We start from the raw sequence: 84,193 nt of genomic DNA on the forward strand, positions 1-84,193 counted from the left end.
CTCGACTCGACCAACGACGGCCCTGACGACTCGCCCGCCACAGCGGTTGTCCGCTGGCGTTGCCGTCGCCGTTGCCGTCGAACACCTGGGGACAAGGCCCGATCACTTCTCAAAGACCCTGGCTCGGCGGGCAGCCGGAGATGCCCCTGCGGCACGGCTTGGCCGAGGTCATCTCGTCGTTCAGGGACCTGCGGGCGGCGGCACGACTCGACGCAGTCGACTGAACGGCGCGCGTCGGCCCGGGCCCTCTGTGCCGCTTCCCGTCCGGGCGGCTGCCGTGCAACCCGAGCCACCGCGTCCCGTCCGAGTGTGCGGGGGCTCGTGCGCCGGCCGTGCGGCGGACCGCCGTGCGCGGCCACTGATCCGGTGCGCTCCGGAAACCGGCATGCGCGTTAGCGTGATCCTCTGCCGCATGGAGTGTCCATGGGCCGGGTCGGCCCGCACATGGGTCTGCGACGGAGAGTGACGGAACTGCGATGAGTGAACTGACGAAGCCCGAGGTCGACGTCCCGGAGGGTGCTGCGCCTGCCGAGCTGACCGTCCGGGACCTGGTCGTCGGGGACGGGGCCGAGGTGAAGCCGGGCACGGTGGTCAGGGTCCACTACGTCGGGGTGACCTTCGAGACGGGGAAGGAGTTCGACTCCTCCTGGGACCGTGACCAGCCGTTCAAGTTCGCCCTGGGCAGCGGCAGGGTCATCAAGGGCTGGGACCGGGGGTTGAGGGGGATGAGGGTCGGCGGTCGGCGTGAGATCGTCGTTCCCCCGCGTCTCGGCTACGGCAACCAGTCGCCCTCGCCGTTGATCCCGGCGGGCTCGACCCTGGTCTTCGTGGTGGACCTGCTCGACTCGTACTCCGCCGGCACAGGCGGCTGGAGCAACGCCCGCTGACCCGGACCGTTCCTGTCTCCGCGCCCACGCCTTGGGTTCTTCGATCTGCCGGGAGGTGAGCCCGTACGCGGTGTAGTCCTGGTCCTCGCGAACACCGGGTCCAGAGGTGACCGACGATCATCCCCGCAGTGATCATGATGCTGGCCGGCAGGAGTCCGTCACTCCCGGGCCACACCAGCCCCACCCCCAGCCCCGCGAGCTGCGGAATCAGGATGAAACGATCCCATTGCCGACCGTACCGGCCGCTCTCCGGCCGTCGTTCCCGAGCGGTCCTCGGCCGACGGTCCCTCACTCGCACCTGAAACAATGGCGATCAGTCACAGCGGGGCGGCGCGATCGGTTGCGCACCGTTCTTGCCGCGGCTGGGGAGGACGGTGCTCGGCGACGGTGTGGCTGAGGGGGTGATGCCGTCGGAAGACGGGCTGAGGATACGGAGTGCTGCTGTTCATGCGGTTTCGGAAGAGCGCTGTCATCGCGGTTGTGTGTGCCTTGGTCGCTGGTGTCTCGGGGGACCGTGCCGGCACCTCCGCGCCCGCGGGGGGACCGGTGGAGGACCTCCTGAACGGCAGGGACTGGGCTCACTTCGCCGGCGGGAAGCCCACGCACACAGGGATACGGGTCACACCCCTCGACCGGCGCATCACACACCAGGACGGTACCGGCGGACAGCCCAACCCACCGGTGAACCTGCGCGGTCCCCACATGGTGTTCCGAGGGGATGTCCGGATCGAAGCCGGCCTGCGGCGCACGGATGACACGGATGCCTACCTGCATCTGTACGGTGAGACGCCGGTCATCTACGACGAATGGCGCTACGAACGGCGCGGCGTGCGCATCGGCGTGGTCGGCGGGAGGCTCCGGATCGACCGCTGGGACGGGGACTCCGACAGACCTGCGACGACCCGGACCTTCGGGAGCGGCCTGGGGCTCGAAGTCCGCCTCGCCGTCGAAGTCCGCGCAGACAGGCTTGTGCTGGAGGCCGACGGCAGGGTCGTGGGAACCGTTCCCGCGCGGGACGTCTTCGGCAGTGGCCGCATCTGGTTCGGCGCGGATGCGGGAGCCCGCGGGAAGGGCTGGACCCTCAGCGATCTCCACGCGCGGTCACTGGGACGGGGCCGGATGTCCGTCGTGGACGCGCCTGGCCTGCGAGTGCCCCGGTCCAGCGATGCGATGCGTGATCTGGCGGCGGTTCTCCCACGCCCGATCCGTATGGGAACCGCCCTGGCCGCGGGCCCCTTGCTGACTGACAGCGCCTACCGCCGGACGGCGGGTGAGGAGTTCTCCATGCTTACGCCGGAGAACGACTTCAAGCCGCAGTTCGTCCAGCCTCGACGCGGCGTGTTCGCGTTCGCGGAAGGCGATACCTTGGTGGACTTCGCCGAGGCCAACAGGATGAAGGTGCACGGCCACACCCTCGTCTGGTTCGAAGCCCTGCCCGCATGGATGCGCGCCGAGATGACGCACGAGCAACGCAGGCGCGTCATGGTGGAGCACATACGCGCGGTAGCGGGCCACTTCCGGGGGAAGGTGGCGGAATGGGACGTGGTGAACGAGCCCATGTCCGACGAGGATGAGGACTACTCCAACGGCAACCGGGGCGTGCGGCCACAGTTGTGGTTCGAAGCGATGGGTGAGCAGTACATCGACATCGCCTTCCATGCTGCCCGCGAGGCCGACCCGCACGCGGTGCTGTACCTCAACGAGTACGGGGTGGAGGAGGACGGTCCACGCTGGGATGCCCTCTACGCGCTGCTGATCCGCTTGAAGGAACGGGGCGTTCCGATCGATGGCGTCGGTTTCCAGGACCACGAATACGCCGTCGGCGACCGTACCGACCCCGAGGTCTTCCGACGCAAGGTCCGGGCTTTGGCCGGACTCGGTCTGAAGGCCCGGGTCTCGGAGGCGGACGTCCTCGTCGACGAGGACGAAGAGGACATCCAGGCCCGCCAGTTGGCGGGGAAACTCGCGGTCTGCGTCGAAGAACCCAACTGCACCTCGTTCTCGACCTGGGGTTTCACCGACAAGTACGGCTCCACGGCTGACCTGCGACACTATCCCCCGAGTCCGGGAAACGCTCTTCCCTGGGACGCGACGTACGAGGTGAAACCCGCCTACTGGGCACTGCGTGACGTCCTGGACGAAGCTCGCCGCTCAGGCACTGGATAGGTACGGCGAACACCGCGAACGACCAGTGGGATCGTTTCGTCCCGATTCCGCGGCTCGCGGGGCTGGTGTGGTCCGGGAGTGACGGATTCCTGCCGGTCAGCATCATGATCACTGCGGGGGTGACCGTCGGTCACCTCTGGACCCGGTGTTCGCGAGGACGAGGAGGGCCCCTCCTGACTGAACGCCTCCAGGATGCGAGCGGCACGGGAGAGGACCGGCTCCTGGTGCGGTGTCTTCATCGTGTGCGTTCCTCGTCTGTGCGGGGCAGTCGGCTCCCTGCCCGCACGGCCGTCTCGCGCAGCAGGATGCGGGCCGCGTCATGAGTGTGCACCAGGTGCCACCACAGCGCTTCACGCAGTCGGCACCGCCGGACACGGCCGAGGCCGCCGGGGTGGACGACCCGGTCTCCGACGACTGCTGCGTCCCCGTCTCGGCGGTCGCCCTCCACCGGGCCGAACTGTTCGAGCGGCCCGTCCACGACGGCTCCTACGCCAAGGCCGCCGCCCTGGTACACACGCCGGGCCGCTGCCGCTGGCTGGAGCGCTCCAACCTGGCCGTCACCGCCGCCACCGGCGTGATGTGCCCAGAAGCCACCGGAATCACCGTCAAACCCGCCCGCGAGGACGCCCTCGCCCTCAAGGACCTGCTCCTGGACCCGGCCTGCACCGCCGGGAAGATCGCCACCCTGCTGCGCGGCCGGCCCACCGCCATCTGACGCGGCTCTCCCCGCGGCGGCACGCTACCCGCCACTCGGGTGTGGAAGCATGCCATCCATGTCCACCGATCCCACAGACGCGGCCGCTGTGGCACACACGGCCCGCCTCGTTGCCACGGTCCTCGCCCCCCTCGGTGCCGTAGACGCCGACGCTCCGCGCATCCAGTACGGGCCCGGTCACAGGCTGCTCGTCCAGCGCGGGGACGACGAGCTCGCCATGGTCGGGCTCGGCCCGACAGGTCAGGAGCACGGCGCCGAGTTCCGCTTCCCCGCCCCCTGGCCCCGGCCCTTCGGCGATGTCACCGTCTCTCCCACGGGCGACCTCGCCGTGTTCAGCGGTGTGCACGCCGTACGGGCCGTGGACCGGACAGGCAAGGTTCACTGGGAGCTCCCGCACGGGTGCTGGTCCGCCGCCAAGTGCACGGCGGCCCATGCCTCGTTCGAGGAGTACGCGGACGACCCGCGGCATCGGCACGCAGACCGCGGTTCCGCCGCGTTCAGCCCGGACGGCAAGCTGGTGTGGGCCCATGTGCGGCACGCACAGGACTGGCCGCACGAGGAGTGGCTGGTCCTTGACGCGGCCGACGGGTCGGTGCTCGGCCGGACCAGGACCTCGACCGTGGGTTCGGCGTCCGCCCACTTCCCGCATCCCGACGGCTCGTACATGGGACTGACCGTCGGTGAGGGGCATGAGGACTCCCCTTCCCTGTGGGGGCATTGGGACGGTACGGACCTGGGCTTCGAACGCATCGAAGGGGTACTGCTGCAGGACGTCAGCCCGTCCGGCGGGCACTTCCTGTGCACGGATCCCGGCCAGTGGGCGCTCTATCTGCACGAGTCCCCGGGCGCGCAGGAGACCGGACGCCTCAACGCCAGGGATGTCGTGCCACCCGCGCCGGGTGAGGACATGGCGCGCTGGGATCACGAGGGCGCCTACCCCTACGAGGACGGCGCCGTCGTCAGCACCGACGGGCACACCACCGAGCCCCGTCACTGGCTCGTGGACCCGGGCACACTCGCCCTGCGCGGGCGGATCGTCTACTCCCTGCCGGTCCCGGGCAGCCCGTTGCCGGCCGGCCCCGGCCTGTGGGCCACCCTCGCCGAGGACCGCACGGCCGTGCACCTGTGGAGTCTGACCGACGCGAGCTGAGCGCGTCCCGCGACGCGAACGCCCGGCCGGGGAAGCTCCCCGGCCGGGCGTCCTGCTTGCGTGTCCGGCGGCGCCACTGGAGGTGGCGCCGGTGTCTCCTAGCGCCTCAGGCGCCAGAACGTCCGGAAGTCGGTCTTGTCGGACGCTCCGCCGAACACCTCACCGTCGAGCTTCATCTTGCTCTGTTCGACGAGTGGTGCGCAGATGTCGGAGCACACGTTCTTCGACGTGCCGCCGTACAGCACCTCGTAGTCCGGGTTCTCCTCGAGCCACCTGAACACCGATTCCTCGGCGTGCTCGTAGGCGGGATTGCCCTTCTTGGTGACACGTCCGGGCACCAGGTTGCCGGGCACGAACGACTGGCCGTCGGAGAGGCTCAGAAGGTCGCCCTTCTGACCGGAGCTCATGCCCACCTTCTCGACGATGTCCTTGGTGCCCTTCTTCCGGACCCCGATGACCGCGACGGTCACCATGGACTCCTTGAAGAAGTGGAGCTGACCGGCGAGTTCCTGGGCGCGCTGCTGCGCCCTGACCGCCTCGTCCTTGTAGCCACAGTTGTGGACCAGGACCGCGGCGGCACCCGACCCCACGTAGTACGTGTGGACGCCCTCGACCGACAGGTTGTAGACCCTGGCCGAGCGGTGGGCGGTGTCGACCGCACTGATCTGGACCCAGGTACCGGCCGAGGTCTGCAGCCACATACCGGACTTGAGGTCCTTGGCCGGGACCCACGTGCCGAAGTCCGGCAGCCAGTACAGGTGCGCGGCCGTCGAGGTCAGCTTGAGCGCCTTGCCCTTGCCGCCGGAGTCGACGGTCAGGGTGACGAGGTCCTTGGCGCCCTCGTGATCACGCGTCTCGGTGACCTCCCGGGCCCGGGTGTCCCCGGTCTCCGGGTCGGTGGCCACGACCAGGTCGCCGACCTCCAGCTTCTCGATGGCCCGGGTGGTGCCGTCCGCGAGGACGACCTGGGTGCCCGGCAGGAAGCTGTTCACCTTGCAGGCGGGTGCCTGCGGACTGTCCGGCGACTTCGTCGTCGGGGCGTCCACGCCGTCCGCCTTGCGGGCGTCGCTCGCGGCGTTCGCCGCGTCACCGGCGTTGTCCACCGCCTTGCGCGCGTCGTTGGCGGAGTCCACCGCCTCGACACCCTTCTCGACGTAGCGGCCGGCCTTGACGGCGGTGGCCGCGTACCCCGCGAGCGGGATCGCCGACGTCAACGACAGTGCGGCGTCGGCATAGTTGCCCTCGGCCGCGTACCAGATGCCGTTGGCGACGTCGGCGACCTCACCGATGACGGGGACCAGGCCGACCACGTCGAGCGTGGCATGGCCGATGTCCGAGAGCGACAGACCGAACAGGTGCCCGTCGAGCTCGACGAAGCTGATCGGGTTGCCGCCGGCGAACGCGTATCGGTTGCCGGTGAACGGGTCGGTGGCCAGGGACATGTCGGCCAGGGCGCCGCTGTACGAGTCCCGGGTGAGGAAGCGGTTCAGCCCCGGGTCGTAGTTGCGGAAGCCCATGTCGTACGTGCCCGAGGCACCGTCCCAGCGCGAGGAGTTGAAGCGGAACGAGTTGTAGTCGCTCTTGCCCGCGGTGCCGCTGCCCGGCTTGTCCGCACCGGTCATCTGGGACGAGTCGTCCGAACCGTAGGCCGTGTAGCCGTACGTGGAACGGGTCTTGCCGTCCTCCTTGGTGATCGCCTCGACGTCGCCGCGCGGACTCGTGACGTACTGCGAGACCTCCTTGCTGCCGTCGTCCTTGTGCTTGATCTGCGTGGCGCGCTGACCACCGGCTATGTACTGGTAGTCCTTGTCCGCCTTGCCGTCGACCGTCTCGCGCACGAGCGTCTTGTCCATGGCGAGGTAGGTGAACGCCGTGGTCTTGCCCTGGTCGCCCGAGGTGGTCTGGGAGACCGTCCGGTCGAACGGGTCGTAGACGTACGAGGTGGTCACCGCGGTGGCGCCCACGCCCTGCCGGACCTTCGCCTCACGGTCGAAGCCGTCGTAGTAGTGCTTCTCGACGGTCTGACCGCCGGTGCTGACGGTGTCGAGCCGGCCCAGCGGGTCGTAGTTGTAGGTGGACGTGACCCCGCCCGAACTCGCCGACAACAGGCGGTTGCGGTCGTAGCGCTGGGTGGTGGTGACGTTGTCCACCGTCTGCTCGACGATGTTGCTGTTGCGGTCGTAGCGGTAGGACTCGGTGGACGCGTCGTCGCCGCTCTTGGTGACCTTGGTGATGCGGTCCTGCGGGTCGTAGTCGAAGGTGTACGTGTTGTTGATGTGGGCCGAGTTGTCATCGGCGTTCATCAGCTTCAGGACGTCCTTGGAGCGGTGCCCGTTGGGCGAGTACTCCAGGTCGTGCTGCGCCACCACGGTGCCGCCCGAGGTCTTCTCGAGCGACTGCTCCACCGACCCGTCGGGGTAGTAGCGCATATCGAGCGTGTTGCCGTTGGGCTTGGTCTGCTTCAGGAGCTGGCCGCGCCCGGTGTAGGTCATCGTGGTGATCTGCTGATCGCCCGCGGTGGGCGAATCGGCGTTGGTCACCTTCTTGACCATGTCGCGCTCGTCGTACTCGATCTTCGTCCAGGTCAGATCGTGCGTGGACGTGACGGGGTTGCCGTTTTCGTCATAGGTCAGCGAGGTGGTGTTCTTCACCGTGCCGCCCGCGGACTCCTCCACCTTGGTGATGTGGTTGAGGCCGTCGTACGAGATCTTGTACGTGTCGATCTTCGCGCCCGGCGAGAGGTCACGGACCTCGGTCATGTTGCCGTTCGCGTTGTAGCTGTAGGTGAAGTCCTTCTTCTCGTCGTCCGTCTCACCGGAGTTCGAGCGGACCAGTTTCACCGCGTCCGCGAGCACCGTGCCATCGGCGGCGTCGGTCAGCGTGACCTTCTGCGGACCGTTCTCCACGAACGCGTAGGACCCGAGTGAGACCCACGCGCCGGTGTTCGCGGTCTGGTCGACGGTTTTTGTGGTGCTGCCGCCGTCGTGGTCGACCTTGAACTTGGCGTCCGAGGCGGCACCCGTCATCTTCGGGTAGCGGACGAACACCTCGTAGGTGCCGTTCTGCGGGATGTTCAACTGCCAGGACAGCGACGAGGTGCCGGTGCCCGCGGGGTGCGAGTACGTGTCGTAGCCGTACTGCTGCTCGGCCTGCGTCCGCGACCAGTTGCCCTGGGTCGCGGTGTTGTTGAAGTCCGAGCTGTCCACCAGGACGACCTGGTTGCCGACCGGCACACCGTCGTCCGAGTGGGCCCTCTTGTTGCCCGACGGGTAGTAGTCCCAGGTCACGGTGCGCTGCTGGGAGCCGCCCGCCGAGGTCAGCGTGTTCTTCGTCTGCTGGCCGAGCTGGTTGTACTCGTAGGCCGTGGTGATGTCCCACGGGTCCTTGGACGTACGTGTCCAGCCGTTGTCGAAGTACGTGTACTCGGTGACGTTGCGGACCGTCTGGCCCTCCGACGGGGGAGCCGAGACCGACTTCAGGTTGCCGACGGAGTCGTACTCGTAGAACACCCAGTCCGGTGAGGAGTAGAGCAGTTCGTCCTTGTCGTAGGGCGAGCGCTCCTCCTTGACCCGGTTCAGCTCGTCGTAGACCGTCTCCGACATGAAGTCCGCGTCGTCGTCACCGGTGGCGACACCGCGCGGGGTGGTGGTCTTCGTACGGTTGCCGACCTGGTCGTACGCGTACGTGGTCGTGCGGTAGGTGATGTTTCCGGAGGTGTCCTTCTTGACCGGCACCTTGGACTCGACGAGCGCGCCGCGTTCGTCGTACGTCGCGAGCGACTCGTTGCCCTCCGCGTCGGTCTGCGCGATCTGGAGGCCGTCCTTGTCGTAGCGGACCGAGGTGGCCCACTCCAGGGCGTCGACCGTGCGCTTGACCCGGTGGTTCAGGTCGTACTCGTAGCGCGTGGTGTAGTCGTCGGCGTTCGCGGTGGCGTTCTTGCGCGCGTCCACGACCTTGACGACGTTGCCGACGTTGTCGTACTCCACCGTCGCCTTGTTGCCCTCGGCGTCCACCATCTCGATCGGCTGGTAGATCGCGTCGAACGTGGTGGTGGCGGTGTAGTCGCCCTCGGTCGCCGTCAGGTTGCCCTGTGCGCCGGTGCCGGAGACGAGGTTGCCGACCTTGTCGTAGACGGAGGTGGACCTGCGCACCGGACCGCCGGGCTCGTCGGACGGCTTGACCGACTCGATCCGCTGGTCCGCCTTGTCGAACACCGCCGTGGTCTCCGTCCCGTTGGGGGCGAAGGCCTTGGTGATGTTGTCGTTGGCGTCGTAGACCGGCTCCGGCGTGACGATGAACTCGCCTGCCTTCTGGTCCTTGGGCTCGCGCTTCTCCAGCGGCCTGCCGAACACGTCATAGGCCTGGGTGACCTCGGCGCCCTGGGCGTTGGTCACCTTGGTGACGTTGCCTCGCACGTCGTAGACGAAGTGCGAGGGCTGGCCGGCCGCGTCCGTGATGGTCTTCGGGTAGCCGGCCGGCGCGAACTCGCCGTACCGCGTGGCGTGCCCGTTGGCGTCGGTCTCCTTGACGACCTGGCCCAGCGCGTCGTACTCCGTGCGCGAGGTGTAGTCGCCCTCGGCGGCGGATGCGACGCCCTTGGGGTCGGTGACCGAGGTCAGGTTGCCCTTGGTGTCGTAGCCGAACCGGTAGGTGCGGCCTTCCGGGGACTTCTTCTCGAAGAGGTCCGCGATATGGCCGTCGAGCCCGTAGGAGTATGTGAGGGTCTGTGCCGCGGTGCCGTTCTTGTTGGCCTCGGCGTCCTTCATCTCCAGCGGATAGCCGGTGGTGGTGTCGTACTTCCACGTGGTGACCGCGCCGTTGGCCTCCTCCAGGCGCGTCACATTGTTGTCGGTGTCCCAAGCCGTTTTGGTGGTCTCGGACTTGGCGTTGGTCATCTGGGTGGCGCGGCCGTACCCGTCGAGCACGTACTGCGTGTCGTGGTTCTCGGCGTCCGTGACCTTGGTGTTGACGACCGAGCCCGCCGTGCCGTCCGGATCGGTGTACACATAGCCGGTGGTCCCGCCCAGGCGGTCCGTCAGCGTCTGCGTGTTCCAGTGGAACTTCGGGTCATCGCCCTCGCTGGGGTAGTAGTAGTCCAGGGAGGTGGAGTTGCCGCGCGGGTCGGTGACCTTGACCAGCTTGGCGTTCTTGTTGCCCTGCTCCATGTCGTACGTGAAGCGGAACACCTTGGGCTGCGCGCTGCCCGTACCGTCGGTGAGGGTGGTGAGCAGGCCCTTGTCGGAGTACTCGAAGGTGATCTTCCGCCCGGAGATGTCGGTCATCGACTTGACGTGGTCGATGATCTTCGGGCTGTTGGTGTCGGCCTTCGTGTAGTACTCGACCGTGAGGGACTGGCGCGCGGCCGGGTCCTCGATGTAGGTGAGGAACTTGACCGGCTTGTTGTTCGACTTGCGCTCGGCGTACGTGTACGTCTGCGTGTTGCCGTTCTTGTCGACGACGGACGTCAGGTAGCCGTCGCAGTCGAAGAAGAACTGGGTGCGGTCCGGTCGGGTCAGCGACCAGGCCTTCGGGTCGCCGTCCTTGTCGGGGGTGCAGTCCACGCCGGTGCCCTGGCGCAGCAGGTAGTGCACGCCCGCCGGTGCCAGCCAGGTCCCGTCCGCCTGCTTGCGGAAGATGTGGGCGGTGCCGTCACCGTCGGGGAGGGTGACCTCGGTCGGCTGCGGGTCGGGGTGGAAGTCCAGCGCGGCGCCCAGGCGCAGCGGCATCGCGGTCTGGGCCGACCAGCCGTGGCCGAGGACCGTGTCGGAGGTGTCCTGGGAGTTGTACGCGAACCGGGCGAAGGTGGTGATGCCGCGGCCCGGGTTGGAGAACGAGTTGTACTGCCAGACGCTGTTGCCCGCGTACAGGTTCGTCATCAGCGACGAACCCGCACCGGTGTTCTTGCCCGCGTAGGAGTAGAACTTCTCCAGGCCGAGCTGGTTGGAGGTCGGGTCCTCCGTGCGGACGTTCTGCGCCAGCGGGGCGATGGCGTCGCTGTCGGACAGCCAGGTGCCGTTGGTGGTGTTCTTCAGGTCCCACTTCAGCACGTAGTCCAGGCGTTTGTTGCCGGAGTCCGAGTTGATCGGTGCCTGCAGCCTGGCCGGCACGGTGACCGAGTCGCCGGGCAGGACCTCGTCCGGCAGCGCTGTCTGAAGCTGGTTGCCGCCGGTGGTGGCGTCGGTGCCGTCCGGGAGCGACCAGGTGTAGGAGAGCGCGTGACTGCCCGCCGCCCAGATGCCGGTGGTGGTGTTGGTGAGGGTGACGTCGACGGTGTACTCGTCGCCTGGTGTCATCCGGGACGGCGTGTACGGGGCGTGGTACGTCGCCTCCGTCGTCTTCGTCAGGTAGGTGACGACCAGCTGCGGGCGCAGCTGCGGTTCCTCCGCCTCGGAGGAGAGGAACAGCGTCCGCTCCCGCGGACCGGCCGTCGACTCGTCGCGCAGTCTGACCGCCACGCCGTGATTGCCGGCGGGGTCGGAGATCCAGCTCTGTGCCAGTGAGGTGATGTACCACGACTGCCGTGCCGGGTCGTTGGTGACCGTGCCGACCGTGTCGGAGACGGCGGCGTCCATGTCACCGCCGGCCGTCGTCCACGGCGTGCCCGCGTCCGCCTCCGTCCAGGACGCGGTCGCCTCGTCGAAGTCACGGGTCAGGGCGTGAGCTTCGTAGATCGCGCCGTTCGAGTCGGTCGTGGTCTGGAAGCCCCACATGTTCAGCTGCGCCTCGAGGACCCGGGCGTCGGCCGGGATCTCGCTGACGGCGGGGAACTTCAGCGCGGCACGGGTGGTGCCGTACGTGGCCGAGTTGTTGCCCACCGACAGCCACGGGTGGGCGACGCCCGCGTCGGTGAGCGTGTCGTGGCCGGTGGACGGCTCTGCCGAGGCGAGCGTGGTGTCGCTCTGCCCGGACTGCAGCACCACCGTGGTCCGGCCGGCCTTGGGCAGACGCACCAGTTCCGTGGCGGACGGGAGGATCCGCCCGTTGGCGGTCTTCACCGCGACCATGTAGTAGTACGCGTCGCCGAACTCCTCGGCGGAGTCGGCCGGGGTGGGCCGGGCCGAGGTGTCCGTGTACGCGCGTGTGTCCTTGGCGACGGGCGAGACCAGGGTCTGCGAGGACGGCGTGAAGTGCTGGAAGACGCTGCGGTGGACCTGGTACTCGACGATGTCGTCGCTCGGCGAGGTCGACGGGTCGGTGTACGCGGGCCAGCTCAGCTCGGCACCGGTGGAGTGGATGACCTTCGGCGGGCTGACGTCGACGCCCTGGTCACCCCAGGTGAGTACCAGCTTCGGGTAGTTGGCGACCTCGCCCTTGTAGCCGTACTCCGCGGCCTCGTACCGCGGGCCGCCCTTGGGGGCGCTCGCGGACTCGTCGGCGGCCTTCACCACGAAGCCGTGGTTGTCGTAGGTGCCGTCGAGCCACTGCTGGACCGTCTTGGTCACCGGGAAGGCATGCCAGGTGTTGACCTCCTGCGGCTGCTTGGTGACCACACCGCCCTTGGTGAAGCGCACCGCGTCCGCGAGGACGGTCGTGGAGGTCGAGGCGGGGCCGTCACCGAGTACGACCTGGCCGGTGGTGCCGGCCTGGAAGGGGTGCTTGCCCAGCGGCTTCCAGACGCCCTCGGTTCCTGCCCGCTGGTCGACCTGGTAGGTCTTGGTGCCGCCGTCGTACATCACCGTGTAGGGCGCGTCGGTGGCGCGGTCGGAGGCCGGGACGTAGTGCACGTCGACCTGGTACTCGCCGTCCTCCGGGAGGCTCGGCTGCCAGGTGTACGTGTCACCCGCCGTGGCGTCCTTGTTGTACCGGTAGTCCTGACCGGTCGCGTACCGGGTGTACGCGGTGTTCCCCGAGGTGGGCCAGGCACCCTGGGCGGCTGTGGTACCGGAGTCGCCGTCGTCGACGAGGACCGACGTGCCGGACAGCTCCCCGGTGATGTCCTTGGCGCTGTTCCAGGTCGCGCCCGTCTCGGTCCAGGCCGTGGTGGCCCGGTGCGCCTCCAGCCGGACCTCGGTGGCGCCGGTGGTGTGCGTCTGGTCGTAATACAGCTTCAGTTCGGCCGAATCCAGCCGCGTGCCGGCGGGTATGCCGGACAGCCCGAACCTCAGCAGCGCACGCGAGGCGCCGGTACCGGTGTTGCCGACCGAAAGGCGCCAGAGGTCGGCATAGTTGGCGCTGGGGTCGTCCGAGGAGATCATCGCGTCCGCGGACTGCGCCGGAGTCGGCGCGATCGTGACGGTCGGGTCGACCGTCACCGGGTACTGGCGCTCGGGCGCCGCCAGCCACTTCGCGTCCGGCTTCAGACTGATGCCGTACGAGCCCTCCTTGCCGGAGAGGACCTGGCGGACGGCGTCGGTGCCCGTGGCGCCGTAGGCCGAGGTGCCGTCCTTCTTCGCGTCCGTCATGAACGGCGCGGGGATCACCAGCGCGGGAGCGCCGACCGGGGAGTTCTCGCCGTACAGCGAGATGGTGCCGTTCTTCTCCGACTTCGCGGTCAGGCCACCCGTGGTGAGCGTGAAATCGAAGGAGGGGGTGCCCTTCGGACGCTCGTCGAGGACGATGTCCTCCTTCACGCTGCCGTTGCCGACCGTGTAGGTGAGGTCGATCCCCCGGCCCAGGGCGTCCTGGTAGGTGACCTTGTTGCCGTCGACCGCCGGCGTCAGCTTCGCGGCACCGGCGTCCTTGAGGCCGATGGCGGCCCAGTGGCCCTCGTCGAGCTCGAAACGGACCAGCTCACCGGGGCGTGAGCCGAAGTAGGTGCGGGCGAGGTTGGTGGTGTTCGCCTTCTCGAAGCCCTTGCGGTCGGTGCCGGTGACCGCGGTGTCGATCGGCTTCCACTCGGAGTCCTCGCCCTTGCCCGTCTCGTAGGCGGTGGCCATGGCCGAGACCTCGGACTGAACCCGCCCGTCCGACATGCGCCAGTGACGGGAGTACGGCGTCCGCCGGTCCGTCAGCTCCTTGACACGCTTGGCCTTTGGCGTGTCCTTCGCCTTGGCGAGCTTGTCACTGGCCGGGACATCGGTGTCGGGGAGCTCTGGCGGATCAGCAGGTTCGGTGTCCCCGTCGGCAAAGAGACCGCGGAGGCTGTCGGCGAGTCGTCCCGTGTCGGGTGGTGCCGCGAATGCCGGTGTCATCGGTGCGATGGTCGCGAGGACCGCCAGCGCCGCACTCGAGGCCAAGAGCCTTACGGCCCGTGGTCTGTGCATCGGTTTCCCTTCGAAGGAGCCAAGGGCCATCTGCCGAGCGGCAGTTGACAGCCGAGATTCCTAATGCAAAACACCCTGTCCATGTCAACTACATAGACCATCTACGCAACTCACCCGAAAACCCTGGCTATTGCCGTCTGAACTGCTGTTTTCCCTCTTCCGCAAAGGAACTTCCCGCACGTGAAGCGTCAGGATCAGGCCAATCCGGACCGGGGACCAGGATTCCTTGACAAGGGTCTCCCCACCCCTTTTGGATCGGGCGGGGCCCGTCCGGGCCCGCGGCCGAGGGGAGTTTGGATGAGCAGCGAGACGCGCGAGGCGGGGCCCCCCACGTCCACCGTCGAGCACGCGGGGGCGGACGCGTACGCTCCCGAAACCACCGGAACGGCTGACGCCGGGGCCGGGAGCGACGGACAGGGCGGGACTCCCCCGGTCGACGCCGAGGACGACGGCCACAAGACCCGCTCCAACCGCCCCGTGCTGATCGCGGCCGTCGGCTTCCTCGTACTCTGTCTCGGCTTCGCGCTGTTCGGCGTTCTGCGTGGCGGCGGCGAGGGCAAGGCCGAGCCCAAGATCCCCACCGCGCCGGTGACGTACGAGGTGACCGGCGAGGGGACCGTCGACCTCAGCTACCAGGGCGTGAGCGCGCAGGACACGGCGGAGACCGTATCCGGCGCCCGACTGCCCTGGAAGAAGACGGTCGAGGTGCCTCTCGGTCAGACCCCTGTCATCAGCATCACTCTGGGCGGGCAGGGCGGTCAGGCCCGCTGCGCGGTCGCCGTGCGCGGGCGGCACATGCAGAGCGCCACGGCCAGCGGTGGGTTCGGCCGGGCGACCTGCTCGGCGCCCCTGCCCGCGCCGGTACCCGAGGCGTCCAACTGACCTCTTGCCACTCTTGCAGGCATATACGCAGGTCAAAGCACCATTGTGCGAAGCAGGCGCCGTCCCGACCGGGTGTGGTCGGTTTCCTCCGCTGCTGAAGTAGGGTCAGGGACTGGAAACGGAGCCGTGAGCCACCGCGCCGGTCCCCGCCCCTAGGTGAAGGGCTTGCTGGAGGAGCGGGAGCAGGTGGCCCGGGTGGCCGTGGAGGAGCTTCAGGAGGAGGCGGACCGGACCCTGGCCGCTCCTGGTGAGTCGCCGTGGTACCGGAAGATCGTGGAGCTGTTGCGGGACGAGTCCGGGCTCGGTGTGGAGGGTATGCAAACGGCCTCTGACCAGCGCAAATGACCAGATGCTAAATCTTGGACTTGAACAGAGTACGCAGCACTTCGGACTCCTGTAAGACGGTTCCCCGCCTGCTTCCTGCGGGTCAAGGGCGTTGCTCGCTGTACACCGGCACTCCTCACACTCGAAGATGCTCAGGAACATCGTTCCCTCTTGGGCAAGAAGGTTCCCCACCTGCGCTTCCGCGGAAAATGAGGTTGTTGTGCCATCGCCGTCCAAGCACCCGCTCGAGCACCTGCCTCGGAGTGTGCGAGGACTCATGCCGACCAGATGCCGACTTACCTGACGATGTGCCGGGCAAGCACTTCGTCGAGCACGGAGCCATCCTCTGCATCGACCTGGAAGTCGTTCAACGCACCCGGCAGTCCGGGGCTTCATCCGGCTCCAAAGCATTGGGCGGTCGAGTGGACCTGCGACTGCTGCCCCACCGTCGCCTGTGGGGCACTCGATCCGGGCAGCCCTGTGGTTCAAACCAAACCAGGCTCCCGACGGTGACCGGTCGATCGAGATCGCTACCACCTGGTGGGCAGCTGCGTTCCGGCCGCCTGCCCAGACTGCTGCTCCAAGCCGCAAGGCAACGACAAGGAGAAGGCAGTGGAAGAACCCGAGCCGCAGAACGTCCCGCTGCACGTCTCGACAACAACCGGCGCGCTCCCGAGTGATGACAACAGGATGTTCGTCGAGGTACAGCGCGCGGATACGAAAGCGACAGCACTGAGCGGGGGAACCTCAGGCAGCGTCTCGCGGTCCTGCAGGGGGGCCGGTTCCGTGTTCCGTGTTCGAAGACAGCACGTCCCGGCAGGTCCGCAGGCGGTCGCGGACGCCGCCCAGGGTGACGGACAGGCCGGAACGGTGCCGCCGAAACCCGCTCACCGTCGGCTTCGTGCCGTCCAGACCGTGCCTCGGGCCTCGTACTCGAGCATCTCCTCCAGACCGACCGCGGCGTCCGCGCCGAGTTCCCGGCGCACCAGCCACAGGGCGAGGTCCAGTCCGGAGGTGACCCCGCCGGCGGTGACCAGGTCGCCGTCGTCGACCACGCGGGCGTTCTTCAGCACGCCGCCCTGCCGCTCCAGGTCGGCCCGCGCTCGATGATGGGTGGTGCAGGGGCGTCCGGAGGTCAGCCCGGCGGCGGAGAGCAGCATCACGCCCGTGCACAGCGCGCCGACGGTCAGGCCGGGACGGGTCGCGGCGGCCAGGGCCCGAGGCAGGGAGCCGCGCCGGATCTCGGCCCACACTCCGGGATCCTCGCGGCGCGCGTACCCACCACCGGGGACGACGAGGAGTTCCGCCTCCTCGGGGGCCCACCCGTGGTCGACGCGCAGGCGGGTGCCGTAGGCGGCCCCGACGGTACGAGGGCCGTCGAGCGTCACGTAGCGGACCTCCACCTCCCGGTCGGCGAAGTAGCCGGAAGCGGAGAACACCTCGTACGGGGCGGTGAAATCGAGTTCCTCCACACCGTCGAACATGACGACGTGTACGCGTAAAGGACGGTCTCGCCCGGGAGCTCGGGGGACCGCCGCGTCGGCCCGGGTGGCGGCGCCGGCCGTCAGTGTCGCGGCCCCGAGTGCGGTGGTGGCGTGCAGGAGGGTACGGCGGTTCATCTCGGTCGGTACTCCGGTTCTCGGTCGGTCACGGATGGAGGGGAGGCTCGTCCGCCAGGTACGGCGGTGCCGGGTCGTACTGGAGGGCGCGGCGCACGGCGCGGGCGTGCTCGCGCCCGTGCAGGTGGCCGACGAGCCACAGGGTGCTGTCGATGCCGGCGGAGACGCCCTGGCTGGTCAGCAGGTTGCCGTCGACGACATAGCGGGCGTCGCGCACGACGGTGACGTCGCCGCGCCCTTCGAGCGCGTCCTCGTACTGCCAGTGGGTGGCGACCCGGCGGGACCGGGCCGGGCCGGCGGCGTGCAGCAGGAAGGTCCCGGTGCAGACGCCGACCACCCAGGCGGCGCGCGCGGCGGTGTCGGTGAGCCAGTCGGTGACCCGCTCGTTGTGCGGCTCGACCTCCCGGGCGCCGTGACCGCCCGGTACGAGGACGACGTCCAGCGGCGGATGGTCGCCGAGTGTGTGATCCGGCAGTACCCGCATGCCCTGGGAACACCGGACGGGCGCGGAGCGCTCGGCGACGAGCAGGACGTCGTCCGCGCCGTCACGCAGTCCGGAGGAGGTGGTGAACACTTCCCACGGACCGGTGAAGTCGAGTTCCTGCGCCGAGTCGAACAGCAGGATTCCGTAGGTGGTCATGATCAGTTGCCCCAGCGTGCGGCGTCGGCCATGGTCTCCATCCGGGTCCTGTGCGGCGGAACGGATCTCTCCCGCAGCAGTTCGGACGCGATGGAGAAGAGCGGGGCCTTCTCCGGACGGTGCCGTGCCTGGGCGACGATCTCGTCGGTGAGGGTGGTGGCCATGGACAGTCGCGGATAGGCGGTGTGGATCGCGGCCCCGGTGGCGTCGTCGACACAGTCCGTGTTCCAGCCGAAGTCCATGCCGGTCCCCTGGTGCACCAGGACGCACAGGGTGCCGCGGCGCTCGGCGATGCCCGGCGTCGTGTGCAGGGCGACGGCCTCCCAGACGGCGTCGACGTCGGCGGTGGGCAGGCCCTGCGCGGTGAGGAACTCCGCGGCCGTGTCGGCGCCGTCCACCTCGAACCGCTGGTGGCGGTCACCGGCCTGTGTCAGGCCGATGTCGTGCAGGACACAGGCCAGGAACAGCAGCTCCGGATCGTAGTCACGGCCCGGCTCCGCGCCTTGGTGGTCGGCGCGGAGCCGGGCGAACAGCGCGCTGCGGACGCTGTGGTTGGCGGTGGCGGTGGACTCCGTCTCGCGTACCAGGGCCAGCGCGCGGCGGGCGAGGGGAGTGTCGGGGAGCGGCGGGACGCCGGTGGTCATCTCGTCGGTCATGACATCGATGATCGTCCGCGCCAACTTCCGGTGACAGTGGCAGACTTGCCTCTATGCGAGAGGAAACTGCCACCCCCGCCGCACCGCACCGAGTGGCGGTACTGGTCATGGACGACGTGCTGCCCCTGGACCTGGGCATCCCGGCCCAGGTCTTCATCGCCGTGCCCGGTGCCCCCTATGAGCTGACCCTGTGCGGACGGACAGCGGGGTCGGTCCCGACCGCGGCGGGGTTCGCCGTGACGGTGACGGCCGGGCTGGAAGCGGTACGCGGCGCGGACACCGTGGTGGTCCCGGGGTACGCACCGCACCTGCGGGAGCTCCCGCAGGACGTGCTCGCCGCACTGGCCGAGGCCCACGCCCGGGGCCGGCGGCTGGTGTCCATCTGCACCGGCGCGTTCGCACTGGCGGCAGCCGGGATCCTGGACGGCCGCAAGGCCACCACCCACTGGCAGTACACCGAGGAACTGGCGGCGCGGTATCCGAGGGTGTCGGTGGACCCGCGCGTGCTCTACGTGGACGAGGGACAGGTGCTGACCTCGGCGGGCGTCGCCGCCGGCATCGACCTGTGCCTGCACCTGGTGCGACGCGACCTGGGCGCACGGACGGCGAACAAGGTGGCGCGCGCCCTGGTCTCCGCTCCCCACCGCGACGGCGGGCAGGCGCAGTACATCAGACGGCCGCTGGCCCCCGACACGTACGGCGTCACCCTCGCGCCCACCCGGACGTGGGCCCTGACCCGTCTGCACGAGCCGCTGACGGTCCCACTGCTCGCCGCGCACGCTCACATGGCGCCGCGGACCTTCGCCCGGCGGTTCGTCGCCGAGACCGGCACAACTCCCCTGCGGTGGCTGCTCGCCGCCCGGCTCGACCGTGCCCGGGAACTCCTGGAGAGCACCGGACTCGCCGTCGACCACATAGCCGACCGATGTGGTCTGGGCAGCCCTTCGAACCTCCGGCTGCACTTCCGGCGCACCCTCGGGACGACACCCACCGCCTATCGCGCGGCGTTCGCCCCGACGGCACGGCCGAACTCCGCTCAGGCGCACACCCCGACGACGGCCACCGGCCCGGCGGCCGCCTCGCCGTCCCGGACGGGAACGACGCACCGGGACCCCGCCCGCACGGTGATCGTCATCGATCCGGTCCGTACGGAGACCGCCGGCCTCGCCGGCATCCACCTCCAGGTCGGGCCCGGCACCGACGCCTGATGCCTGGCCGGCCTCCTCGGCGTCCTGGTCCAGGAAGACCTTCTCGACCACGCCTTCCTCACCGCCCGCACCACCGGCGCCGAAACCGTCATCGAGCAGTTGGGGACGGTGGATGTCGCCCGCCGCGCGCGGACCTGCGACGTGGACGAGGACCTGCTGCGCCCGACGGCCCGCGTCATCGGCACCGCCTCCAGCGTGTCGGCGTACGGGGCCCTGGGCGTGCGGCAGGGTCCCGACAGCACGCCGGTGTCCTACCTCAACAAGCTGACCTGGCTGCTGACAGGGAACTTCGCCGAGCCCGGCGCCATGCAGCCGGGCTCGTGGATCGCCCCGCCGACCCGATACCCGACCCGCCCGCGCCACGCGCCACCACGGCGTGCGGCAGCGGCTTGGCCGGACGGTCGCGGTGATGTCCGGATCGATGACGGCCTGGTCGTCGGCGGAGCCGGTGTCCACGAAGACCCCGGCCGACCCCCGCGTCGAGGGCGGCGAGGCCGACCGTCAGCCCTCCGACCGCGGCGAGCGGTCCTTCCACACCCTCGCGGGTCCGGAGATCGGCGCGTACGGGACGTACCCGCGCATCCGTCTCCCGCAGGCGGCGCGCGGCGGACTCCAGCCGTTCGTCCTCGGCGTCGACCACGAGGTCGTGGCCGTGCCCGGTGAACTGCCGGGCCAGTTCGTATCCGATCCCGCCGGAAGCGCCGGTGATCAGGGCGAGAGACCGTGTGCCGGTCCTGTCGGCCTGGTGCCCCACGGGCGAATCGCCGACCGGTCGTCCGGCCGGGGAACCGGCCCAGGGCGAGGCCGTCACCGTCGGCGCCGACGACGGCGCGCAGGAGATCCTGCGCACGATGAGCGCACACGAGGTGCGGCGCCTGCTGGTGATCGACGGTCACGGCATGGCTGCCCTTGGGCCGGTCGGGCCCGGAAGTCATCCGAGTTCGTCCACGCCTCGCCCGCAACGCGCACAGGGGTATGCGCACGTTGCGGGCCACTGCACGGGATGCGCGAGCGGGCGGCGCTCGGAGCGCTGGTGAAGCGGCCGGCTCCCGGGACCGATCTGCTCAGCCGCCGCTCTTGCGCCTGAACGACCGCTGGCTCGCAGCCGGGCCGTGCGCCGCACGCACCTTCGACGCATCCGGGTTGGCGGCGACAGCGGCGGCGTCCGCCTGCGCGCCGCGCTTGCGTGCCAGGGCTTCGCGGAACTTGCGCTTGAGGTCGTAGTTGCCGTCGCTGTCCGGCGCCAGAGGTGGCGCCTCGGGGGCAGCCGGCTCCGAACCTTCCGTCGACACGGGCTCTGCGGTCATGGTGACCTCCTGGGTTCGGGGGGACGGGCAAGCACAGCTTGTCATGCCGGGCGCGGTGCGGGGCGCCGACGACATCATCCTGCTCCGTTTCGACGGGTGTCCCTCTCGCGGTCGAGGGCGTTCGCCTGGTGAGTGAGGCGCACAGGACGGCTTCGGGCCGGGCCGAGGGTTGCCGATCCCGTGGCCAGGACGTTCACTCCCCGACCGCCTCGCGTATCCCGCGACCGTCCGCTGACCGAGTTCCTGGTGGGCCTCGGCAACGGACTGCTCCGTCTTCTTTCCCTCTGCGTGGACCCACGTCAGGGCGCCGGGCGGGGCAGCAGGGGCAGGTAGGCAAGCCGGACACCGTCCGGCCCCATGCTGACCATTTGCTGGCCCGGAGGCGGCAATCAGGACTCTGACCTGCGGAAACGATCAAACGCTAGATCTTGGACCTGAACATGGCGCGCAGCATGCCGGACTCCTGGAAGACGGCTCCCTGCCTGCTTCTGCAGGTCAAGGGCGTTCTTGAGCCTCCGCAGGCACGCGTCGGACGCAAGGACTGTGAGGAACATCGCTCCACGGCGAGGAGAAGGCTTCCTGCCTGCGTTTCCGCACGAACCAGACCGACGTGATCCCACCGACCAGGCGTCGGTTCGGACAGCCGTCCCGGAACATGCGGGGACTAATGAGTTCCCCGGCGCCTCGATGGTCAGCGGGCTTCGCTGAGCCGGAACGCACGCAGGAGATCGAGTTGGTCGGCGCCGCGGGTTCCCGGGGCCGCTGTGTAGGTGACGATGCGCAGGTCGGCTCCCGGCACGGTCAGCACGTCGCAGTCCAGGGTGACGTCGCCGAGCTCGGGATGGCTGATCGTCTTCAGGTCTCCGGTCAGCTGCTCCATGCCCGCCACGGCCCACAGTTCACCGAAGAACGGCGAGGCCCTGCGCAACCCGTCCACGAGTGCGGCCAGCTCCGGGTCGGCCGGGTAGCGGGCGACCGCTTCGCGCAGGTCCGCGACGATCGCCGTCTCGAACGCGTCCTGTCCGGCCGCCGATGAGACGGGGCGCAGGTGCCAGCGCCCCTCCCCCGTGCCGAAGAGTGCGCGGGCGAGGTTGCGTTCGGCGGGCGGCAGGCCGGACGGGTCGCCGTGCAGAGCCGTCCACATGTCGTTCCACCACAGCAGGCTCCAGTCGGCGGCGAACACGCCGATGGGGAGGTCACCGAGGCGGACGACGAGACGGCGGATGCTCGGCGGCACGTGAGTGCCGACGGTGTGGTCGCGCGGGGCGAGCAGGCCGGCGGCGCGGAAGAGCTGGTCGCGTTCGGCCGGGGTGAGCCGCAGCGCGCGGGCGACGGCCGAGACCACCTGCGCGCTGGGATGGGTGGCCCGGCCCTGCTCCAGGCGCAGCACGTACTCCACGGAGAGGCCGGCGAGCTCGGCGAGTTCCTCGCGGCGCAGGCCGGGGGCTCGTCGGCGGGCCGGCCGGGCGTAGCCGGCGTCGGCCGGGTCGAGGCGGTCGCGCCAGCCGCGCAGCGAGGCGCCGAAGCTCAGGTCGCTCACTCCTTCATGATGCCATCGGGCGTTTCCCGCACCACGGTCACCATCCTGGTGAGTGCGGCGCGCATGTAGCGGGTCCAGAGCGGCTTGAACGGCCCCGCGACGATCCAGCGGCGGCCCGGCAGCGGCCGGAAGTCGTACGTCCACCGGATCGACGTGCCGGTGCCGTCGGGCAGGAACGACCACTCGCCGCGCACCCCGGAGACCAGCTTGGCCAGCACGTTGGTGAAGCCACTCAGCTCATAGGCGAACCCGTGCCCCTCCGCGAGCTCGGTAAGCCGCTCGTCGGCCTTGGAGCCGTCGGTGAACCAGGTCTGGCGCGACGTCCCCGGCCGGTTCCAGATGCCGGTCCGGTCGCGCACCTCCGCGACGCCGGGGACGGTCCCCATGGCTTGAACACCTGGGCGAGGTCGATCGGCACGATGACCTGGTAGGTGTGCGCGGGGCTGGACGTCGTACGGACGAAGACGGTGACCGGAACACTCGTTTTGGTCATGGCACGAGCATCGCGGCCGGCGCCTGCCCGAGGCAGACACCTGTCAGTACACACCCTCGCGGTCTCGTCGTGTTCGCCGTGTGCCGTCCCGCCCACCACCCACCACAGCGGCCGACGCGTCGCTGTCATGGGCCCACGCCGCTTCCAATGCCGCGATCACGCGCATGACCTGGTCCGCGGTCAGTTCCGGCGCCGTGACGGCACCGTGGCCGCGCACGGCACCGTGGCTCACTTCCGACAGGTGCTTCACGCCTGGGCGGTGGGGCGGACGACGATGTCTCCCACGTCGACACCCTCGGGCTGCTCGATGGCGAACGCGATGGCGCGGGCCACCGCGTCCGGCGGCAGCCCCATCTGTTCCATCTGTTCGACGATCCGCTCCCGCAGCGCCGGGAGCATGGAGTCCGCGAAGTCCGTGCGGACGAATCCCGGGGAGACGACGGTGACCCGCAGGCTGTCCCCGGCCTCCTGCCGCAACCCCTCGGAGACGGCGCGGACGGCGTTCTTCGTGCCGGCGTACACCGACATCGTGGGGCTGATGCTCAGCCCCGCCACGGACGCCGTGTGGACGAAGTGCCCGAACCCCTGCTCACGGAAGACGGGCAGCGCGGCCGCGATCCCGTACAGCACGCCCTTGAGATTGACGTCGATCATCTCCTCCCAGTCCTCGACGCGGAGTTCGTCCAGGGGAGAGATCAGGCCGACGCCCGCATTGCTGACCAGGACATCGAGCCTTCCGAAGCGTTCGCGCGCCACGCGGACGAGGCCGGCGAGATCCGCGCGCCGTGTCACGTCCGTGCGGGCCCAGCCCGCCTGGCCACCGGCCCGCTCGATGCGGGCGGCCAGCGCCTGAAGTCGCTCCGTACGACGTGCTCCCAGAACGACTCTGGCACCCCGCCCGGCGAGCAGGAGCGCGGTCGCCTCACCGATACCACCGCCCGCGCCCGTGATGGCCACGACCTTGCCTGCGATTCCGGACATGCTGAAAAGCCCCTTCGGACGGTGCTGTCAGAACACGCGCGAGGGCTGCGGTGCGCGTGCCCTAGAATGAAAGTGGAGGTACCTCCACTTAGAACCACCGTAAGTGGCGACGCCTCCACTTGGCAACCGTGACCTTGAAAGGCCCCCGATGCCCCGCGACCCACACCGTCCGCTGCGGGCCGACGCCCAGCGCAACCGGGACAGGATCCTGGCCGCCGCGGTGCGCGTCTTCACCGAAGAGGGACTGGACGCCCACTTCGAACGCATCGCCAAGGAAGCGGGCGTCGGCAGCGGCACCCTCTACCGCAACTTCCCCACGCGCGAGGCCCTCGTCGAGGCGGCCTACCGCAGTGAACTGGCCCGGCTGTGCGACGCCGTCCCCGGCCTGCTGGCCGCCATGCCGCCCCACGAGGCCCTGCGCGCGTGGACGCGACACTTCATGGACTACGTCACGGCCAAGTTCGGCATGGCCGACGCCCTGCAAGCCGTTGTCGCTTCGGGCACCGACCCGTACAACGAGAGCCACCGGATGATCCAGGCGGCCCTCGCCTCCCTCATGGAGGCCGGTACCACGGCCGGTGAGATCCGCTCCGACATCAGCCCGGCCGACATGTTCGCCGCCCTCACCGGCATCGCCCTCACCTCGGCCAGACCTGACCAGCGCGATCAGGCCGAGCGCCTCATCGACCTCACTCTGGACGGACTGCGCCCCGTGCCACCACAGCCCGGCGAACTCTGACCGCCGGCTCATCGACCGGCGCACGGTTCCGCCCGCGGGCGCGGGCCGCCTCCCGCACCGCCGTCCTGCTCGACCGAGCCACGAAGCGAACCCTCTCGAACGGGGGGCAGACATGCGCGCTCAGGGCCCGCCGCGGTGGCCATCAGGCCGGCAAGCCGGAACGCTCCCGCGCCCGGTGTTGACCATGTGCTGACCCGAGCGACCCGATCATGTCCCTGAACTGCATGAAGGGAGTGAGGACGGGGCAGACGAGCCGCCTGGACACAGGGAGGACGCCATGACCATGACGGAGCAGCCGGTCGAGACGACGGGGGAGGAAACCGCCTGCTGCGCGCGCCACGACAGCCACGGCCCGGGCCCCGGTGCCGAAGCGCCGGAAACACCGCGTGAACGGGTCAACCGCCGCTGGAACGAGATCCTGCAGGAGACGCGGGTCACCCAGACCGGCGTGCAGATCCTCTTCGGGTTCCTGCTCAGTGTGGCCTTCACCCCGCTGTTCCGGGAGCTGGGGACACTGGACCACGCCATCTACGTCACCACCGTGGTACTCGGTGCCGCGGCCACCGGATCACTCATAGCGCCCGTCTCCATCCACCGCTTCCTGTCCGGACAGCGGATGAAGGACGAGGTGGTGGATGCCGCCTGCCGCTTGATGATGTGCGGCATGGTCCTCCTCGCGCTGACCATCGGCTGCACACTCCTGCTGATCCTCCGTTTCGTGGTCCCCGGCGTCCTCGCCGAAGTACTCGTCGGCGCGGTCATGCTGTGGTTCGGCCTGTGCTGGTACGCACTGCCACTACGCCTGCGGCACCGCGCCGCCCGGCGCTCGCGCACCGGCGGCTCATGACGCTCCGGCGGTACACGGGGGGCGGGGCGCCTCCGGCTCGTCGCCGAGGACGGCCTTGCCCGTCAGGAGTTTCCTCCAGGTGCCGTGTTCCGGCACCCGGTGCGGCGGGTACTCATGCGTGACCTCCGGTTTCATTCACGTACGGCGCTTTCGTCCGGGACGCCTGTCACCGGTCACGACATCCGCGGACCGTCGGCACGGAAGGCGGCACACCAGTGAGCACACGACGTGGCACGGCCCTGGTGACGGGAGCCTCCTCCGGCATCGGCGCGGCCTACGCCGGACGGCTGGCCTCCCAGGGGTGGGACACTGTCCTCGTGGCCAGAAGGGCGCAGCGGCTCGACGACCTCGCGCGGCGGCTGCGTGAGGCGACGGACACCGCGGTGGAGACCCTCGTGGCCGATCTGTCCGAACCCGACGGCCTGGCACGGGTGACGCGGCGTGCGGCGGGCGACGACATCGGATTCCTCCTCAACAACGCGGGGATCAACGGCTACGGTCCGTTCGCCGGACTCGAACCGGAACTCATGAAGAAGATCCTCGACATCAACGTCCTCGCCGTCACCGCGCTCACGCGGGCCGCGGTCCCGGCCATGCTGGAACGCGGGCGCGGCACCCTGGTCAACGTGGCCTCGCAGCTGGCCTTCGCGGGCGCGCTGCCGCCGCGTCCGCTGCCCGAACGCGCGGTGTACGGCGGCACCAAGGGCTATGTGGTCACCTTCACCCGCACGCTCGCCGCCGAACTCGCCGGCACACCACTGCGGATCCAGGTGCTGTGCCCCGGGCTGACCGCCACCGAGTTCCACCGGTCGCGTGGTGACAAGCCCGTGCCGGGGCGGGACCCGTCCGTGCACGAGGACGGCGGCATGCCCGTGGACCAGGTCGTCGACGCGTCACTGGCCGCGCTGGACACCGGCGAGGTGGTGTGTGTACCGGGGCTCGGGGACCCGGCCCTGATCGACGGTCTGGCGGAGGCCGAACTGGCGATCCGTACGGCGGCCCGCCGGGGCGGGAGCTGACCCGGCTCGTCCGCACGGCGGACGACCGCGTACGGCGTGCGTCCGGCGTGACATCCGACGGCTCGGGTACCACGGACGACCAGGAGGGAACGTCATGACACGCGTGAAGCGGTACGCCGTAGCCGCCACCGGACAGTGGACGGACCAGGAAGAGGGCCGTCGCCGGCTGCCCGCGGGCGAGGTGCATGCCTGGGAGCCGGGCCTGAACCAGACCGTTTGCGGGTTGTCCCTGAGCCGCTCGGAACTGATCCGTTTTCCGCATGTGGTCTGGCAGGACACCTTCCCCGAATCCGGAGGCGCGGCGGACCGCGTCCGGCGCGTGTGCCCCCGCTGTGCCTCCGTCGCAGGACGCCGCGGCAGCGATGCCCGTCCCCGGTGGCACCGCACGAACCCCCGGCCGTGAGCGACCGGGCGGCCGGGCAGTCCACCGCGGACCATGGCGTCCTCGCCCCGGCCGTGCCGGACCGGGCCGGCGGGCCGGGGCGCCGTCGCCTTGCCGGGCCGGCCGTCAGTGGCCGGCGGTGACGCCGGAGAGTTCGTTCGTGCTCTTCGGCAGGGTCACCGACGCCAGTTTCCCGCCGGTCTCGATGTCGACGGCGTGGAGCCTCCGCTCGCCCGGTTCGGAGACGTACGCGGTGTGGTCGCGGACGAAGAGGGTGGGGCGGGGCTGCTGCCAGTCGAGGGGTTCCTGCCACGCGTCGACGACGGGGATCTCCTTCTCCACCTCGCCGGTCGCGGGGTCGATGACGTGGAGGGTTCCGTTCGTGCCGAGGACGAGCGCCTCGCCGTGCGGTCCGCGTCCGAGTGAGCGGAAGGAGTAGCTGGTGCCGAGGTCGACCAGGCGCAGCTTCGCGGTCCGGGTGTCGATGAGGGAGACGCGGGTCGGCCGTTCCAGCTCGGCGTCCGGGTCGGTCTTGTAGTCGCCCAGGAGGACCGGTGACGCGTCGCTCCCCGCCTGGTTGCCGATGCGGCCGTAGTCGTCGGGGGCGTCGACCTTGGTGAACTCGCCGTCCTTGTAGATCAGGACGCCGTCCTCGCAGCCGACGGCGACGGCCTCGCCCTGGGCCGCGGCCTCGCCGTGGACGCCGGGGCAGTTCTCGTTGCGCGCGATCTCCTTGTCGTTCTTGTCCAGCACCAGCGCGCCGGTGCGCTTCTCCTCGGTGCCGAGGGTGGTGAGGAGTTCGCCGTTGCTCAGTTCGATGGCGACGCCGTGGTGCGCCTCGGCGGAGGTGTAGGTGCGTCCTTCCGGCTTCTTGCCACTGCTCAGGCCGGCGGGGTCGAAGACGTTGACCTCTCCGGTGCCGTCGGTGAAGAGCACTGTCTTGCCGGCGTGCCGTACGACGTGTCCGGGCTTGGCTCCCTCGTAGGTGATGCCGGTGAGGGTCTGCCCGGTGGCGTCGAGGACGCGGAAGCCCGCGTCGGTGGAGACGATGACGTGGTCGTCGTCTCCGGCGGGGTTGACCCGGTTGAAGCCGGGCAGCTCGATGGTCCCGGTGAGTTCGAGGCTCTCGCCGTCCAGGATGTACAGGCCCCCGTCGAAGGTGGCGACCAGCGGGTCCTTGACGTCGCCTGCGGGTGTGGCGCCGGGCGTCGCCTTCGCCGCCTTCGCCGCCTTCGTGTCGGACGAGGCACTGTCCCCTCCCCCGCAGGCGGTCAGGACCGCGGACACCGCGAGGGCGAGGGCCGTACCGGAGACGGCTCTGTTGCGTATCGACTTGTTCACTGTGTGTGTTTCCTTCCGGCCGCGCGGGCGCGGCGTCGGTGTGGTGGTGATGAGTGGTGGGTGGTGTCGGCCGGTCGTGCCGGTCCGGCACGGTGGCGCGGGTTCAGCCGGTGGTCAGGCCGTCGGTCATGGCCTCGGTGTTGGCGCGCATCATCCGCAGGTAGGTGTCGGCGCCCCCGCCCTTCCCGGTCAGCGACTCGGAGTGGAGCTCGACGACGCGTACCTGGCCGCCGAGTTCCGTGCGCAGGACCTCGGCCAGGCGGGTGGGCCGGGAGGAGTCGGCGAAGACGGTGCGCACGCCCGCTTCGCGCATGGCCTCGGTGAGTGAGCGCAGGTCGGAGGAGCTGGGTGAGGCCAGGGTGGTGCCGCTGGGGATGACCGCGCCGATCACCCGGAAGCCGAAGCGGTCGGCGAGGTAGCCGAAGACGTGGTGGTTGGTCACCAGGGCGCGCCGGTCCTCGGGTATGCCGGCGAAGGACTTCTCCATCCAGGTGGTGAGGCCGGCGAGTTGTGCGTCGTAGCGTTCGGCGTTGTCCCGGACCGCCTCCTCGTCGACGCCGTCCACGTGCTCGATCACCTGGTCGGCGATCAGACCGGCGGCTTCGCGCACGCGGTCGGGGTCGGTCCAGAAGTGCGGGTCGGGCTGCCCGGCCTCCTCCTCGGGGCCTCCGTCGGCCTGCTTCCGGAAGGTGAGCGGGTCCACCGCCCTGCCGGCCTCGAAGGTGGCGACGCCGGACTCGTGGGCGGCCTCCACGTGCCGCAGTACGTTCTCCTCCAGGCCCAGGCCGTTGAAGACGACCAGGTCGGCGTGTTCCAGTTCGGCGGCCTGCACGGCCGACAGGCCGAAGGAGTGCGGGTCGGCGCCGGGCTTCATCAGTACGGTGACGTCGGCCTCGTCGCCGACGACCTCGCGGGTGATGTCGCCGAGGATGTTGGTCGTCACCACGACCCGGGGCCGCTCGTCGCCGCTCGTGCAGGCGGTGGCCGTACTCGCGCAGACGAGGGCGATCAGGGCCGCCGACAGGCGGCGCAGCCGCAGAACGGTTCGCCTCGGTGTCGTCATCGTCCGGTCTCCACCATCAGCGCCGGCTTCATGTCCAGGTCGAAGGTGCGGGCGACGCGCAGGCCGTCGTTGTAGTCGATCTCGTACACGCGGCTGCCTTCCGGGTCGTTGAGGTAGGCGCGGCTGCGGTCGACCTCGATCACGGGTCCGCGTCCGCCGGTGCCCGCCCGCAGGTTTCCGGTGAGGAGCCGCTCGGTCCGGGCGGCCGGCTCGCCGGTGGCGGTGTCGTAGCCGTGCAGTGCCCCGTCGGTCTCCAGGACGAGCAGCGGGGAGCCCTCTCCGGCGGTGTTGGCGGCGACGACGGGGCCGGTCTCCACGCGGGTCCACGTGCGTTCGGTGACGTCCAGCACCCACACGGCCCGGTCCCCGGCCGGTGCGGTGAGGGTGTCGCTGCCCGCGCGGTGGCGGAAGGACGACGCCCGTTCCCCCGCGGGCAGGTCGCGGCCGTACGGAATCCTCTCGGCCGTGAAGTCCCCGTCGTCCTCGCGGATCAGCAGGGCGCCGTCGGCGCAGCCGAAGACGACACCGCGCCGGGTGACGGCGTCGCCCGCCGGGTCCTCGCAGGTGGCGTCCGGGGACGTCACGCGCCCGCCCGCACGGTCGTACACCGCGAGCTTCGGCGTGCCGCCCTTCCCTTCGCCGGTGAGGGTCAGCAGGTGTTCCGCGTACGGCACCACCGCCCCGGCGTGGGTTCCGGGAAGCGTGCGGGGGGAGCCGACGCGGCCCTCCTCCAGGTCGGCCCGGCGGTGGACCGTGGCCCGGCCGTCCTCACCGGTCACCGCGGTGACAGCCGCGTCGCCCCGCACCCGCGCGCCCGCCGGGAACCTGCCGGCGTCGCGTATCGCGGCGCGGTAGTAGTGCACGTGGTCGCCGTGGTCCACCGTCCAGGCGCCGCCGTCGAGGACGCGGGTGCCGTCCTCGGTGCGGAAGTAGCCGAACCGGCCGTCCGTGGTGAGGTCCGTGGTGCCCGTCGTCCGGGACGTCTCGTGCGTCTTGCCGGTGATCAGGTCCAGTATCCGGGTGTCTCCGGTGACCGGGTCGTTGAGCATCAGCCGTGACTGCTGCTCGGCCGCCTCCTGGGCCCCTTCGACGTACCCGTGCGGGGTGGCGGAGGCCGTGGGACTCCCCTTCGGGGAGGACGTGTCGTCGTCCTGCCCGGCGCAGCCCGCGGTGAGCAGCGCGAGGGCCACGAGCGCGGCCGGCGCCCCGGCAGTGACGTTTTTTCGGACGGACAAGGACATCGCCTCTCAGGTCTTTCTCAGTCGGTCGCCGACGGGCGGATGCCTGCCGGGCGTGTACGGCGGTGGCGGATGCCGGATGCCAGGTGGGAGAGGAAGAACAGGCTCACGGCCAGGGCGGAGACGGTCGCGCCGGCGGCGGTGCCCAGATGCCAGGACAGCAGCAGGCCGAAGAAGGTGGCGGTCACGCCGAGCAGCGCCGCGAGGACCATCACGCCCCGCACGCCGCGTGCCCAGGGCAGCGCGGCCGCCGGCGGAGCGATGAGCAGGCCCAGCACCAGCAGGGTCCCCACGATGTGGAAGGAGGCGACGATGGCCAGCGCCAGCAGGCCGAGCAGCACGGCGTGGGCCAGGCGCGGACGCAGCCCGAGGGTGCGCGCCTTGCGCGGGTCGAACGCCAGGGCGAGGAAGGCGCGGTGGCCGAGGACCGAGACGATCAGGGCCAGTACGAGGGCCATGCCCAGCAGCGCCAGGTCCTGTTCGCGCACGGCGAGGACGTCACCGAAGAGGAAGCCGGTCAGGTCCACCGCGAAGGACTGCGACCGCGACACGATGATGACGCCGAGCGACAGCATCCCCACGAACAGCAGCCCGATACCGGTGTCCTGGGACAGCTTCGGGGTGCGGCCGAGGGCGGTGACACCGGCCGTCATGACCGCCGCGCTCAGCAGCGCCCCCACCATCGGATTGCCGCCCAGCAGCGCGGCGAGCGCCACTCCGGGCAGCAGCCCGTGCGACATGGCGTCACCGAGGAAGGCCATCCCCCTCAGCACCACCCAGGTGCCCGCCAGGGCGCAGATCGCCGACACCAGAATCCCGCCCCACAAGGCGCGTTGCACGAAGGTCGCCTCGAAAGGGGCTGTCAACCACTCCATGCGAGCACACTACAATGAAAATCATGTTCAAAAAATCCGGCCCCCTCTCCACCGCTCCCGAGGACACGACGTTCCGCATCCGCTTCACCGAGCTGTCCGCGGGCTACACCGGCCATCCGGTGCTTCATCAACTCACCGCCGAAATACCGGCGTTGGCCACCACCGCGCTCGTCGGCCCGAACGGCAGCGGGAAGTCCACCCTGCTCAGCGTCCTGGCCGGAGTGATCCGGCCCACAGCGGGCGAGCTGCACCACACCGGCACCCGGCCCCCGGCGTTCGTCCCCCAGCGCGGCGCGGTCGGTGACGCACTGCCGTTGACGGTCCGGCAGACCGTGGAGATGGGACGCTGGGGCGAACGCGGCCCGTGGCGCCGGCTGACCCGGCGGGACCGCGCCACCGTGGACGCGGCCATGGACCGCATGGGCATCGCCGATCTGGCCGCCCGTCAGCTCGGGGACCTGTCCGGCGGACAGCGGCAGCGCGCCCTCATCGCCCAGGGGCTCGCCCAGGAGTCGGACCTGCTCCTGCTCGACGAGCCGACCACCGGGCTCGACCCCGAGGCCAGGGAGCGCATCGCGGCACTGCTGACGGAACTGGTCGCCGACGGCGTGACCGTCGTCCACGCCACCCACGACCTGGACGCCGCCCGCGCGGCCGACGCCTGCCTCCTGCTGCGCGAGGGGCGCTTGACGGGACAGGGGCACCCCGACCGGATCCTCGTCCCGTCGACGCTCGCCGGCGCCTGGCGACCGGGCGGAACCACCTGATGCGCGCATTCCGACACTCATCGCACATGAAAACCGTTGTCATATACTGACGACGTCTCCCGTACGAACGTTCCGGACCGACCGGACCGAGAGGAACCCCCATGGCCGTGCCCAAGCGCAAGATGTCCCGCAGCAACACCCGCCACCGCCGCGCCCAGTGGAAGGCGAGCACCCCGAACCTGGTGCCCGTCACGGTGGACGGCGTGACCCACCGGGTGCCGCAGCACCTCGTACCCGCCTACCGGCGGGGCCTGTTGCGTCCGGAGGACTGAGACCGGCGCCCGGCCGGACCTGTGCGCGACCCTCTCCGGTCCGGGCGCGGTGCCGTCCGTGCCCGCTCCGGCGGTGCCCGGACGGCACCCATGAGCGACGGAAGGCGGACTCATGTACGGAACGGCCCGCGGCGAGTGGCGCACCACCCCACGGCGAGCCGCGGTCCTCGAAGCCCTGCGCGACCGCGACGACTTCGTCTCGGCGCAGAGCCTGCACGCGGCTCTGGCCGCGGACGGCACGGCGGTGGGGCTGACCACCGTCTACCGCACGCTCCGGTTGCTGGAGGCGGCCGGGCGCGTCGACGTGGTGCGCGACAGCGGCGGCGAGCGTTTCTACCGGACCAGGCCGGACGCCGGCCACCGCCACTACCTCGTCTGCCGGGTGTGCGGCCTCAGTCTGGCCGTCGACTCCGGGGAGGTCGAGGAGTGGGTGGCGAGGATCGCACGCGACATCGGGTTCCACGCGGTGCACCACACCGTCGAACTCACGGGTGTGTGCGACGGTTGCCGGCCCGGGGCCGGCGCATCGACGAACAGGCTCATGACCGGCCGGTGCACGGACGCGTGATCCGCGGAGCCGGTTCCCCGGTTACGGTCCTACTGCCAGGGCCGCCGCTGGAGCACCGTGCCCCGGCCGGGCATCGCGTCACCGACCGCCGTTCGGCGCGAGTGGTGCGCCGGGCGGACGGCACGGCCGTCCGCCCGCGTCGGCGTGATCGGCACCCGCGCGTCCGCCCGGCCGCACCGCCCGCCACAGCGGTGTTCGTCCCGCCGGGTGGGCGGGACGAACACCGTTCGGTGACAGGGTTCAGCTCTGTCGGGAGCCGTACGGAAGCAGGGCCATCTCGCGCGCGTTCTTGACGGCCCGCGCTATCTGCCGCTGCTGCCGGCGTGTCACATGGGTCACCCGGCGGCTGCGGATCTTCCCCCGGTCGGAGATGAACCTGCGCAGCAGATCGGTGTCCTTGTAGTCGACGTAGGTGATGCCGGCGGTGTCCAGCGGGTTGGCGCGTTTCGCGGTGCGCCGGTCGGTGCTCGTGCGTCGGGGCATGGCGGGGTCGTTCCTTTCTTCGCACACCGTGCGGTGCGTACGCGGCTTCAGGTCACCGGGTCGAGCAGGTCGTCGAACACGTGCGGAAGCTGTTCCCAACGGCTCCTGCCCTCCGCGTACTCCTCATCGGTGAGCAGGCACGAGTCGAGGAGGGCGTGCAGGTTGTCGCGGTCCAGGCCGGGCGCGGTGAAGGTGAGGTACTGGCCGCGGTCACCGTGCTCCGGGTGCCAGTCCACCGAGGCGGCGACGCGGCGTTCGGCGGGCACCATCTCCCAGGCGGCGTCGGGCAGGGCGGCCAGCCAGGGGCCGGCCGACTCCACGCACAGCGCACCGCCCGCGGCGTCCCAGGAGAACAGGGTGTCGGGGCGGTCCGCCAGCCAGAACCGCCCACGGCTGCGCGCGGCGGCGCAGGTCAGGTCCGCCAGCGCCGCGTAGAGACGCTGCGGGTGGAAGGGCCGCTCACGTCGCCAGACGAAGGTGCTCACCCCGTGCTCGTCGCGTTCCTGCGGCAGCAGCGCGCACGCGGGATGCACGCGGGCGGTGGCCGCTTCGGCGTCGAAGCCCGCCAGCAGGGCGGCGCCCAGGGCCCCGCTTCCCGCGGGCACCTTGCGCGCGCCGGGCGTGAGCTGGGCGAGCAGCGCGCGGTCGCCGTCGTCGGCGACCTCGCCGTCCTCGACGACGGCGATCACCGTGGGGTACTCCAGTTGCCGGGCGAAGGTGTCCGCGACCGTGCGCCGGTCGGCCGGGGCGGCGGCGAGGCCCACGTCGACGAGGTCGTCGCCGTCGGACAGGTACGGCAGGACGAGGGCCGGGTCGACCACGGTGGCCACCCCCGTCAGTGTGAGCGGCGCGCCCTCGGACGCGATGACCGGGGCCATGCCGTGGGGTTCGACGGAGTCCCACAGTTCCACGACGGCCAGCCGGTGACCGCCCGCTTCCGCGAGCCGCGTCAGTTCCGGGACGAGGTCCTCGCGCAGCGCGCAGCACGCGCAGTCGTTCACCAGGGGCGCGTCGCCGCCGCCGAGCAGGCCGTCGGCGTCGCGCACGGTCCGGTGCACCGAGCCGTCGACGGCGGACGTCAGGTCGTGGTGCAGGGCGACCGAACCGGGCACCGTGCGCAGGATCTCGTCGACGGCCGCCCGGCGGGCGTCGGCGTGGAGTCCGGCGACGATCGCGACCGGCAGCCGTGCCCGGCCCCCGCTCACCGCCCGCTCCGTTCGCGTCCGTAGCGCCGCTCGAAGCGCTCGACCCGGCCCGCGGTGTCCAGGACGCGCTGGGTGCCGGTGTAGAAGGGGTGGCTCGCCGAGGAGATCTCGACGTCGATGACCGGGTAGGTGTTGCCGTCCTCCCACTCGACGGTCCGGTCGCTGGTGGCCGTCGACCGGGTGAGGAAGGCGAAGTCGGCGGCCCGGTCGCGGAAGACGACGGGGCGGTACGGGGGGTGGATTCCGGGCTTCACGGTACTCAGCGCTCCTCACGGAAGTCGACGTGGCGCCCGGCGACCGGGTCGTACTTGCGCAGCGTCAGGCGGTCGGGGTCGTTACGGCGGTTCTTGCGGGTCACGTAGGTGTAGCCGGTGCCGGCGGTGGACCTCAGTTTGATGATCGGACGCAGTTCGTTACGGGCCATGGACCGCACTGTACACGGTATTGAATTTCATTTTCATCTAGCTGTTAGTGTGCTGCCATCGATCGACATCGAGGAGGAACTTTGTCCGCTCACTGCCAACTCACCGGCCGAAAGCCCGGCTTCGGGCATCAGATCTCGCACTCCCACCGGCGCAGCAAGCGCCGCTTCGACCCGAACATCCAGCGCAAGCGCTACTGGCTGCCGAGCGAAGGCCGCCATGTCCGGCTCACGCTCTCCGCCAAGGGCGTCAAGACGGTCGACACGATCGGCATCGAGGCGGCGGTCGCGCGCATCCGCGCCCGGGGAGGGAAGGTCTGATGGCGAAGAAGAGCAAGATCGCGAAGAATGAACAGCGACGGCTCGTCGTGGCCCGCCACGCCGAACGCCGTGCCGAACTGAAGGCGATCATCTCGTCCGTCCGGACGTCCGACGAGGAACGCGCCGCCGCCCAGCGGGAACTGCGCCGGCAGCCCCGCGACGCCAGCGCCACCCGCGTGCGCAACCGCGACTCCGTGGACGGCCGTCCCCGCGGTCACCTGCGCGCCTTCGGCCTGTCCCGCATCCGCCTGCGCGAGATGGCCCACGCGGGCGAACTGCCGGGGGTGACCAAGAGCAGTTGGTGAGGGGATGCGCGCCGGACGGGGCTCGGGACGGTTCAGTGGCCGTCCCGGTCCCCCGCGCGGGCCGTGTCCAGGGCGCCGTGGAACTCGCGGACCGTCGCGTCCGGCACCCGCCGCCGTGTGCCGGTCGCCCCGGAGAGCCTTGCGAGAGGGATACGGCTACGACACCGCCAAGTCCGCCCTCGACGCGCTGGGGGCGGACACGGCACTGACCGGGCTGCTCGGCAAGGACTTCACCGCTTCCTACCTCTCGTACAAGCGCGACGAGGTCGCGCGCTTCCACCGGCACGTCGCCGACTGGGAGTTCACCGAGTACGCCTACCACCTGTGACGCCGAGGAGGGACCCGGCCATGACCACGAACGCACAGACCGTGACCGACGCGGCGCGCGAGCCGATACCCCTACGACTTCGACGTCGCCCGCCGGGACAACGACCACGTCACCTTCGGCAAGGGCAGCCCCCACCTGTGCCTGGGCAGCCTGCCGATCCGCACCGAGATCCGCATCATGTTCGAGGAGCTCATCCCGCGCCTGGCCGGCATCGAGCTCGCCGGCGACGTCCCCCGGGTCCGCTCCGACTTCGTCAACGGCATCAAGGAGCCGCCGGTCGAGGTGACTCTCGCCCGACCCGTTGAAGCGGGAGGATCCGCGGCCCTCGCCCCTCGCCGGGCGAGGGACGTGCGCTTGACCTGAACCGGACTTGAGCTTCTACGTTCGTTCGCAGCCGCGGGGACCGGCCGGCGGCGTCTTCCGAGGAGGTTCGTCATGGCCGAGCACACGGCCGACACCGACGGCATCGAGATTCCCGACCGTTACCACCATGCCGTGGTCCCGCACATCATGGTCGAGGACGCCGCCGCGGCGATCGACTTCTACCGGCGGGCGTTCGGCGCCCGTGAGGACTTCAGGATCGACGCTCCGGGCGGCGGGATCCTGCACGCCGAGATCACCGTCGGGCGGTCGGTGCTGATGCTGGGCGATGCGAGCACGGACGAGGCGGAGGGCGGCTCCTTCGCCGCGCCGGCCGCGCTCGGCGGGGGCACCTCCGTCACGCTGCACGTCTTCGTGCCGGACGTCGACGGCCTGGCGGAGCGCGCGGAGGCGGCCGGCGCCGAGATCCTCCAGCCGCCGACCGACATGTTCCACGGGGACCGCACCGTCATCCTGAAAGACCCCTCGGGCCACATCTGGGTCTTCCTGACCCACCTGGAGGACGTCTCGGAGGAGGAGCTGCGGCGACGCCTGGCCGCCGCCGGGTGACCGCTCGCCGCGGGCACACGGTCCGTGAACTCGGTACCCGGTTCGGGGCGTGCGCCCGCGACGGGTTCTTCCGGCCGGTCATCGACCTCGGGACCGTCGCGCGGGAGTGCGTCACCGCCGGGCGAGGCGGTCCGGGCTCACCCGCCGTCCGTGCGGCGGCGGATGAAGTCCACGGTGCGGGTGAGGCAGTCCTCGACGTCCGTGTCGGTCAGGCCCACCCAGAGGTGGTTGCCGCCGTCGAGGAGGCGCAGGTCGGGTTCGTGACCGGCGGCCCGCAGGGCGTCGGCGAGGCGGACGGACTGCCGGGCGGGGACCAGGACGTCGTCGGTGCCGTGCAGGATCAGGAAGGGCGGCGCCTGGGGGCCGACGTGGGTGACCGGGCTGGCGTCGCGGGCCGCGTCGGTCCGCTCCGCCGGGGCACCGCCGAGCAGCAGGGCCTCGAAGCCGGCCGGGTCGTGGGCGTCGTAGGCACCCTCGGGGTGGTCCTCGGCGAGCGCGGGCAGGTCGGTGGGGGCGTACCAGGTGACGCAGCCGGAGACGGTGCCCGCGGGCCGGGTGAGGGCGGTCAGGGCGGCGAGGTGTCCGCCGGCCGACTCGCCCCACAGGACGGTCCGCGCGGTGTCCAGGCCGAGGTCGGCGGCGCGGGTGCGCAGCCAGGTGAGGCAGGCGGCCAGGTCGTCGGTCTGGGCGGGGTGGGGGGCCTCGCCGCTGAGGCGGTAGTCGGGGCAGGCGACCGCGAATCCGGCCCGGACGAGCCGGGCGAAGGGGCCGGGGTTCCAGTGGCGGAAGCGGGGGCCGAGGTCGTCGCGCAGGCCCGTGCGCCAGGCGCCGCCGTGGACGAAGACCACGACCGGGACGGGGCCGGCGGTGTCCTGCGGCAGCCACAGGTCGACGGCGAGCGGACGGCTGCCCTCGGGGACCGCGTAGACGGCGCCGCGCAGCAGCCGCACGCCGTCGACGGGGTGCGCGGGGTGCGGCAGGGGCAGCGCGGCCGGGTCGGGCGGGGCCAGGAGGTGGAAGGGGAACGTCACGGTGGGTGCCTTACGTCAGCGGGCCGTACGGGGCAGGATGCGGCGGGCGTTGGCGGTGGTGAGCGCGCGCCAACTGCGGGCGCCGTCGGGTGCCGGGGCGGCGTCCAGGCCCGCGACGTGGGCCTCCACCCCGGCGGCGGGGGTCCAGCAGTGGTCGCTGCCGTACAGGAGGCGGTCGCTGCCGACGAGGTTCAGCAGGGCGGGGAGCTGGCGGGGCAGCACGGGTCCGGCGAGGTCGTAGTGGAGGCGGCGGAGCTGTTCGACGGCGCCGGGGGCCGCCGTGCCCTCGGGCATGAACATCCTCATGAAGCCGTCGATGCGGTCGGCCAGCACCGGCAGGGCGCCACCGCAGTGCGGCACGATCACCGTGAGGTCGCGGTGGCGCTCCAGCGTCCCGGCCATGAGCAGGTCGGTGACGGTGCGGGCGGTGTCGAAGATGAACTCGATCATCGGCCGGGGCCGTCCGAGGGCGGACCGCTCCCAGCACACCGGGGAGGTGGGGTGCAGGAAGACGACGGCGCGGCGCCGGCCGAGCTCGGCCCATACGGGCTCCAGGCCCGGGTCGCCGAGGTAGGTGCCGTGGGTGTTGGTCTCCAGGACCACCCCGTCGGCGTGCAGGGTGTCGTAGGCGTACGCGATCTCCTCCAGGGCGCCGTCGACGTCCGGGAGCGGCAGCGAGGCGAACAGGCCGAAGCGGCCGGGGTGGTCGCGTACGGCCTGGGCGCCGGCCTCGTTGACCTCGCGGGCCAGGCGGCGGGCGGCGGTGTCGTCGCCGAAGTGGACGCCCGGCGAGGAGATCGAGAGCATCGAGGTCTCGATGCCGCAGCGGTCCATCAGCTCCAGGTGCGCGGCCGCCGACCAGGTGGGCCAGGCGGGGACCCCGTCGGGGAGTTCGTGTCCGGCCTCGCGGGCCCGGTGGACGTAGGAGTCGGTGAGGAAGTGGGCGTGGACGTCGAGGTATCCGGGGGTGTCAGGGGACACGGGGGGTTCCTTCTTCTGCGGCGGACGGATCTTCTGCGGCGGGCGGAGGAGGGGCGGGACGGCGCCGGGTCGGGCGGTGGCGTACGGCGGTGGCGGCGCGTTCGCCGAGCACGATGCCGGCCAGCCCGGTCAGGCCGAGGAGCGGCGGGGCGGGTGAGGTGACGTCCAGCGCCCAGTACAGCGCGCCCATGAGCAGACCGGCGGCGAAGGAGAGGCCGGCCTTGCGGAGGAAGCCGCGCGTGGCGCCGACGGCGCTCACAGGGTCTCCAGCACGGCCTGGCCCAGCAGCATGCCCAGCAGTCCGGCCAGCGCGACGGGGGGCGGTGCGGGCGACTCGGTCCGCACCAGCACGTAGGCCACGCCGACCAGCGCTCCGGCGAGCAGTGCCTTCAGGTACGGCATGGAGCGCTCAGCTTCCGGTGCGCCACGTGTGGTCGGGCAGGAAGTTCACGTCGTACCGCTGCGGCACGGTGCCGAACTTGTGCGGCTCGGGGACGAACGGCTTCTGGGGCAGGCCGAGTTCGTCGGTGGGGGTGCCGAGGTTCTCGAAGAACCGCTCGAAGGTGCCGCCCGGTCCCGCGGCCACGCCGACGATCCGGCTGTGGTGGCGTTCGATGCGGTAGGCGTGCGGGCAGTTCTTGGGCACGAACCCGAAGTCGCCCGCGGTGAGCAGCTTCTCGTACTGCTCGCCCTCGAGGTCCTCGACGAACAGCCGTACCGCGCCGTCGGTGATGTAGAAGACCTCGTAGGTGTCCGGGTGGGAGTGGGCGGGGATGATGTCGCCCTTCGGGCCCTCGCAGGTGAAGAAGTTGAACGTGTTCTCGGTCTGCTCGCCGCCGGCGTAGACGGTGAACAGGTCGGTGAACAGGTGGGCGCGGTCGCCCTGGCCCTTCTCGATGAAGTACGGCTTGCCCGGCTCGGGCGGGATGTGGGAGCGCTCGCGGTAGCGGGTGGCGAACTCGATGGTCATGGTGGTCCTTCCCGTTGAAGAAGTTGAAGAAAGAAGAAAATGGGACTCGGTCGGGGCGTCGGCGGCTCGTGCCCTGCCCTTTCGCGGCTCGTTCTTCACGCTAGACCGGCCGGGAGGGACGGCCTGCGTACACTCGGGCACGCGATGAAGGAAAACGGACAGTTCCCCGTGGGCCGTGCGGCGGCCGGTGTCCCGGCCGTGTCGTATCAGCCGACACCCGGCAGGCCGCCGGGTCTGGAGGTCCTCGACCTGCCCGGACTCGCCGCCCGCGCCGTGGAGCGGGGGCTGCCCCTCACGGTGCCCGGACGTCCGGCGTTCCACGTGGTCGTCGCGGTCCGCGGCGGGCGGCTCGTGTGCTCGGTGGACTTCACCTCGTACCCGCTCACGCCGGGTGACTGGCTGTGGGTGTGGCCCGGACAGGTGCTCCGGTTCCCCGACGGGCACCGGGGCTGCGACGCCACCGTCCTGGTCTTTCCCACCGGCTTCCCCAGCGCCGCGACGGACGCGCTCATCCGGGACGGCGCGCACGTCCCGTACCGCCTCGTCACGCCGGACGGGCCGCGGCAGGCGGCCCTGCTGCGGCTCCTGGACGCCCTGGTCGAGGAGCACGCCGCGCTGTCCGACCTGCCGCTGGAGGCGTACGTCGAGACGCTGCGGAACCTGCTGTCGGTGATCCTGATCCGGCTCGTCCACCTCGCCGACCCGCGACGGCAGGGGCGTTCCGGCGGCGGCGAGCCGTTCCGGCTGTTCCGCGAGGCCGTCGAGGAGGACTTCCGCCGGACCCACCGGGTCGAGGACTACGCCGCCCGGCTCGGCTACAGTCCGCGCACCCTGACCCGGGCCACCCGGGCCGCCCTCGGCTGCGGCGCCAAGCGCTACATCGACGACCGGGTGCTGCTGGAGGCCAAACGTCTGCTGATCCACAGCTCGCTGCCGCCCGCCGCCGTCAGCGAACGGATCGGGTTCACCTATCCGACGGTCTTCAGCGCCTTCTTCCGTCAGCACACCGGTATGACGCCGACCGAGTTCCGGTCGCTGACGAAGCCCTGAGGCGTGGAGTCAGCCGCCGGCCGGGGCCTTTCGCGGGGTCAGCCGCCGGCGGGGTCCTCCTCGGGGTCGCGCAGCCGCGGGATGAAGACGGAGAGCACCAGGGCCACGACCGTGACCGCGGCGCCGAGCCAGAAGATCCCGGAGTAACCGGCGTCGAGGTAGAAGGCGGTGCCGTCGACGGTGGTGCTGTTCGCGCCCAGGACGGCGTAGGCGCCGGCGGTCACGACGGCGCCGAACAGGCTGATGAGCATGTTGAGCATGCCGCTGCCCAGTCCCTGCTCGTCGGGCGAGACCACGCCGATCACCAGGACCGGCGCCACCGAGACGACGACGCCGGAGCCGAGGTTGGCGACGCAGGAGGTGACGATGAGCTGGAGTTCGTCGCCGTGGAAGAAGCCCACGAGGGTGTAGCCGACGGCCATGACCGCAAGGCCCGCGCACCACACCCGGCGCGCGTCGAAGCGGCGCAGGTACCGGCTGACCAGCATGCCGGTGCCGAACATCACCAGGTTCCAGCTCACGCTGACGACGGCGTTGTGGTGGGCCGTCCAGCCTAGCCCGTCCGACACGCCCGGAATGGCGGGGTAGAGGGCGAGCAGGATGGCGAGGCCCGGCAGGGTGAAGGCGACCGTCTGACCGAGCCCGCCGGCCGTCAGCGCCAGGGCGACCGGGCGGCGGCGCAGGACCTTCAGGTCCAGGATGGGGTGGGCGCTGGAGCGCTCGACGAACAGGAAGGCGGTCAGCGCGACGGCCCCCGCTCCGAGCCAGCCCAGGGTCCGCGCGTCCGCCCAGCCCCAGCTCTGTCCCTGACCGAGGGCGTAGACCACGGCCGTCAGGCCGCCGCCGAGGACCAGGCCGCCCGGCCAGTCGAGACGGGACTCGAAGGCGTACCGGGGGGTCTCCGGGACCAGCAGCGCGATCAGCGCGAAGGCGACCGCGGTGGCGACGGCGAGGAACCACAGGACCCCGCGGTACCCCCAGGTGTCGATCAGCCGTCCCGCGAGGAACGGGGAGCCGAGGGCCACCAGGCCCACGCTGCTGCCCATGATGCCGCTCGCCTGCTTCACCAGCCGGGCCGGGAAGACGTCCCGTACGGCGGCGAACGACAGGGCGCCGAAGGGGCCGTAGCACCCGGCGATCGCCCGGCCGGCGAGGACCAGCCAGAAGCTGCCGGCCAGCGCGGCCAGCAGTTCGCCGAGGGCGCCCAGGGCCGTCATCGCGAGCATGACGCGCCGCTTGCCGTACAGGTCTCCCAGCTTGATCACGAAGGGGGTGAGCAGGGTCGACACCAGGGTGAGGGTCAGGCCGAACCACACCACCTGGGTGGTGTGGAACGCCTGGGCCACGCCCGCGATGGCGTTGGCGCCGAGGATGCCGCCCGCGGCGAGCAACTGGGTCGGCCAGGCGAGCGCGATGAGGATCAGGACCAGGCGGGGTGTCCACCGCCCGTCCGCGGGGTCGCGGGGTGCGTGGTCGACCGTGGGGCTTGATGACGGCGTCGTCATGCCAGCCCTCCTTTCACGGAGGTGCCGAAGGAAGGGGGGAGCATGTGGGGGAAGGGCTGAGGACGGGCTGCCGTGACGCGTGGTTCACGGGGATGTGACAGCGCGGCAACCTGTCGTCGCGTGGGTCGATGATGACCCGAACACCTAGTGACCGCTAGGTTTCGAGAGTGTGGCCCACCTCACACAGAACGCCCACAGCCGGTACGGCCGGCCGCCCTCCCGCGCCCCGCCGGTACTGTTCTGGCATGGCGACACCCAGGGGACCTCGCGGCCACTACACGGCGGGCCGGGCGCGGCGCACGCAGATCCTGGAGGCCGCCCTGCTGCGCTTCGGCAGGGACGGCTACCGCAAGACCTCCCTCGCCCGCGTCGCACGGGACGCCGAGATCACCGACGCCGGACTGCTGCACCACTTCCGCGACAAGCAGCAGCTGCTGCTCGCGGTCGTCGAGTACTGGCACGAGCGCATGGACGTGCGCTGGGAGCGCGTCTCCGACTCGGTGCGGGACGCCTTCCGCTGCCACCTGGAGGACACGGCCGAGACACTCGGCATGCCCGGCATGGTGGAGCTGGCGGTCGTACTGACCGCCGAGGCCACCGCGCCCGACCATCCGGCCCACGACCACTTCACCACCTGGCAGGAGAAGGGCGTCGCGGAGCTCGCCGACCGACTGCGGGCCGGCAGCGACAGCGGCGAACTGCTCCCCGGCCTGGACCACGAGGGCATCGCCCGCGAGTGCGTCGCCGTGGACGCGGGCCTGCAGCAGCAGTGGCTGGCCTCGGGGCGGTCCTTCGACCTGATCGCGGTCATGCGCGCCCACCTCGACCGCCTGCTGCGGGGCATCTCCACGGACGGACAGGGGCTGTAGGGGCCCCTTCGGAGCCACCCGGCCTCCAGCGACACCCTTTGCTTGTCATGAGCATGACCTATCGATCCGAGCGCCCCCTTGCGCGTGCCGCACGTCACACACTCGAATACCTGGTAATCACTAGGTATTGGCTGCATGATCGTGCCTGCTCCCCCGTCACCGCCGAGAAGGGCGCCATGAACCACCACTGGACCGCACGCGTCGTCAGTCCCCGCATGCCCGTGCCCGCCGAGGGGGCCCGCCCGGCCGCGCTGCTGCGGAGCGAGTTCACCGCGCGGACCGCCGTACGGTCGGCCCGGCTCCTGGTCACCGCCCTCGGCGTCTACGAACTGGAGCTCAACGGCGCCACGGTGGGCGACCACGTCCTGGCGCCCGGCTGGACGAGCTACCGCCACCGCCACCGCTACCAGTCCTTCGACGTCACCCCCCTGGTCCGCGAGGGCCGCAACGCCTGGGGCGCCCACCTGGCCGACGGCTGGTACCGGGGCCTGCTCGGCTTCAACGGCGGCACCCGGGACATCTACGGCGAGCGCACCGGGCTCCTCGCCGAACTGCACCTCGAGTACGCCGACGGCACCACCGGAACCGTCACCACCGGGGACGGCTGGCGCTGGAGCGCCGGGCCGGTCCTCGCCGCCGGTCTGTACGAGGGCGAGGAGTACGACGCCCGCCGGGAGCGGGCGGGTTTCAGCGAAGCCGGCTTCGACGACTCGGCGTGGCAGCCGGCCGACGTCATCGACTTCGACACCACCGTCCTCTTCCCCGCCGACAGCCCGCCGGTGCGCCGCACCGAACACCTCGCGCCCGTCGCGGTCACCACCTCGCCCACCGGGCGCACGGTCCTCGACTTCGGCCAGAACCTCGTCGGACGGCTGCGCGTCCGGGTCCGCGGCGAGGCCGGCCGCACGGTGACCCTCCGCCACGCGGAGGTCCTGGAGGACGGTGAACTCTGCACACGTCCGCTGCGGCACGCGCTCGCCACCGACCGCTACGTCCTGCGCGGCGACCCGGCGGGCGAGGAGTGGGAACCCCGCTTCACCTTCCACGGCTTCCGCTACGCCGACGTCGAGGGCTGGCCCGGCGACCTCGACCCGGCCGACGTCACGGCCGTGGTCGTCCACAGCGACCTGCGCCGCACGGGCTGGTTCTCCTGCTCGGACGCCTCCCTGAACCGGCTGCACGAGAACGTGGTGTGGGGGATGCGCGGCAACTTCGTCGACGTGCCCACCGACTGCCCGCAGCGCGACGAACGGCTCGGCTGGACCGGGGACGTCCAGGTCTTCGCCCCCACCGCCGCCTTCCTCCACGACGTCCGCGACTTCCTGCGCTCCTGGCTGCGCGACCTCGCCGCCGACCAGGGCGCCGACGAACGGCGCGTGCCCCCGGTGTTCAGCCCCGACATCCCGGTGATCACCCCGGTGCCGATCCCGCCCGGTAACCCGCCGATGGCCGGCTGGTGCGACGCGGTCGTCGTCGTGCCCTGGGTGCTGTACGAGCGCTACGGCGACACGGAGGTGCTGCGCGCCCAGTACCCGTCGATGCGCGCCTGGGTCGACGCCGTCGACCGCCTGGCCGGACCGGACCGGATCTGGGGCGAGGGGTTCCAGTTCGGCGACTGGCTGGACCCGACCGCCCCGGCGGACGACCCCGGCAGCGCGATGACGTCGTCCGCCCTGGTCGCCACGGCGTACTTCGCGCACTCCGCGCGGCTGCTGGCCCGGACCGCGGAGGTCCTGGACGACCACGACGACGCCGTCCGCCACCATGCCCTGGCCGACGCGGTCCAGGGCGCCTTCCTCGCCCGCTTCCACGCCGGCGGCGGACGCCTGACGGAGGAGACGCAGACCGCCTACGCCCTCGCCCTGTGCTTCCGGCTGCTCGAGGACGACGCCGAGCGCGCCGAGGCCGGACGCCGGCTGGCCGCCCTGGTGGCGGAGCGCGGCCACCGCATCGGCACCGGCTTCCTCGGCACCCCCCTGGTGTGCGACGCGCTGACCGGCACCGGGCACGTGGACACCGCCTACCGGCTGCTGACGCAGCGGGCGTGCCCGTCCTGGCTGTACCAGGTCGACATGGGCGCCACCACCGTGTGGGAACGCTGGGACAGCGTGCTTCCCGACGGCAGCGTCAATCCCGGCGAGATGACCTCGTTCAACCACTACGCGCTCGGCGCGGTCGCCGACTGGATGCACCGCACCGTGGCCGGTCTGGCCCCGGCCGAGCCGGGCTACCGGCGGCTGCTGGTCCGTCCCCGTCCCGGCGGCGGCCTGACCTGGGCGCGGGCCGAGCACGAGACGCCGTACGGCCGGGCCGGGGCCGGGTGGAGCCGGGAGGGCGACAGGCTGCGCGTCGACCTCGTCGTGCCGCCCGGCGTCACCGCGCTGGTCGACCTGCCGGGTGCGGAGCCCGTGGAGGCCGGACCCGGCCGGCACACCTTCTACGCGCCGTTCCCCGCGACCACGCGGTGACGCCCGACGACCGCCCTACCCGACCCAGTACGAGGAGCACACGCATGACCCACACCAGCCTGCCCGACACCTTCCTGTGGGGCGTGGCCACCGCGGGACACCAGAACGAGGGCGACAACAGCGCCAGTGACACCTGGTTCCTGGAACACACGACGCCCTCGCTGTTCCGCGAGCCGAGCGGTCCGGCGTGCCGCGGCTACCAGCGCTGGGACACGGACCTCGACCTGGCCGCGGGCCTCGGGCTCAACGCCTTCCGGTTCTCCGTCGAGTGGGCCCGTGTCGAACCCGAGCGCGGCGTCGTCTCCGCCGAGGCCCTCGACCACTACGAGCGCAAGGTCGACGGCTGTCTCGAACGCGGGCTCGCCCCCCTGGTGACGTTCAGCCACTTCACCGCACCGCACTGGTTCGCCGCGGCCGGATCCTGGACCGCCGCCGACGCCCCCGCCCGCTTCGCCGAGCAGTGCGACCGCGTGATGGCGCGCTTCGGCGACCGTATCTCCCACGCCGTCACCCTGAACGAACCCAACCTGGAACAGTTGCTGCAGGCGGGCGCGAAGCTCCCCGCCGAGGCCGAGACGCTCAAGACCCGGATGCTCGAGGCGGCCGCGCACGCCGCCGGGAGCGACACCTATGCCAGTGCGAACGTCATCCCCGCCCACCGGCAGGACGAGTTCCAGGCCGCGTTCACCCGGGCGCACCGGGCCGCCCGCGACGCGATCAAGGCCCGCCGCGCCGACCTGCCCGTCGGCGTCTCCATCGCCGTCGCCGACGAGGTGGCCCTCCCCGGCGGTGAGGAACGCCGGGACGCCAAGCGTGCCGCCGTCTACGACCACTGGCTGCGCGAGGCGCGCCACGACGACTTCATCGGCGTGCAGAACTACGAGCGGATCGTCCACGGCCCCGACGGCGAGGTGACGCCCGCCGGTGAGCGCAACGGGATGGGCACCGTCATCGAGCCGGCCTCCCTCGCGGGCGCCGTGCGCTACGCCCACGAGGTGTCCGGGGTACCGGTCCTCGTCACCGAACACGGCATCCAGACCCCGGACGACGCACAGCGCGCCGCCTTCGTCCCCGCCGCCGTCGAACACCTCGCGGCCGAGGTGCGCGCGGGGACGCCCGTCCTCGGGTACTGCCACTGGACGCTCATGGACAACTTCGAGTGGATCTTCGGATACGGTGCCCGGCTCGGGCTCCACGAGGTCGACCGCGACACCTTCGAGCGCCGCCCGAAGCCGAGCGCCAAGGCGTACGCGGACGTGGTGCGACGCCACCGGGGCCCGCTCGCCGGCGCCTCGAACTGAGCCGGTGCGGCGCGGGGTAGGGAGGCCGGTATGAGTTCCCGGCCCGCACCGCTGCTCGCGCTCGACCTGACCGGCACGTTCGCCTTCGGGCTGAACGGGGCGCTGACGGCAGTACGCGCCGCGCGGCTGGACGTGGTCGGCGTGGTCGTCCTCGGCATGATCACCGCGGTGGGCGGCGGCACGATCCGCGACACGCTCGTCGGTCAGGTCCCGACGGTGCTCCGCACCGGCCTGTACGCCATTCCGGCCCTGGTGGGCGCGGCGGTGACCGTCCTCACCGTCGAGACGGGGGTGTACGGGCTGCCGGCCGCGCCGGGGGCGGCGACGGCCTGCTTCCTGATCCGTGTGCTCGGCCTGCGCTTCGGCCTCAACGCGCCCGAGCCGCCCGAGACCCGCAGGAGCGAGGACGCGGGCGGGGCCGGCGCGTAGACCGCTCCAGCCGGTTCACCCGTACGGCCGTCCGCCACGCCCCGTCCTCGTCCGGTGGCCGAGGACGGGGCCGGAGGCCGCCCGCTCCAGGGGGCCGGAACACTCTCACGAGGAGCCTCGATGACTCGTCCCGCCCGGACCGTGCTGACCGGCCTGGACACCGTCCGCGCCGACGTGGAGGACCTCTACCGGGACCTGCACCGGCACCTGGAACTCGGCCTGCGGGAGCACCGTACGGCGAAGAAGGCGGCGGACGCCCTGCGGGAGTGCGGCTGGGAGGTGACGGAGGGCATCGGCGGCACGGGCGTGATCGGGGTGCTCACGAACGGGGACGGCCCGGTCGTCATGGCACGGGCCGACATGGACGCCCTCCCGGTCCGCGAGCGGACGGGTCTGCCGTACGCCTCCACCGAGACGGTGACCGACGAGAACGGTGACGAGCAGCCGGTGATGCACGCCTGCGGACACGATGTGCACGTGGCCTGCCTGATCGGCTGCGCACGGCTGCCGGCCGGGCGGCGGGACGCCTGGCGGGGGACCTTCGTGGCGCTCTTCCAGCCGTCGGAGGAACAGGGAAACGGCGCCGAAGCCATGATCGACGACGGTCTCACCGCGAAGTCGCCCCGGCCGGACGTCGTCCTCGCCCAGCACGTCCTGCCCTGTCCCGCCGGTTACGTCGGCACCCGTGCGGGGTCCTTCCTGTCCGCCGCGGACAGCCTGCGCGTCACCGTCCACGGACGCGGGGCGCACGGCTCGATGCCGCAGGCGGCGGTCGACCCCGTGGTGGCGGCCATGATCGTCGTACGTCTGCAGACCGTCGTCTCCCGGGAGCTGGCCGCCACCACCCCCGCCGTGGTGACGGTGGGCAGCGTCCACGCCGGCAGCGGCCCCAACGTCATCCCGGACCGGGCCGTCGTCGAGCTCAACGTCCGCACCTACGACGACGCCACGCGCACGCACGTCCTGGACGCGATCGAGCGGATCGTCAGGGCCGAGTGCGAGGCGTCCCGCTCCCCCAGGCCCCCCGAGATCGAACGCATCGCCTCCTTCCCGCCCACCGTCAACGACGAGGAGCCGACCCGGCGCGTCGCGGACGCCTTCGCCGCGTACTTCGGCGACGACGCGCACACCGCCGAACCGCAGACCGCCAGCGAGGACATGAGCGAGATCCCCCGGGCGTTCGGGGCTCCGTTCACCTACTGGGCGATCGGCGGCACCGACCCGGAGCGCTACGCCGAGGCCGCGAGGAACGGGACCGTCGCCGAGGACATCCCGGTCAACCACAGCGCCGGCTTCGCGCCCGTCGTCCAGCCGACCCTGGACACCGGAATCGCCGCGCTGACGGTGGCCGCCCTGGCCTGGCTCGGAGGCTGGGCCGCCTCCGGCCTCCCTTCCTGAGCCGAACGGCGCAACAGTCGGTCACTCCAGGTGCCCACAGGTCGACGGAACGCGACGATCGAGTGAGGAGAGACAGGAAGGACACCCATGCACCACGCACCGCGCGGGTCCCTGGCCGCTGTGATCGCCCCGGTCCTCGGCGCGTCACTTCCCGCCGACGCCGCCCGACCCGCCTCCGGCGCGTTCTCCCGCTGAAAAGCCCCGGCCCGGGCGGAGCAGGCGGCCAGGAAGGGGGACACCCGTGACACGCGCGGAGAACGCCCCGCCCTCCCAGACCAGGGCCCGGCGGCGTTCGCTGGCGGCCCAGCTCGCCGATCCGGTACGCACCTACCTGACCACCGAAGCGGGCAGCGCCGGGCTGCTCCTGGCGGCTGTCGTGGTGGCCCTGGGGTGGGCCAACTCGCCCTGGTCCGGGGGGTACGAGTCGCTCTGGGCGACCGAGGCGTCCGTGTCGCTCGGCGACGCCGGACTCTCCATGGACCTGGGGCACTGGGTGAGCGACGGCCTGATGGCCCTCTTCTTCTTCGTCGTCGGCCTGGAGGTCCGCTACGAGGCCTCGGTCGGCTCGCTGGCCGGCCGCCGCCGCGTTCTGCTCCCGGCCGCGGCCGGTGTCGGCGGCATGGTCGTTCCGGCGCTGCTCTACCTGGCGATCGCTCCCTGGGGCGAGGCCGCCGGCGGCTGGGGCACGGTCATCGGCACCGACACGGCCTTCATGCTCGGGGCGCTCGCCGTGGTGGGGCCCCGGTTCGTCACCCAGCTGCGGGTCTTCCTGCTGGCCGTCACCGTCATCGACGACATCGTGGCGGTCAGTGTGATCGGCCTGGTCTACTCGGACACGGTCCGCCTGCTGCCCCTGCTGGTGGCACTCGCCCTCTGCGCGGTCCTCGCCGCGCTGACCCCGCTGGGTACCTGGCGCACGGCACCGTACCTCCTCGTCGTTCTCGTGCTGTGGCTCGCCACCCTCGCGTCCGGTCTCCACGCCTCCATCGCCGGCATGCTCGGCGGTCTCCTCATCCCTGCCCACGCCCCCGCGCCCGAGGCCGTGGACCGCGCCACCCGGCTCGCCCGAGCCTTCCGCCAGTCGCCCCGCGCCGATGTGGGGCTGTCGGCACGCGTGGGGCTGCAACGGGCGGTCTCGGTGAACGAGCGGCTGCAGCTGATGCTGCACCCCTGGGCGAGCTATGTGGTCGTCCCGCTGTTCGCCCTGGCCAACGCCGGTATCGACCTGCGCGGGGGCGTCCTGGGAGGCGCCCTGTCCTCCCGGCTCACCTGGGCCGTCGTCGTCGGCCTCGTGGCCGGAAAACTCCTGGGCGTGTGGGGCGGAACCCGGCTCGGCACCCGCCTCCGCCTCGGGAAGCTCCCCCAGGGGGTGGGCCCGGGACACGTCGTGGGCGGTGCCGTGCTGTCCGGGATCGGCTTCACCGTCTCCCTGCTGATCGCCGGTCTCGCCTTCGACGACCCGGTCCTGCGCGACCAGGCGGTCGTCGGTGTTCTGCTGGCCGCAGTGCTCTCCACCGCCCTGGGGTGGCTCGCGTTCCACCTCGCCGCCGTCCTGCGCGGCGAGACGGACGCCGACCTGCCCCGTGTCCTCGCCCGCCCGGTCGACCCGGCCACGGACCACATCACCGGCCCCGCGGACGCGCCCCTCACCCTGGTGGAGTACGGCGACTTCGAATGCCCCTACTGTGCCCGCGCCACCGGCGTCACCAAGGAACTGCGGGAGCGCTTCGGCGACCGGTTCCGTTATGTCTTCCGGCATCTGCCGCTTCCCGACGTCCACCCGCATGCCGTGCTCGCCGCACGGGCGGCCGTCGCCGCCGGCGCGCAGGGGCGCTTCCGGCAGATGCACGACCTGCTGTACGAGCACCAGGACCGGCTGGAGTTCGAGGACATCGCCGCGTACGCCATCGAGATCGGACTCGACGTGGAGCGCTTCCTCGAGGACATCGACGACGAGGAGACCGCCGAGCGGGTACGGGCCGACGCGGCCGGCGCCGAGGCCAGTGGTGCCCGCGGCACACCGACCTTCTTCGTCGGCGACCGGCGGCACACCGGGCCGTACGACGCGGAGACGCTCGCCGGCGAGCTCGAGAGATCCGCGTCCCACGGCTCGTCCTGAACCCGCCGTCACCGCCCCGTCCCGGTGCCCGCGCGCTCAGCGGCGCAGGGCGGTCTCGCTCTCCATGTGGGACAGCTTCTCGGGGTTGCGGACGGCGTAGAGGCCGGTGATGCGGCCGTCGTCGACGCGCACCGCGAGGACGGTGTCGAGCACGCCGTCGAGTCCGACGATCAGCGCGGGGCGGCCGTTGACCTCCGCCGGCCGCAGCGACACCTCGGCGGTGAGCCTGCCCAGTCCGCCCCGCAGCAGGCGGGCCACCTTGTCGGCCCCCACGATGGGCTTGAGGACGGCCTGCTTGACGCCGCCGCCGTCGCCCAGGAGGACGACGTCCGGGGCGAGGACGTCGAGCAGGCCCTGCAGATCGCCCGTCTCGACCGCCCGCCGGAAGGCGTCGAGGGCGTCCCGTGTCTCGGCCGGTGACACGGCCCCGCGCGGCCGGCGTGCCGCGACGTGCGCCCGTGCCCGGTGCGCGATCTGGCGCACCGCGGCCGGGCTCTTGTCGACGGCTCCGGCGATCTCGTCGTACTCGAGGCCGAACACCTCGCGCAGCACGAACACCGCCCGCTCGGTGGGGGCGAGCGTCTCCAGCACCAGGAGCATCGCCATCGAGACGCTGTCGGCGAGCTCGACGTCCTCGGCCACATCGGGGGCGGTGAGCAGCGGTTCGGGGAGCCAGGAGCCGACGTAGGACTCCTTGCGGCGGCCGAGCGTACGCAGTCTGCTCAGCGCCTGCCGGGTGGTGATCCGTACGAGGTAGGCCCGTCGGTCCCGCACCGCGGCGAGGTCGACGCCCGCCCAGCGCAGCCAGGTCTCCTGCAGCACGTCCTCGGCGTCGGCGGCCGAGCCGAGCATCTCGTAGGCGACGGTGAACAGCAGGTTGCGGTGGGCGACGAACGCCTCGGTCGCCGTGTCCGTGTGCTCTGTTTCCTCGCTCTTCACCGGCTGCTCCCGCTCGTTCGCTTCCCACGGTCTCCCGCACACAGGACGCCGGCCGCCGGGGTTCTGTGACATGTGCGGGGAGGGTTCGTCCGGAAGACGGCCGTCCGCCCCGGCGTCCGGGCTTGTTCCGGGCGGGACGCCGGGGCGGGCGCCGGCCGGGAGTCCCGGCCGGGGAGGCCGTCAGCAGCCGATGGGGGCGGAGCCGACGGCCACGTCGTCGAACCACAGCGTGTCGTCGCCCGTCCCGTAGCTCTCCCAGCCCAGTCGCAAGGCGGTGGGGCGGGGCGGGACGGTACGGGCGAGCCACTGCCGGTCGACGTCCTGCGTCGGCACACCGTCGGCGTGCAGGCCGGGAACCTGCTCGTCGCCGAGCCAGGTGTCGAGTCCGGGGGCCGTCGTGTCGATCGCGAAGCGCAGGCACTGCCAGCTTCCCGTCGGCAGCGGCCTGCTCAGCGCCACTCCGGCCGGGCTCTGCTCCGGCAGGGTGGCGTCGTCGCTCTCCCGGTTCCACTGCAGGGCGCCGTTCTGGCCGCCGACGCGCAGGCTCCGCCCGTTCTGGGAGGAGTCGGGCAGGGACACGAAGGTGACGTGGGCGGAGGGGAGCGCGGTGGTGTGCCGCACCCACATGCGTACGTGCATCACCGGACCGACCGAGGACAGGTCCGCGGTGGCGGCGACGAAGGCGTGGTTGCAGTAGCCGGCCCGGCCGTCGACCCGCAGCGACCGGTTGCCGCTGTGCGCGACGGCGGTGTCCACGGCGGCCGTCCCGGTGCCCTGGCAGTCGGGTGCGGTGAAGCGCCAGTCGCCGGACGGGGCGGAGCCGGTCTGGTCCTCGAAGTCCGAGCAGAGCGCGGCGCTGCCGCAGTCCGCACTGGGTGGCGGGGTCGTGGGCGGGGGCGTGGTCGGCGGCGTGGTGCCGTCACCGCCGCACGGCACGCCGTTGAGGGCGAAGTCGCTCGGTGCGGGGTCGGCCGAACGCCAGGTCCCCTGCAGACCGAACTCGGCGGCGCCTCCCGTGGGCAGCGCGCCGTTCCAGCCGAGACTGTCGGCGACGACGGACGCGCCGGTCTGGGTGACGGTCGCGTTCCACGCGGAGGTCACCCGCTGGTCGCCGGTGTAGGTCCAGGTCAGCCGCCAACCGTCCAGCGCGGGGCCGAGATTGATGACCTTGATCTGTGCGGTGTAGCCGTCGGCCCACTTGTTCACGGTGTAGTCGACCCGGCAGCCGGTCTCGGCGCCGCTCGCGGGCAGCACCGTGAGGGCGGACGCCGACAGTACGGCGGCGGTGAGGACCGCGGTCCAGGGCCGGCGCGGTAATCGTGCGAGGAGAGCGCGCACTTGTGCCTCCGAGGTGAGGGGTGAGGGGGTGGGACGTACGAGGTGCGAAAGCAGGGGCACGGGATTGGGAGCGCTCCCAATCGGCGGGGCGGGGGTCCGGGCGGCCGGACCCCCGTCGGAGGTCAGCTCGTGGGGAAGTCGTCCGGGGTGCTGATCCGGCTCTTGAGCAGCGCGCCGGACTCGGTCAGCACGCCGCTGCCGCTGTAGTCGGTGCCGGCGCAGGTGCCGGGCCGGAACGCCGCGCTGCCCTCGTCGGCGTCGGAGTAGGTCCAGTTCGCGTAGCTGATCTTCAGTTGGTCGAGCAGGTCCAGCCAGGCGGTGCTGCTCGCCCGGTCCACCGCTCCGCCGCCGGTGGCGCTCACCGTGCCGAACTCGGAGACGAACAGCGGGAGCCGGGAGGCCGCCCGGCTCACCGTGGCGCGGTAGTTGTCCTTGTGGCTCGCGGCGTAGAAGTGGAACGCGTACATGATGTTGGTGGCGTCGACTGGGTCGGCGACGATCTCGCTCTCGCTGGAGCCGTCCGAGACGCCCAGCGAGGACCAGCCGCGGGTGCCGACGATGACGACGGCGTCCGGGTCGACGGCCCGGATCACCGGGATGACCTGCTCGGCGTAGCTCTTGATGCCCGCCCAGCTCACGCCGTTGGGCTCGTTGGCGATCTCGTAGATCACGTTGTTCTTGCCGGCGTTGCGGGCGGCGACGGAGGCGAAGAACGTCTTCGCGCGGTCGAGGTTGAAGTTCGGGTCGCCCGGCGTGAGGGTGTGGAAGTCGATCACGGCGTACATGCCACGGGCCTCGGCCATGTCGACGAGGCCGTTCACGCGGCGGGTGAAGCCCGCGGGGTCGGTCTCGTAACCGTCCTCCTGCACGTACATGGAGATGCGCAGCAGGTCCGACCGCCAGTCCTTCGCGAGCGCGTCCAGGGACGCGGTGTTGTAGCACTGGCTGAACCACTGGATGCCGTGGGTGCTCATGCCGCGCAACTGGATGGGGCGGTCGTACTGGTTGCAGAGGTTGACGCCGCAGACGTGCAACTGTCCGTTGACGTCCACGGGGGTGCCGTCGCCCGGGGTGGGCGGGGGCTCTTCGACGGAGCCCGTGCAGGCGACGCCGTTGAGCGTGAACGCCGTGGGTTTCGGGTTGGCGCCCGTGAAGGAGCCGGTGAAGCCCACGTCGGCGGTCGCGCCGGTGGCCAGTGTGCGGTTCCAGTCGGCAGCGGTGGCGGTGACCGTGGAGCCGGACTGCGACCAGGTGGCGTTCCAGCCCTGGACGAGCCTCTGCCCGGCGTCCGGCATGGTGAATCCGAGCGTCCACCCGGAGACGGGGTCGCCCAGATTGGTGATCCTCACTCCGGCCTGGAAGCCGCCCTGCCACTGACTGGCCACCGTGTAGTCGACCCGGCAGCCGGTGGCGGCCGCCGCCTGCGGACCGGACAGTGCCGTGAGGCCCAGGACCGTCGCACAGGTCGCCAGTAAGGCCAAAAAGCGTTTCACAGCGTTCCTCCTCGTGCGGTGCGAACTCGTGCGGTGCGAACTCGTGCGATGCGCATACGTGCGATGACTCGCGTCGTGCGAGCGCGGCGTGGTGCAGCGCGATGGGAGCGCTCCCAAAGCCTATCGGCCCGAGACCGTACACCGACGCGCCGACGCGCGATAGCCATGTGACGGCCGAAGAATGCCGCGGCGCGGGTGACTGCCGCTCGTACGGAGGCGTCCGGCCCTGTCGACGCGAACGGTGGCGCACGTCACACCTCCCTCCTGTCACAGGGAGCGGACCTCCGGCATCTCGTGTTCAGACCAGCTCAACACCGCGAACGCGCACGAGTGAGGACGAAACCATGGATACCCGGTTCAACCTGTTCGAGAACGAGCTCGCCGCCAGGTTCGCCAAGCGGTTCGCCGGCGCGGCCCTGGTGATCCACGACTCGCCGCTGCCGAAGTCCACGCAGGAACTGGTGTCACTGCGCGCCAGCCAGATCAACGGCTGCGGCCACTGCGTCGACATGCACGTCAAGGAGGCCGCGGCCGCCGGTGAGAGCGCGGTCCGGCTCCACCTGGTCGCCACCTGGCGCGAGTCCACCGTGTTCACGGAGGCCGAGCAGGCGGCCCTGGCCCTCGCCGAGGAGGGCACCCGTCTCGCCGACGCCTCCGAGGGTGTCTCCGACGAGACCTGGGCCCGGGTGCGCAAGCACTACGACGACGACCAGACCGCCGCGCTGGTCACCCTGGTCGCCCTGATCAACGCGGCCAACCGGCTCGCGGTGATCACCCACCAGAAGGGCGGCTCGTACGAGGCGGGCATGTTCGCGGCGGCGGTCAAGGGCTGACCGGAGGAGGCCTCGGGCCGGTCCGGGACCGTGTGCCCCGGGCCGGCAGCCCGATCGGCACGCCGCGGGACGCGCGGTGCCGGTCCGTCCTCGTCGGCGGGCGCACGAGCCGCACCACGTGCGGATCTCCCGTCACGGCACCTCGCGGCGCACGAGCGCCTGCGAGGTCCGGCAGGGCAGGCGGACACAGGAGGTCTTCGCGTGGCCCATGCCGTCCGGGCGGGCGGCGGCCGGATCCGGGCACCCGGACACTCCCCCGCCAGGTCACGGCGTACACGCCCGGCCGGCCGGTGGTCCGCTGTCCGGCCGGCCGGGGGCCCGTCCGTCAGATCGGGAAGTGCGCGTGGCCCCTGGTCTGCGCGGTGACCCAGCGGGTGTCGGTGAAGGCCTCGGCGCCGGCCTGTCCGCCGAAGCGGCCGTAGCCGGAGCTCTTCACGCCGCCGAAGGGGGCCTGGGGTTCGTCGGCGATGGACTGGTCGTTGACGTGGACGATGCCGGTGCGCAGCCGGCCGGCGACCGCCAGTCCCTCGGCCAGGTTCTCGGTGATGACGCCCGCGGTGAGCCCGTAGGGGGTGTCGTTGGCGAGCGCGACGGCCTCGTCGGTGCCGTCGACGACGTGGACGACGGCCGCCGGGCCGAAGATCTCGTCGTAGTAGATCTTCATCTCCTTGGTGACCCCGGTGAGGACGACCGGGCGGATCAGGGTGCCCGGTTCCTCGATCCCGCCGGTGCCCGCGGCCAGTTCGGCGCCCTGGGAGACCGCGTCCGCGATCAGCGCCGAGACCCGGCGGGCGGCGGCCTCGTTCACGACCGGGCCGACGGCCGTCGCCGGGTCGCCCGGGTCGCCGCAGGGCAGCGCCCGGACGCGGGCGGCGAACTTGGCGGTGAACTCGTCGGCGACCGAGCGGTGGACGATGACCCGGTCCACGCACATGCAGATCTGGCCCGCGTTCATGAAGGAGCCGAAGACCGCGGCGTCCACCGCGTAGTCGACGTCCGCGTCCTCCAGTACCAGCAGGGGGTTCTTGCCGCCGAGTTCGAGGACGGCGGGCTTGAGGTGCTGGGCGGCCTGGACGCCGATGGTGCGGCCGACCTCCGTGGAGCCGGTGAAGTTGACCATGCGCACCCGTGGATCGGAGATCAGCGCGGAGACCACCTCGGCCGCGTCGGCGCGGTCGTTGGTGACGACGTTGAGCACGCCCGCGGGCAGTCCCGCCTCGTGCAGGACGTCGGAGATCAGCAGGCCGCAGGCGATCGGCGCGTCCTCGCTGGGCTTCACCACCACGGTGTTGCCCATCGCGAGGGGCAACGCCACCGCGCGGACGCCGAGGATGACCGGCGCGTTCCACGGCGAGATCGCGGCGATCACCCCCTTGGGCACCCGCACCTGCGTGGAGAGGACGCCGTCGGCGTCGGTGGCGAGGATCTGGCCGGTCGGGCGGCTGACCTCGGCCGCCGCCTCCAGCAGGATGCCGGCGGCCAGGTGGGCGTTGAAGCCCGCCCAGGGAGCGACGCCGCCGACCTCCGCGGCCATCAGCCGTACGACCTCCTCGGTGCGCTCGGCCATCAGTTGCGCGGCGCGCAGGAGGATCCGGCGGCGTTCGGCCGGCTTGGTCGCGGCCCACGCCTCGAACGCGGCGTCGGCGGCGTCCACGGCACGGCGTACGTCGTCCGGGGTGCCCGCGGCGACCTCCGCGCAGACGGCGCCGGTCCAGGGGTTGGTGTCGGACGTGGTGCGGCCGGAGGAGGCGGGGACCTCCTGGCCGTTGATGATCAGTCCTCGGGAGACGGACACGAGATGCTCCTGTACAGGGGGTGTGGGGCTCAGGCCTGGGCGGGCGAGGGTGCGGGGCCGGCGGCCCGGCGGGTGCGCAGAGCGCGGTGGGCGAGGCCGACGAGGGCCGGGGCGGCCACCGGCGCGATCATGTAGTTCCAGAAGTGCTCGTACGTCCCGGAGAGCAGGGCCGGTCCGAAGGCGCGCGCCGGGTTGATGCTCGCGCCGGTCACGGTGCCCAGGGTCGCGACGACCACGCCCACTCCGATGCCGATGACCGCCGGGATCAGCGCCCCCAGGGCGGGTCTGGTCATCACCAGCGCCACCGTGATGAGGACCGCGGCGAGCGCGGCGCCCTCGATGAGGAACAGTTCGACCGTACCCGTCCCGGGTGCGGGGTGCACGGCCCCGTGTCCGACCTGGCGCACGGCCCCGCCCCACACCAGCCCGGCCAGCGCGGTACCGGCCGCGGATCCGGCGAGCTGCGCGGTGACGTACGGGAGGACGGCGCGGGACGGGAAGAGACCGCTCGACCACAGGAAGACGGTGACGCCGGGGTGCATGTGGCCCCCGGATCCGCGGCCGGGTGGCGAGTGCATCAGGCCCGCGATGAGCGCGGCGACCGCGACTCCCGCGACGGCGAACAGGGTGTCCGGGTCGCCGATCGCCAGCGGCGAGCCGGGGTGGGCCAGCCAGCGGATCAGGCTCACCACGGCGAAGAGAAGCACCGCGGTCAGCGCGAACTCGTACGCGCTGTGCCGGACGAGATCCGCGCGGCTCCGGGCGGAAGTGCTCATGGGAGTCCTCATCAGGGGCGGGGACGGGGGCGGGGGGCGGTCCGGCGGGATGCGTCCCGCAGCACACCGGACCATCGTTTTTCGCTGAGTGAACTTACTTTCATTGACCGAGTGCGCTGAGTGTGTGCGATCGCCGAGACGGCTGTCAATGGCCGGTAGCGTTCTCCTGAAGACGGGTACGGCCGCATGCGCCGGGAAGCCGACCTACGGGAGGAAGTGCCATGGCGCCGGGCGTTTCGAGGACGGCACCGCAGGCGCCGACGGCCCCCGCGCCGGCCGGCTGCTCCCCCGCGGAAGCCGCCGGCCCGCTGGAGCGCGGGCTGGCCGTGCTGCGGATCGTGGCGGACGCCCCTCACTCCGTGCGCCCGGGTGACCTCGCGCGGGCGACCGGCCTGGCGCGTTCGACCGTCGACCGGATCGCCGCGACCCTGATCCACCTCGGCCATCTGCGCGCCGTGGGACGCGACCTCGTGCCGGCCCCGCGCCTGATGGAGTTCGGCAACGCCTACTTGCACGCGAGCGGCCTGTCCCAGGCGCTGCGGCCGAGCCTCGACCGGCTGGCCCGCACCCTCGACGAGTCGGTCTCGGCGATCGTCCTCGACGGCTGCGACGCACGCATCGTCGGCAAGGCCGTCCCGCCCGGCCGGATGATCCCCCTGGGTTTCCGCGTCGGCGACCTGCTGCCCGCCGAGCGCTGCGCGGCCGGTGCCGTACTCGCCGCCGGATGGGGGCCCGACACGTACGAGGCGTGGCGGGCCCGCCGCGCCGCCGACCCGCTGGACGAGACCTTCCCGGCCGTCCCCGCGCGCCGTACCGCTCCCGCCCCCGAGCGGGCGGAGGCCGACTTCGCCGCCTGGACCGCGGCGGCCGACGCGGACGGCTGGGCACTGGACGACCAACTGGTCGCCCCGGGCCTGGTCGCACTGGCGGTCCCGGTACGCGACCCCGACGGCCGGCCCGTCTGCGCGATCAGCGTGCTCGCGCACACCAGCCGCCACAGCGGCGAGGAACTGCGCGAACACGCGCTGGCCACGATGACGGAAGAGGCCGCACGCATCACGGACGAGCTGTACGGCACCTCGACGGCGGCCACGGCACCGCCCACCGCCCCCGCCTACGCCGACGCCAAGCCGGAACTGGGGCCGTCCTTCCTCCAGGCACTGGCCCGGGGCCTCGCCGTCCTGACCGCACTCGGCCGGCAGCGCGGCGGCCTCACCCTCGCCGAGAGCGCCGAAGCCTCCGGCCTCTCGTACCCCAGCACCCGCCGCAACCTGCTGACGCTCCGTCAACTGGGCTACGTGGAACAGCTCGGCCGCCGCTTCCTGCCGTCCCCGCGTGTCCTGGAGCTCGGCTACGCCCGGCTGTCCACCCTCACCCTCGCGGACATCGCCCAGCCCCATCTGACCGAACTGGCAGGGCGGGTGCGGGAGTCGGCCTCACTGGCGGTCCTCGACGGCACCGAGGTCCACTATGTGGCCCGGGCCGCCGCCCAGCAGATCACCAGCGCCCGGATCATGCCCGGCACACGACTGCCCGCGTACGCCACCTCCATGGGCCGGGTCCTCCTCGCGGACCTGCCCGAGGCGGACCGGCGGGAACGGATCGACGCCTCGCGCCCCCGGGCCCTGACCCCGCACACCCTCACCACACCCGAGGCGCTCGCCGCCGTCCTGGACCGGGTCGCCGGTGAACGGCACGCCCTGGTCGAGCAGGAGTTGGAGGTGGGACTGCGCTCCCTGGCCGTACCGGTCCGGGACCGGGAGGGGCGGGCCGTCGCAGCCGTGAACATCGCCCTGCACGCCGGCCCCGAGCCGCCCGAGCACACCAGGGACACCCTCCTCCCCGCACTGCGCGCCTGCGCCGCCCGCATCGAGTCGGACCTGGCGGTCGCGTTCGCCGACGGTCCCGTACAGACGGGCTGACCACTCCGTGCGGTCCGTCCTCACGTCGGCCGCAGCGGCGCTGAATCCTTTTCCGCCTCAGCCGCCTCTTATCCGTGAACCGGCCGAGCGGGCCGGCGAACACCAGGAGGAACGAAGCATGACGATCGCGATCATCGCCGTGGCCGGTGTGCTGCTGGTCTGCATGTGCAGCGTGACGTTGATCAAGCGGAGGAACCGGAGCCGTGGTTGATCCGCGCCGGTCACGACGGCGGATCGACGGACACGAGCAGAACACATGAGCCGGAACTCCCCCTGGCCCGACGAACGGCTGGTCAAAGCCGCCCAGGACGGCAACATCAGCTCGCTGACCGCGGTGATCGTGGAGTCGCAGCCCCATGTGCGCAGGTTCGCGCTGTCGCTGTGCGCCACACCACAGGACGCCGAGGACGCGGCTCAGGAAGCGCTGATCATCCTCTACCGGAAGATCGGCACGCTCCGTGCATCAGGCGCCCTGGCTTCCTGGATGTTCCGCATCGTGCGCAACGAATGCCTGCGGCACCTACGGCTGCTCGCCTCCGCATCCGCCTCCGTCGCCGAAGAGGCCGGCAGCGAGCCGGCGCCCTCCGCGGAGACCTCGGTGCTGCGGCGGCTGGACGCCGAGCGGATCGCCCTCGCGGTCAGCGGTCTCCCCCGCGACCAGCGGCAGGTGCTGATCATGAGAGACGTCCAGGGGTATCCGGGCCGTCTCGTCGCCCAGTCGCTCGGCCTGAGCAACGCGGCCATGAAATCGAGGCTCCACCGGGCCCGGGCCGCCCTGCGGCAAGCCCTGGCACCGACCGATGAAGCAGCCGAAGGAGAGGCACTACCGTGAAGACCGCCGAGACCGGCGAACCCGTCCGCGCGGAGGCGGACTTCGCCGGCGCCTCCGTCCCCCGGCACCTGCTGCGCGGTGTTCTGGGCTTCGGCCTGATCATCGGCTCGATCGCCCTGGTGCCCTTCGCCGGCCCCGCCACCCTGCTGGCCGCGCCCCTGGGCCTGGTCGCCCTCCGCGGCTGCCCGGCCTGCTGGATGATCGGCCTGGCGCAGACCATCTCCCGCGGCCGTCTGGAACGCGGCTGCGCGGACGGCGTCTGCACCCTGACGAAGGCGGGCGGCACTGCCTCTACGTGAACCACCTGCCCCGGCAGTCCTCGTCGTTCGGCCGGGCCGTCACCAGGTCCCGGGCGGGCGAGAGCGCCTCCGCCCGGGAACACGGTCGCGGCCCGTGCCACCACGAAGATCATCGAACGGACCAACGCGATGCGCGAAACGCTCGGCACCGACCGGGTGCTCGGCCACGACGAGACCAAGGTGGGCTTCGACCCGGCGAATTCGACCATGTACGTCTGGTCGGAGTACCTGAAGTGGAACAGGGACAGATCGAAACCTGGGCGGACATGGTCGCCGGCGAGGCGTGCCGGGCCCTGGCGAACCAGAGGCAGACCTCGGGCGACGGCTGGCCGTACACCTGCTGCGCCGTGGCGGAGACCGGCGGGTCGGGCTACCTGGTGATCCGTTGGGGCGCGGTCACTTCGCAGGCCGGCTGTTCCGCCTGAGCCTCGCCCTCGAGGCATGCGCCGCCTACGCCTGCGCCGTCCTCGTCGGCGACCGTGTCCCAGGCCGGTAGCGGCACGCCGTCGGACGCGCTGATCCGGGTCACCTCGCACCGCATCCTCCGGACGGCGGCGAAAAGGTGTCGTCGGGCCGCCGCACCGTCCTCCGGCGGGAACGAGATCCGGATCTGGTGCGGGCGTGACATGTCATAGGTGAGCAGCCAGTCGGTACCGACGGTGGCGAAGTGGTCCTGGCCCGAGTCACCCTGTTCCGATCGCCAGGTGCCCCGGTCCGCGGTCGGGGCCAGTGCCTCCCGGAGGATCGCCAGGCGCCGGTCGTGGGCGAGCGGCCCCTCCGTGAGGCGCAGGCAGCGGTGGTCGCGGGGCCGGAACGCGTTGAACCACGGGGCCGGCCCCGGCTCCATGTCCGCGAGCAGCCGGGAGTCGACGCGTCCCCTGGCCCATGCCTCGACGAACCCGGCGGCACCCATGGGATGGGGCTCGTAGCGGCCTTCACCGCTCCACACCACGACGGGCCAGTTCTCGGCCGTCCCCGTGGTGAGCCAGCAGAGCCGGTCGGCGTCGATGGTGGTGCCCCAGATCAGCAGTCCGCCCGGAGCCGGATGGAGAGGGTACGGGTGGCGCTCCCGGTCCCTCGCGGCCGCGCCGGACGGCCTGCCGCTCTGCCACGCGAGGCCGTTGTGCCTGCTCGTGCCGAACGGGGTGTGAAGGTTGAGGTAGTCGCAGAACTCACCCCACCCGTACGTCTCGACGAGGTGCTTGTAGTCCTCGGGCAGCGGCGTCCCGAGCATGGCCTCCACCGCCGACCAGTTCCCGTGGGCGTCGACGGGGACCGGGGGCGGCGTCACGAACCGTGTCAGTTCCGCGTTCTCCGTCACGGCACGTCGCGGTGTACGAGCGCCCTGGCGAAGGGCTCGCCCGTGCGGCGGGCGTACGTCATCCGCTCGCGGATCTCCCGCAGCGTGCGCGGACGGAATCCGGGCCCGCCGCAGCAGCTCTTGTGGAAGCGGACGCCGGCGTGCAGCAGGACGGACAGCACCTTCCAGGCCTCGGTGTCCCGGCGTGGTGGCGCGGCGAAGGCCGACCCCACGTGGATCAGCGGCTCCGCGCAGCGGGGGCAGGTCCGGTGCGTCCTGTCCCTGTCGTAGGGCTGCTTGTACGAGGCCCGGCAGGGCAGGCAGACGTAGGAGGTCTTCGCGTGGCCCATGCGGCAAGGGTAGGCGGCACCTGCGCGAAGCTCGACGCGTTTTAGGAGCCGGGCCTCCTTGCAGGTCTTCGGGGATCCCCCGGGCGGCGGCCGTCGCACGGTGACCGTGCGGAACGGAGGCGCCGTGCCGCACACTCTCCGGGTGATCGTGTTGCAGCCCGTCCTCGAAGTCGCCACTTCCTCCGGTTTCACGCTCTGGCCCGTCGCCGGCATCGAGCCGTACGGCTTCCTTCCGCTCAGTGGCGCGCTCACTCCCGCCGAAGCCGGCACGGCGGTCATGAGCATCGCCGCCCACAACGACGTCGTACCGGCGGCCGACGACCCCTCGCCACGGCCCGCGGACCCGCTCGGCTCCTTCCTGCACGGGCTGCTCACCATGGACGGCCTCTTCGCCTCCGGTGGCCTGCGGGTCACGGACACCGCCTCCGGCATCACCTTGCTGCCGGGCTGCTGCAACGGCCTTGAGGAACGCGGCGACTGGTTCGATGTCCTCGACGGGAACGGCTGGGCTTCCTTCGGCCACGACCCGTCCCCGCTCGCCGAACGCCACGGCGACGCCGTCCGCCTGACCGTGGACGCCGACCGGGACGACAGCCCCGTGATCGAGCTCGCCGCCGCCGACCTGAGACTCCTGCTCACCGGAGCGGAGCGCGACCTGACCGAGTTCCTCGACCTGGCCGCCGTGTGGACCGCCCGGCAACTCCCCGGCCTCGCCGCCCCGGTGACGTCCGCCCTCGCCCGCGCCTTGCTTCTCCCTCTTCGCTGACCCACCGCGTGGATCAGCCATGCCGAACTTGAATGAGTGATGTCAGGCCGGCGATGCCTGCTGCCGATCCGCCAGGATCTGCGGGTGACGGAGCACATGGACGATCTGGTGGCCTTGTTGCGCGAGCTCGATGACCCCGAGTGGCTGGAGCGGCCACGGGGTTACGAGCGCGGTGAGATCGGCGCGCTGTTCGACGTCCTCGTGGCGCGGCTTGAGGGCGACTTCGCCGCTCCATGTGTCAGCGAGCGGGACACGCAGGACTCCAGTGAGTACGGGCGGGTCACCGTGCCGGCTGATGCGACTGGGTGCGGAACCCGGATCGTCGTCTGCGTGAGCAAGTCCGGCTCCCTGGCACTGGTCTGCGCCGACAACCCCGGTGCCTTCTTGGGCACCGGGGAAGCGCAAGCCGAGGGCGAGTGGGACGCTGCGGATCTGGACAAGGTCATGGGGACGTTGGCCGACCTCGGGTACGCGATCGTTCCCGAGGAGCTATGGGAGTGCGACTGCACCGGGCCGAGCCGACTGCCCCGGCATGTTCAGCGTCCCACCTGGTGGCACCGCTTCTTCGGCAGCTTCTGACGCTTGTGCGTGGCCCCACGCAAGGCCCGCGCCGTATGGCTCGCGGGCTCACGTCACGCACGCTCGACTCCGGCGTCCAGGACGCTCCGGCCCGGCTGCCCGCACGACGGGGAGTCAGACGGGCCACAGCACTTCCGTCGCGGCCTTGGCCGCAGCGTCCGACGACCCGGCCGGGTACGCGCGGCTGCGGCGGCCGGCCGCCGTCCGGGTGGCGCCGTCGTACTCGGCGCGGGTGGGTTCGACGGTCCGCCGGTCGTGGTCGCGGCGGGTCGGCACGGCCCGGTCGACGATCCGTCGCCGCGCCGGTCACCTCGCGCCGGCCGTCATCGCCACGAGTTCGCCCAGCACCTCGCGCTGGATGTCGGGGAACGACCGCTCCTCACCCTCGGCGACCCACGTCCCGAAGGCCACGCCGAACACCGTCACCCCGGATTCCGCGGCCAGTCTGGCCGTCACGTCGGGGACTCCGCGCGATCGGAGGGCGGCGGCGATCGTCGTGGCCATTCCCGCCAGCTTCAGCAACTCCCGTTCCTGCAGCGCGGGGTTCTCGGAGATGATCCTCTGCCGTCGCCTGGAGTGGTCTCGCCGCTCCGCCGCGAAGAACGGCGCCGCCGCCCACAGGCCGGCCTCGACCATCTCGAGCGGTGACGCGTCCGGCGCCGCCGCGGCCACGCCCTCCACGAACGCCTGCTCCAGCAGTTCCTGGCCGCCGAACAGCACCTCACGCTTGTCGGCGAAATGGCGGAAGAACGTCCGCTCCGTGACACCGGCGGCCTGGGCGATGTCGGCCGCGGTCGTCCTGTCGTAGCCGTGACTGACGTAGAGCTCCGTCGCCGCCGCCTGTAGCCGTTCCCGCGTCCCGGGCTCCCATCTCACCATGCCCCCACTTTAGTGATGACAGACGCTGACGTGACAGCTACAGTGATGTCAGTTACTGACGTCAGTGACTGACATCGCATGCCTGGTCGGCATCGACCGGGCTCGAACATCGGAAGAGAGCTTTCCCATGCGTGTTTTCGTCACCGGAGCATCCGGATGGATCGGCTCGGCCGCGGTCGACGAGTTGCTCGCCAACGGCCACGAGGTGACCGGGCTCGCCCGCTCCGACACCTCGGCCGCGTCCCTCGACGCGAAGGGTGTCCGGGTACGCCGCGGCGACCTCGACGACCTCGACGGCATCCGGGAGGGCGCCGCGGCCGCCGACGCCGTCCTCCACCTCGCCAACAAGCACGACTTCGACGACCCCGCCGCCTCCAACCGGGCCGAACGGGCCGCCGTGCGGACGATCGGCGACGCCCTCGCCGGATCGGGCCGTCCCTTCCTGCTGGCGTCCGGCATCGCCGGCCTGAGGCAGGGCCGCCCGGTGACCGAGGAGGACAGGTCACCGTTCCACGGCCCGGACTCCCCCCGAGGCGGCAGTGAGAACCTCGCGCTGGAGTACGTCGAGCGCGGCGTGCACACGGTGAGCATGCGGTTCGCCCCGACCGTGCACGGCGACGGCGACCACGGCTTCATCGCGACCCTCACCGCGATCGCCCGCGAGAAGGGCGTCGCGGGCTACGTCGGCGACGGCACCAACCGCTGGTCGGCGGTCCACCGGTCCGACGCCGCACGGCTCACCCGGCTGGCACTGGAGAAGGCCCCGGCGGGGACGCTCGTGCACGCGGTGGGCGAGGAGGGAATCCCCACGCGGGAGATCGCGGAGGCCATCGGACGAGGGATCGGCGTCCCCGTGACCTCGATCGCACCACAGGACGCGGAGCGGCACTTCGGCTGGATCGGCCATTTCTTCGCCGCGGACATGCCCGCGTCGAGCACGCGTACGCGGGAGCTCCTCGGCTGGGTACCGAGCGGGCCCGGCCTCCTGCGGGACCTGGAGGCCGGGCACTACTTCCGCGCCTGACCGGGTACAGCCCGCGCAGCCGCTCCGGCAGCCCGGCCGCCGCGCCGCGGAGAAGGTTCCGGCGGGACCGCCCCGCTGCGCGGCACGGGCGTCAGGGGGTCAGACGGTGCATCGGCGGCCGGTTCAGTATCTCGATGTACATGATCCGGCCGTACACGACGTCAAGGATCAGCATGCCCTCCGCAGGTGAGAGCGGTACGCATCGGTGGCCCTCGCCGTACGGCTTACCCTTCTGGTGCACCGCCGTGTGGATGCTCTGGCAGAAGTCGTCGCCGCAGTCGCACAGGGCGACCAGACGGACATCCCGCACGCAGATCGCCAACTCACGCTCTCCCTCGTCCTCCAAGAGGGTGATCAGCTCGGCGATGAGGTCGGGGAAGACGTCACGGACGAGGGGATGCTCCTGCTCCATGCGGGGAGGGTAGCCGGAGCGGCGAGGGGACGGTTCGGCCAGGGAGGTGGAGCAGATGAGGGACGCGACGGCACGCCCTCTGTGGACACGTGCTCTCGTCCGGGAGTCCGCGAGAGCCCGGCACCTCCTCGCCGCGGGCGAGTGGTGCCTGTCCCCGGCCGACGCCGAGGCGGTGAGGGCCGTCCTCGCCCGCCTCACCGCCCCGCTCCCGACCCGGCGGGGCACAGCAGCGGCACGGGCCAGGGCGACGGACCGCGACAGACGGCTTCAACGCACACTCCGGACCACCGTCCACCACCTCGACGCCGGAACCGTCAGTCCGCCTGCCGCCGCCCTCCTGGCCGCCGTCGCCCGCGCCCTGCTGCCCTGGCACACGGCCCCGAATCCGCCCCTCGCGGCGGCGGCTCCGAGGTACGGCATCGCGCCGGACACGACGGAACGCACGGCACCGCCGACCGAAGCGGGCGAAGCCCTGCTCCCCGACCTGGCCGCGCTGTTCACCACCCTCGCCGAGACGAACGCGCCCGGCACCGTCCCGCTCACACCATCGGTCGAATCCTGGCGGGCCCGTCACGCGGGCAGATTCCGTCACTGCACCAGACCCGCGCCGGATGTATGGGCGGCCGAAACCGTCGGCTGCCCGGAGTGCGGGGGCAAGGACGGCCCGTGGACGGTGACCTGCGACTGGCACCGGGCCACATTGGGTTGCCCGTGTGGGGCGGTGCTCCGTGAGCACGGACTCGCCTTCTCCGAGATCTGGCTCGTCCTGCCGGACACCTGAACTGGCCTGCGGGCCAGTGCGTTTCGCGGGCGGCACCCTGCTCGGACGCGCAGGGCGTCCGGCCGCCGGCCGCGTCACAAGCCGTTGGTCAGCAACTGGTCGATCCAGCTCGTCACCCGGTGCTTCACCGCGTGCCGACGGTTGCAGTACCGGCGCCACCGGCGCTGCTCCAACGGGCGGTCGCACCACTTGCATATCTGCCTCACGGCACCCATCCCCTCATGCCGCGATCGCAGGGCGGCATGGAGCGAGGTCCGTTCCGAACGCCGGCCCGGTCGGCACCGAGCCGCCCACGATTCCGCCGTGTTCCGCGGGGACGGGCCCTCGCCGCACGCGGTTGTACGGGATTCCGTACGGGCGTTGTACGGGACCGGGGCCGTGCCCACGACGTCGTGGCTCGCGTTGGGCAAGGTCCCGGTGGCGGGCTGAGCGTCGCTGTGGTGCGGACGAGCGGGGTGCGGTGCGGACGGAAGGGCGTGGGCATGAGCACGGTGCGGGAGACACGAAGTGGTCGGGCTGCGAACGCGAAGGAGGGGGGCGGGGATGATCTGCCCGGGGCGTGGGCGGCGTACGGGAGGCTGCTCCAGCATCTGCGGAAGCGGGCCGGGCTGAACCAGCAGCAGCTCGGGGAGGCCATCGACTACTCGATGGAGCAGGTCGCCTCGGTCGAGCAGGGGCGGCGGCCGGCGAAGGCCGCGTTCACACGGGCGGCGGACCGGGTGCTGGAGGCGGGCGGGGTCCTGGAGGTGCTCCAGGACGAGGTGGACCGGGCAAAACTGCCGCGGTTCTTCCGCAACTTCGCGCTCATCGAGGCGGAGGTCGTCAGCCGCTTCTCGTACGATCCGCTGCTGGTGCCGGGGTTGTTGCAGACGGAGGGGTACGCGCGGGCGGTGTTCGCGGGGCACTGTCCGCCGTTGAGCGAGGAGATCATCGACCAGCATGCGGAGGCTCGGTTGAGTCGGCAGAAACTGCTGACTCGGGTGCCGCTGGCGGAGCTGTCGTTCATCGTGAGTGAGGAGGCGTTGCGCGATCCGGTGGGCGGCCCGGAGGTCATGGGCGAGCAGTGGCAACGCCTGCTGGAGGTTGGCGCGTTGCGGAACGTGGAGGTGCAGGTCATGCCTGCCGGGCGGGGGTTCCATCCAGGTAAGAACGGTCCGTTCGTGGTGGTGGAGTCACACGAGCACCGGCTCCTCGGGTACTTCGAGTCCCAAGGGGTCGGGTGCGTTGTCACGGATCCCGCCGAGGTCAGCGCGTTCTCGTTGCGGTATGGCAAGCTGCGATCGCAGGCCCTGAACGTCGAGGAGTCTGCACGACTCATCGAGCGGATGGTGGGAGAGACGTGAGCGTGGAGCAGGTGACCGAGAACGTGAACGGGCTGCACTGGTTCAAGAGCAGCTACAGCGGATCGGACGGCGGCGACTGCGTGGAGGTGGCCGCCGGTCTCGACACCGTGTACGTACGGGACTCCAAGGCCGCGGGCGACGGGCCGGTGCTGCGGGTCGGCCGGGGCGAGTGGGCGGCGTTCGTCACGCTCACGGCGGGATAGCGCCGACCAGTACATCCGAGCGGAACAACGGGCTGACGCGCGTCACTTGGGGTGAGGCGAACCAGCCCGTTGTCATGCCACCGGCTCGGAAGAGGGCACCCACGCCCCCAGCTCGTCACGGGTCGGCATCCGGCGCCTGCAGGTCCTCCACCTCCCTCTGGGGGAGCAGGAAGCCTACGCCCAGGTGAGCGACGTCTCCGACCTGCTCGCGGCGGGCGGGCTCGGCGTCTGACCTCAGCCGAGGTCCTCCAGGAGCAGGTCCAGCGCCGCCTCCTCGTGCAGGGCGATGCCCAACGCCTCCATGGCGGGCGCCGGTTCCGGGTCCCACGCGGCCTCCACCGCCACTGACAACGCACAGCGGGGTGGGGGAGAACCGGCCCGGTCAGGCATCTCGTTCGATCACGTACGGACAGGGAAGGCAGCCGGTCGGTCCTTGTCCGGAACCCGGCCGGCCCGGACCACGTGTGCGGTCCGGGCCGGCCGGGTTCCGGAGCGGGTCCGGGTCACGCCTCCTGGGTGAAGGCCGCGTGGAAGCGGCGGGTGTGGTCCACCTGGCGTTCGGGGCCGGTCAGGGTGACCGTCGCCGTCAGGCGGGCGTCGGTGCTCGACGTGGCGAGGCGGAGTTCCAGGTCACCGGGTTCGACGATCCGGCGGCCGTCGCGGCCGGTGAAGGAGGCCACGTCGGCCGGGACCGTGACGCCGACACGGCGGGACTCCCCCGGCTCCAGCTCCACCCTGGCGTACCCGACGAGCCGCTGCACCGGCTGGACGACGGAGGCGACCGGGTCGTGCAGGTACAGCTGGACGACCTCGGTGCCGGACCGTTCGCCGGTGTTGCGGACCGTGAGGGCGAGGGTGAACTCGCCGTCCGTGCCCGCCTCCCGGGCGTCCACGACGAGGTCGCTCCACGCGAAGCTCGTGTACGTCAGACCGTGGCCGAAGCCGAACGCCGGGGTCGGGTCGATGTTGGACACCTCGCTGAGCTGGGCGAGGCGTGCGCCGAGATAGGTGGTCGGCTGGGATCCCGGGCCGCGCGGCACGCTGACCGGGAGCCGGCCGGAGGGGTTCGTGCGGCCGCTGAGCACGCCGGCGATGGCGTGGGTGCCCGCGACTCCGGGGAAGAAGGACTGCACGATCGCCGCGGACTCGGTGACGGCCCGGCCGAGCGCGTACGGCCGCCCGGCGAGCAGGACGGTCACCACCGGCGTGCCGGAGTCGAGCAGCGCGTCGAGCAGGTGCTGCTGGGCGCCGGGCAGGGCGAGGGACTCCGCGTCGCAGCCCTCGCCGCTGGTGCCGCGGCCGAACAGGCCCGCGCGGTCGCCCAGTACGGCGATAACGATGTCCGCGTCCCTGGCCGCGTCCACCGCCTCGCCGATGCCGGAGAGGTCCCCGTCGTCGACGCCGGTGCCGCGTACGGCCGTGATCTCCGCGTCGGGGAACTCGGCGGTCAGGGTGTCGCGCAGGGTCGGCAGGTCGATGCCGACCGGGACGTCCGGGTGCTGCACGCCCACGTGCTGGGGGAAGGAGTAGCAGCCGAGGACGGCCGTGCCCTCGGCCGCGTTGGGGCCGACCAGGGCGATGCGGCGGGGCGCGGCGAGCGGCAGGGTGCCGTCGTTGGTGAGCAGGACGACCGCCTTCTCGGCGATCTCGCGGGCCAGTTCCCGGTTCTCGGGCCGGTCCAGGTCGATCTTGCCGCGCAGGGCGTCCGGGTCGTCCAGGTCCACGCCCTCGAGCGCGGGCGGCACCGGGCTCCAGTCCGCGTCGAGCAGGCCGAGCGCCGCCTTCTGGCCGAGGACGCGGCGCAGGGCGCGGTCGATGAGCGCCTCGGGGACGCGGCCGGCCGTGACGGCCTCGGCGAGCGGTGCGCCGAACGTCTTGACGGTGGGCAGTTCGACGTCGACGCCGGCCTTCAGCGCGGCGCCCGCGGCCTCGGCCCAGTCTCCGGCGACGCCGTGCAGGGTCTTGAGGAAGGCGATGCCGAAGTAGTCGGCGACGACGGTGCCGTCGAAGCCCCAGGTGTCGCGGAGCAGTCCGGTCAGCAGGCTCTCGTCGGCCGCGGCGGGGACGCCGTCGGTGTCCGTGTAGGAGTGCATCACGGAGCGGGCCCCGCCCTCGCGGATCGCCATCTCGAACGGCGGCAGCAGGACGTCGGCCCGCTCGCGGGCGCCCATGGACGAGGGGGCGAGGTTGCGTCCGGCGCGGGAGGCCGAGTAGCCGACGAAGTGCTTGAGGGTGGCGACGATCCCGGCGGACTCCAGGCCCTGGACGTAGGCGGTGCCGATGGTGCCGACGAGGTAGGGGTCCTCGCCGATGGTCTCCTCCACCCGGCCCCAGCGGGCGTCGCGGACCACGTCGAGGACGGGGGCGAGGCCCTGGTGGATGCCGACGGACCGCATGTCGCGGCCGATGGCGGCGGCCATCCGGCGCACCACGTCCGGGTCGAAGGTGGCCCCCCAGGACAGCGGGACGGGGTAGGCGGTGGCGCCCCAGGCGGCGAAGCCGGCCAGGCACTCCTCGTGCGCGACGGCGGGGATGCCGAAGCGGCCCGCCGCGGTGATGCGGGACTGGGTGCGCAGCAGGGAGAGCGCACCGAGCGCCGGGTCGACGGGTGCGGTGCCGAAGGGGCGGGTCAGCTGGCCCAGTCCGGTGGGAAGGAGCGCGTCGAGGTCGACGGCCTCCTCCATGTCGTGCTGGTGCGGGGCCACTTCGCCGCCGTTGGCGGACGCGCCGACCCACACGCCGTACAGCTGGGCGATCTTCTCGTCCAGGGTCATCGCGCCGATCAGCGCGTCGACTCTGGCTGCGACGGGGAGGTCGGGGTCGTTCCAGAGGGGGATTTCGGGGGCGGTCTCTACGGCCACGTCGGCAGTCACTTTCCTCCGACGCCCATCAGACCCTGGACCAGGGCGCGACGGGCGAACAGGTAGACGAGCAGGATGGGCACCATGGACAGCACCACGGCCCCCAGCAGACCGGGGATGTCGATGCCGTGCGCGGTCTGGAAGTTGTACAGACCCAGGGTGACCACCTTGGTGGAGTCGGACTGGGTCAGGACGAGCGGGAACAGGAAGCCGTTCCATGCCTGGAGCGCGGAGAAGACCACGATCGTGGACAGTCCGCCCCTCGACAGCGGCAGGACGAGCTGGAAGAACATGCGCCGCGGGGTGGCGCCGTCCATGGCCATGGCCTCGTACAGCTCCGGGGAGATGTCACGCATCGCGCCGCTGAGGATCAGCGCCGACATCGGCAGGCAGAACGCGGCCGTGGGCAGGATGACGCCCAGCAGGTTGTCGTACAGCCCGGCTTCGCTGATCAGGTAGAACATCGGCACGATGACGGCCTGGGCCGGGATGGCGAGTCCGAGCAGGAACAACCGGAAGATCGCCGACGTGGTCCGGCCGCGACTGCGGACGATCGCGTAGGCGAGCGGCGGGACCAGCAGCAGCACGATGCCGATCACGCAGGCGGTGACGACGAGCGTGTTGAAGAAGTACTGGCCGAAGCCCGAGTCGAAGGCACCCGTGTAGTTGTCCAGCGTGAAGCTGTCCGGGAAGGAGACCGGGCCGTTCTCGGCGTAGTCCTGGCGGGTGCGCAGGGTCGCGGCGAGCATCACGTACAGCGGCAGGCCGACGACGAAGAGCCAGAAGAGCGAGCCGACGCCGGCCACGTAGTTCGGTCGGCGCCTCATGACACACCCTCCATGGAGCTGCGCATCTTGTCGTAGCCGGAGACCCGGACGACGATCAGCGAGATGATCGTGGACGCGACGACCAGGGCCAGGGCGATCGCGGAGCCGGTGCCGTAGTCGAAGCTCTTGAACGCCTTGTCGTACATGTAGTAGGCGCTGATGGTGGTGTCGGTGCCGGGGCCGCCCTGGGTCAGGATGAGGACCGTCTCGAAGGTGGTCAGGCCGCCGACGATCATCAGGATCATCGAGGTGATCATCGAGTTGCGCAGCTGCGGCAGCGTGATGTGGAAGAACTGCCGGTAGCGGCCCGCTCCGTCGATCTCCGCCGCCTGGTAGAGCACTTGGGGGATCGCGCGGGCGGCGCCCTGGTAGATCAGGGTGTGGAACGGGGTGAACTGCCAGGTGCTGACGAACGCCAGCACGCCGATGGCGGTGGCCTGTTCACCGAACAGGTTGCCGTCGCCGAACAGCCAGGCGGCCTCGGCCGGGATGCCGAAGTTCGGGTCGAGCAGCGCCCGCCACAGCACGGAGACGGCCGTCGCGGACAGCAGCAGCGGGATGAAGTAGATGACGGACAGTACGGCGCGGTTGCGCTGGTGGCCGGCTGCCCAGACGCCGAGCAGGATGCTCAGCGGGGTCTGGAGGACCACGCCCAGCACGGTCAGCAGCAGGGTCAGCCAGATGCTCTTGAGCATCACCGGGTCGTCCATCAGGCGCGACCAGTTGTCCATGCCGACGAACTCGGGCGAGCTGAGCCCGTCCCAGCTCATGAAGGACAGCACCGCCACCATGATCAGCGGGACGATCGCGAAGAAGGTGAAGAACACTGCGGCGGGCAGCGCCCAGGTGAAACCGGGGCGGCCCACCGTCGTTGCGGACGGGGCGGGCGGCCGCCGCCGGGCCCCCTTGCGGGGTCCGGCGGCGGGCCGAGCGCTCGTGGTCTTTGTCGTCATGAGCCGTTCGTCACTCGGTCGGGAGGGCCTGCATGGCCTTGATGAAGCCGTCCGTGTCGAGCTGTCCGTTGAAGAACTGCTGGACGGCCTTGTGCAGGTCCGAGCTGGCCTTCTGCGGGTACGCCTGGTCCCAGGAGAGCTGGAACGACGGGGCGTCGGCGACCAGGTCGTACTGGAAGCGCGAGTACTCGGGGGAGCCCGCGGTCTCGATGAACTTGTCGGTGTTGGTCGTGGTCGGCAGGTTGCCGATCTCCAGGTGCGCCTTGACGAAGTCGTCGGAGTACATGAGCTTCAGGAACTCGGCGACGGCCTCGGGGTGCTTGGTCTTCTTCATCACCGAGTAGTAGTTGTTGGTGTTGCCGGCGACGTTCTTCGGGTCGCCCTTGCCGCCCGCGACGGCCGGGAAGGCGGTGTAGCCGAGGTCCTTCTCGGCGAACTCCGTGTGGTCCGTGAGCTGCTGGGAGTAGTACCAGGAGCCCATCAGCTCGAAGCCGGCCTTGCCCGCGGCGACGAGCTGGACCGATCCGCCGTTGGTGTACTTGACGGAGTCGTAGTTCTCGCCGAAGGCGCCGGCGTCGACGAGCTCCTTGATCATGTTCAGGGCCTTCTTGCTGTCCGGGCTCTCCCAGGCGCTCTTGTCGCCCCCGACGGCCTTCGCGAACAGCTCCGGTCCGGCGATGCGGTCGTAGAGGTACTGGAACCACATCTGCGTCGGCCAGACGTCGCCGCCGCCGAGCGCGATCGGCGTGACGCCCTCGTCCTTGAGCTTGCCGACCGCGTCGAGCAGCTCGTCCCAGGTCTTCGGCGGCTGGACGCCCGCCTTCTTGAGGACCGCCTTGTTGTGGAAGAGCAGGACCGGCTGGGTGCCGCGCATCGGGACGCCGTACGGCTTGCCGTCGACGACGGCGTTGTTGAAGACGGACGGCAGGAACTTGTCCTCCAGGTCCGGGTTCTTCTTGATGAAGTCGTCGAGCGGCATCAGCAGACCGGCCTTGACGAACGGCTTGATGCTGCCGCCGCCCCAGTTGAAGAAGACGTCCGGGGCCTGCGGGGTGCTGATGATCGTCTGCAGCTTCTGCTGGTAGTCCGCACCGGGAATGGTGTCGAGGACGACCTTCACGTCGGACGTCTCGTTGAACTTGTCGACGAGCTGCTTCTCGACCTTGTTGCTGGCGTCCCCGTAGACCAGGACATGGATCTTGCCGTCGTCCGCCGACGCCCCGCCGTTCCCGTCGCCACAGGCCGAGAGGGTCAGTGCGAGAGAGAGCGTCGCACCGCAGGCGACCAGTCTGGGCAAGCGCGCACGTGTCTTCATCGTTCGCCTTTCGAAAGTTTCGGCGCCATCACCGAAAGTCCATGCCGCTGGACAGTAGGTCAGACCGGTGTTTCGGTCAACGGTCGATTCAGTACTCACCCAAACCGTTATCGAGGCGTGGTGCCGTATCCTGCGCCTATGCACGATGACGACGCGGTGAACGGCAGAGTCACCCTGGCCACAGTAGCGAAAGAGGCCGGCGTTTCGATGCCGACAGTTTCGAAGGTCCTCAATGGCCGATCGGATGTCTCTCGCGCCACCCGGGCCAAGGTGGAACGGCTGCTGGACGCTCACGGCTACCGGCGTCGCCCCCAGTCCGCGTCCCGCTCACCGCTCATAGAGATCGTCTTCCACGAACTGGAGAGCGTCTGGGCGATGGAGCTGATCCGGGGCGTGGAGAACGTCGCCAAGGAGACCCGCGCGACGGTCGTCCTCACCGAGAGCGGCACCCGGCACACCCCCGCGCCGGAGTGGCTCCCGGGCGTGCTGCAACGCCGGCCGCTGGGCGTCGTGCTGGTCTTCTCCACCCTCCCGGAGGACATCAAGCGCCAGCTCAGGGCGGCGGCCATCCCCTTCGTCGTCATCGACCCGGCGGGCGACCCCGACCCGGACGTCCCCTCGGTCGGCTCCGCGAACTGGGCCGGCGGTCTCGCCGCCACCCGCCACCTCACCGACCAGGGACACCGGCGGGTCGCGATCATCACCGGGCCCGAGGACATGCTGTGCTCACTGGCACGCCTCGACGGCTACCGCTCGGCCATGGCGATGGCGGGCCTGGAGACCGGCCCGCGGCTGATGCGCTTCGGCGATTTCCACGTGCAGGGCGGCTTCGAGCACGCCATGGACCTGCTGGAGGGGCCCGACCGGCCCACGGCGATCTTCGCGGGCAGCGACCTCCAGGCGCTCGGTGTGCTGGAGGCGGCCCGGGTCAGGGGCCTGCGGGTGCCTCAGGAGCTGTCGGTGGTCGGCTACGACGACGTACCGCTGGCGCAGTGGTCGAGCCCGCCGCTCACCACGGTCCACCAGCCGCTGCGGCACATGGCCGAGGAGGCGGCCCGGATGCTGCTCCGCCCGGACGACCCCGGCACGGCCGCCCAGCGCATCGAGCTGGCGACGCACCTGGTGGTACGGCAGAGCACGGCTCCCCCCAAGAAGGCGTGAGGGACATGGGGCGGGCCGCTGAAGGGCGGCCCGCCCCGCGTGCGACGCCGCGCCGGCACGAGGCCGGGCGGGAGACGCGGCACCCGTGAGCGCCGCCCACCGCTTCGCGCGGCCGGCGGGTACGGCCTGGAGGACGGTGGGGCGAGGCCGAGGAACGCGAGGGAGGTTTCGAATATTTCGAACCTCCCGGAATCGCGCCGCCTCGGCGTATGGGCCCTCTCCTACGCCGTCAGCCCTCGGCCGCGAAGACATACGAGTCCCGCCCGGTCGATCGAGCCGAAACGTCGCGGGTGATTTCCGTTCAGGCCGCGTGCCCGTGGTCGCCGGGGGAGATTCCGCAGGAGCGCCAAAAGGCGCGGCTGGAGTCGGCGGGGTGACAAAAGCCCCGGCGGAGGCGGTCTCGCCGATCGCCCGCCGCCACCTCCTCCTGATCGGCACGACCGCCTGAGGAACCGGCTCACCTCCCGGGGGGGGCCGGTGCGTGGACCGGCCCCGTTCCGGCGGCGCCACCGGACTCCCCTCGTCGCCGGGGCGCCGCCCTCACGCTGTGCCGCACCGGGGACCACTCGGTCCTCGGCACACGGCGCAGGGGACATGGGCACGGCGTGCACCACCGTGCCCGTCCGGTCAGGCGCCGGGCAGGACGCCGGTGCGGGCCACCTCCGAGTACCAGCGGGCGCTGGCCTTGGGGATGCGGGTGCCGGTCGGGTAGTCCACGTAGACGGCGCCGAAGCGCTTGCCGTAGCCGTGGGCCCACTCGAAGTTGTCCAGCAGGGACCACAGGAAGTAGCCGCGCACGTCCGAGCCGTCCAGGATGGCCTGGTGCACGGCGGCCAGGTGGCCGCGCACATAGGCGATCCGGGCGGGGTCGTTGACGTTCCCGGAGGGGTCGGCGTAGTCGTCGAAGGCCGCGCCGTTCTCGGTGATGACCAGCGGCAGCTCGGGGAAGTCGGACGACAGCCGGCGCAGCAGGTCGTACAGGCCGGTGGGGTCGACGGCCCAGCCCATGGCGGTGGTCTCGCCGGGCGGCTGGTGGAAGGCGACCTTGTCGGCGCCCGGCCAGGGGCTGTGGGCGCTGTTGCCGTGACCGTCCGAGGTGTGGGTGCCGCTGTCGTCGGCCTCGGAGACGACGGTGGGCGAGTAGTAGTTGACGCCGAGGAAGTCCAGCGGCTGGTGGATCCGCTCGAGGTCGCCGTCGTGCACGAAGGACCAGTCGGTCAGCGCGGCGGTGTCCTTGAACAGGTCCTCCGGGTAGGCGCCCCGCAGCATCGGGCCGGTGAAGACCCGGTTGGCGAGGGCGTCGATCCGGCGGACCGCGTCGGCGTCGGCGTCGCTGCCGGTGAGCGGGCGGACGTGGTGGATGTTGAGCGTCACCGAGCACTGGGCGTCGGCGCGGATGCGGTCCCGCAGCGCCTGGACGGCCAGGCCGTGGCCCAGGTTGAGGTGGTGGGCGGCGCGCAGGGCGGCGACCGGGTCGGTGCGGCCGGGGGCGTGCACGCCGGAGCCGTAGCCGAGGAAGGCGCTGCACCAGGGCTCGTTGAGCGTCGTCCAGGTCTTCACCCGGTCGCCGAGGGCGTCCGCGGCGAGGGCCGCGTACTCGGCGAACCGCTCGGCCGTGGCACGCTCGGGCCAGCCGCCGGCGTCCTCCAGCTCCTGCGGGAGGTCCCAGTGGTAGAGGGTGGCGACGGGCTGGATGCCCTTGTCCAGCAGGTCGTCGACGAGGCGCCGGTAGAAGTCCAGGCCCTTCTGCACGGCGGGGCCGCGGCCTGTGGGCTGGATGCGGGGCCAGGCCAGGGAGAACCGGTAGGCGCCCAGGCCGAGTTCGGCCATGAGGGCGACGTCCTCGCGCCAGCGGTGGTAGTGGTCGGTGGCGATGTCACCGGTGTCGCCGTTGCGGACCCGGCCCGGGGTGCGGGCGTAGGTGTCCCAGATGGACGGCGTACGGCCGTCCTCGGTGGCGGCTCCCTCGATCTGGTAGGAGGCGGTGGCGGAGCCCCAGAGGAAGCCCTTGGGGAAGGTGCGGGCGGCGTCCGGGGCGGACGCGGTCTGCTGTGCGGTGACCACGTAAGTCCTTTCGGGGTAAGGGGAGTTCGCAGGCGGAGGCCTGGCGGAGTGGGTGCGGGTCAGCCCTTGACGGCGCCGGCCATGATGCCGCTGACGATCTGGCGGCCGAAGACGATGAACATCGCCAGCAGGGGCAGCGTGCCGAGCAGCGCGCCCGCCATGATCAGCGACTGGTCGCGGACATAACCCGCGCTGAGCTGGGTGAGGGCGACGGGGACCGTCGGGTTGGTCATGTCGAGCACCACGAACGGCCAGAAGAAGTCGTTCCACGCGTGCACGAACGTGATCATGAACAGCACGGCCATCGCGGGCCGTGCGATGGGCAGCACGATGCTCCAGAAGATCCGCAGCGAGTGCGCCCCGTCGACGCGGCCGGCCTCGACGAGTTCGTCGGGCAGCGCCTCGGACAGGTACTGCCGCATGAAGAACACGCCGACGGCGCTCACCAGCGTGGGGAAGATGACGGCGGGCAGCTGCTGCGACCAGCCCAGCTCGGACATCATCATGAACAGCGGGACGACGCCGAGCTGCGGCGGCACCATCATGGTGCCGATCACCAGCATCAGCAGGACGTTGCGGCCCTTGAACCGCAGTTTGGCGAAGGCGAATCCGGCCAGCGTCGCGAACATCACCGTGGACAGGGCGATCACGCCGGCCACGATCAGGCTGTTGATCATGGCCTTGCCCATCGCGGCCTCGTCCCAGGCGCGGGCGAGGTTGCTGAACAGGTTCGGGCCGGGCAGGAACGGCGGCGGGGTCTGGCTGACCCGGGTGTTGTCGGTGGAGGCCGCCACCATCGTCCAGTACAGCGGGAAGATCGACAGCACCGCCATGACGACGAGCAGGACGTAGGCGAGCGGCCCGGCGTGATGCTGGCGGCCGGCGCCCTGGCGCAGCAGCCGCCGGCGGCCGGCCGGCTTCTCGACAGGGGTCCGGACCGGGGTCTCCGCCCGGACCGGGAGGCTGTGGGTGGTCATGATGACTCCAGGTCAGGACGTACGGGAACGCAGGCGCTTGATCAGGCGCTGTGCCGCGAAGGCGAGGACGAGCAGCATGAACATCGCCCAGGCGACGGTGGCCGAGCGGCCCATCTGGTAGTTCTTCCAGCCCTCCTCGTACAGCAGCAGGCCCAGCGTCTGGTACTGGTTGTCGGCGCCGCCGGTGACACCGTTGGGTCCCTGGCCGAAGATCAGCGGCTCGCCGAAGAGCTGGGTGGCGCCGATGGTGGAGAGCACGATGGTGAAGACGATCGTGGAGCGGATGCCGGGGACGGTGACGTGGGTGAACTGCTTCCACCGGGACGCCCCGTCGAGGGAGGCTGCCTCGTACCGCTCGGCGGGGATGGCCTGCATCGCGGCCAGGTAGAGCAGGGCGTTGTAGCCGGTCCAGCGCCAGATCACGATGGTGGAGATCGCCACCTGGGCGGGCCACTTGTCGGCCTCCCAGTCCACCGGGTCGATGCCGACCGAGCCGAGCGCCCAGTTGATCATGCCGAAGTCACGCTCGAAGATCATGGTGAAGACGAGCGCGGCGGCGGCGACCGAGGTGGCGTAGGGGACCAGCGAGGCCACGCGGAAGAACAGCGAGGCGCGCATGCGGTAGTTGAGCAGGTGCGCCAGGCCGAGCGCCATCATCAGCTGCGGCACCGTGGAGATGACGCCGATGGTGATGGTGTTCTGCAGCGCGTTCCAGAACCGTGAGTCGCCCCAGAGTTCGACGTAGTTGTCGAACGCCACCCACTCCATCATGTCGAGGGTGGCCAGTTCCACGTCGTGCAGGGAGATCCACGACGTGTAGACGAGGGGGTAGAAGCTGAACGCGGCGAAGACGACGAAGAACGGCGCGACGAACGCGTACGGGGCGCCCTTGACGTCCAGCCGGTGCAGCAGGGCGCCGCGCCGGCGGGGGGTCTTCCCGTCGCTCGTGGTGCCCGGCGGCTCCTCGCCGGTCAGGGCTTTGGTGGTGGAGGTGGCCACCGGACTTTCCTTCCTGAGAGCGGATGGGTGAGCCGGGCCCCGGGCCCGTCGGCGGGATGCCGAGCGGGCCCGGGCGGCTGCGGGAGGCGTCGGGTCAGCCGACCGCCTTCTCGATGCGCTCCGTGGTGGTCTTCCACGCCTCGTCACGCTTGGTGCCCTGCTCGACCAGGGCCAGGCCCTGGGAGAAGGTGTCCTTGATCGTGCCGTCCTTGCGGCCGAGGACCTGCTTGTCCGGGATCTCCTGCGCGGCGGCACCGAAGATCTGACCGATCGGCGCGTTGTCGAAGTACTCCGACGTGGCGTTCTTCACCTCGTCGGCCTGAAGCGCCTTCTCGGAGGACGGGATGTTGCCGATCTCCTTGAAGATGTGGGCCTGCTGCTCCGGTGCGGTCAGCCAGGCGACGAGCTTCTTGGCCTCCTCCTTCACCGGGCTCTTCTCGATCACGCCGAGGAAGGAACCGCCCCAGTTGGCGCCCTTGGGTGCCCGGGCGACGTCCCACTTGCCCTTGTTGGCCTCACCGGCCTTCTCGCTGATGTGGCTGAGCATCCAGGCCGGGCAGACGGCGGTGGCGAACGTGCCGTTGGCCAGGCCGGGGTCCCAACCCGGCTGGAACTGGCGGAGCTTGGCGGTCAGCCCCTCCTCGGCGGCATCGGCAGACAGGGCCCAGGCATCCTTGACGGCCGGGTTCTTGTCGTAGATCAACTCACCCTTCTCGTCGTAGTACTGCTCGGGGTAGCCGTAGACCATGGCGTTGAACAGGCCGCTGGCCGAGTCCGTGAACGCCACCTTGTCGCCCTTGAAGTCCTTCTTGAAGGCGCGGCCGACCTCGACGTACTTGCTCCAGTCGCCCTCCCACAGCTTTCCGACCTCTGCACGGTCGGTGGGCAGGCCGGCCTGCTCGAAGTAGTCCTTGCGGTAGCAGACGGCCATCGGGCCGATGTCGGTGCCCAGCCCCAGTACCTTGCCGTCCGCGGTGCTGATCTGCGACTGCTTCCAGGGCAGGAAGTGGTCGGTGCCGGCCATGCCGGCGAAGTCCGCGAACTTGTCCGCCTGGGTCTCGGTGATCTCCTTGGCCCGGCCGATCTCGATGCCCTGGATGTCCTTCAGACCGTTGCCGGCGGCGAGGTGGGTCTGCAACGCGGTGTAGTACGTCTGCTCGTCCCCCGCGATGTCGGCCTTGATGTCGACATTCGGGTTCTCCTTCTCGTACTGCTCCAGCAGGCCCGTCTCCTTGAGACCCATCACGCCGTACAGGCCCATGGTGATGGTGACCTTGCCGTCCTTCTTGCCACCGCCGGTGACCGAATCGTCGCTGCCGCCGCAGCCGGCGACCAGTGCCAGCGCGCCGGCGGCCGCGACTGTCGCCACCGCCTTCCCGCGCAACGAACCGTAAGTGCCCATGGATCTCCTCCTAGCGACGGCGCTGACACACCGGAGTGACAAGTTCTGCGATGACTACAGCGGCTCTGATAGGGATGGGAACGTACCCATTCCGGGGTGGGCACGTTCCCACCGCGCAACGAAGACTCATGGCTAGCGGATAGGTCTGTCAATAACTTGAAACCAACTTGTCGTCCCGTCCCGGGTTCCGCGTCCGTCGTCCCGCCCCCGGGGGGTGCTGCGCCGACGGCCGCGTCTGCAAGAATTGCCGCAGGTCAACTCCGCGGCAGGCATCGCCGTCGCGGCCGCCCAGGGGGGAGCACATGAGCGGCAACCGCCGTCCGACCATCAAAACGGTCGCCGCCCGCGCCGGCGTGGGCCGCACCACGGTCTCCCGCGTCGTCAACGGCTCGGACCTCGTCAGCGCCGACGCCCGTGAGAGGGTCCTGGCCGCGATCAAGGAGCTGAACTACGTTCCCAACTCGGTCGCCCGCGGCCTGGTGACCAACCGCACCAACGCGGTGGCCCTGGTGATCCCGGAGTCGGAGAGCCGGCTCGGTTCGGAACCGTTCTTCGCCGCGCTGATCCGCGGCGTCAGCGGCGCCCTCGCGGAGAGCCGGACCCAGCTTCAGCTCATGCTCGTCCGCGACCAGGCCGAACGCGACCAGCTCACCGAGACGGTGGCCGCGCACCGCGTGGACGGCGTCCTGCTGGTCTCCGTGCACGCCGACGACCGGCTGCCGGGCATGCTGGAGGAGATGGGCCTGCCGACCGTGCTGGCCGGCCGCCGCGACGCGGGCGAACGGCTGAGCTACGTCGACTCCGACAACGCCGGGGGTGCCACCGCGGCGGTACGGCATCTGCTGCACCGCGGCCGGACCCGGATCGCCACGATCACCGGCCCGCTGGACATGGACGTCGGCCGCAGCCGGCTCGCCGGCTGGCACACCGCGCACCGGGAGGCGGGGGTTCCCGCGGACGAACTCCTGGTCGAGCAGGGCGACTTCACGGAGGAGGGTGCCTGCCGGGCCATGTGTTCGCTACTTGAACGCGCCCCGGATCTGGACGCCGTCTTCGCCGCCTCCGACCTCATGGCGGTCGGTGCCCTGGCCGAATTGCGCCGACGGCGGTTGCGGGTGCCCGAGGACGTCGCCGTCGTCGGTTACGAGGACTCCGTCCTCGCCCGCCACACCGCCCCGCCGCTGACGACCGTGCGCCAGCCGGTGGAGGAGATCGGCCGCACCATGGCCCGGATCCTCACCGGCATCACCCAGGACGGCGGACCCCGGCAGCAGCGGACGCTGCCCACGGAGCTGGTGGTGCGGGAGTCGTCGTAGCGGGGTCTGTATGCCGCGGACCCCGTCGTGGACGGGGCCTGCGGTGGCGTGTACTGCTGTTTTCCGCCCCCGCCGTACCTCCCTCTCGGCTTCGCCCGAGCGGGAGGTACTCCCGTCGTCCCCGGGGGCTCTGCCCCCGGACCCCCTGTCGGTCCTTCGGGCCTCGTCCTCGGACGCCGGACGGGCTCGCGTGCGTCGTCCCGGCCGGGTGACCCTCGCCGCCGCGAACGGTGACAGACCCGCCTGCGCCGGGGTACCCGCCAGGGACGCGATCGCATCATGAGGAAGGACGGCGCCTCATGCACCATGACGAGTTCATCGGAAAAGTGCAGGCTCTCACCCGGCTTCCGGACCGGGGATCGTCCGAGCAGGCGACCCGTGCGGTGCTGAGCACGCTGGCCGAACGGCTGCCGCCCGGGCTGACGGACCACGTGGCGGCCCAGCTGCCGCCCACCCTTGCCGCGCCCATGCGGCAGGCCAAGGACTCCTCCGGCGAGCGCTTCGGCCTGACCACGTTCGCCGGACGGATCGCCGGGCGGGCCCACACGGACGAGGGCGGGGCCGTACGGGAGGCCGCCGCCGTACTGGAGGTGCTCGACGCGGCCCTCGCCCCGGAGCTGACGGAGAAGCTGGTCGCCGCGCTGCCCAAGGACATCGGCGGCCTGCTGCCCGTCGGACGCGCCACCGACGACACCGACTGAGGAGGTGACCGGGCATGGTCTCCGAGTCCGTGACGGTCCCCTCGGGTGCGGCGGCCCTGCCCGGGGACCTCGTGATCCCCGCCGGGGCGCGTGGGGTGGTGCTGTTCGCGCACGGCAGCGGCAGCTCACGGCTCAGCCCCCGCAACCGGGCGGTCGCCACCGCGTTGCAGGAGGCGGGGTTCGGCACCCTGCTGCTGGATCTGCTCACCCCGGAGGAGGAGCGCGAGGACGATGCGACGGGGCGGCACCGCTTCGACATCGGCCTGCTGGCCCGGCGGCTGGCGCATGCCGTCGACTGGCTGGAGCAGCGCCCGGACGGCGTGGACCTTCCCGTGGGTCTGTTCGGGGCCAGTACGGGAGCGGCGGCGGCGCTGGTGGCCGCCGCCGAGCGGCCCAAGCGGGTGTCGGCGGTCGTGTCTCGGGGCGGGCGCCCGGATCTGGCGGGCGACGCGCTCGGTCTGGTCGCGTGCCCGGTGCTGCTCGTGGTGGGCGGCGACGACGAGACGGTCCTCGGCCTCAACCGTGAGGCCGCCGGCCGGCTGTCCGCGGCGCACCACCTCCATGTGGTACCCGGCGCGACCCATCTCTTTCCCGAACCCGGCGCGCTGGAACAGGTCGCCGAACTCGCCGCCGGCTGGTTCCGCGACCACCTCTGACCGGGCGCGGGGCGGGGCCCGGCCAGGGGGGTGGCGCGGGCCCCCCCCGGGTGACGCCCGGGGGCCGGCGTGCGGGGGGCCGGTGACGGTTGCGGTGGGCC

82 protein-coding genes and 2 pseudogenes are annotated in these 84,193 nt (G+C 71.3%); 40 read left to right on the forward strand and 44 right to left on the reverse strand.

The window, feature by feature from the left end:
- Positions 1–476: 476 nt before the first annotated feature.
- The 4 genes from ACF1DX_RS15695 to ACF1DX_RS15710 all read left to right on the forward strand — a co-directional run bounded on the left by ACF1DX_RS15695 (position 477) and on the right by ACF1DX_RS15710 (position 4,918).
- On the forward strand, positions 477–887 hold the full coding sequence (locus tag ACF1DX_RS15695; RefSeq protein ID WP_391791725.1) for an FKBP-type peptidyl-prolyl cis-trans isomerase: 411 nt from the start codon (positions 477–479) through the stop codon (positions 885–887).
- Positions 888–1,322: 435 nt separating this feature from the next.
- Positions 1,323–3,053 carry an endo-1,4-beta-xylanase gene (locus ACF1DX_RS15700; RefSeq protein WP_391791726.1) on the forward strand — a complete coding sequence of 577 codons (1,731 nt, stop codon included), beginning with the start codon at positions 1,323–1,325 and terminating at the stop codon, positions 3,051–3,053.
- A 319-nt stretch (positions 3,054–3,372) separates the two neighbouring features.
- The gene (locus ACF1DX_RS15705; RefSeq protein ID WP_391791727.1) at positions 3,373–3,768 is read left to right on the forward strand and encodes a fic family toxin-antitoxin system, toxin component; all 396 of its coding nucleotides are present in this window, start codon (positions 3,373–3,375) and stop codon (positions 3,766–3,768) included.
- Positions 3,769–3,826: 58 nt separating this feature from the next.
- Positions 3,827–4,918, forward strand: a complete 1,092-nt coding sequence (locus ACF1DX_RS15710) for a hypothetical protein (protein WP_391791728.1) — start codon at positions 3,827–3,829, stop codon at positions 4,916–4,918.
- 98 nt (positions 4,919–5,016) lie between these two features.
- Here ACF1DX_RS15710 and ACF1DX_RS15715 read toward each other — a convergent pair whose 3' ends face one another.
- Complete coding sequence (locus ACF1DX_RS15715; protein ID WP_391791729.1) at positions 5,017–14,049, reverse strand: DNRLRE domain-containing protein; 9,033 nt, start codon at positions 14,047–14,049, stop codon at positions 5,017–5,019.
- A 369-nt stretch (positions 14,050–14,418) separates the two neighbouring features.
- Here ACF1DX_RS15715 and ACF1DX_RS15720 point away from each other — a divergent pair, with 369 nt between their 5' ends.
- Complete coding sequence (locus ACF1DX_RS15720) at positions 14,419–15,003, forward strand: hypothetical protein (protein WP_391791730.1); 585 nt, start codon at positions 14,419–14,421, stop codon at positions 15,001–15,003.
- Positions 15,004–15,168: 165 nt separating this feature from the next.
- Positions 15,169–15,348, forward strand: a complete 180-nt coding sequence (locus ACF1DX_RS15725) for a hypothetical protein (RefSeq protein WP_391791731.1) — start codon at positions 15,169–15,171, stop codon at positions 15,346–15,348.
- A gap of 866 nt (positions 15,349–16,214) precedes the next feature.
- On the opposite strand, the gene ACF1DX_RS15730 is transcribed toward ACF1DX_RS15725, so the two are convergent.
- From ACF1DX_RS15730 to ACF1DX_RS15740, 3 genes are read right to left on the reverse strand one after another with little or no spacing between them, the layout of a single operon-like run.
- Positions 16,215–16,946: a DJ-1/PfpI family protein gene (locus ACF1DX_RS15730; protein ID WP_391791732.1), complete on the reverse strand. Its 732-nt coding sequence runs from the start codon at positions 16,944–16,946 to the stop codon at positions 16,215–16,217.
- A gap of 28 nt (positions 16,947–16,974) precedes the next feature.
- On the reverse strand, positions 16,975–17,586 hold the full coding sequence (locus tag ACF1DX_RS15735) for a DJ-1/PfpI family protein (RefSeq protein WP_391791733.1): 612 nt from the start codon (positions 17,584–17,586) through the stop codon (positions 16,975–16,977).
- Between the two features lie 2 nt (positions 17,587–17,588).
- Positions 17,589–18,242, reverse strand: coding sequence for an HD domain-containing protein (locus ACF1DX_RS15740; protein ID WP_391791734.1), 654 nt, complete (start codon positions 18,240–18,242; stop codon positions 17,589–17,591).
- 53 nt (positions 18,243–18,295) lie between these two features.
- Here ACF1DX_RS15740 and ACF1DX_RS15745 point away from each other — a divergent pair, with 53 nt between their 5' ends.
- The gene (locus ACF1DX_RS15745) at positions 18,296–19,450 is read left to right on the forward strand and encodes a helix-turn-helix domain-containing protein (protein ID WP_391791735.1); all 1,155 of its coding nucleotides are present in this window, start codon (positions 18,296–18,298) and stop codon (positions 19,448–19,450) included.
- 256 nt (positions 19,451–19,706) lie between these two features.
- Here the strand turns inward: ACF1DX_RS15745 and ACF1DX_RS15750 are convergent, their stop codons facing one another.
- The 6 genes from ACF1DX_RS15750 to ACF1DX_RS15775 all read right to left on the reverse strand — a co-directional run bounded on the left by ACF1DX_RS15750 (position 19,707) and on the right by ACF1DX_RS15775 (position 23,771).
- Complete coding sequence (locus ACF1DX_RS15750) at positions 19,707–20,300, reverse strand: SDR family NAD(P)-dependent oxidoreductase (RefSeq protein WP_391791736.1); 594 nt, start codon at positions 20,298–20,300, stop codon at positions 19,707–19,709.
- A 214-nt stretch (positions 20,301–20,514) separates the two neighbouring features.
- Complete coding sequence (locus tag ACF1DX_RS15755) at positions 20,515–20,757, reverse strand: DUF5302 domain-containing protein (protein ID WP_391791737.1); 243 nt, start codon at positions 20,755–20,757, stop codon at positions 20,515–20,517.
- 691 nt (positions 20,758–21,448) lie between these two features.
- Positions 21,449–22,297, reverse strand: coding sequence for a helix-turn-helix domain-containing protein (locus tag ACF1DX_RS15760; RefSeq protein WP_391791738.1), 849 nt, complete (start codon positions 22,295–22,297; stop codon positions 21,449–21,451).
- On the reverse strand, positions 22,294–22,683 hold the full coding sequence (locus ACF1DX_RS15765) for an SRPBCC family protein (RefSeq protein ID WP_391791739.1): 390 nt from the start codon (positions 22,681–22,683) through the stop codon (positions 22,294–22,296). The genes ACF1DX_RS15760 and ACF1DX_RS15765 overlap by 4 nt, the downstream gene beginning before the upstream one ends.
- 150 nt (positions 22,684–22,833) lie before the next feature.
- Positions 22,834–23,040, reverse strand: coding sequence for a hypothetical protein (locus ACF1DX_RS15770; RefSeq protein ID WP_391791740.1), 207 nt, complete (start codon positions 23,038–23,040; stop codon positions 22,834–22,836).
- Entirely contained in the window at positions 23,037–23,771 is a 735-nt protein-coding gene (locus tag ACF1DX_RS15775; RefSeq protein ID WP_391791741.1) for an SDR family oxidoreductase, read from the reverse strand. The genes ACF1DX_RS15770 and ACF1DX_RS15775 overlap by 4 nt, the downstream gene beginning before the upstream one ends.
- Before the next feature lie 148 nt (positions 23,772–23,919).
- On the opposite strand from ACF1DX_RS15775, the gene ACF1DX_RS15780 reads away from it, so the two are divergent.
- The 4 genes from ACF1DX_RS15780 to ACF1DX_RS15795 all read left to right on the forward strand — a co-directional run bounded on the left by ACF1DX_RS15780 (position 23,920) and on the right by ACF1DX_RS15795 (position 26,779).
- Positions 23,920–24,510: a TetR/AcrR family transcriptional regulator gene (locus ACF1DX_RS15780; RefSeq protein WP_391791742.1), complete on the forward strand. Its 591-nt coding sequence runs from the start codon at positions 23,920–23,922 to the stop codon at positions 24,508–24,510.
- Positions 24,511–24,787: 277 nt separating this feature from the next.
- The gene (locus ACF1DX_RS15785; RefSeq protein WP_391791743.1) at positions 24,788–25,357 is read left to right on the forward strand and encodes a DUF6328 family protein; all 570 of its coding nucleotides are present in this window, start codon (positions 24,788–24,790) and stop codon (positions 25,355–25,357) included.
- 215 nt (positions 25,358–25,572) lie between these two features.
- Positions 25,573–26,376 carry an SDR family NAD(P)-dependent oxidoreductase gene (locus tag ACF1DX_RS15790; protein WP_391791744.1) on the forward strand — a complete coding sequence of 268 codons (804 nt, stop codon included), beginning with the start codon at positions 25,573–25,575 and terminating at the stop codon, positions 26,374–26,376.
- A 94-nt stretch (positions 26,377–26,470) separates the two neighbouring features.
- A complete protein-coding gene (locus ACF1DX_RS15795) occupies positions 26,471–26,779 on the forward strand; it encodes a hypothetical protein (RefSeq protein WP_030872040.1) in 309 nt (102 codons plus the stop codon).
- 105 nt (positions 26,780–26,884) lie between these two features.
- Here the strand turns inward: ACF1DX_RS15795 and aztD are convergent, their stop codons facing one another.
- From aztD to aztB, 4 genes are all read right to left on the reverse strand, one after another.
- Entirely contained in the window at positions 26,885–28,099 is a 1,215-nt protein-coding gene (aztD, locus tag ACF1DX_RS15800) for a zinc metallochaperone AztD (RefSeq protein WP_391791745.1), read from the reverse strand.
- A 103-nt stretch (positions 28,100–28,202) separates the two neighbouring features.
- Entirely contained in the window at positions 28,203–29,162 is a 960-nt protein-coding gene (gene aztC / locus ACF1DX_RS15805) for a zinc ABC transporter substrate-binding protein AztC (RefSeq protein ID WP_391791746.1), read from the reverse strand.
- Entirely contained in the window at positions 29,159–30,403 is a 1,245-nt protein-coding gene (locus ACF1DX_RS15810) for a hypothetical protein (RefSeq protein ID WP_391791747.1), read from the reverse strand. Before ACF1DX_RS15810 ends, aztC begins: the two co-directional genes overlap by 4 nt.
- Before the next feature lie 17 nt (positions 30,404–30,420).
- Positions 30,421–31,275, reverse strand: coding sequence for a zinc ABC transporter permease AztB (gene aztB, locus ACF1DX_RS15815; protein ID WP_391791748.1), 855 nt, complete (start codon positions 31,273–31,275; stop codon positions 30,421–30,423).
- A 14-nt stretch (positions 31,276–31,289) separates the two neighbouring features.
- On the opposite strand from aztB, the gene aztA reads away from it, so the two are divergent.
- From aztA to ACF1DX_RS15830, 3 genes are all read left to right on the forward strand, one after another.
- Positions 31,290–32,042 carry a zinc ABC transporter ATP-binding protein AztA gene (aztA, locus tag ACF1DX_RS15820; protein WP_391791749.1) on the forward strand — a complete coding sequence of 251 codons (753 nt, stop codon included), beginning with the start codon at positions 31,290–31,292 and terminating at the stop codon, positions 32,040–32,042.
- A gap of 101 nt (positions 32,043–32,143) precedes the next feature.
- The gene (rpmF, locus tag ACF1DX_RS15825; RefSeq protein ID WP_030871982.1) at positions 32,144–32,314 is read left to right on the forward strand and encodes a 50S ribosomal protein L32; all 171 of its coding nucleotides are present in this window, start codon (positions 32,144–32,146) and stop codon (positions 32,312–32,314) included.
- A 112-nt stretch (positions 32,315–32,426) separates the two neighbouring features.
- Positions 32,427–32,882: a Fur family transcriptional regulator gene (locus ACF1DX_RS15830; RefSeq protein WP_391791750.1), complete on the forward strand. Its 456-nt coding sequence runs from the start codon at positions 32,427–32,429 to the stop codon at positions 32,880–32,882.
- Between the two features lie 240 nt (positions 32,883–33,122).
- On the opposite strand, the gene rpsR is transcribed toward ACF1DX_RS15830, so the two are convergent.
- The 4 genes from rpsR to rpmG are packed head-to-tail and all read right to left on the reverse strand — an operon-like array spanning position 33,123 to position 34,994.
- Positions 33,123–33,365, reverse strand: a complete 243-nt coding sequence (gene rpsR, locus ACF1DX_RS15835; protein WP_030871977.1) for a 30S ribosomal protein S18 — start codon at positions 33,363–33,365, stop codon at positions 33,123–33,125.
- Between the two features lie 47 nt (positions 33,366–33,412).
- On the reverse strand, positions 33,413–34,570 hold the full coding sequence (locus ACF1DX_RS15840) for a CobW family GTP-binding protein (protein WP_391791751.1): 1,158 nt from the start codon (positions 34,568–34,570) through the stop codon (positions 33,413–33,415).
- The gene (locus tag ACF1DX_RS15845) at positions 34,567–34,824 is read right to left on the reverse strand and encodes a type B 50S ribosomal protein L31 (RefSeq protein WP_030868016.1); all 258 of its coding nucleotides are present in this window, start codon (positions 34,822–34,824) and stop codon (positions 34,567–34,569) included. The genes ACF1DX_RS15840 and ACF1DX_RS15845 overlap by 4 nt, the downstream gene beginning before the upstream one ends.
- Positions 34,825–34,829: 5 nt before the next feature.
- The gene (gene rpmG / locus ACF1DX_RS15850) at positions 34,830–34,994 is read right to left on the reverse strand and encodes a 50S ribosomal protein L33 (RefSeq protein ID WP_017949758.1); all 165 of its coding nucleotides are present in this window, start codon (positions 34,992–34,994) and stop codon (positions 34,830–34,832) included.
- A gap of 81 nt (positions 34,995–35,075) precedes the next feature.
- Between rpmG and rpmB the strand changes: the two genes are divergently transcribed.
- The 5 genes and pseudogenes from rpmB to ACF1DX_RS15875 all read left to right on the forward strand — a co-directional run bounded on the left by rpmB (position 35,076) and on the right by ACF1DX_RS15875 (position 36,875).
- Positions 35,076–35,312, forward strand: a complete 237-nt coding sequence (rpmB, locus tag ACF1DX_RS15855) for a 50S ribosomal protein L28 (protein ID WP_030868018.1) — start codon at positions 35,076–35,078, stop codon at positions 35,310–35,312.
- Complete coding sequence (rpsN, locus tag ACF1DX_RS15860; protein ID WP_391791752.1) at positions 35,312–35,617, forward strand: 30S ribosomal protein S14; 306 nt, start codon at positions 35,312–35,314, stop codon at positions 35,615–35,617. Before rpmB ends, rpsN begins: the two co-directional genes overlap by 1 nt.
- A 145-nt stretch (positions 35,618–35,762) precedes the next feature.
- Positions 35,763–35,945: pseudogene (locus ACF1DX_RS15865) on the forward strand (glutamine synthetase); the annotation flags it as partial.
- Between the two features lie 69 nt (positions 35,946–36,014).
- Positions 36,015–36,239: pseudogene (locus ACF1DX_RS15870) on the forward strand (cytochrome P450); the annotation flags it as partial.
- A 141-nt stretch (positions 36,240–36,380) separates the two neighbouring features.
- Positions 36,381–36,875, forward strand: coding sequence for a VOC family protein (locus ACF1DX_RS15875; protein WP_391791753.1), 495 nt, complete (start codon positions 36,381–36,383; stop codon positions 36,873–36,875).
- Between the two features lie 137 nt (positions 36,876–37,012).
- Here ACF1DX_RS15875 and ACF1DX_RS15880 read toward each other — a convergent pair whose 3' ends face one another.
- The 5 genes from ACF1DX_RS15880 to ACF1DX_RS15900 are packed head-to-tail and all read right to left on the reverse strand — an operon-like array spanning position 37,013 to position 39,857.
- Positions 37,013–37,906: an alpha/beta hydrolase fold domain-containing protein gene (locus tag ACF1DX_RS15880; protein ID WP_391791754.1), complete on the reverse strand. Its 894-nt coding sequence runs from the start codon at positions 37,904–37,906 to the stop codon at positions 37,013–37,015.
- Positions 37,907–37,921: 15 nt separating this feature from the next.
- On the reverse strand, positions 37,922–38,887 hold the full coding sequence (locus ACF1DX_RS15885; RefSeq protein WP_391791755.1) for an amidohydrolase family protein: 966 nt from the start codon (positions 38,885–38,887) through the stop codon (positions 37,922–37,924).
- Entirely contained in the window at positions 38,877–39,146 is a 270-nt protein-coding gene (locus ACF1DX_RS15890; protein ID WP_391791756.1) for a DUF1427 family protein, read from the reverse strand. Before ACF1DX_RS15890 ends, ACF1DX_RS15885 begins: the two co-directional genes overlap by 11 nt.
- Positions 39,143–39,289 carry a DUF1427 family protein gene (locus ACF1DX_RS15895; protein ID WP_078914118.1) on the reverse strand — a complete coding sequence of 49 codons (147 nt, stop codon included), beginning with the start codon at positions 39,287–39,289 and terminating at the stop codon, positions 39,143–39,145. Before ACF1DX_RS15895 ends, ACF1DX_RS15890 begins: the two co-directional genes overlap by 4 nt.
- A gap of 7 nt (positions 39,290–39,296) precedes the next feature.
- Positions 39,297–39,857 (reverse strand): quercetin 2,3-dioxygenase, encoded by a 561-nt coding sequence (locus ACF1DX_RS15900; protein ID WP_391791757.1) that lies wholly within the window; start codon positions 39,855–39,857, stop codon positions 39,297–39,299.
- Between the two features lie 144 nt (positions 39,858–40,001).
- On the opposite strand from ACF1DX_RS15900, the gene ACF1DX_RS15905 reads away from it, so the two are divergent.
- The gene (locus ACF1DX_RS15905) at positions 40,002–40,907 is read left to right on the forward strand and encodes a helix-turn-helix domain-containing protein (RefSeq protein WP_391791758.1); all 906 of its coding nucleotides are present in this window, start codon (positions 40,002–40,004) and stop codon (positions 40,905–40,907) included.
- Between the two features lie 38 nt (positions 40,908–40,945).
- On the opposite strand, the gene ACF1DX_RS15910 is transcribed toward ACF1DX_RS15905, so the two are convergent.
- Complete coding sequence (locus ACF1DX_RS15910) at positions 40,946–42,412, reverse strand: MFS transporter (RefSeq protein ID WP_391791759.1); 1,467 nt, start codon at positions 42,410–42,412, stop codon at positions 40,946–40,948.
- A 245-nt stretch (positions 42,413–42,657) separates the two neighbouring features.
- On the opposite strand from ACF1DX_RS15910, the gene ACF1DX_RS15915 reads away from it, so the two are divergent.
- From ACF1DX_RS15915 to nhaA, 6 genes are all read left to right on the forward strand, one after another.
- Positions 42,658–43,281 (forward strand): TetR family transcriptional regulator, encoded by a 624-nt coding sequence (locus ACF1DX_RS15915; RefSeq protein WP_391791760.1) that lies wholly within the window; start codon positions 42,658–42,660, stop codon positions 43,279–43,281.
- Positions 43,282–43,457: 176 nt separating this feature from the next.
- Positions 43,458–45,749 (forward strand): family 78 glycoside hydrolase catalytic domain, encoded by a 2,292-nt coding sequence (locus tag ACF1DX_RS15920; protein WP_391791761.1) that lies wholly within the window; start codon positions 43,458–43,460, stop codon positions 45,747–45,749.
- Positions 45,750–45,793: 44 nt separating this feature from the next.
- Entirely contained in the window at positions 45,794–47,050 is a 1,257-nt protein-coding gene (locus ACF1DX_RS15925) for a family 1 glycosylhydrolase (protein ID WP_391791762.1), read from the forward strand.
- Positions 47,051–47,080: 30 nt separating this feature from the next.
- Positions 47,081–47,479 carry a trimeric intracellular cation channel family protein gene (locus ACF1DX_RS15930; protein ID WP_391791763.1) on the forward strand — a complete coding sequence of 133 codons (399 nt, stop codon included), beginning with the start codon at positions 47,081–47,083 and terminating at the stop codon, positions 47,477–47,479.
- A 120-nt stretch (positions 47,480–47,599) separates the two neighbouring features.
- Positions 47,600–48,877, forward strand: coding sequence for an amidohydrolase (locus ACF1DX_RS15935; protein ID WP_391791764.1), 1,278 nt, complete (start codon positions 47,600–47,602; stop codon positions 48,875–48,877).
- Between the two features lie 241 nt (positions 48,878–49,118).
- The gene (gene nhaA / locus ACF1DX_RS15940; protein ID WP_391791765.1) at positions 49,119–50,996 is read left to right on the forward strand and encodes a Na+/H+ antiporter NhaA; all 1,878 of its coding nucleotides are present in this window, start codon (positions 49,119–49,121) and stop codon (positions 50,994–50,996) included.
- Positions 50,997–51,032: 36 nt separating this feature from the next.
- On the opposite strand, the gene ACF1DX_RS15945 is transcribed toward nhaA, so the two are convergent.
- The 3 genes from ACF1DX_RS15945 to ACF1DX_RS15955 form a co-directional block, all read right to left on the reverse strand.
- Positions 51,033–52,007: an RNA polymerase sigma-70 factor gene (locus ACF1DX_RS15945; RefSeq protein WP_391791766.1), complete on the reverse strand. Its 975-nt coding sequence runs from the start codon at positions 52,005–52,007 to the stop codon at positions 51,033–51,035.
- 108 nt (positions 52,008–52,115) lie between these two features.
- Positions 52,116–53,273, reverse strand: a complete 1,158-nt coding sequence (locus ACF1DX_RS15950; RefSeq protein ID WP_391791767.1) for a cellulose-binding domain-containing protein — start codon at positions 53,271–53,273, stop codon at positions 52,116–52,118.
- Between the two features lie 122 nt (positions 53,274–53,395).
- Positions 53,396–54,766: a cellulase family glycosylhydrolase gene (locus ACF1DX_RS15955; RefSeq protein ID WP_391791768.1), complete on the reverse strand. Its 1,371-nt coding sequence runs from the start codon at positions 54,764–54,766 to the stop codon at positions 53,396–53,398.
- Positions 54,767–55,110: 344 nt separating this feature from the next.
- Here ACF1DX_RS15955 and ACF1DX_RS15960 point away from each other — a divergent pair, with 344 nt between their 5' ends.
- Positions 55,111–55,599, forward strand: coding sequence for a carboxymuconolactone decarboxylase family protein (locus tag ACF1DX_RS15960; protein ID WP_391791769.1), 489 nt, complete (start codon positions 55,111–55,113; stop codon positions 55,597–55,599).
- 325 nt (positions 55,600–55,924) lie between these two features.
- On the opposite strand, the gene ACF1DX_RS15965 is transcribed toward ACF1DX_RS15960, so the two are convergent.
- Complete coding sequence (locus tag ACF1DX_RS15965; protein ID WP_391791770.1) at positions 55,925–57,394, reverse strand: aldehyde dehydrogenase family protein; 1,470 nt, start codon at positions 57,392–57,394, stop codon at positions 55,925–55,927.
- A gap of 29 nt (positions 57,395–57,423) precedes the next feature.
- Entirely contained in the window at positions 57,424–58,170 is a 747-nt protein-coding gene (locus tag ACF1DX_RS15970; RefSeq protein ID WP_391791771.1) for an aquaporin, read from the reverse strand.
- A 221-nt stretch (positions 58,171–58,391) separates the two neighbouring features.
- Here ACF1DX_RS15970 and ACF1DX_RS15975 point away from each other — a divergent pair, with 221 nt between their 5' ends.
- From ACF1DX_RS15975 to ACF1DX_RS15985, 3 genes are all read left to right on the forward strand, one after another.
- Complete coding sequence (locus tag ACF1DX_RS15975; protein WP_391791772.1) at positions 58,392–60,092, forward strand: IclR family transcriptional regulator C-terminal domain-containing protein; 1,701 nt, start codon at positions 58,392–58,394, stop codon at positions 60,090–60,092.
- A gap of 256 nt (positions 60,093–60,348) precedes the next feature.
- A complete protein-coding gene (locus ACF1DX_RS15980) occupies positions 60,349–60,924 on the forward strand; it encodes an RNA polymerase sigma factor (RefSeq protein ID WP_391791773.1) in 576 nt (191 codons plus the stop codon).
- Positions 60,921–61,223, forward strand: coding sequence for a hypothetical protein (locus tag ACF1DX_RS15985; protein ID WP_391791774.1), 303 nt, complete (start codon positions 60,921–60,923; stop codon positions 61,221–61,223). Before ACF1DX_RS15980 ends, ACF1DX_RS15985 begins: the two co-directional genes overlap by 4 nt.
- Before the next feature lie 370 nt (positions 61,224–61,593).
- On the opposite strand, the gene ACF1DX_RS15990 is transcribed toward ACF1DX_RS15985, so the two are convergent.
- On the reverse strand, positions 61,594–62,544 hold the full coding sequence (locus ACF1DX_RS15990; RefSeq protein ID WP_391791775.1) for an SMI1/KNR4 family protein: 951 nt from the start codon (positions 62,542–62,544) through the stop codon (positions 61,594–61,596).
- Complete coding sequence (locus tag ACF1DX_RS15995; protein WP_391791776.1) at positions 62,541–62,873, reverse strand: deoxyxylulose-5-phosphate synthase; 333 nt, start codon at positions 62,871–62,873, stop codon at positions 62,541–62,543. The genes ACF1DX_RS15990 and ACF1DX_RS15995 overlap by 4 nt, the downstream gene beginning before the upstream one ends.
- A 124-nt stretch (positions 62,874–62,997) precedes the next feature.
- Between ACF1DX_RS15995 and ACF1DX_RS16000 the strand changes: the two genes are divergently transcribed.
- Both ACF1DX_RS16000 and ACF1DX_RS16005 read left to right on the forward strand, forming a co-directional pair.
- Positions 62,998–63,639, forward strand: a complete 642-nt coding sequence (locus tag ACF1DX_RS16000) for a hypothetical protein (RefSeq protein WP_391791777.1) — start codon at positions 62,998–63,000, stop codon at positions 63,637–63,639.
- Positions 63,640–63,735: 96 nt separating this feature from the next.
- Positions 63,736–64,218: a hypothetical protein gene (locus tag ACF1DX_RS16005; RefSeq protein ID WP_391791778.1), complete on the forward strand. Its 483-nt coding sequence runs from the start codon at positions 63,736–63,738 to the stop codon at positions 64,216–64,218.
- A gap of 114 nt (positions 64,219–64,332) precedes the next feature.
- Here ACF1DX_RS16005 and ACF1DX_RS16010 read toward each other — a convergent pair whose 3' ends face one another.
- Both ACF1DX_RS16010 and ACF1DX_RS16015 read right to left on the reverse strand, forming a co-directional pair.
- Entirely contained in the window at positions 64,333–64,494 is a 162-nt protein-coding gene (locus ACF1DX_RS16010; protein WP_391791779.1) for a hypothetical protein, read from the reverse strand.
- Between the two features lie 30 nt (positions 64,495–64,524).
- Positions 64,525–65,097: a TetR/AcrR family transcriptional regulator gene (locus tag ACF1DX_RS16015; protein WP_391791780.1), complete on the reverse strand. Its 573-nt coding sequence runs from the start codon at positions 65,095–65,097 to the stop codon at positions 64,525–64,527.
- 127 nt (positions 65,098–65,224) lie between these two features.
- On the opposite strand from ACF1DX_RS16015, the gene ACF1DX_RS16020 reads away from it, so the two are divergent.
- Positions 65,225–66,121 carry an SDR family oxidoreductase gene (locus tag ACF1DX_RS16020; protein WP_391791781.1) on the forward strand — a complete coding sequence of 299 codons (897 nt, stop codon included), beginning with the start codon at positions 65,225–65,227 and terminating at the stop codon, positions 66,119–66,121.
- 91 nt (positions 66,122–66,212) lie between these two features.
- Here the strand turns inward: ACF1DX_RS16020 and ACF1DX_RS16025 are convergent, their stop codons facing one another.
- The gene (locus tag ACF1DX_RS16025) at positions 66,213–66,533 is read right to left on the reverse strand and encodes a hypothetical protein (protein WP_391791782.1); all 321 of its coding nucleotides are present in this window, start codon (positions 66,531–66,533) and stop codon (positions 66,213–66,215) included.
- Positions 66,534–66,588: 55 nt separating this feature from the next.
- Between ACF1DX_RS16025 and ACF1DX_RS16030 the strand changes: the two genes are divergently transcribed.
- Entirely contained in the window at positions 66,589–67,314 is a 726-nt protein-coding gene (locus tag ACF1DX_RS16030) for a hypothetical protein (protein ID WP_391791783.1), read from the forward strand.
- Between the two features lie 74 nt (positions 67,315–67,388).
- Here the strand turns inward: ACF1DX_RS16030 and ACF1DX_RS16035 are convergent, their stop codons facing one another.
- Entirely contained in the window at positions 67,389–67,520 is a 132-nt protein-coding gene (locus tag ACF1DX_RS16035; protein WP_391791784.1) for a hypothetical protein, read from the reverse strand.
- A gap of 276 nt (positions 67,521–67,796) precedes the next feature.
- On the opposite strand from ACF1DX_RS16035, the gene ACF1DX_RS16040 reads away from it, so the two are divergent.
- Both ACF1DX_RS16040 and ACF1DX_RS16045 read left to right on the forward strand, forming a co-directional pair.
- Entirely contained in the window at positions 67,797–68,657 is an 861-nt protein-coding gene (locus ACF1DX_RS16040) for a helix-turn-helix domain-containing protein (RefSeq protein WP_391791785.1), read from the forward strand.
- A complete protein-coding gene (locus ACF1DX_RS16045; protein ID WP_391791786.1) occupies positions 68,654–68,860 on the forward strand; it encodes a DUF397 domain-containing protein in 207 nt (68 codons plus the stop codon). Before ACF1DX_RS16040 ends, ACF1DX_RS16045 begins: the two co-directional genes overlap by 4 nt.
- Positions 68,861–69,094: 234 nt before the next feature.
- On the opposite strand, the gene ACF1DX_RS16050 is transcribed toward ACF1DX_RS16045, so the two are convergent.
- The 5 genes from ACF1DX_RS16050 to ACF1DX_RS16070 form a co-directional block, all read right to left on the reverse strand.
- Positions 69,095–69,205 carry a DUF2399 domain-containing protein gene (locus tag ACF1DX_RS16050; protein WP_391792132.1) on the reverse strand — a complete coding sequence of 37 codons (111 nt, stop codon included), beginning with the start codon at positions 69,203–69,205 and terminating at the stop codon, positions 69,095–69,097.
- Between the two features lie 158 nt (positions 69,206–69,363).
- Positions 69,364–71,733, reverse strand: coding sequence for a glycoside hydrolase family 3 N-terminal domain-containing protein (locus ACF1DX_RS16055; RefSeq protein ID WP_391791787.1), 2,370 nt, complete (start codon positions 71,731–71,733; stop codon positions 69,364–69,366).
- The gene (locus tag ACF1DX_RS16060; protein ID WP_391791788.1) at positions 71,730–72,548 is read right to left on the reverse strand and encodes a carbohydrate ABC transporter permease; all 819 of its coding nucleotides are present in this window, start codon (positions 72,546–72,548) and stop codon (positions 71,730–71,732) included. The genes ACF1DX_RS16055 and ACF1DX_RS16060 overlap by 4 nt, the downstream gene beginning before the upstream one ends.
- Positions 72,545–73,501, reverse strand: a complete 957-nt coding sequence (locus ACF1DX_RS16065) for a carbohydrate ABC transporter permease (protein WP_391791789.1) — start codon at positions 73,499–73,501, stop codon at positions 72,545–72,547. Before ACF1DX_RS16065 ends, ACF1DX_RS16060 begins: the two co-directional genes overlap by 4 nt.
- 10 nt (positions 73,502–73,511) lie before the next feature.
- Complete coding sequence (locus ACF1DX_RS16070) at positions 73,512–74,816, reverse strand: ABC transporter substrate-binding protein (RefSeq protein ID WP_391791790.1); 1,305 nt, start codon at positions 74,814–74,816, stop codon at positions 73,512–73,514.
- A gap of 138 nt (positions 74,817–74,954) precedes the next feature.
- Here ACF1DX_RS16070 and ACF1DX_RS16075 point away from each other — a divergent pair, with 138 nt between their 5' ends.
- Positions 74,955–75,977 (forward strand): LacI family DNA-binding transcriptional regulator, encoded by a 1,023-nt coding sequence (locus ACF1DX_RS16075; RefSeq protein ID WP_391791791.1) that lies wholly within the window; start codon positions 74,955–74,957, stop codon positions 75,975–75,977.
- 627 nt (positions 75,978–76,604) lie between these two features.
- Here the strand turns inward: ACF1DX_RS16075 and ACF1DX_RS16080 are convergent.
- The 4 genes from ACF1DX_RS16080 to ACF1DX_RS16095 all read right to left on the reverse strand — a co-directional run bounded on the left by ACF1DX_RS16080 (position 76,605) and on the right by ACF1DX_RS16095 (position 81,419).
- Positions 76,605–78,041, reverse strand: coding sequence for a GH1 family beta-glucosidase (locus ACF1DX_RS16080; RefSeq protein WP_391791792.1), 1,437 nt, complete (start codon positions 78,039–78,041; stop codon positions 76,605–76,607).
- A 59-nt stretch (positions 78,042–78,100) separates the two neighbouring features.
- The gene (locus tag ACF1DX_RS16085; protein ID WP_391791793.1) at positions 78,101–79,018 is read right to left on the reverse strand and encodes a carbohydrate ABC transporter permease; all 918 of its coding nucleotides are present in this window, start codon (positions 79,016–79,018) and stop codon (positions 78,101–78,103) included.
- 12 nt (positions 79,019–79,030) lie between these two features.
- A complete protein-coding gene (locus tag ACF1DX_RS16090) occupies positions 79,031–80,017 on the reverse strand; it encodes a carbohydrate ABC transporter permease (protein ID WP_391791794.1) in 987 nt (328 codons plus the stop codon).
- Positions 80,018–80,111: 94 nt separating this feature from the next.
- A complete protein-coding gene (locus ACF1DX_RS16095; protein ID WP_391791795.1) occupies positions 80,112–81,419 on the reverse strand; it encodes an ABC transporter substrate-binding protein in 1,308 nt (435 codons plus the stop codon).
- 302 nt (positions 81,420–81,721) lie between these two features.
- Here ACF1DX_RS16095 and ACF1DX_RS16100 point away from each other — a divergent pair, with 302 nt between their 5' ends.
- The 3 genes from ACF1DX_RS16100 to ACF1DX_RS16110 all read left to right on the forward strand — a co-directional run bounded on the left by ACF1DX_RS16100 (position 81,722) and on the right by ACF1DX_RS16110 (position 84,092).
- Entirely contained in the window at positions 81,722–82,735 is a 1,014-nt protein-coding gene (locus ACF1DX_RS16100; RefSeq protein ID WP_391791796.1) for a LacI family DNA-binding transcriptional regulator, read from the forward strand.
- Positions 82,736–83,034: 299 nt separating this feature from the next.
- Complete coding sequence (locus tag ACF1DX_RS16105) at positions 83,035–83,436, forward strand: DUF2267 domain-containing protein (RefSeq protein ID WP_391791797.1); 402 nt, start codon at positions 83,035–83,037, stop codon at positions 83,434–83,436.
- A 14-nt stretch (positions 83,437–83,450) separates the two neighbouring features.
- Entirely contained in the window at positions 83,451–84,092 is a 642-nt protein-coding gene (locus ACF1DX_RS16110) for a dienelactone hydrolase family protein (RefSeq protein WP_391791798.1), read from the forward strand.
- Positions 84,093–84,193: the final 101 nt, after the last annotated feature.

It is taken from the genome of Streptomyces sp. NPDC014676, assembly GCF_043084105.1.
Taxonomy (GTDB): domain Bacteria; phylum Actinomycetota; class Actinomycetes; order Streptomycetales; family Streptomycetaceae; genus Streptomyces.

What these genes read in the sequence shown, in the direction of transcription:
- ACF1DX_RS15905 (WP_391791758.1), top strand. Translation starts at nt 40,002, where the DNA reads ATGAAGGAAAACGGACAGTTCCCCGTGGGCCGTGCGGCGGCCGGTGTC.
- ACF1DX_RS15995 (WP_391791776.1), bottom strand. Translation starts at nt 62,873, where the DNA reads ATGGGCCACGCGAAGACCTCCTACGTCTGCCTGCCCTGCCGGGCCTCG.
- ACF1DX_RS16025 (WP_391791782.1), bottom strand. Translation starts at nt 66,533, where the DNA reads ATGGAGCAGGAGCATCCCCTCGTCCGTGACGTCTTCCCCGACCTCATC.
- rpmF (WP_030871982.1), top strand. Translation starts at nt 32,144, where the DNA reads ATGGCCGTGCCCAAGCGCAAGATGTCCCGCAGCAACACCCGCCACCGC.
- ACF1DX_RS15925 (WP_391791762.1), top strand. Translation starts at nt 45,794, where the DNA reads ATGACCCACACCAGCCTGCCCGACACCTTCCTGTGGGGCGTGGCCACC.
- aztB (WP_391791748.1), bottom strand. Translation starts at nt 31,275, where the DNA reads ATGGAGTGGTTGACAGCCCCTTTCGAGGCGACCTTCGTGCAACGCGCC.
- ACF1DX_RS15745 (WP_391791735.1), top strand. Translation starts at nt 18,296, where the DNA reads ATGCGAGAGGAAACTGCCACCCCCGCCGCACCGCACCGAGTGGCGGTA.
- ACF1DX_RS16095 (WP_391791795.1), bottom strand. Translation starts at nt 81,419, where the DNA reads ATGGGCACTTACGGTTCGTTGCGCGGGAAGGCGGTGGCGACAGTCGCG.
- ACF1DX_RS15735 (WP_391791733.1), bottom strand. Translation starts at nt 17,586, where the DNA reads ATGACCACCTACGGAATCCTGCTGTTCGACTCGGCGCAGGAACTCGAC.
- ACF1DX_RS16015 (WP_391791780.1), bottom strand. Translation starts at nt 65,097, where the DNA reads ATGGTGAGATGGGAGCCCGGGACGCGGGAACGGCTACAGGCGGCGGCG.
- ACF1DX_RS16075 (WP_391791791.1), top strand. Translation starts at nt 74,955, where the DNA reads ATGCACGATGACGACGCGGTGAACGGCAGAGTCACCCTGGCCACAGTA.
- ACF1DX_RS16105 (WP_391791797.1), top strand. Translation starts at nt 83,035, where the DNA reads ATGCACCATGACGAGTTCATCGGAAAAGTGCAGGCTCTCACCCGGCTT.
- ACF1DX_RS15810 (WP_391791747.1), bottom strand. Translation starts at nt 30,403, where the DNA reads ATGTCCTTGTCCGTCCGAAAAAACGTCACTGCCGGGGCGCCGGCCGCG.
- ACF1DX_RS15875 (WP_391791753.1), top strand. Translation starts at nt 36,381, where the DNA reads ATGGCCGAGCACACGGCCGACACCGACGGCATCGAGATTCCCGACCGT.
- ACF1DX_RS15830 (WP_391791750.1), top strand. Translation starts at nt 32,427, where the DNA reads ATGTACGGAACGGCCCGCGGCGAGTGGCGCACCACCCCACGGCGAGCC.
- ACF1DX_RS16005 (WP_391791778.1), top strand. Translation starts at nt 63,736, where the DNA reads ATGGACGATCTGGTGGCCTTGTTGCGCGAGCTCGATGACCCCGAGTGG.
- ACF1DX_RS15795 (WP_030872040.1), top strand. Translation starts at nt 26,471, where the DNA reads ATGACACGCGTGAAGCGGTACGCCGTAGCCGCCACCGGACAGTGGACG.
- aztC (WP_391791746.1), bottom strand. Translation starts at nt 29,162, where the DNA reads ATGACGACACCGAGGCGAACCGTTCTGCGGCTGCGCCGCCTGTCGGCG.
- ACF1DX_RS15730 (WP_391791732.1), bottom strand. Translation starts at nt 16,946, where the DNA reads ATGAACCGCCGTACCCTCCTGCACGCCACCACCGCACTCGGGGCCGCG.
- ACF1DX_RS16030 (WP_391791783.1), top strand. Translation starts at nt 66,589, where the DNA reads ATGAGGGACGCGACGGCACGCCCTCTGTGGACACGTGCTCTCGTCCGG.
- ACF1DX_RS15755 (WP_391791737.1), bottom strand. Translation starts at nt 20,757, where the DNA reads ATGACCGCAGAGCCCGTGTCGACGGAAGGTTCGGAGCCGGCTGCCCCC.
- ACF1DX_RS15935 (WP_391791764.1), top strand. Translation starts at nt 47,600, where the DNA reads ATGACTCGTCCCGCCCGGACCGTGCTGACCGGCCTGGACACCGTCCGC.
- ACF1DX_RS15915 (WP_391791760.1), top strand. Translation starts at nt 42,658, where the DNA reads ATGGCGACACCCAGGGGACCTCGCGGCCACTACACGGCGGGCCGGGCG.
- ACF1DX_RS16065 (WP_391791789.1), bottom strand. Translation starts at nt 73,501, where the DNA reads ATGACGACAAAGACCACGAGCGCTCGGCCCGCCGCCGGACCCCGCAAG.
- ACF1DX_RS16100 (WP_391791796.1), top strand. Translation starts at nt 81,722, where the DNA reads ATGAGCGGCAACCGCCGTCCGACCATCAAAACGGTCGCCGCCCGCGCC.
- ACF1DX_RS16110 (WP_391791798.1), top strand. Translation starts at nt 83,451, where the DNA reads ATGGTCTCCGAGTCCGTGACGGTCCCCTCGGGTGCGGCGGCCCTGCCC.
- ACF1DX_RS15975 (WP_391791772.1), top strand. Translation starts at nt 58,392, where the DNA reads ATGGCGCCGGGCGTTTCGAGGACGGCACCGCAGGCGCCGACGGCCCCC.
- ACF1DX_RS15705 (WP_391791727.1), top strand. Translation starts at nt 3,373, where the DNA reads ATGAGTGTGCACCAGGTGCCACCACAGCGCTTCACGCAGTCGGCACCG.
- ACF1DX_RS15695 (WP_391791725.1), top strand. Translation starts at nt 477, where the DNA reads ATGAGTGAACTGACGAAGCCCGAGGTCGACGTCCCGGAGGGTGCTGCG.
- ACF1DX_RS15740 (WP_391791734.1), bottom strand. Translation starts at nt 18,242, where the DNA reads ATGACCGACGAGATGACCACCGGCGTCCCGCCGCTCCCCGACACTCCC.
- ACF1DX_RS15765 (WP_391791739.1), bottom strand. Translation starts at nt 22,683, where the DNA reads ATGGGGACCGTCCCCGGCGTCGCGGAGGTGCGCGACCGGACCGGCATC.
- ACF1DX_RS15785 (WP_391791743.1), top strand. Translation starts at nt 24,788, where the DNA reads ATGACCATGACGGAGCAGCCGGTCGAGACGACGGGGGAGGAAACCGCC.
- ACF1DX_RS15930 (WP_391791763.1), top strand. Translation starts at nt 47,081, where the DNA reads ATGAGTTCCCGGCCCGCACCGCTGCTCGCGCTCGACCTGACCGGCACG.
- ACF1DX_RS16085 (WP_391791793.1), bottom strand. Translation starts at nt 79,018, where the DNA reads ATGACCACCCACAGCCTCCCGGTCCGGGCGGAGACCCCGGTCCGGACC.
- ACF1DX_RS15895 (WP_078914118.1), bottom strand. Translation starts at nt 39,289, where the DNA reads ATGCCGTACCTGAAGGCACTGCTCGCCGGAGCGCTGGTCGGCGTGGCC.
- ACF1DX_RS15920 (WP_391791761.1), top strand. Translation starts at nt 43,458, where the DNA reads ATGAACCACCACTGGACCGCACGCGTCGTCAGTCCCCGCATGCCCGTG.
- aztA (WP_391791749.1), top strand. Translation starts at nt 31,290, where the DNA reads ATGAAAATCATGTTCAAAAAATCCGGCCCCCTCTCCACCGCTCCCGAG.
- ACF1DX_RS15960 (WP_391791769.1), top strand. Translation starts at nt 55,111, where the DNA reads ATGGATACCCGGTTCAACCTGTTCGAGAACGAGCTCGCCGCCAGGTTC.
- ACF1DX_RS15980 (WP_391791773.1), top strand. Translation starts at nt 60,349, where the DNA reads ATGAGCCGGAACTCCCCCTGGCCCGACGAACGGCTGGTCAAAGCCGCC.
- ACF1DX_RS15775 (WP_391791741.1), bottom strand. Translation starts at nt 23,771, where the DNA reads ATGTCCGGAATCGCAGGCAAGGTCGTGGCCATCACGGGCGCGGGCGGT.
- ACF1DX_RS15720 (WP_391791730.1), top strand. Translation starts at nt 14,419, where the DNA reads ATGAGCAGCGAGACGCGCGAGGCGGGGCCCCCCACGTCCACCGTCGAG.
- ACF1DX_RS15900 (WP_391791757.1), bottom strand. Translation starts at nt 39,857, where the DNA reads ATGACCATCGAGTTCGCCACCCGCTACCGCGAGCGCTCCCACATCCCG.
- ACF1DX_RS16060 (WP_391791788.1), bottom strand. Translation starts at nt 72,548, where the DNA reads ATGAGGCGCCGACCGAACTACGTGGCCGGCGTCGGCTCGCTCTTCTGG.
- ACF1DX_RS15780 (WP_391791742.1), top strand. Translation starts at nt 23,920, where the DNA reads ATGCCCCGCGACCCACACCGTCCGCTGCGGGCCGACGCCCAGCGCAAC.
- rpmG (WP_017949758.1), bottom strand. Translation starts at nt 34,994, where the DNA reads ATGGCCCGTAACGAACTGCGTCCGATCATCAAACTGAGGTCCACCGCC.
- rpsR (WP_030871977.1), bottom strand. Translation starts at nt 33,365, where the DNA reads ATGCCCCGACGCACGAGCACCGACCGGCGCACCGCGAAACGCGCCAAC.
- ACF1DX_RS15910 (WP_391791759.1), bottom strand. Translation starts at nt 42,412, where the DNA reads ATGACGACGCCGTCATCAAGCCCCACGGTCGACCACGCACCCCGCGAC.
- rpsN (WP_391791752.1), top strand. Translation starts at nt 35,312, where the DNA reads ATGGCGAAGAAGAGCAAGATCGCGAAGAATGAACAGCGACGGCTCGTC.
- ACF1DX_RS15945 (WP_391791766.1), bottom strand. Translation starts at nt 52,007, where the DNA reads ATGTCACAGAACCCCGGCGGCCGGCGTCCTGTGTGCGGGAGACCGTGG.
- ACF1DX_RS15715 (WP_391791729.1), bottom strand. Translation starts at nt 14,049, where the DNA reads ATGACACCGGCATTCGCGGCACCACCCGACACGGGACGACTCGCCGAC.
- ACF1DX_RS15710 (WP_391791728.1), top strand. Translation starts at nt 3,827, where the DNA reads ATGTCCACCGATCCCACAGACGCGGCCGCTGTGGCACACACGGCCCGC.
- ACF1DX_RS16070 (WP_391791790.1), bottom strand. Translation starts at nt 74,816, where the DNA reads ATGAAGACACGTGCGCGCTTGCCCAGACTGGTCGCCTGCGGTGCGACG.
- ACF1DX_RS15970 (WP_391791771.1), bottom strand. Translation starts at nt 58,170, where the DNA reads ATGAGCACTTCCGCCCGGAGCCGCGCGGATCTCGTCCGGCACAGCGCG.
- ACF1DX_RS16020 (WP_391791781.1), top strand. Translation starts at nt 65,225, where the DNA reads ATGCGTGTTTTCGTCACCGGAGCATCCGGATGGATCGGCTCGGCCGCG.
- ACF1DX_RS16040 (WP_391791785.1), top strand. Translation starts at nt 67,797, where the DNA reads ATGAGCACGGTGCGGGAGACACGAAGTGGTCGGGCTGCGAACGCGAAG.